Source organism: Janthinobacterium sp. GW821-FHT03A03 (genome assembly GCF_059421435.1).
Genome location: NZ_JBWKUZ010000022.1, coordinates 1 through 93932 on the forward strand (window position 1 = coordinate 1; position 93932 = coordinate 93932).

At 62.4% G+C, this 93932-nt stretch carries 88 protein-coding genes and 1 tRNA gene; 55 read left to right on the forward strand and 34 right to left on the reverse strand.

The window, feature by feature from the left end; translation table 11 throughout:
* Window positions 1–91 precede the first annotated feature (91 nt).
* Window positions 92–868, reverse strand: a complete 777-nt coding sequence (locus AC07VI_RS25320) for a 5'-methylthioadenosine/adenosylhomocysteine nucleosidase (protein ID WP_086144304.1) — start codon at window positions 866–868, stop codon at window positions 92–94.
* 1479 nt (window positions 869–2347) lie between these two features.
* Here AC07VI_RS25320 and AC07VI_RS25325 point away from each other — a divergent pair.
* The 7 genes from AC07VI_RS25325 to AC07VI_RS25355 all read left to right on the forward strand — a co-directional run bounded on the left by AC07VI_RS25325 (window position 2348) and on the right by AC07VI_RS25355 (window position 11090).
* Window positions 2348–3973, forward strand: coding sequence for a GMC family oxidoreductase (locus AC07VI_RS25325; RefSeq protein ID WP_086144305.1), 1626 nt, complete (start codon window positions 2348–2350; stop codon window positions 3971–3973).
* 133 nt (window positions 3974–4106) lie between these two features.
* The gene (locus tag AC07VI_RS25330) at window positions 4107–4877 is read left to right on the forward strand and encodes an ABC transporter ATP-binding protein (protein WP_086144306.1); all 771 of its coding nucleotides are present in this window, start codon (window positions 4107–4109) and stop codon (window positions 4875–4877) included.
* Entirely contained in the window at window positions 4877–5605 is a 729-nt protein-coding gene (locus tag AC07VI_RS25335; protein ID WP_076564748.1) for an ABC transporter ATP-binding protein, read from the forward strand. The genes AC07VI_RS25330 and AC07VI_RS25335 overlap by 1 nt, the downstream gene beginning before the upstream one ends.
* Window positions 5606–5678: 73 nt before the next feature.
* Window positions 5679–6887, forward strand: a complete 1209-nt coding sequence (locus tag AC07VI_RS25340) for an ABC transporter substrate-binding protein (RefSeq protein ID WP_076564750.1) — start codon at window positions 5679–5681, stop codon at window positions 6885–6887.
* A gap of 163 nt (window positions 6888–7050) precedes the next feature.
* Entirely contained in the window at window positions 7051–7935 is an 885-nt protein-coding gene (locus AC07VI_RS25345) for a branched-chain amino acid ABC transporter permease (RefSeq protein ID WP_099374817.1), read from the forward strand.
* Between the two features lie 31 nt (window positions 7936–7966).
* Complete coding sequence (locus tag AC07VI_RS25350; protein WP_086144308.1) at window positions 7967–8947, forward strand: branched-chain amino acid ABC transporter permease; 981 nt, start codon at window positions 7967–7969, stop codon at window positions 8945–8947.
* A 76-nt stretch (window positions 8948–9023) separates the two neighbouring features.
* Window positions 9024–11090: a 3-hydroxybutyrate oligomer hydrolase family protein gene (locus tag AC07VI_RS25355; protein ID WP_492992029.1), complete on the forward strand. Its 2067-nt coding sequence runs from the start codon at window positions 9024–9026 to the stop codon at window positions 11088–11090.
* Window positions 11091–11093: 3 nt separating this feature from the next.
* Here AC07VI_RS25355 and AC07VI_RS25360 read toward each other — a convergent pair whose 3' ends face one another.
* The 3 genes from AC07VI_RS25360 to sugE form a co-directional block, all read right to left on the reverse strand.
* A complete protein-coding gene (locus AC07VI_RS25360; RefSeq protein WP_099374819.1) occupies window positions 11094–12251 on the reverse strand; it encodes an iron-containing alcohol dehydrogenase in 1158 nt (385 codons plus the stop codon).
* Window positions 12252–12437: 186 nt separating this feature from the next.
* On the reverse strand, window positions 12438–12797 hold the full coding sequence (locus tag AC07VI_RS25365; protein ID WP_086144311.1) for an NADH-quinone oxidoreductase subunit A: 360 nt from the start codon (window positions 12795–12797) through the stop codon (window positions 12438–12440).
* A gap of 11 nt (window positions 12798–12808) precedes the next feature.
* Window positions 12809–13129 (reverse strand): quaternary ammonium compound efflux SMR transporter SugE, encoded by a 321-nt coding sequence (sugE, locus tag AC07VI_RS25370; RefSeq protein WP_492992035.1) that lies wholly within the window; start codon window positions 13127–13129, stop codon window positions 12809–12811.
* A gap of 312 nt (window positions 13130–13441) precedes the next feature.
* Here sugE and mnmG point away from each other — a divergent pair, with 312 nt between their 5' ends.
* From mnmG to AC07VI_RS25435, 13 genes are all read left to right on the forward strand, one after another.
* Window positions 13442–15379, forward strand: coding sequence for a tRNA uridine-5-carboxymethylaminomethyl(34) synthesis enzyme MnmG (mnmG, locus tag AC07VI_RS25375; protein WP_086144313.1), 1938 nt, complete (start codon window positions 13442–13444; stop codon window positions 15377–15379).
* On the forward strand, window positions 15376–16020 hold the full coding sequence (gene rsmG, locus AC07VI_RS25380; protein ID WP_086144314.1) for a 16S rRNA (guanine(527)-N(7))-methyltransferase RsmG: 645 nt from the start codon (window positions 15376–15378) through the stop codon (window positions 16018–16020). Before mnmG ends, rsmG begins: the two co-directional genes overlap by 4 nt.
* A gap of 157 nt (window positions 16021–16177) precedes the next feature.
* Window positions 16178–16948 carry a ParA family protein gene (locus AC07VI_RS25385; RefSeq protein WP_086144315.1) on the forward strand — a complete coding sequence of 257 codons (771 nt, stop codon included), beginning with the start codon at window positions 16178–16180 and terminating at the stop codon, window positions 16946–16948.
* Window positions 16949–17012: 64 nt separating this feature from the next.
* A complete protein-coding gene (locus tag AC07VI_RS25390) occupies window positions 17013–17897 on the forward strand; it encodes a ParB/RepB/Spo0J family partition protein (RefSeq protein ID WP_086144316.1) in 885 nt (294 codons plus the stop codon).
* A gap of 281 nt (window positions 17898–18178) precedes the next feature.
* Window positions 18179–18547, forward strand: a complete 369-nt coding sequence (locus AC07VI_RS25395) for an ATP synthase subunit I (RefSeq protein WP_076564767.1) — start codon at window positions 18179–18181, stop codon at window positions 18545–18547.
* Between the two features lie 51 nt (window positions 18548–18598).
* The gene (gene atpB / locus AC07VI_RS25400; protein ID WP_046681851.1) at window positions 18599–19408 is read left to right on the forward strand and encodes a F0F1 ATP synthase subunit A; all 810 of its coding nucleotides are present in this window, start codon (window positions 18599–18601) and stop codon (window positions 19406–19408) included.
* A 59-nt stretch (window positions 19409–19467) separates the two neighbouring features.
* Window positions 19468–19746, forward strand: a complete 279-nt coding sequence (atpE, locus tag AC07VI_RS25405; RefSeq protein ID WP_034752695.1) for a F0F1 ATP synthase subunit C — start codon at window positions 19468–19470, stop codon at window positions 19744–19746.
* Window positions 19747–19789: 43 nt separating this feature from the next.
* Complete coding sequence (locus AC07VI_RS25410; protein WP_071325906.1) at window positions 19790–20260, forward strand: F0F1 ATP synthase subunit B; 471 nt, start codon at window positions 19790–19792, stop codon at window positions 20258–20260.
* A 2-nt stretch (window positions 20261–20262) separates the two neighbouring features.
* Window positions 20263–20808, forward strand: coding sequence for a F0F1 ATP synthase subunit delta (locus AC07VI_RS25415; protein ID WP_076564768.1), 546 nt, complete (start codon window positions 20263–20265; stop codon window positions 20806–20808).
* A gap of 78 nt (window positions 20809–20886) precedes the next feature.
* The gene (atpA, locus tag AC07VI_RS25420) at window positions 20887–22428 is read left to right on the forward strand and encodes a F0F1 ATP synthase subunit alpha (protein WP_034752701.1); all 1542 of its coding nucleotides are present in this window, start codon (window positions 20887–20889) and stop codon (window positions 22426–22428) included.
* A 62-nt stretch (window positions 22429–22490) separates the two neighbouring features.
* Complete coding sequence (atpG, locus tag AC07VI_RS25425) at window positions 22491–23366, forward strand: F0F1 ATP synthase subunit gamma (protein ID WP_086144317.1); 876 nt, start codon at window positions 22491–22493, stop codon at window positions 23364–23366.
* A gap of 29 nt (window positions 23367–23395) precedes the next feature.
* Window positions 23396–24796, forward strand: coding sequence for a F0F1 ATP synthase subunit beta (gene atpD, locus AC07VI_RS25430; RefSeq protein WP_034752705.1), 1401 nt, complete (start codon window positions 23396–23398; stop codon window positions 24794–24796).
* A 62-nt stretch (window positions 24797–24858) separates the two neighbouring features.
* Window positions 24859–25278 (forward strand): F0F1 ATP synthase subunit epsilon, encoded by a 420-nt coding sequence (locus AC07VI_RS25435; protein WP_065307860.1) that lies wholly within the window; start codon window positions 24859–24861, stop codon window positions 25276–25278.
* Between the two features lie 68 nt (window positions 25279–25346).
* Here AC07VI_RS25435 and AC07VI_RS25440 read toward each other — a convergent pair whose 3' ends face one another.
* The 8 genes from AC07VI_RS25440 to AC07VI_RS25475 all read right to left on the reverse strand — a co-directional run bounded on the left by AC07VI_RS25440 (window position 25347) and on the right by AC07VI_RS25475 (window position 31529).
* Complete coding sequence (locus AC07VI_RS25440; protein WP_494808828.1) at window positions 25347–25934, reverse strand: HI_0983 family protein; 588 nt, start codon at window positions 25932–25934, stop codon at window positions 25347–25349.
* Between the two features lie 140 nt (window positions 25935–26074).
* Entirely contained in the window at window positions 26075–27145 is a 1071-nt protein-coding gene (gene rsgA, locus AC07VI_RS25445) for a ribosome small subunit-dependent GTPase A (RefSeq protein WP_492992044.1), read from the reverse strand.
* A gap of 282 nt (window positions 27146–27427) precedes the next feature.
* Window positions 27428–27982, reverse strand: a complete 555-nt coding sequence (locus AC07VI_RS25450) for a hypothetical protein (protein ID WP_086144319.1) — start codon at window positions 27980–27982, stop codon at window positions 27428–27430.
* 63 nt (window positions 27983–28045) lie between these two features.
* Complete coding sequence (gene speD / locus AC07VI_RS25455; RefSeq protein WP_086144320.1) at window positions 28046–28417, reverse strand: adenosylmethionine decarboxylase; 372 nt, start codon at window positions 28415–28417, stop codon at window positions 28046–28048.
* A gap of 2 nt (window positions 28418–28419) precedes the next feature.
* A complete protein-coding gene (locus AC07VI_RS25460) occupies window positions 28420–28596 on the reverse strand; it encodes a hypothetical protein (protein WP_157792409.1) in 177 nt (58 codons plus the stop codon).
* A complete protein-coding gene (locus AC07VI_RS25465; RefSeq protein WP_099374821.1) occupies window positions 28593–30056 on the reverse strand; it encodes a DUF4178 domain-containing protein in 1464 nt (487 codons plus the stop codon). The genes AC07VI_RS25460 and AC07VI_RS25465 overlap by 4 nt, the downstream gene beginning before the upstream one ends.
* 20 nt (window positions 30057–30076) lie before the next feature.
* The gene (locus AC07VI_RS25470) at window positions 30077–31111 is read right to left on the reverse strand and encodes an SPFH domain-containing protein (protein ID WP_492992047.1); all 1035 of its coding nucleotides are present in this window, start codon (window positions 31109–31111) and stop codon (window positions 30077–30079) included.
* Between the two features lie 31 nt (window positions 31112–31142).
* A complete protein-coding gene (locus tag AC07VI_RS25475; RefSeq protein WP_070288892.1) occupies window positions 31143–31529 on the reverse strand; it encodes a DUF350 domain-containing protein in 387 nt (128 codons plus the stop codon).
* 60 nt (window positions 31530–31589) lie between these two features.
* Between AC07VI_RS25475 and AC07VI_RS25480 the strand changes: the two genes are divergently transcribed.
* Together AC07VI_RS25480 and AC07VI_RS25485 are read left to right on the forward strand one after the other, a co-directional pair.
* A complete protein-coding gene (locus tag AC07VI_RS25480) occupies window positions 31590–33101 on the forward strand; it encodes a polyamine aminopropyltransferase (RefSeq protein WP_086144323.1) in 1512 nt (503 codons plus the stop codon).
* The gene (locus tag AC07VI_RS25485) at window positions 33101–34735 is read left to right on the forward strand and encodes an NAD(P)-binding protein (protein ID WP_492992050.1); all 1635 of its coding nucleotides are present in this window, start codon (window positions 33101–33103) and stop codon (window positions 34733–34735) included. Before AC07VI_RS25480 ends, AC07VI_RS25485 begins: the two co-directional genes overlap by 1 nt.
* 181 nt (window positions 34736–34916) lie before the next feature.
* On the opposite strand, the gene mmsB is transcribed toward AC07VI_RS25485, so the two are convergent.
* The 3 genes from mmsB to chvE all read right to left on the reverse strand — a co-directional run bounded on the left by mmsB (window position 34917) and on the right by chvE (window position 38801).
* The gene (gene mmsB / locus AC07VI_RS25490; protein WP_492992052.1) at window positions 34917–36134 is read right to left on the reverse strand and encodes a multiple monosaccharide ABC transporter permease; all 1218 of its coding nucleotides are present in this window, start codon (window positions 36132–36134) and stop codon (window positions 34917–34919) included.
* Window positions 36124–37665: a multiple monosaccharide ABC transporter ATP-binding protein gene (gene mmsA, locus AC07VI_RS25495; protein ID WP_086144326.1), complete on the reverse strand. Its 1542-nt coding sequence runs from the start codon at window positions 37663–37665 to the stop codon at window positions 36124–36126. The genes mmsB and mmsA overlap by 11 nt, the downstream gene beginning before the upstream one ends.
* 113 nt (window positions 37666–37778) lie before the next feature.
* Window positions 37779–38801 (reverse strand): multiple monosaccharide ABC transporter substrate-binding protein, encoded by a 1023-nt coding sequence (chvE, locus tag AC07VI_RS25500; RefSeq protein WP_301178798.1) that lies wholly within the window; start codon window positions 38799–38801, stop codon window positions 37779–37781.
* Between the two features lie 429 nt (window positions 38802–39230).
* On the opposite strand from chvE, the gene AC07VI_RS25505 reads away from it, so the two are divergent.
* The 15 genes from AC07VI_RS25505 (at window position 39231) to gabD (ending at window position 56380) form a co-directional block, all read left to right on the forward strand.
* On the forward strand, window positions 39231–40391 hold the full coding sequence (locus tag AC07VI_RS25505) for a fumarylacetoacetate hydrolase family protein (RefSeq protein WP_086144328.1): 1161 nt from the start codon (window positions 39231–39233) through the stop codon (window positions 40389–40391).
* Window positions 40392–40561: 170 nt separating this feature from the next.
* Window positions 40562–41329 (forward strand): D-xylose 1-dehydrogenase, encoded by a 768-nt coding sequence (gene xylB, locus AC07VI_RS25510; protein WP_086144329.1) that lies wholly within the window; start codon window positions 40562–40564, stop codon window positions 41327–41329.
* On the forward strand, window positions 41326–43113 hold the full coding sequence (locus AC07VI_RS25515; RefSeq protein ID WP_492992055.1) for an IlvD/Edd family dehydratase: 1788 nt from the start codon (window positions 41326–41328) through the stop codon (window positions 43111–43113). Before xylB ends, AC07VI_RS25515 begins: the two co-directional genes overlap by 4 nt.
* Before the next feature lie 152 nt (window positions 43114–43265).
* Window positions 43266–44240, forward strand: coding sequence for a D-xylose ABC transporter substrate-binding protein (gene xylF / locus AC07VI_RS25520; RefSeq protein ID WP_086144436.1), 975 nt, complete (start codon window positions 43266–43268; stop codon window positions 44238–44240).
* A 102-nt stretch (window positions 44241–44342) separates the two neighbouring features.
* On the forward strand, window positions 44343–45929 hold the full coding sequence (xylG, locus tag AC07VI_RS25525) for a D-xylose ABC transporter ATP-binding protein (protein ID WP_099374826.1): 1587 nt from the start codon (window positions 44343–44345) through the stop codon (window positions 45927–45929).
* Window positions 45926–47068 (forward strand): sugar ABC transporter permease, encoded by a 1143-nt coding sequence (locus AC07VI_RS25530; RefSeq protein ID WP_086144332.1) that lies wholly within the window; start codon window positions 45926–45928, stop codon window positions 47066–47068. The genes xylG and AC07VI_RS25530 overlap by 4 nt, the downstream gene beginning before the upstream one ends.
* 67 nt (window positions 47069–47135) lie before the next feature.
* Window positions 47136–48335, forward strand: a complete 1200-nt coding sequence (locus tag AC07VI_RS25535) for a XylR family transcriptional regulator (RefSeq protein WP_099419500.1) — start codon at window positions 47136–47138, stop codon at window positions 48333–48335.
* Window positions 48332–49111, forward strand: coding sequence for an aldose epimerase family protein (locus AC07VI_RS25540; RefSeq protein ID WP_099374828.1), 780 nt, complete (start codon window positions 48332–48334; stop codon window positions 49109–49111). The genes AC07VI_RS25535 and AC07VI_RS25540 overlap by 4 nt, the downstream gene beginning before the upstream one ends.
* Window positions 49112–49194: 83 nt before the next feature.
* A complete protein-coding gene (locus tag AC07VI_RS25545) occupies window positions 49195–50208 on the forward strand; it encodes a 2-dehydro-3-deoxygalactonokinase (protein WP_086144335.1) in 1014 nt (337 codons plus the stop codon).
* On the forward strand, window positions 50205–51935 hold the full coding sequence (araD, locus tag AC07VI_RS25550; RefSeq protein ID WP_492992061.1) for an L-arabinonate dehydratase: 1731 nt from the start codon (window positions 50205–50207) through the stop codon (window positions 51933–51935). The genes AC07VI_RS25545 and araD overlap by 4 nt, the downstream gene beginning before the upstream one ends.
* A gap of 12 nt (window positions 51936–51947) precedes the next feature.
* Window positions 51948–52841: an SMP-30/gluconolactonase/LRE family protein gene (locus tag AC07VI_RS25555; RefSeq protein WP_492992062.1), complete on the forward strand. Its 894-nt coding sequence runs from the start codon at window positions 51948–51950 to the stop codon at window positions 52839–52841.
* A 13-nt stretch (window positions 52842–52854) separates the two neighbouring features.
* Window positions 52855–53508, forward strand: coding sequence for a bifunctional 2-keto-4-hydroxyglutarate aldolase/2-keto-3-deoxy-6-phosphogluconate aldolase (locus AC07VI_RS25560; RefSeq protein ID WP_099374830.1), 654 nt, complete (start codon window positions 52855–52857; stop codon window positions 53506–53508).
* Between the two features lie 66 nt (window positions 53509–53574).
* Window positions 53575–53997 (forward strand): CoA-binding protein, encoded by a 423-nt coding sequence (locus AC07VI_RS25565; RefSeq protein WP_086144339.1) that lies wholly within the window; start codon window positions 53575–53577, stop codon window positions 53995–53997.
* Window positions 53994–54836, forward strand: a complete 843-nt coding sequence (locus AC07VI_RS25570) for a PPK2 family polyphosphate kinase (RefSeq protein WP_099419497.1) — start codon at window positions 53994–53996, stop codon at window positions 54834–54836. The genes AC07VI_RS25565 and AC07VI_RS25570 overlap by 4 nt, the downstream gene beginning before the upstream one ends.
* An 80-nt stretch (window positions 54837–54916) precedes the next feature.
* Complete coding sequence (gene gabD / locus AC07VI_RS25575; protein ID WP_086144340.1) at window positions 54917–56380, forward strand: NADP-dependent succinate-semialdehyde dehydrogenase; 1464 nt, start codon at window positions 54917–54919, stop codon at window positions 56378–56380.
* Between the two features lie 63 nt (window positions 56381–56443).
* On the opposite strand, the gene AC07VI_RS25580 is transcribed toward gabD, so the two are convergent.
* Window positions 56444–57562: an extracellular catalytic domain type 2 short-chain-length polyhydroxyalkanoate depolymerase gene (locus AC07VI_RS25580; protein WP_086144341.1), complete on the reverse strand. Its 1119-nt coding sequence runs from the start codon at window positions 57560–57562 to the stop codon at window positions 56444–56446.
* A 182-nt stretch (window positions 57563–57744) separates the two neighbouring features.
* Here AC07VI_RS25580 and AC07VI_RS25585 point away from each other — a divergent pair, with 182 nt between their 5' ends.
* On the forward strand, window positions 57745–58335 hold the full coding sequence (locus tag AC07VI_RS25585) for a glutathione peroxidase (RefSeq protein WP_086144342.1): 591 nt from the start codon (window positions 57745–57747) through the stop codon (window positions 58333–58335).
* A gap of 121 nt (window positions 58336–58456) precedes the next feature.
* Window positions 58457–58816, forward strand: coding sequence for a DUF1428 domain-containing protein (locus tag AC07VI_RS25590; RefSeq protein ID WP_086144438.1), 360 nt, complete (start codon window positions 58457–58459; stop codon window positions 58814–58816).
* Here AC07VI_RS25590 and pabB read toward each other — a convergent pair.
* The 3 genes from pabB to AC07VI_RS25605 form a co-directional block, all read right to left on the reverse strand.
* Window positions 58813–60651, reverse strand: a complete 1839-nt coding sequence (gene pabB, locus AC07VI_RS25595; protein WP_492992066.1) for an aminodeoxychorismate synthase component I — start codon at window positions 60649–60651, stop codon at window positions 58813–58815. The two genes, AC07VI_RS25590 and pabB, sit on opposite strands and share 4 nt — an antisense overlap.
* A 21-nt stretch (window positions 60652–60672) precedes the next feature.
* Window positions 60673–61248, reverse strand: coding sequence for a nucleoid occlusion factor SlmA (slmA, locus tag AC07VI_RS25600; RefSeq protein WP_099665918.1), 576 nt, complete (start codon window positions 61246–61248; stop codon window positions 60673–60675).
* 102 nt (window positions 61249–61350) lie between these two features.
* Entirely contained in the window at window positions 61351–62085 is a 735-nt protein-coding gene (locus AC07VI_RS25605) for a pyrimidine 5'-nucleotidase (protein WP_086144345.1), read from the reverse strand.
* 90 nt (window positions 62086–62175) lie between these two features.
* Here AC07VI_RS25605 and AC07VI_RS25610 point away from each other — a divergent pair, with 90 nt between their 5' ends.
* Window positions 62176–63045 (forward strand): TraB/GumN family protein, encoded by an 870-nt coding sequence (locus tag AC07VI_RS25610; RefSeq protein ID WP_226936148.1) that lies wholly within the window; start codon window positions 62176–62178, stop codon window positions 63043–63045.
* Between the two features lie 270 nt (window positions 63046–63315).
* Here AC07VI_RS25610 and AC07VI_RS25615 read toward each other — a convergent pair.
* Together AC07VI_RS25615 and argB are read right to left on the reverse strand one after the other, a co-directional pair.
* Window positions 63316–63390 (reverse strand) — tRNA-Thr (locus AC07VI_RS25615).
* A 65-nt stretch (window positions 63391–63455) separates the two neighbouring features.
* Window positions 63456–64349, reverse strand: coding sequence for an acetylglutamate kinase (argB, locus tag AC07VI_RS25620; protein WP_010393729.1), 894 nt, complete (start codon window positions 64347–64349; stop codon window positions 63456–63458).
* 231 nt (window positions 64350–64580) lie between these two features.
* Here argB and AC07VI_RS25625 point away from each other — a divergent pair, with 231 nt between their 5' ends.
* The 3 genes from AC07VI_RS25625 to AC07VI_RS25635 all read left to right on the forward strand — a co-directional run bounded on the left by AC07VI_RS25625 (window position 64581) and on the right by AC07VI_RS25635 (window position 69098).
* On the forward strand, window positions 64581–64781 hold the full coding sequence (locus AC07VI_RS25625; protein WP_086144347.1) for a cysteine-rich CWC family protein: 201 nt from the start codon (window positions 64581–64583) through the stop codon (window positions 64779–64781).
* A gap of 95 nt (window positions 64782–64876) precedes the next feature.
* The gene (locus AC07VI_RS25630; protein WP_086144439.1) at window positions 64877–67915 is read left to right on the forward strand and encodes a response regulator; all 3039 of its coding nucleotides are present in this window, start codon (window positions 64877–64879) and stop codon (window positions 67913–67915) included.
* A gap of 31 nt (window positions 67916–67946) precedes the next feature.
* Complete coding sequence (locus tag AC07VI_RS25635) at window positions 67947–69098, forward strand: response regulator (protein WP_086144348.1); 1152 nt, start codon at window positions 67947–67949, stop codon at window positions 69096–69098.
* 138 nt (window positions 69099–69236) lie between these two features.
* Here the strand turns inward: AC07VI_RS25635 and AC07VI_RS25640 are convergent, their stop codons facing one another.
* Both AC07VI_RS25640 and AC07VI_RS25645 read right to left on the reverse strand, forming a co-directional pair.
* On the reverse strand, window positions 69237–70499 hold the full coding sequence (locus AC07VI_RS25640) for an extracellular catalytic domain type 1 short-chain-length polyhydroxyalkanoate depolymerase (protein WP_226936146.1): 1263 nt from the start codon (window positions 70497–70499) through the stop codon (window positions 69237–69239).
* A gap of 54 nt (window positions 70500–70553) precedes the next feature.
* Entirely contained in the window at window positions 70554–70967 is a 414-nt protein-coding gene (locus AC07VI_RS25645; RefSeq protein ID WP_086144350.1) for a CopG family transcriptional regulator, read from the reverse strand.
* Between the two features lie 278 nt (window positions 70968–71245).
* Here AC07VI_RS25645 and AC07VI_RS25650 point away from each other — a divergent pair, with 278 nt between their 5' ends.
* From AC07VI_RS25650 to AC07VI_RS25660, 3 genes are all read left to right on the forward strand, one after another.
* On the forward strand, window positions 71246–71464 hold the full coding sequence (locus tag AC07VI_RS25650) for a DUF1289 domain-containing protein (protein WP_492992072.1): 219 nt from the start codon (window positions 71246–71248) through the stop codon (window positions 71462–71464).
* Between the two features lie 8 nt (window positions 71465–71472).
* A complete protein-coding gene (locus AC07VI_RS25655) occupies window positions 71473–72396 on the forward strand; it encodes an MBL fold metallo-hydrolase (protein WP_099374833.1) in 924 nt (307 codons plus the stop codon).
* A gap of 100 nt (window positions 72397–72496) precedes the next feature.
* Entirely contained in the window at window positions 72497–73450 is a 954-nt protein-coding gene (locus AC07VI_RS25660) for an NAD(P)H-dependent flavin oxidoreductase (RefSeq protein ID WP_086144353.1), read from the forward strand.
* A 51-nt stretch (window positions 73451–73501) separates the two neighbouring features.
* On the opposite strand, the gene AC07VI_RS25665 is transcribed toward AC07VI_RS25660, so the two are convergent.
* The 9 genes from AC07VI_RS25665 to AC07VI_RS25705 form a co-directional block, all read right to left on the reverse strand.
* The gene (locus AC07VI_RS25665) at window positions 73502–74083 is read right to left on the reverse strand and encodes a hypoxanthine-guanine phosphoribosyltransferase (protein ID WP_035823544.1); all 582 of its coding nucleotides are present in this window, start codon (window positions 74081–74083) and stop codon (window positions 73502–73504) included.
* Window positions 74084–74146: 63 nt separating this feature from the next.
* A complete protein-coding gene (locus AC07VI_RS25670; protein WP_492992075.1) occupies window positions 74147–75403 on the reverse strand; it encodes a phenylacetate--CoA ligase family protein in 1257 nt (418 codons plus the stop codon).
* A 1-nt stretch (window position 75404) separates the two neighbouring features.
* On the reverse strand, window positions 75405–75758 hold the full coding sequence (locus AC07VI_RS25675) for an MmcQ/YjbR family DNA-binding protein (RefSeq protein ID WP_086144356.1): 354 nt from the start codon (window positions 75756–75758) through the stop codon (window positions 75405–75407).
* A gap of 15 nt (window positions 75759–75773) precedes the next feature.
* Window positions 75774–76619, reverse strand: coding sequence for an ABC transporter ATP-binding protein (locus AC07VI_RS25680; protein WP_086144357.1), 846 nt, complete (start codon window positions 76617–76619; stop codon window positions 75774–75776).
* Window positions 76620–76682: 63 nt separating this feature from the next.
* A complete protein-coding gene (locus AC07VI_RS25685; RefSeq protein WP_086144358.1) occupies window positions 76683–78002 on the reverse strand; it encodes an ABC transporter substrate-binding protein in 1320 nt (439 codons plus the stop codon).
* 64 nt (window positions 78003–78066) lie between these two features.
* A complete protein-coding gene (locus tag AC07VI_RS25690; protein WP_492992078.1) occupies window positions 78067–79125 on the reverse strand; it encodes a branched-chain amino acid ABC transporter permease in 1059 nt (352 codons plus the stop codon).
* 57 nt (window positions 79126–79182) lie between these two features.
* Window positions 79183–80079, reverse strand: a complete 897-nt coding sequence (locus tag AC07VI_RS25695; RefSeq protein ID WP_212592262.1) for a branched-chain amino acid ABC transporter permease — start codon at window positions 80077–80079, stop codon at window positions 79183–79185.
* A gap of 25 nt (window positions 80080–80104) precedes the next feature.
* Window positions 80105–80920, reverse strand: a complete 816-nt coding sequence (locus AC07VI_RS25700) for an ABC transporter ATP-binding protein (protein ID WP_226936144.1) — start codon at window positions 80918–80920, stop codon at window positions 80105–80107.
* A 14-nt stretch (window positions 80921–80934) separates the two neighbouring features.
* Window positions 80935–82866: an AMP-binding protein gene (locus AC07VI_RS25705; RefSeq protein WP_086144361.1), complete on the reverse strand. Its 1932-nt coding sequence runs from the start codon at window positions 82864–82866 to the stop codon at window positions 80935–80937.
* Between the two features lie 180 nt (window positions 82867–83046).
* Here AC07VI_RS25705 and AC07VI_RS25710 point away from each other — a divergent pair, with 180 nt between their 5' ends.
* Genes AC07VI_RS25710 through AC07VI_RS25740 form a run of 7 tightly spaced genes read left to right on the forward strand, consistent with a single transcriptional unit; the run spans window position 83047 to window position 90092 of the window.
* On the forward strand, window positions 83047–83745 hold the full coding sequence (locus AC07VI_RS25710; RefSeq protein ID WP_086144362.1) for a Crp/Fnr family transcriptional regulator: 699 nt from the start codon (window positions 83047–83049) through the stop codon (window positions 83743–83745).
* On the forward strand, window positions 83732–85792 hold the full coding sequence (locus AC07VI_RS25715) for a DUF4132 domain-containing protein (protein WP_492992081.1): 2061 nt from the start codon (window positions 83732–83734) through the stop codon (window positions 85790–85792). The genes AC07VI_RS25710 and AC07VI_RS25715 overlap by 14 nt, the downstream gene beginning before the upstream one ends.
* Before the next feature lie 46 nt (window positions 85793–85838).
* Window positions 85839–87662, forward strand: a complete 1824-nt coding sequence (locus tag AC07VI_RS25720; RefSeq protein WP_492992083.1) for an aminopeptidase P family protein — start codon at window positions 85839–85841, stop codon at window positions 87660–87662.
* A complete protein-coding gene (locus AC07VI_RS25725) occupies window positions 87662–87910 on the forward strand; it encodes a hypothetical protein (protein ID WP_086144365.1) in 249 nt (82 codons plus the stop codon). The genes AC07VI_RS25720 and AC07VI_RS25725 overlap by 1 nt, the downstream gene beginning before the upstream one ends.
* Before the next feature lies 1 nt (window position 87911).
* A complete protein-coding gene (locus AC07VI_RS25730; RefSeq protein WP_086144366.1) occupies window positions 87912–88652 on the forward strand; it encodes an MgtC/SapB family protein in 741 nt (246 codons plus the stop codon).
* A 15-nt stretch (window positions 88653–88667) separates the two neighbouring features.
* A complete protein-coding gene (locus AC07VI_RS25735) occupies window positions 88668–89255 on the forward strand; it encodes a DUF924 family protein (RefSeq protein WP_492992086.1) in 588 nt (195 codons plus the stop codon).
* Window positions 89256–89264: 9 nt separating this feature from the next.
* On the forward strand, window positions 89265–90092 hold the full coding sequence (locus tag AC07VI_RS25740) for a Rossmann-like and DUF2520 domain-containing protein (protein ID WP_086144368.1): 828 nt from the start codon (window positions 89265–89267) through the stop codon (window positions 90090–90092).
* Window positions 90093–90097: 5 nt separating this feature from the next.
* On the opposite strand, the gene AC07VI_RS25745 is transcribed toward AC07VI_RS25740, so the two are convergent.
* On the reverse strand, window positions 90098–91600 hold the full coding sequence (locus tag AC07VI_RS25745) for a sensor domain-containing diguanylate cyclase (protein WP_226936142.1): 1503 nt from the start codon (window positions 91598–91600) through the stop codon (window positions 90098–90100).
* 249 nt (window positions 91601–91849) lie between these two features.
* Here AC07VI_RS25745 and AC07VI_RS25750 point away from each other — a divergent pair, with 249 nt between their 5' ends.
* Complete coding sequence (locus AC07VI_RS25750; RefSeq protein WP_086144370.1) at window positions 91850–92212, forward strand: LOTUS domain-containing protein; 363 nt, start codon at window positions 91850–91852, stop codon at window positions 92210–92212.
* Window positions 92213–92341: 129 nt separating this feature from the next.
* On the opposite strand, the gene AC07VI_RS25755 is transcribed toward AC07VI_RS25750, so the two are convergent.
* The gene (locus AC07VI_RS25755) at window positions 92342–92923 is read right to left on the reverse strand and encodes a molybdopterin-dependent oxidoreductase (RefSeq protein WP_492992089.1); all 582 of its coding nucleotides are present in this window, start codon (window positions 92921–92923) and stop codon (window positions 92342–92344) included.
* 224 nt (window positions 92924–93147) lie between these two features.
* On the opposite strand from AC07VI_RS25755, the gene AC07VI_RS25760 reads away from it, so the two are divergent.
* Window positions 93148–93729 (forward strand): porin family protein, encoded by a 582-nt coding sequence (locus AC07VI_RS25760; protein WP_086144372.1) that lies wholly within the window; start codon window positions 93148–93150, stop codon window positions 93727–93729.
* The last annotated feature ends 203 nt before the right edge of the window (window positions 93730–93932 follow it).

A 93932-nucleotide genomic window follows, 5' to 3' on the forward strand; every position in this document is an offset into this window, starting at 1 on the left:
GTACAAAACGCCCGATGCGGTGCATCGGGCGTTTGTGCAGCAATAAATACTGTCAACCTATTTTAGGACTGGACACACGCTAGCTGAAAAATCAGCCGACCAGGCGCTGGCACAGCTGCTGAATTACCGTCAACGCATACGGCGAGGCGACGGTCTGCACGAAACGCATGAAGTCGACGGCAGCGTCTTCATTGGCGTTGTCGGAAATGGTGCGCATGACGGTAAACGGCACGCCCAGCTCAAAACACACTTGCGCCACGGCGGCGCCTTCCATTTCGACGGCCAGCAGGTCGGGGATATCCGCTTTCAGCTCGTTGATATGCGCGGCGCTGCTGATGAACTGGTCGCCGCTGGCGATCAGGCCGCGGTGTACTTTGGCGTGCTGCAAACAGAATTGCGCGATATCGGCGGCCTTGAGCACGCTGGAGACATCGTCACGCAGGAAATCTTCCGCGGCGCCAGCCAGTTGCGTGCTCAGTTCCAGGTCCGTGGCAAAGCGCTGCAAGCCCGTCAGCGGCACTTCGAAGCGGGGAAACAGGGGGCGGGCGTCCATATCGTGCTGCAGCAGTGCTTCGGCCACGACGATATCGCCTACTTTCACGTGGTGATCGCCACTGCCGGCCACGCCGGTGAAGACGATGTGGGTAACTCCGTACTTTTCCACAAGGATAGAAGCTGTCATGGCAGCGGCAACCTTGCCCAGACGCGACAGGACGCACACAGCGTCGATATTCCACAGGGTTCCCAGGGTGTAGTCGCGCATGCCGTGCGAACGCCTCTGGGGGCCTTGCATGGCTTCTACCAGCCCCTGCTGTTCTTCGTGCAAGGCACTGATGATGCCTAAACGCATTTTTTTGTGTGAATTCATGCTGTTTTTACAGGTTTTTTGCATTGCAAAACGGTTTACAGGGTGAAAACAGCCGTTTTGGCGACTTTTCCACCGTTCGCGTTTGTCTCTGTGTTTTAAATAAAGATGTATACATAAAAATAGTAGTGATAGTAAACGGCCATTTTTTTGTGGATAAGTCGGTATACCATCGAAAAATCATCGACTTAGCGCACAAAAAAGTAGGCGTACAAGCATTGTATCTACGGAGGACTTGTTTGGGATAAAAATTGGCTTGTGGACAAAGATCGACTTTTCCCACATCTCATCCTGTGGATATGCAGGCACTTATCCACATAGCCAAGCAAAAATCACGGTTTTTCTTGCTGTCGTGGCATGTTTAATGTGCTTCGCATGTCGTGATCCCTGTTTGGCAATCAACGTTGAGCGATCACGAACGCTGTTCTTTCGCGAACATTGGCGTCCAGGTGATTGCTGGAAGACGGTTTGGCAGTGGGTCGCGCTGTTGCCGTTGGCTCTTTTTTTGACGTTTTTTGTATGCTTTTTGGAAATATCCCCGGACTTCCGTTTTTTTTGTCGGTTTACAATAGATCTATATATAAAAATAGTAGTAATAGTAAACGCGCTTTTTTCTGTGGATAAGTCGCTTTTTTTCAACAGGATCAATCGTTTACGCGCAAAATAAAGCGTGCATAATCGCTGTATCACGCGAGGAGCAAAATTGTATAAAATGCGGGCCTGCGTATAACTTCGTGTTTACGCACAAGTCATCCTGTGGATATCAAGTGACTTATCCACAATCGTTGTAAATTCCCCCTCTTTTTGACATCGAATTGCTTGCTGGCTCTGTGCCTGGTCAGGTCTGTTGGCGTTTCCATTTTGCAAAACGGTTTGGCAGTGCAGTGTGCGTGATGCCGGCCGTGCCGGTTTTCGTCGCTCAGTTGTTGGCTGGATTTTTTTTTTGCGTACTGAAAGCCGCTTGCGGTTTTTTTTACAGGCAAAGACTGCAGGGCTTTCTTTTTTTCGAAGGGCAGGCAAAGCGGGCGTTGTCGGGTTTACCTTAACAAGATCGTATACAAGAATAGTAATAGTAGTTAACGGCGGCATCTTCTGTGGATAAGTCCTGATTTATCCTTGTAAACAATCGCTTGGCGTACGGATAAGCGCTGAGTAAGCGTTGTATCTGCATGGGATGGTTTTGGGATAAAAAAAAGTCATCCAAAAAAAATTTCGTTTACTCACATATCGTACCTGTGGATATCCATACGGTTATCCACAGCTCGCAACCCCTGTTGGGGACGGTTTTTTCGTTGCCCGACAAGCGCGTCAACACGGCGATCATGCTGGCCATGCGATTAATGTCGCCCTGGGCCGGCACTGGTGGTAATCTCAATGTGGCTCAGCAGCCAAGCATGCATGAACGAATACAGACTCTGGTAACGCGATGCGGCGGGGAGACACGCCGCGCGACAGCTTGATGGCATACCGAAAGGAGCTTCATTGGAATCGGCAGGCGAATACGACTACATCATCGTGGGCGGCGGCACGGCCGGCTGCGTACTGGCCAACCGGCTCACGCGCGACAAGGACGCCAGCGTTTTACTCGTGGAAGCGGGCGGCAAGGACGATTACGTGTGGATCCACATCCCCGTCGGCTATCTGCATTGCATCGGCAATCCCCGCACGGACTGGCTGTATGCCACGCAGGCGGACGCGGGCCTGGGCGGGCGCAGCCTGATGTATCCGCGCGGTAAAGTGCTCGGCGGCAGCTCATCCATCAACGGCATGATCTATATGCGCGGCCAGGCCGGCGATTACGACCATTGGGCCGACCTGACGGACGACGCTTCCTGGCGCTGGGACAAAGTCTTGCCGCTGTTTAAGCAAAGCGAGGATTATTACGGCGGCGCGTCGGAAAACCATGGCGCTGGCGGCGAGTGGCGCGTGGAAAAACAGCGCCTGTCGTGGGATATCCTCAATGCCTTCCGCGATGCGGCGCAGCAGGTCGGCATCCCGAAAACCAGCGATTTCAACGGTGGCGACAATAGCGGCAGCGCGTATTTCGACGTCAACCAGCGCCGCGGCATCCGCTGGAACACCTCGAAAGCGTTTCTGAAACCGGCGTCGCGCCGGCCGAATCTGACGATCATGACAGGGTGCCATGTGGAACGTCTATTGATCGAGACCACGGAAGCGGGGCCGCGCTGCACGGGCGTCGTGTTGACGGGCGGCGGCACGCAATGGCAGGCGACGGCCCGGCGTGAAACTTTATTGACGGCGGGCGCCATCGGTTCGCCGCAATTGCTGCAATTGTCCGGCATCGGCCCGGCCGCCTTGCTGCGCGAACACGGCATCACGCCCGTGCTCGACGCCGCCGGCGTGGGCGGCAATTTGCAGGACCACCTGCAGCTGCGCATGGTATACAAGGTGCAGGGGGTGAAAACCTTGAACGTGATGGCCAGCAATATCGTCGGAAAAATGCAGATCGGCTTGCAATATGCGCTATTCCAGAGCGGGCCCATGTCGATGGCGCCGTCGCAGCTGGGGGCATTCGCCAAGTCCGATCCGCAGCAAGCCACGCCGAACCTGCAATACCACGTGCAGCCCTTGTCGCTCGATAAATTCGGCGAACCCTTGCACGCGTTTCCCGCGTTTACGGCCAGCGTCTGCAATCTGCGCCCCACCTCGCGCGGCCACGTGCGGATCGCCTCGGCCGACAGCTATGCGGCGCCGAACATCGTGCCCAATTACCTGAGTACAGAACAGGACCGCAAGGTGGCGGCCGACGCCCTGCGCCTGACGCGGGCCATCGTGGCCGCGCCCGCCCTGAAAAAGTTTGCGCCGCAGGAATACAAGCCGGGACTGCAATTCCAGAGCGAGGAAGAGCTGGCGCAGGCGGCCAGCCAGATCGGCACCACGATCTTTCACCCGGTGGGCACCTGCCGCATGGGCGTGGCCGGCGATCCGTCCAGCGTGGTCGACAGCACCTTGCGCGTGATCGGCGTGGCTGGTTTACGCGTCGTCGACGCTTCCATCATGCCCTACATTACTTCTGGTAATACGAACTCGCCCACCGTGATGATTGCGGAAAAAGCGGCGCAAATGATACATGCGGCCTGGAAATAGCAGGGCAAGCGTGCAAGTTTGCGCCATTCGGCCTGGCGAAAAATCCCCGTAGTTATACTGTATTGTGCGTTAAATTCAAGTTGTGTATTATAAAAATGACTAAGTAGTACAAAAAGTACAACTAGGAGACACGATGTCAAACGTAATCTTGGAAACAAGAAATTTGACCAAGGAATTCAAGGGTTTCACCGCCGTCAGCGAGGTGAACCTGAAGGTAGAGCGGGGCCATATCCACGCCTTGATCGGTCCTAACGGCGCCGGCAAGACCACGTGTTTCAACTTGCTCACCAAATTCCTGGTCCCCACCGGCGGACAGATCCTGTTCAACGGGAAAGACATCACGGCCGCCAAACCGGCCCAGATCGCCCGCATGGGCGTGATCCGTTCCTTCCAGATTTCCGCCGTCTTCCCCCATTTGTCCGTGCTGCAGAATGTGCGCATCGGCTTGCAGCGCCAGCTCGGCACCTCGTTTCACTTCTGGAAAAGCGAACGTTCATTAAGCCAGCTCAACGACCGTGCCATGGCCTTGCTGGCTGAGGTCGACCTGACGGAGTTTGCCGACACCATCACGGTCGACATGCCTTACGGACGCAAGCGGGCGCTGGAGATCGCCACCACCCTGGCGATGGAACCGGAAATGATGCTGCTCGATGAACCGACGCAAGGCATGGGCCACGAGGACGTGCACCGCGTGACGGAACTGATTAAAAAAGTGTCGGCCGGGCGCACGATTTTGATGGTGGAACACAATATGAGCGTGGTGTCCGGCATCTGCGACAAGATTTCTGTCCTGCAGCGCGGCGCCATGCTGGCCGAAGGCAGTTACGCGGAAGTATCGCGCAATCCGCAAGTGATGGAAGCGTACATGGGCACCACCCACGCCGAACTGGAAGGGGCGCATTGATGGCGACACAAGTGAATGGCAACGCACCCGCGCTGGAAATTGCACAATTGCATACGTGGTATGGCGAATCGCACATCCTGCACGACGTTAACTTGAAGGTGGAGCAGGGCGAGGTGGTGACCTTGCTGGGCCGCAACGGCGCCGGCCGCACGACCACCTTGCGCGCCATCATGGGGCTGACGGGCGCGCGCACGGGTTCCATCAAAGTCCATGGCGCCGAAGCGATAGGTTTGGCCACGCACAAGATCGCCCACCTGGGCATCGGTTACTGTCCTGAAGAGCGCGGTATTTTCTCGTCGCTGTCGACCGAGGAAAACCTGATGCTGCCGCCGACCCTGGCCAGCGGCGAGAAGGGCATGTCGGTGGAGGAAATCTACGCCATGTTCCCGAACCTGCAGGAACGCCGGCACAGCCAGGGCACGCGCCTGTCGGGCGGCGAGCAGCAGATGCTGGCCGTGGCGCGCATCCTGCGCACGGGCGCACGATTGCTGCTGCTCGATGAAATATCCGAAGGCCTGGCGCCCGTCATCGTGCAGGGCCTGGCGCGCATGATTACCACCCTGAAAGCGAAGGGATACACCATCGTCATGGTGGAACAGAATTTCCGGTTTGCCGCGCCGCTGGCGGACCGGTTTTATGTGATGGAGCACGGTCAGATCGTCGAGACTTTTGCTGCATCCGAACTGGAGGCCAAGATGCCGGTATTGACCGAGCTGCTTGGCGTGTAGTGCCCATGTCGTTTTTACTCGTCATCGTCCAGCAATCGACTGAATAGCAAACAATAATCCCAACGGAGACACTATGAAACGTAACGCTATCGCCATTGCCACCGCCACCCTGTGCGCACTGGGTTTTTCCGCTGCCGCGCATGCCCAGGTATCGGGCGACACCATCAAGATCGGTTTTATTTCCGACATGTCGGGCGTGTATTCCGACGTCGACGGCCTCGGCGGCGCGGAAGCCATCAAGATGGCGATCGCCGATGCCGGCGTCGTTCTCGCCGGCAAGAAGGTGGAATTCATTTCCGCCGACCACCAGAACAAGGCCGACATCGCCGCCTCGAAGGCGCGCGAATGGTTCGACCAGCAGGGCGTCGACATGCTGATCGGCGGCACCAATTCCGGCGCCAGCCTGGCCATGGCCAAGGTCGCGGCGGAAAAGAAAAAAATCTTCATCGCCATCGGCGCCGGCTCTTCGCGCCTGACGAACGAGGAATGCACGCCGTACACCGTGCACTACGCTTACGACACGGTGGCGCTGGCGCGCGGCACGGGCGGCACCATCGTCAAGCAGGGCGGCAAGAACTGGTATTTCATGACGGCCGACTATGCGTTCGGCCATTCGCTGGAAAAAGACACGGCCGAAGTCGTCAAGGCGGCCGGCGGCAAGGTGCTGGGCAGCGTCAAGCATCCGCTGGGCGCTTCGGATTTCTCTTCCTTCCTGCTGCAGGCGCAGGCGGCCAAGCCGCAGATCCTGGGTCTGGCCAATGCGGGCGGCGACGCCATCAACAGCATCAAGGCGGCCAACGAGTTTGGCCTGACGAAGTCCATGAAGCTGGCCGGCCTGCTGATCTTCATCAACGATATTCATTCGCTGGGCCTGAACCTGACGCAGGGCATGTACCTGACGGACGGCTGGTACTGGGACTTGAATGCGGAAACGCGCGCCTGGTCGAAACGCTATTTCGCCAAGATGAAGAAGGAGCCGTCGATGCTGCAGGCGGCCGACTATTCGGCCGCGGCGAACTACCTGAAAGCCGTCAAGGCCGTCGGCACGGACGATACCGAGAAAGTCATGGCGTATCTGAAAAAGACCAAGATCAACGACATGTTCACCCAGAATGGCGAAGTGCGTCCCGACGGCCGCATGGTGCACGACATGTATCTGATGGAAGTCAAGAAGCCGTCCGAATCGAAGTACCCATGGGATTACTACAAGGTCGTGGCCACCGTGCCCGGCGCGCAGGCGTATGTGACCAAGGCTGAATCGAAGTGTTCGCTGTGGAAGTAACGCTGTAGCAGTCCGTCAAACGGATTGCCCGCCCGGTGCGGGCAGTCTCTCCTGCAGGCGCTTTGCCTGCAGGGTTCGCCTTGCGCCGCCGCGCCCGTCTGCGGTGGCGTGTTTCCCTTGATACCACACCGTCGTCCGGCGGTGCTTTTTATACTGTGATGCCATGGAAATTTTCGGCGTTCCATTACCTGCGATGATGAGCCAGCTGCTGCTGGGCCTCGTCAACGGCTCGTTCTATGCCATGTTGTCCCTCGGACTGGCCGTCATCTTCGGCTTGCTCAATGTCATCAACTTCTCGCATGGCGCCATGTACATGATGGGCGCCTTCCTGGCCTGGATGGGCCTCAGTTACTTCGACATCAATTACTGGGCCATGCTTGTCATCGCCCCGATCATCGTCGGCCTGTTCGGCATCCTGATCGAAAAAACCATGCTGCGCTGGCTATATAAACTCGACCACCTGTATGGACTGCTGCTGACGTTCGGCATCACCCTGATCGTCGAAGGCGTGTTTCGTTCCTTCTATGGCGTCTCGGGCCAGCCGTACGCGGTGCCCGAAGCGCTGGCCGGCGCGACGGACCTGGGCTTCATGATCCTGCCGAACTACCGTGCCTGGGTGGTGATCGCCTCGCTGTCCGTCTGCCTGGCCACCTGGTTCGTCATCGAAAAAACCAAGTTGGGCGCCTACCTGCGGGCCGGCACGGAAAATCCGAAACTGGTGGAAGCGTTCGGCATCAACGTGCCGCTGATGGTGACCCTGACCTTCGGCTTCGGCGTGGCGCTGGCCGGTTTTGCCGGCGTGCTGGCCGCGCCGATCATCCAGGTTTCGCCGCTGATGGGCTCGAACCTGATCATCGTCGTCTTCGCCGTGGTGGTGATCGGCGGCATGGGGTCCATCATGGGTTCCATCCTCACGGGCCTGGGCCTGGGCGTGATCGAGGGCCTGACCCGCGTGTTTTACCCGGAAGGCTCGGCCACCGTGGTCTTCGTGGTGATGGTCATCGTGCTGCTGCTGCGTCCCGCCGGCCTGTTCGGCAAAGAAAAGTAATCCTCATCAGTCATGTATTGGAGCTACCACGATGAATAAGAATGTAGGCTACGCCATTGCCCTGCTGCTGGCACTGGCGGCCCCGTTTTACGGCTATCCCGTCTTCCTGATGAAGTTGCTGTGTTTTGCCCTGTTTGCCTGCGCCTTCAATTTGCTGATCGGCTATACGGGCTTGCTGTCGTTCGGCCACGCGGCCTTCTTTGGCGGCGCCGGCTATGTCACCGGCTACGCGCTGCGCAGCTGGGGCTGGCCGACGGAACTCGGTCTGCTGGCCGGCGTGCTCACCGGCGCCGGGCTGGGTCTGGTCATGGGCGGCCTGGCGATCCGCCGCCAGGGCATCTACTTTACGATGATCACCCTGGCGCTGGCGCAGATGGTGTATTTCCTCGCCCTGCGCCTGCCGTTCACGGGCGGCGAAGATGGCTTGCAGGGTGTTCCACGTGGAACCTTGCTGGGCATGATAGACCTCGGCAACGACACGGTGCTGTACTACGTCGTGCTGGCCATCTTCATCGCCGGCTTTGCCCTGATCGTGCGCACCATCCACTCGCCGTTCGGGCAAGTGCTCAAGGCCATCAAGGAAAATGAACCGCGCGCCATCTCGCTCGGCTATGACGTCAACCGCTACAAGCTGATGGCCATCGTGCTGTCCGCTTCGTTGGCCGCGCTGGCCGGCGCCACCAAGACCCTGGTGCTGGGCTTTGAGACTTTGACGGACGTGTATTGGGGCATGTCGGGCCTGGTCGTGCTGATGACCCTGGTTGGCGGCATGGGCACCCTGGCCGGACCCATCCTTGGCGCCGTGCTGATCATCGCGCTGGAAAACAAGCTGGGCGACTTCGGCACGTATCTGGCCACGCACACGGGCATCGAATGGTTCGGCACCCTGGGCGAATCGGTGGGCATGGTCACCGGCGTCATCTTTGTTCTCTGCGTGCTGATGTTCCGGCGCGGCATCGTCGGCGAAGCCATCGCGCGCTTCAGCGCCAGGCCAGCCAAGGCCGCTGTCTGATTTTCAAGCAACGCCGGACCGATCGTCCGGCGTTTTTCATTGTGCGTCCATTGTGACTTCAACGGAGAGAACCACCATGCAAACGACGAGTACGCGCGCGCCCGCTGGCGTGGGCCTGTGCACCTTGCTGCTGCTGGCAGCCTGCGGCAGCAACCATGCACCCGAAGAGCTGAACCGGATGCCCGGCTACCTGGGAACGATTGCGCGCGCCGACTACGACGGCAAGAGCAATGACTTGCTGACGGCGGGCCTGGGCAAGACGGGGCTGGCGGGCGCCACGCCCCTGTATGCGAATGCGGAACAGCCGACGCCGGTGGAACTGCGCCGCAATGCGATTTATGCCAACTACCGCGCCGTGCTCGACATCGCTGCCAACAGCGGCTACGGCACCCTGTACGGCCCGAACGTGGACGCGGCCGGCAACGTGGGCGGCGGCGAGGGCTTGATTGCCGGCAGCGAATACATCGCCTACGCCGACGACGGCACGGGCAAGAAGAACGTGACCTTGATGGTGCAGGTGCCGTCCAGCTTCGATCCTGACCACGCCTGCATCGTCACGGGCACGTCGAGCGGTTCGCGCGGCATCTACGGCGCTATCGGCAGCTCCGGCGAATGGGGCTTGAAGAAAGGCTGCGCCGTGGCGTATGCGGACAAGGGGTCCGGCACGGGCTTGTATGTGTTCGAGGATGACAGCGTCAATCTGCAAAACGGCGTGCGCGCGGGAAGGGGGGCTGCCGGCAAGAGCGCCATTTTCGCCCCCGACCTGGGCGACGCCGATCGCCTCGCCTGGGCCGCCGCCTATCCGAACCGCATCGCCTTCAAGCATGCGCACTCGCAGCAGAACCCGGAAAAGGACTGGGGCAAGGTGACCTTGCAGGCGGTCGAGATGGCGTTCTACGTCTTGAACGAGCGCTACGGCGTGCTGGCCCGCGACGGCAGCTCGCGCATCGTGCGCCTGACGCCGAAGAACACCATCACGATTGCGTCGAGCATTTCCAATGGCGCCGGCTCGGCCCTGCTGGCGGCGGAACAGGATACGGGGGGGCTGATCAGCGGCGTGGCGGCCAGCGAGCCGCAGATCCAGCCGCAGCCTTCCGCGGCCTACAGCGTGCGCCAGGGCGGGGTGCTGGTGGCCAATCCCGGGCGCGCCCTGTTCGACTACGCCACCTACGCGGCCCTGTACCAGCCATGTATCGCTTCCGTGGCCGGCAATGCGGGACGCTGCACGGTGCTGGTGGCCAAAGGCTTGTTGAACGGTGCCGACCTGGCGGCGCAGCAGGCGGACGCAAAACTGCGCTTGCAGGCGTATGGCTGGCAGGCCGATTCCGACCCGCTGCAGGCGGCGCATGCGGGCACGAATATCCTGGTGGCCGTCACGTATGCGTATGCCTACGGGAAATTTTCCGTGACGGATAAAGTATGCGGGTTCACGTTTGCGCAGACGGATGGCGGCGGCAACCCGATCGCGTTCACGTCGGCGCAGAAGGTCGCCAGCTTTGCCACCCAGAGCGGCATCGTCGGCAATGTCGTATATGAAAACAGCGTGGGCGGCGCCAGGGTGTACACGGCCGGCGTGTCGCCCTCAAGCAATCTGGCGGACCAGTCGCTCGACGGCTTCCTGTGCCTGCGCAGCCTGGCCACGGGGCGCGACGCCGTCAGCGGCGCCAACCTGGAAGGCACCCTGGCTGGGCAAAGCGTGCGCGTGCGTGCCGGCATGGCGGAGGTGCAGGCGGTTGGCAAGCTCAACGGCAAGCCGGCCATCATCGTGCATGGCCGCAGCGATACCTTGATACCTGTCAATCATGCCTCGCGCGCGTATGTGGGCCTTAATGCCGCCGTGGAAGGCGCCGCCAGTCGCTTGCGCTATATCGAGGTAACCAACGCCAACCACTTCGATTCTTTCAGCAGCGCCTTGCCGACCCGGATCGTGCCCTTGCACGTCTATCTGAACCGCGCGCTCGACGCCATGTACGCACACCTGGCTTCGCAGCAGGCCCTGCCGCCGTCGCAGGTGGTGCGCACGGTGACGCGGGCCGATGCGTCGACCCTGATCACCAACGTCAACGTGCCGCCGATTGCCGCCGCGCCCGTGCCGGCCAATCTGATCAGTGTGACGGGCGCCGTGGTGGATGTGCCCAACTGAGTGTCATAGGGCCGCCGCATAGATGGCCCGGGCATCCCCGCGCGTGACGGTGCGGGGATTGTTGCCCAGCAAGCGCGTCTGCAGCATGGCCTCGTCGGCCAGCCGGTCCAGGTCGCTGGCCGCGATGCCCACCTCGCGCAGGGTACGCGCGATGCCGGTGGTTGCGGCAATTTCCTGCATGGTATCGATCAGCGCCTGTGCCCGCGCTTCATCGCTGCCCTTCATGGCGGGCCGGAGCACGGTGGCCAGCTCCGCATACAGGGGCGCCGCATGGGACAGATTAAAACGCAGCACATGCGGCAGTACCAGCGCATTCGACAGGCCATGTGGCACGTGGAACAGGCCGCCGATCGGATACGCGAGCGCATGCACGGCCGCGACGGGCGCATTGGAAAACGCCTGGCCGGCCAGCATGGCGCCCAGCAGCATGGCCTGGCGTGCCGGCAAGTTGGCGCCATCGCTGCAAGCCGTGACGAGGTGGCCATGCAGCAATGACAGTGCCTGGCGGGCCAGCATGTCGGACAGGGGATTTTTCAGCAGCCGGCTGGTATAGGCTTCGATCGCATGCACCATGGCATCGATGCCGGTGGCGGCCGTGATCGCGGGCGGCAAGCCCAGGGTCAGGCTGGCGTCGAGGATGGCCAGGTCCGCATACAGTTGCGGCGCGACGACGCCCATCTTGCTGGTGGCGCCCGTGGTGACGATGGCGATGTTGCTCACTTCCGAACCCGTGCCCGCCGTGGTCGGCAATTGCACCAGCGGCAGGCGCTGGCCTTGGACATTGCCGATGCCATATAGTTGTCCCAGTTCCTGATGCCCGGGCGCCAGGACGGCAATCAGCTTGGCGACATCGAGCGAGCTGCCGCCGCCGAGGCCGATAATCAGTTCCACGTGAAACATCTGGGCCTGGGCCACGCCGGCCAGCACGACGGCTTCCGGGGGATCGGCTTGCACTTCGGAAAATACGTGGACGTCGATGCCCGCCACCCGCAGGCTGTGCAGGGGAGCCTCGGCTAGTCCCGTGCACAGGAAGCCCGCATCGGTGACGAGCAGGGCGCGGCGTACCGACGGAAAGTGATGGGCGATGTGCGCGCCCAGTTGGGCAGCGGCGCCCGCGTCGACGATTACATGGGGCACGGTGCGAAACTGGAAGGCGGACATGCGTACTCCTGGCGAGGAACAGAAGCCAAGCTTACTCCGCTTTCCGGCTCCGCGCATGTTCCACGTGGAACCGTTTGTGCCCGGTAAGCGGCTGGCCGGCGCCTGGCTCACGACGAGCGCCACGCCGGACACCGCCGCCAGCAGCCGGGCCGACACCCATGAGCAGCTTGAGCAGGAGCAGGTCTGTCATTCCCACTCCAACGCACCGCGTTTCCATTCGTAGGCCAGGCCGATGGTCAATACGGCGAGAAAACCCATGACGGCCCAGAAGCCGGGCAAGCCCAGTGCGTTGACGTTGGCCGCCCACGGCATCAGGAAGATGACTTCGATATCGAACAGGATGAACAGGATGGCGACCAGGTAGAAGCGGATATCGAACTTCATGCGCGCATCGCCGAATGCTTCGAAGCCGCATTCATACGGCGACAGCTTGTGTGCGTCGGGTTTGTGCGGACCGAGCACGCGTCCCAGCAGCATGGGCACGATGCCGACCAGGATACCGATCAGTATGAACAGGAGGACGGGGAAATAGTTTTCGAGGAGCATGGAGATTCCTCTTAATGGCTCGATGACAGTTTCATCAGCACGATGCCGCACACGATGAGCACGGCAGCGCACACGCGCATGGCGTTGACTTGTTCGCCCAGAAAGACGATGCCGGCGATGAAGGCGCCGACGGCGCCGATGCCGGTCCAGATGGTGTAGGCCGTGCCCAGGGGCAGGGTGCGCATGGCCAGCGACAGCAAGCCGAAGCTGGCGATCATCATGACGACGGTGACAACGGAGGGGGTGAGTCTGGTGAAACCCGCGGAGAGTTTCATCGAATATGCCCACACGACTTCAAGCATGCCGGCAATAATTAAAAGTATCCAGGCCATGGCGGCTCCTTATACAGAGCGGGCCGTCCCGGTATGTTCCCATGATGGGGGAGGCCGTCCTCCTGGAGGATCGTCGCGCCGGCCACTGGCGTGACCTTGCGGACGACGCGGCAATTGTAGCAAACATTGACGGTTGCCGCAGCCCGGGCCAGGACGCGATTCGTGTTCCACGTGAAACAGAAACAGCCCTTGTCATGCCCTTGCTGAGTAAAAATTAAGCAAAAAGTGACCCGCGTAAGGTTGCGCTTGCAAAAAGACTCTATAATCGGAGCTCAATCCTCACATTTTTACCTGCACTGTTACCTATTTATCATGTTATTTCCTACAGAATTCGACGTCATCGTTGTCGGTGGTGGTCACGCCGGTACCGAGGCGGCCCTCGCTTCCGCCCGCATGGGGCAGAAGACGCTATTGCTCACGCATAATATTGAGACACTGGGCCAGATGTCGTGCAATCCTTCCATCGGTGGCATCGGCAAGGGCCACCTGGTCAAGGAGGTCGATGCCATGGGCGGCGCGATGGCGATCGCCACCGACGAGTCCGGCATCCAGTTCCGCATCCTGAATTCCTCGAAAGGCCCGGCAGTGCGCGCCACGCGCGCCCAGGCCGACCGTATTCTCTACAAGGCCGCCATCCGCACGCGCCTGGAAAACCAGCCCAACCTGTGGCTGTTCCAGCAGGCGGTCGATGATTTGATGGTCGAAGGCGACCGCGTCGTCGGCGCCGTGACGCAGATCGGCCTGAAGTTCCTGGCGCGCGCCGTGGTGCTGACGGCCGGTACCTTCCTCGACGGCAAGATCCACGTGGGCCTGAATAATTATTCGGCCGGTCGCGCCGGCGATCCGCCCGCCATCTCGCTGTCCGCCCGGTTAAAAGAGCTGAAACTGCCGCAGGGGCGCTTGAAAACGGGCACGCCGCCGCGCATCGACGGCCGCACGATCGACTTTTCCGTGATGCAGGAACAGCCGGGCGACCTCGATCCCGTGCCCGTGTTCTCCGTCATGGGCAACACGGCCATGCACCCGCGCCAGGTGCCGTGCTGGGTCACGCACACGAACGCGCAGACGCACGACATCATCCGCGCCGGCCTGGACCGCAGCCCCATGTACACGGGCGTGATCGAAGGCGTGGGTCCCCGTTATTGCCCGTCGATCGAAGACAAGATCCACCGTTTCTCGGGCAAGGAATCGCACCAGATCTTCCTCGAGCCGGAAGGCTTGACGACGCATGAGTTCTATCCGAACGGCATCTCCACGAGCCTGCCGTTCGACGTACAGATCGCCCTGGTGCAATCGATGAAGGGCATGGAAAACGCGCACATCCTGCGTCCCGGCTATGCCATCGAATACGATTATTTCGACCCGCGCGGCTTGAAGGCCTCGCTGGAAACGAAGGCCGTTGCCGGCCTGTTCTTCGCCGGCCAGATCAACGGCACCACGGGCTACGAGGAAGCGGCCGCGCAAGGCATGCTGGCGGGCCTGAATGCGGCCTTGCTGACGCAGGACAAGGACGCCTGGGTACCGGGCCGCTCCGAGGCTTATCTGGGCGTGCTGGTCGACGATCTGATCACCCAGGGCGTGCAGGAACCGTACCGCATGTTTACCAGCCGCGCCGAGTACCGTCTGAGCCTGCGCGAAGACAATGCCGACATGCGCCTGACGGAAATCGGCCGCGCCTTGGGCTGCGTGGGCGACGCCCAGTGGCAAGCGTTCGAGACTAAGCGCGAAGCGGTGGCGCGCGAGCTTGAGCGCCTGCGTTCCACGTGGGTCAATCCGCGCATCCTGGCGGCCGCCGAGTCGGAACGCATCGTCGGCCAGGCCCTCGAGCGCGAGTACTCGCTGGCCGACCTGCTGCGCCGTCCGAACGTGGCCTACGACACCCTGATGAGCATGACGGGCATCGAAGGCCAGGCGCTGGCCGGGCCCGGCGTGGAAGACCCCGCCGTGCGCGAGCAGGTGGAAATCCAGCTCAAATATGCGGGCTACATCGAGCGCCAGAGCAAGGAAATCGAGCGCCATGAACACTATGAAAACCTGGCCTTGCCGGCAGGTTTTAATTACCTGGACATCGCTGCGCTGTCGGTCGAAGTGCGGCAAAAACTCGACAAGCAGCGCCCGGAAACCCTGGGCCAGGCATCGCGCATTTCGGGCGTGACGCCGGCGGCGATTTCGCTGCTGCTGGTGCACCTGAAAAAGCGCGGCTTCGGCGCCGCGCAGACCACCACTTTAAAGGACGAGGTTGTTGAATGAAGCAGTTTGACCGGGCGCAACTTGCCCAGATTTTGAATGAAGGCATCGCCGCGCTGGGGCTGGACCTGAGCGCGGATCAGACGGAAAAACTGCTCGATTACCTGGCCTTGCTGGCCAAATGGAACAGCGTGTACAACCTGACGTCGGTGCGCGATCCCCTGCAGATGCTGACCTTGCACGTACTCGATTCGCTGGCCGCCGTGCCGGCGTTCGCGGATGCAAAGAATGTGCTCGACGTGGGCGCCGGCGGCGGCTTGCCGGGCATGGTGCTGGCCATCGCGCGGCCCGATATGAAGGTGTCGATGATCGACACGGTGCACAAGAAGACGGCCTTCCTGACGCAAGTGAAGGCCGAACTGGGCCTGGCCAACGTCACGGTGTACACGAAGCGCGTGGAGCAGCTGGAAGTGCAGCAGAAATTCGACGTGATCACCTCGCGCGCCTTTGCCGACCTGTCCGACTTCGTCAACTGGTCGAACCATGTGCTGGCCGAGGGCGGCCAATTCATCGCCTTGAAAGGCGTGGCGCCGCCAGACGAGAGAGAGAGACTGCCGGCAGACTGGCAAGTGACGCAATTGCGGGCTATCCAGGTGCCAGGGCTAAATGCAGAGCGTCATCTGGTCTTTATAGCAAGAGTCTGAAAAGCGGAAATAAAAAGTATAAATAGTTTATACGGTATAAATAATATAAACCATATAAATGATTTATATCGTATAAACGAAATAAACAGTATAAATCGTTTCGGCCTGATGCCGGGGCGCACGATGATGTTTGCATCTCTTTACAACTAGAAGATACATGGCCAAAATTTTTTGTGTAGCAAATCAAAAGGGTGGTGTTGGTAAAACCACAACAAGCGTCAACCTCTCCGCCGGTCTGGCCAAGTTGAACCAGCGCGTGCTGCTGGTCGACCTCGACCCGCAGGGCAATGCGACCATGGGCGCCGGCATCAACAAGGCCGGCCTGACGGCGTCGACCTATGAGGTGATGCTGGGCGAGTCCGATGTCAAAACGGCACGCCAGCGTTCGGAAGCGGGGCGCTTCGATGTCTTGCCGTCGAACCGCGAGCTGGCCGGCGCCGAAGTGGAGATGGTCGAACTCGATAACCGCGAACGCCGCCTGAAGGATGCGCTGGCCGAAGTGGACGGCGAATACGATTTCATCCTGGTCGATTGCCCACCGGCACTATCGATGCTGACCCTGAACGGCCTGTGCGCCGCGCATGGCGTGATCATCCCGATGCAGTGCGAGTACTACGCGCTGGAAGGGCTGTCCGATCTGGTCAACACCATCAAGAAGGTGCACGCCAACCTGAACCCCGACCTGAAGATCATCGGCCTGTTGCGCGTGATGTTCGATCCGCGCATGACATTATCGCAACAAGTGTCGGCCCAGCTGGAACAGCATTTCGGCGACAAGGTGTTTACCACCATTATTCCGCGCAACGTGCGCCTGGCCGAAGCGCCATCGTACGGCTTGCCCGGCGTGACCTTCGACCCGAGCTCGAAAGGTGCCCAGGCATATATCGCCTTCGGCGCCGAAATGGTCGAACGCATCAAACATATGTAAACAAGGAGCAAGCGCGAACGCAATGTGATGTGAGCGCTTACTCTGAAAACACGATTAGGACAGCATGGCTACGAAAAAACTAAAAGGACTGGGTCGCGGACTCGATGCGCTGTTGGGCGGCGGCGGCGACTTCGCCAGTCCGGACACGCATCAACCGTCGAACTTGCCCGTGTCACAAATGCAAGCCGGCAAATATCAGCCGCGCACGCGCATGGACGAGGGCGCGCTCAATGAACTGGCCGCCTCGATCAAGGCGCAGGGGTTGATGCAGCCTATCCTGGTGCGCCCGATAGGCCAGGATACCCTGAGCGGACTTGTTAAATATGAAATCATCGCCGGCGAACGCCGCTTCCGCGCCTCGCAGCTGGCCGGTTTGATGGAAGTGCCGGTGCTGGTGCGCGATGTGGACGACCTGGCCGCCGCGGCCATGGCGCTGATCGAGAACATCCAGCGCGAGGACTTGAATCCCCTGGAAGAGGCCCAGGGCATCCACCGCCTGATCGCCGACTTCAGTTTTACGCATGAGCAAGCGGCCACTGCGCTGGGACGCTCGCGCAGCGCCGTGTCGAACCTGTTGCGCCTGATGAATCTGGCCAGCCCCGTGCAGACCATGCTGATGGCCGGCGATATCGACATGGGCCATGCGCGCGCGCTGCTGGCCGTCGATGCGGCCACTCAGATTACGCTGGCGAATCAGGTCGTGGCCAAGCGCCTGTCGGTGCGCGAAACGGAAAAGCTGGTGACCCGCACGCTTGAGGAAGCGACCAACCCGGTCGAGCCGCGGCAAAAGGAAAAGTCCGGTGACATCGCGCGCCTGGAAGAAGAGCTGTCCGATGCGCTGGCCACGCCCGTGGTGTTCAAGATGGGCAACAAAGGCCGTGGTCAATTGGTCATCGATTTTGCCGATCTTGACGTGCTCGATGGCTTGTTGACCCGTTTGCGTGGTTAAATAGCAAGTTGGCAAAGCAGCGGAACGGTGCGTTGAGAAACGGGCTGGACAAGCTGGCCACGCTTTCCGGGCGCATCACGTGATTCCTTGATAACACGGCTGGAAGCGGCCCGGCAAGCGGCTTTGCCACATAGTGGCGCAAATGGCGGCGAATAGTCGGTAAAGCGTCAGTTTCGCGCAGCAATTGCCCTGCTGCGGTGCAGCAACGTTTGACTCTATAGATCAAAGCCAACTATAATCCCGTGTCTTTGCGTGTGTAGATTTTTCTGGGAACTTGGTAATTGAGTGATTCACAACAAAATATTGCCAAACCAGTCTACAAAGTAGTTGCTCTGCAGCTTGCAATCGCTATCAGTTTTGCAACGGTCACCCTGTTTTTTGGTGGCAGTGTCAAAGGCTGGTCCGCCGCTTACGGCGGCGCTATCGCAGTCATCGGTAGCCTGGTGTATGCCATGCTGGTCGTTCGCGGTTCCAGCGACGCCAACAAGGCATTCCGGGCGCATTTGCGCGCAGAAGTGGTGAAAATATTTATCACAGCGGTGCTGTTTATATTGGCACTGGTGTTGTTTCAGTCGGCCGCCTGGTTATGGCTGATCTTGGGTTTCGCGGTGGCAACCTTAGCATACTGGTTTTCATTGCTCGCTGTTTAATCATTGGTTTTGGGGCCTGTTGTGCTCTGAAACGACAAATCTAAATTCATTATGACCACAGAACACGCTATTGAAGCGGGCCATGCTGCCCCGGCCAACGCCACAGAATACATCAGTCACCATCTGGCCCACCTGAGAAGTGCCGACGGCATGATCAATCTGGATACGTTCTGGATTTCGGCCATTCTGGGCTTCGTTTTCCTGGCTGTTTTCTACATGGCGTCGCGCCGCGCGACGGCTGGTGTCCCTGGCAAGTTGCAAAACTTCGTCGAAATGGTCATGGAAATCGTCAATGACACTATTAATGGGGCCTTCCACGCGAAAAGCAAGGTCATCGCGCCGCTGGCCATCACGATTTTTGTGTGGGTCTGGCTGCTCAACGCGATGGACTTCCTGCCGGTTGACCTGTTGCCGAAGATCCTGAGCTGGTTTGGCGTGCATAAACTGCGCGCCGTGCCGACCGCCGACGTCAATCACACCTTCGCCATGTCGCTGTCCGTCGTGCTGTGCGTGATTGCCTTCTCGATCAAGGCCAAGGGCCTGGGCGGCTGGATCAAGGAACTGTTCACGGCGCCGTTCCATGCGAGCGGCCTGATCGGCACGATTGCCCTGGCACCCGTCAATTTCCTGCTGCAAATGGTTGAGCTGGTTGCAAAACTGATCTCCCTGTCGCTGCGACTGTTCGGCAATATGTATGCCGGCGAACTGATTTTCATCTTGATCGCGTTGTTGCCTTGGTGGGCACAGTGGGCGTTGGGTGGTCCATGGGCAATTTTCCATATCTTGATTGTAACTTTGCAAGCTTTTGTGTTTATGGCGTTGACGGTTGTGTATCTGAGCCTTGCGGTTGAGAAACATTAATCTTTAACTTTATATTTTGTTTTTTTAGTATCTTTCGTTTTTAAATTTAGGAGAATTTTATGCAAGCTCTGATCGCACAAGTACAAAGCATGACCGTTCTGGCAGCAGCAATCATCATCGGCCTGGCCGCAATCGGCACCGCTCTGGGCTTCGCTATCTTGGGTGGCAAATTCCTGGAAGCGTCGGCACGTCAACCAGAACTGATGCCACAACTGCAAACCAAACTGTTCGTTATCGCTGGTCTGCTGGATGCTATCTCGATGATCGGCGTTGGTGTTGCTCTGCTGTACACGTTCGCTAACCCGTTCCTGTCCGCTCTGACGGCTGTTGCTCAGTAATTCGCTCCAACCCTAGGAGAAACTTTTAGTTAGGAGCAAAGGTATGGACATCAATATGTCGCTCATCGGCCAGATGATCACCTTCGCGGTGTTGGTCTGGTTCTCGATGAAGTTCGTATTTCCAGCGCTGAACAACGCGCTGGATGAGCGTGCCAAACGAATCGCGGATGGATTGGCTGCGGCCGATCAAGGTCAGGCTTCGATGGCTGTCGCTGAAAAGCGTGCGCAAGAGGCATTGAACAGTGCACGTGAAGAAGCTTCGCAACGCGTTGCGGACGCTGAAAAGCGCGCGCAGCTGGTTGCTGAAGAGATCAAGCAAAATGCACAAGCTGAAGCTGCGCGTATCATTGCGCAAGCCCAGTCGGACGCCGAACAGCAACTGTCGAAAGCACGCGAACAATTGCGCGCTCAGGTGGCTGACCTGGCTGTCAAGGGTGCCGAGCAGATCTTGAAGCGTGAAGTAAACCCAACGGCTCACGCCGAAATGTTGCAGCGTCTTGCTGTCGAGCTGTAATCATGGCAGAACTCGCAACCGTCGCCCGTCCCTACGCGGAAGCTTTGTTCCGCGTAGCCCAAGCTGGTAAGGAGTCAAGCAACCTCGCGGCGTGGTCCGAACTGGTGTCCGAACTGGCACAGATCGGTAGCCACCCCGAGGTACAGGCGTACGCGCGCAATCCGAAAGTTTCGGAAAGCGACGTCGCCGCCACCATCCTGTCGTTGTTGAAATCGCCGCTCAATGAGGAAGTGAAAAACTTCGTCACCATGTTGATCGAAAATGGCCGCATCAGCCTGCTGCCGGAAATCGGCGCGCAATTCCACACCTTGAAAAATAGTGTGGAAGGTGCGGCTGACGCCGAGATCACGAGCGCTTTCGATCTGAGCGAAGGCCAAACGGCCGAGCTGGTCGCAACGCTGGAAAAGAAATTCAGTCGTAAGCTCAACCCTGCCGTCACAGTGGATCCATCGCTGCTCGGCGGCGTGCGCGTGGTTGTTGGCGACCAAGTGCTCGATACCTCGGTGCGCGCCAAGCTGCAGCAACTGCACGCTGCACTGGTGTCGTAAGACACGCGCTTCGGCAGGCCAGCTTAGACAGACCCTTACCCCTCGCGCAAGCTGAGAGAAACACTTTTAGGAGTTAGTATGCAACTCAACCCATCTGAAATCAGCGAGTTGATCAAGAGCCGGATCCAAGGTCTTGACGGCGGCGCTGAAGTGCGTAATCAAGGCACGGTTATTTCCGTTGCCGACGGTATCTGCCGCATCCACGGTTTGTCGGACGTGATGCAAGGCGAGATGCTGGAATTCCCAGGCAACACGTTTGGCCTGGCAATGAATCTGGAACGCGACTCCGTCGGTTCCGTGATTCTGGGTGCCTACGAGCACATCTCCGAAGGCGACACGGTGAAATGCACCGGCCGCATTCTGGAAGTGCCAGTCGGTCCTGAGCTGCTTGGCCGCGTAGTCAACGCGCTGGGCCAGCCGATCGACGGCAAAGGCGCCATCGAGACCAAACTGACGGCCGCGATTGAAAAAATCGCCCCGGGCGTGATCGCCCGTGAATCCGTTTCGCAACCGATGCAAACCGGCCTGAAGTCGATCGATGCGATGGTTCCAGTTGGCCGTGGCCAGCGCGAACTGATCATCGGCGACCGTCAAACCGGCAAGTCGGCTGTGGCGATTGATGCGATCATCAATCAAAAAGGCCAGGGCATGAAGTGTATCTACGTCGCGATTGGCCAAAAAGCCTCGTCGATCAAGAACATCGTGCGCTCGCTGGAACAGCACGGCGCGATGGAATACACCATCGTTGTCGCCGCTTCCGCTTCGGAATCGGCCGCCATGCAATACATCTCGCCGTACTCCGGTTGCGCCATGGGCGAATACTTCCGTGACCGCGGTGAAGATGCACTGATCGTCTACGATGATCTGTCCAAACAAGCTGTTGCATACCGTCAAATCTCGCTGCTGCTGCGCCGTCCACCAGGTCGCGAAGCGTACCCAGGCGACGTGTTCTACCTGCACAGCCGCCTGCTGGAACGCGCAGCACGCGTGAACGCCGACTACGTCGAGAAGTTCACCGACGGCGCCGTCAAAGGCAAGACCGGTTCCCTGACGGCTCTGCCGATCATTGAAACGCAAGCTGGCGACGTGTCCGCATTCGTTCCAACCAACGTGATTTCGATTACCGACGGTCAGATCTTCCTGGAAACCTCGCTGTTCAACGCCGGTATCCGTCCTGCGATTAACGCCGGTATTTCCGTATCGCGCGTCGGTGGCGCCGCCCAGACCAAGGTCATCAAAAACCTGTCCGGCGGTATCCGTACCGACTTGGCGCAGTACCGTGAACTGGCCGCGTTTGCGCAGTTCGCTTCGGACCTGGACGAATCGACCCGCAAGCAGCTGGACCGTGGTGCCCGCGTGACGGAATTGCTCAAGCAAGCCCAATACTCGCCACTGTCGATCTCGCTGATGGCCGTATCGCTGTTCTCGGTGAACAAAGGCTTCATGGACGACGTGCCAGTCAAGCAAGTGCTGTCGTTCGAAGCTGGTGTCCACGCTTACATGAAGACCAAGCAAGCTGCTCTGCTGGCCAAGATCGAAGAAACCAAGCAACTCGACAAAGACAGCGAAGCAACTCTGTCGGCGGCCATTGCTGATTTCAAGAAATCCGGCGCATATTAAGCGGCCAGGCGGCGCCCGCCTCGAGTGAGGCGCCGCCCTACGCGCAGAAGGAGTAAGGACTCATGGCATCAAGCAAAGAGATACGAGGCAAGATCAAGAGCGTAGAGAATACGAAGAAGATCACCAAGGCGATGGAAATGGTCGCCGCGTCCAAAATGCGCAAGGCGCAAGACCGGATGCGGGCCGCCCGTCCCTACAGTGACAAGATTCGGAATATCGCCGCCAATCTGGCGACCGCCAATCCGGAATACACGCACCCGTTCCTGGCAGCTGCCCAGGGTACGCAAGCGAAGGCAGTGGGTTTCATCGTTGTCACGACCGACAAGGGTCTGTGCGGCGGCATGAACACCAACATCCTGCGCCAGGTGACGTCGAAGTCGCGCGAGCTGGAAGCAGCTGGCAACCGGATTGAAGCAGTTGCCATCGGTAACAAGGGTTTGGGTTTTTTGAATCGCATCGGCGTCAAGATCGTCGCCTCTGCCATTCAAACCGGTGATACGCCGCACCTGGATAAATTGATCGGACCTGTCAAGGTCATGCTCGAAGAATTCCAGGCTGGCAAGCTCGACGCAGTGTACCTGTGCTACACCAAATTCATCAACACGATGAAGCAGGAACCAGTGGTCGAACAGTTGCTGCCGTTGACGGCTGACAAAATGGTCGCCGACAAGAGCGCACACTCGTGGGATTACATCTACGAGCCGGATGCACAAAGCATCATCGACGAATTGCTGGAGCGCTATGTAGAAGCGCTGGTGTACCAGGCAGTCGCGGAGAATCTGGCGTCCGAGCAATCGGCACGGATGGTCGCGATGAAAGCTGCAAGCGACAACGCGGGTAGTGTGATCGGCGAATTGAAGCTGATCTACAACAAGACCCGCCAAGCTGCGATTACCAAAGAACTCTCCGAAATCGTCGCCGGTGCGGCTGCGGTTTAAACGAATTTAACTATATTGAAGGAACGAACATGGCTGATGGCAAAATCGTTCAGTGTATCGGCGCTGTGGTGGACGTTGAGTTTCCCCGCAACGCGATGCCTAAGGTATTTGATGCCTTGAAGATGGCAGGCTCGGAACTGACCCTGGAAGTACAACAGCAGTTGGGCGACGGCATTGTCCGTACCATTGCACTCGGCTCGTCCGATGGCCTGCGTCGCGGCATGATGATCCAGAACACCGGCAAACCTATCATGGTGCCAGTCGGTAAAGCAACCCTGGGTCGCATCATGGACGTGCTGGGCAACCCGATCGACGAATGCGGCCCCGTGTCGCACGAGCAGATCGCGTCGATCCACCGCACCGCTCCCGCATACGACGAACTGTCGCCATCGCAAGAACTGCTGGAAACCGGCATCAAGGTGATCGACCTGGTGTGCCCGTTTGCAAAAGGCGGTAAAGTGGGTCTGTTCGGCGGCGCTGGCGTAGGCAAGACCGTGAACATGATGGAACTGATTAACAACATCGCCAAGGCGCACAGCGGCGTGTCCGTGTTCGCCGGCGTCGGTGAGCGTACCCGTGAAGGTAACGACTTCTACCACGAGATGGCTGACGCGAAAGTGGTCGATCTGGAAAACCCGGAGAACTCCAAGGTCGCGATGGTCTACGGTCAGATGAATGAACCGCCAGGTAACCGTCTGCGCGTCGCGCTGACCGGCCTGACGATCGCTGAATCGTTCCGTGATGAAGGCAAGGACGTTCTGTTCTTCGTCGACAACATCTACCGCTTTACGCTGGCCGGTACCGAAGTATCGGCACTGCTGGGCCGTATGCCGTCGGCTGTGGGTTACCAACCGACCCTGGCGGAAGAAATGGGCCGTCTGCAAGAGCGTATTACGTCGACCAAGACCGGTTCGATCACCTCGATCCAGGCCGTCTACGTTCCAGCCGATGATTACACCGATCCGTCGCCTGCTACCACGTTTGCTCACTTGGATTCGACCGTTGCGCTGTCGCGTGACATCGCTTCCCTGGGTATCTACCCAGCCGTGGACCCGCTGGATTCGACCTCGCGTCAGCTCGATCCGTTGATCGTTGGTCAAGAGCACTATGACACCGCGCGTGCCGTGCAAACGACCCTGCAACGCTACAAGGAATTGCGCGACATTATCGCGATTCTGGGTATGGACGAGCTGGCACCGGAAGACAAACTGCTGGTTGCCCGTGCACGTAAGATGCAGCGTTTCCTGTCGCAGCCTTTCCACGTCGCTGAAGTCTTTACCGGCGCGCCCGGTAAATACGTTTCGCTCAAAGACACGATCAAGGGCTTCAAAATGATCGCTTCGGGCGAACTCGATCACCTGCCGGAACAAGCGTTCTACATGGTCGGCACGATCGAAGAAGCAATCGAAAAAGCCAAGAAACTTAACTAAGTTAAGTCTGGGCCTAACCCCGCCCGTTAGACGGCGGGGTTCTTCAACCCGATAGGACACACATGGCACACACAATTCACGTTGACGTGGTTTCCGCTGAAGAACTGATTTTTTCAGGCGAAGCAGAATTCGTCGCGTTGCCGGGTGAACAGGGCGAGCTGGGTATCTACCCACGCCACACGCCTTTGATTACCCGCATCCGTCCGGGCGCGGTCCGCATCAAGGTAGTCGGCCAGGCTGAAGAAGAGTTCGTCTTCGTTGCCGGCGGCCTGCTGGAAGTGCAACCGGATACCGTGACCGTCCTGGCCGATACCGCGATCCGCGGTCACGACCTCGACGAAGCGAAAGCGCTGGAAGCGAAGAAGTTGGCGGAAGAAAATATCCACAACAAGGATTCGGGCATCGACTACGCGCAAGCGCAAGCCGAGCTGGCCAGCGCGATTGCGCAACTGGCAGCGATCCAGAAGCTGCGCAAGCATTAATTTGCTCGCATGCAGTAATACAAAAAGGCAGCCTGCGGGCTGCCTTTTTTATGCTTCAGCCGCTTGGCTTATTCGCAGCTTGGCTGCCAGGCGCTATCGCGCAACTGGGCAGCCAGGCTGGCATTGCCCTCATTGACCAGCTTCAGGCTAGCCTGCCTGCCCGCCGCTGACTGGTCCGCGCCCGCCGGTGTCTTTACCGCATATTGAAACTGCAGCAGGCCACCACAGGCGGCAGCGCCATGAAAGCTCTTGCTGACGTTCGATTCATACACGGGGTTGGTCGCATCCGGTTCATATACCGACCGCATCAGCACGTGGCCGTTCTCGACAGTGACGGAGGAAATGGGTTCCGGCTTGGTGGCTGCCAGCGACTTGAGCAGGGCGGCCGAGAAGTCCAAGGGATCGGTCTTGGAATTGCCTTCGTAGAGTATGGTAATCAGGCTGCTCCATTTTTTCACCGCTTCGCCATTCGTCGTATATTCATACAAGGCCCGTTTGCTGTTGCGACCCTGCGGCGCGGTAAACGCCAGCGTGTAGACTTTGTCGGCATGGTGAATCTCTTGCGGCACGATCAGCTTCTGCGCGAACAGCGAGCTGCTGGCGAACAGGCAAGCTGACAATGTACTCAGTAGTAAAACGGTTTTTCCCTTGAACACAGTGCATCCTCATGTCATGGTTGGCGGACCGCGCGCATTGCGTGCGGGGCATCTCTGTTGGTAGTGCATTTGACTATACCTTGCATATTTCTCAATTGCAACTTTGATATATTCCAGCATCCTGGCTGCGGCTCGGCTGTTCACGCCATTCCATCCTTGTCACGTTGCCTGAAGGCCTTCATCGTCACTTTCCACTTGGCGCGCGCTGCGCTGCGCTCGAGCGGCGTCTCCTCGCTGCGGCGGGCGTCGCGCAGCAGCTTGTGATAGTTGCGCAGGCGGTCCCCATCGACGGCGCCACGGACCTGGCAACCGGGTTCGCTGGCATGCTGGCAATCGCGAAACTGGCACGTTGCGGCAAGCGCCGCGATGTCGTCAAACGTGGCCGCCAGCGTATCGGCATCGGCATCGGCTTGCCAGCTGCGCAAGCCCGGCGTGTCGATGATGCAGGCACCATCCGCGCACAGGTGCAGCGAGCGGGCTGTCGTCGTATGCCGGCCGCGTCCGTCGCCGTGGCGCACGCCATTGGTCGCTTGATCCGCCGCGCACAGGGTATTGGTCAGGCTGGACTTGCCGGCGCCCGATGAACCGAGCAGCACCAGGGTCTGGCCGGCACCCAGCCAGGGTTCCAGGATGGCCACGTCATACGCATGGCGCGTGTCGATGGCAAACAGCGGTACGTGCTGCGGCAGGCGCTGTCTGAGCAGCGCCTGCTTGCCCGGCACGTCGTCGGCCACGTCGGCCTTGCTCAACACCACCACGGGCGTCACATGCGCCGCCAGCACGATGGCCAGATAGCGTTCCAGGCGGCGCGGGTTGAAGTCTCCATCGAGTCCCATCACCAGCAGGGCCGTATCGACATTGCTGGCGAGCACCTGGCGCCGCCCGTCATTGCCGCGCCGGGCGATTTGGCTGGCTGGGGATAAGCGTTCGGTTATCCACAGGGAGCCGTGTGCAGCAGCATCGGCATCGGTGGCGACCCAGTCGTCGACGGCCAGTGTGGTGTCTTGCTGCTGCAATGCATGCTGCAGGCGCGGCAGGATCTGTGCTGCGCGTTCGCTGGCGCCATCGTGCACGCCGATGCTATCGCGATGCACGGCGCTCACGCGCATCAGCTGCGCGGTGGAAGACGAGAAGTCGAGGTGGGCGGCAGCGCTGGCGATGGCCTGCTGCAGTCCGATGGGGCGTAGTTGCGCAAAATCGCATGCGATCATGGTAGCGTGATTCCTTATTCTATCGTCCGCGTGCGGACGTGTAGCCTGCGCGTGCAGGCACCGCCAGTCGCAATGACTGGCACGAAAAAAGGGGAAGTCGGCTACGCGATCACGCGCAAGGGTAAAACGAGGTCAGTGCTGTATGAATGCAGACTGGAACGATGGTGATCAGGCAGCCGACAGCACGGCAGTATCCGAATGGCGCATGTTGTCTACTCCTGTTGTGTGATGGAAAACGCCAGTGTGCCAGCGGCTTGCGCCGTCGTCAATGGACGGTGTGGCTCAGCTGCACATGCCGTAAGCCTGGCGCTCGGGGAAATAGCGGTACGTAAACGTGCGCACCGGATAGCGCTTGCCGGCGACGAGCATGTCGGGCATGGATAAATCGAAGCGCTGCGGCAACTGGCGCGGCAGTTGCAGGCGCAAGCGCCATTGCGTTTCCTTGCTGTTGCCGACGGCGGCAAACATGATGGGCAACTGCTCGATGACGTCGACGATCTCTGCCTTCTGGTTCATGCCGCGCTGGTAGATGGTCAGCACTTTCGCCTCGGCGAACGGCTGCTTGTGCGGTTCTTCCAGCAGGAAGGACAGGCGCGTGAAGCTGGCCTGGGTACCGACGGGCAAGGTGAAGATCAGCGCCAGTTCCGTGCCGCCCTCTTTCAAGGTGACGGGCGGCGTGGCGTAGATGCTGATACCGCGCGGCAGTTCGAAGCGCGAGCCTTCCGTCCACGTCTTGCACTCGGGCGTGGTGGCCTGGTACAGGCTGGGCGCCGTGTAGTCGTTGCAGGCGGAAACCAGCAGCAGCAGGGGCAGGGCAAGGAGGGCGGAACGGCGCATGGAAGTCACGGTTGGAGGATCAGCCGACAGTGTAAGCGATCCCTCCGCGATCCACCAGCGCCGCTATGGATGTCCTGGCGGTGCGCGGCGCACGGACTGCAACTGGCAATGCGGCGCCTGCAGCGCATCCTGGATGGTGTCCAGCGCCAGCTGCGGCCGGGCCGCGCCGCACATGAAGATGTCGACGGCGGCAAAGCCGCATTCCGGCCAGGTGTGGATCGAAATGTGCGACTCGGCCAGCAACAGCACGCCCGTGACGCCGTGGCCCGGCCCAAAGCTGTGGAAATGGCCGTGCAACACCTGTGCGCCGGCGATGATAGCGGCATTGCGCAACAGGCCTTCGAGCGCGTCGCAGTCACGCAGGGATTCGGCGTGAATGCCTGACAGGTCGGCCAGCAGATGGGTGCCCAGGGGCAGATGCGGTGTGGCTGTCATGCTTACTTGTGGCTGCCGCCGCTGGAGCCGCCGCCATAGCTGCCGCCGCCGCCGCCCGTGCGCGAACTCCAGCTGCTGCCGCCGCTGCTGCCGCTGCCGGCCACCTTGAACATGCGCACCCAGTTGGCGGCCGTAACGGAGAACGTCACCATCAGGGCGTAGATCACGTATTTACTCATGGGGGATTCTTTGCATTTTTGTCGAGAAAAACGGCCGGCAGGAACAGCGCCAGGCATCCCAGCAAACTCCACATCAAGGTGCTGGAGAACGACACGAACATGGGGATCGCATTCAAGACCAGCACGATGACGATGAAGACCTTGGCGATGCCGCAGTGGCTCATCTGGATATTCTGTACCTTGGTGCCGCCATGGAAGGCGGCGCCGAACCAGGCGGCCATCTGGTCATAGGCGACGGGCATGGAGCGCGACCAGGTCATTTCCTCGTTGCTGAGCTCTGCCGCCAATTTTGTTTGTCCCTGTTCGAATTCAAACACGCGCGCACTGTCGCCGACGGCCACCTTCCAGTTGAAGGCGCCGGCCGCATACACGACCTGCGAGCCGTAGTCGTACAGTTTGCGGTAGGTGGCGCCATCGAGCGTGCAGCTGGCGGCGTCCAGCGAGGCCCAGTTGGGCCAGTTCGGCAGCACGTTCGAGCGTGACCAGCCCTCGTCCGTCTCCACCAGCCAGAAGAAGCCGGCGCGGGCGTTGTACAGCAGGTATTCGTTCCACTCGCTGCCTTCGTCGTCGGCGCGGCGCATCATGCCGATCACCGTGAAATCCACATTGCTGATCTTCGCGCTGGCGCCCAGCTCCAGCGTGATGTCGGCGTTCTCGTGCACCTGCTTGCCGATGGCCAGCACCTGCGCTTCCGGGCCGCTGGCGTCGAGCTGCGCATGGCAGGCGGGGCACACCAGCTGCGCCGCCGCGCCGGGTACATATTGAATGCCGCTGCCGCAGGACGGGCAGTCGAGTGCATCAAGCTTGCCGCGGTACTTGCCGGCGCTCTTGGCGATGGCCTCGTCGTCGCGCAGCAGCTGGCATTGCAGGCCGTCCAGGGTGACGGCGACGCCCTGGTAGACGACCGGTTGCGGGCCATCCGTGTAGTCGAGCGTGACGAAGCTGGCGTAGTTGCGGAAGTCCGCCACCTGGATGCGCCAGCCCGCGCCCACCTTGAAGGGCAATTCGCCCTGGCCGGCGATGCATTCGGCGTTGCGGATCTCGGCTGCCGTGTAGGGCTCGCCGCAGATTGTGTAGCGCTTGCCGGGCGCCAGCTCGCCAAAGACGGGTAAAGTACCTTGCGTGCCGCGCTCGCGCGTCAGCGTGTACAGGCCGGACGAGTCGCCCAGCCACGCCGTGCTGGCGTCATCGAACAGCAGATACCACTCGTTCCACGTGCCGGCGCTGTAGCGCTGCTGGATGCGCCCGACAACGGTGAAGTGCACGCCGTCGTGCACGCCGGCCGTGCCGATCTGGACGGGCGAATAGTCTTCCAGGACGGCCGACATCTTGCCCAGGTCCCTGACGGCATCGGCGTCCTTGAGGATGGTGCTGTGGCAGTACTCGCACACGGCGAGCACGGAAGCATGCGAGCGGAAATGCACTTCCGCGCCGCAGCTGGGACAGGAAACAGTTTGCATGCAGTCGTATTTCGCTCTAATCAGCCGATCAGTTTTTTCAGCAGTTCAGCCTTGGCGCCGTCGTAGTCGGCCGGCGAAATGAGTCCCTTGTCCAATAAACCCTTGAGTTTTTCCAGGCGCGCCTCGATCGGTTCCTCGGCAGGTGGCGCCGCCGGAGCGGGTGCCGGGGCGGGCTGCTGCAGCGCATTGCCCATGCTTTGCGCCATCACCTGGCCGATCGACAGCCCGGCGCCCAGGCCTGCGCCGATGCCGGCCATGCCGCCCTCGTTCTGCGCCGCCAGCGGGATGGCGTTGGCCACCTGGAATTTGGTGTAGCCGCTCATCTTGTCGGCGCCCAGGCCGCCCTTCATGCCGGCGGAAATACGCTCGTCGAGCGCCGCCTGCAATTCCTCGGGCAGGCTGATGCTGGCCACGTTGAATTCATCGAGGCCCACGCCGTAGCGGGCAAACGCCTGCGCCAGGCCATCCTTGACCTCCTGCGCCATCAGCGCCTGGTTGGCCGCCATGTCGAGGAAGGGCACATTCGCGCCGCCCAGCGAGCTGGCCATGCTCGACATCAGAATGCCGCGCAATTGATCTTCCACTTCGGCGCGCGTATAGACTTCGCGCGTGCCGCTGATCTCGGTGAAGAAGGTGCGGGCGTCGGCGATGCGGTACGAATACATGCCGAAGGCGCGCACGCGGATCATGTCGAAATCCTTGTCGCGGATGGTGATCGGCTGCGGCGTGCCCCACTTGCGGCCGGTCTGAACGCGGGTGCTGAAGTAATACACGTCCGACTTGAACGGTGAATCGAACAGCTTGTCCCAGTTTTTCAGGTTGGTCAGCAACGGTAACGTTTGCGTCGTCAGCTTGTGTGTGCCGGGACCGAAGACGTCGGCGATCTTGCCTTCATTGACGAAGACGGCGACCTGCGATTCGCGCACGTTCAGGATGGCGCCGTTCTGGATCTCGAAATCCTGCATGGGGAAGCGCCAGGCCAGCACGCCTTCTGTCTCTTCGTTCCACTGCAGTACGTCGATAAACTGCTTCTTGATAAAGCTGCCGAGGCTCATGATGGATGTCCTTGAATAAGATAAAGCGGTGTCAGGAAATGCAGGCGGCGTTGATGGCGCCGATCGACAGGGAAATGGCGCCCAGCAGGCCGCCGAAAGCGCTGTTGTTCGATTCGATCTGGTCCTTCGACATGCGCAGCAGGCGCGTGGTGACCACATAGGCGAGCAATTGCACCACCATGGCGCCAAAGGCCCAGGCGAAGAATTGCTGGTAGTCGGCCGTGTGCATGAGGGACGAGGCGATGGTGGCGGAAAAGCCCAGCAATGCGCCGCCCAGCGACAGGGCCGCCGCCTGGTTGCCCTGTCGGATCAGCAGCACTTCGTTATACGGCGTGACGCGCGTGTAGATGATAAAAAAGGCAATCAGCAGCGCGGCGGCCAGTATAAGATGGATCAGATAGTTTAGGATGGCGGGCACGGCTTTCCTCGCAATGAGTATTTGATAACGTCAACGCATATTAGAACAAAAAAAAGTCCAATGAACAAAAAGATTCTGATTTTGTCCGTCTTCGTGGTCGCCTCCTGCGGCCTCGCGTATGAACTGATCGCCGGCGCCATGTCCAGCTACCTGCTCGGCGACTCCATCCTGCAGTTTTCCACCATCATCGGCTGCTACCTGTTTGCCATGGGTGTGGGCGCTCACTTTTCCAAGTATGTGCGGGACGACGACGTGCTCTCGCGCTTCGTCGACATCGAACTGGCCGTGGGCCTGATCGGCGGCCTGTCGGCCGCCATCCTGTTCATGACGTTCTCGTGGATGGCCGCGCCATTTCGCACCTTATTGTATGTGATGGTGTTCCTGATCGGCGCACTGGTCGGCATGGAAGTGCCGCTGGTGATGCGCGCCCTGAACTCGCGCCAGACGGAGTTTTCCGAACTGGTCAGCCGCGTGCTCACCTTCGATTACCTGGGTGCGCTGGCCGTCTCTCTGCTGTTTCCGCTGGTGCTGTCGCCCTACCTGGGCCTGGTGCGCACGGGCTTTTTGTTCGGCATGCTCAACGTGGGCGTGGGCCTGTGGACGATTTACGTGTTCCGCGCGGAGCTGAAGAATCTCACGGGTCGCTTCCTGCGCGCCTGCGCCGTGATGCTGGTGCTGGTCGCCGGCTTTGCCATGTCCGACCGCATGGTGGCCTGGGGCGAACACGGCCTGTTCGGCGACCAGATCGTGTATTCCACCACCACGCCCTACCAGCGCCTGGTGATCACGCGCTGGAAGGACGATACGCGGCTCTACATCAACGGCAACCTGCAGTTTTCCTCGCGCGACGAGTACCGCTACCACGAGGCGCTGGTGCACCCCGTGCTCGAAGCCTTGCCGTGGGCGCGCCGCGTGCTGGTGCTGGGCGGCGGCGATGGCCTGGCGCTGCGCGAAATCCTGCGTTATCCACACATCGAACACGTCACCGTGGTCGACCTCGATCCTGCCATGACGGCCGCGTTTACCACGCGCCCGGAACTGGCAAAGTTAAATAACAGCTCGTTCTCGGACAAGCGCGTCACCGTCGTCAATGCCGATGCCGCCGTCTGGCTGCGCAACAACGGCGACATGTTCGACGCGGCCATCGTCGATTTCCCCGATCCGTCCAGCTTCGCGCTCGGCAAACTGTACTCGGTGCCGTTCTATGACCTGGTGAAAAAGCACCTGGCGGCCAAGGGCTTGATGGTGGTGCAATCGACGTCGCCGTTCTTTGCCCCGCACGCCTACTGGACCATCAATTCGACCCTGCGCGAAGTGGGCATGCGCACCTGGCCCTACCACGCCTACGTGCCTTCATTCGGCGAATGGGGTTTTATCCTCGCCTCGCCCCAGCTCGACTACACACCGCCGACGAAATACCGCCTGCCGATGCGCTACCTGAATGCGGACACCACGCGCGAGATGTTCATCTTCCCGCCCGACATGCAGCCGCTGCCCATGGCGCCGAACCGCTTGAATACCCAGTCGCTCGTGCATGAATTCGAGCAGGACTGGAACCGGGTGATCCGCTGATGCAGCGCCGCTCCTTCATGCTGTGGGCCGCTGGCGGCACAGCGGCAGCCGCCGCCGGCATCGGCAGCATCGCCGCGTATCTGCGCTGGCAGGAAATCACGCCGACAGTGCTGTATCCGGGCCGCAGCGAGGGGCATTATTTGCGCAAGCTGCTGCGCGAGGGCACGGCGCTGCCGCCGCCTTCGCGTACCTTGAGCACCGACGTGGCCATCCTCGGCTCCGGCATCGCGGGCCTGACGGCTGCCTGGCGTTTGAACAAGCTGGGGCACAGGGACTTTCTCATGATCGATGGCCCGCAGCCGTATGGCAACGCAGCCGGCGGCCACTTCGGCGACCTGGCCTATCCCACCGGCGGCCACTATCTGCCATTGCCGTCGCCCGAATCGACCCATGTGCGCGAAATCCTGTTCGACCTGGGGATCATCGAGCGCGACCCGCAGGCGGAAAAGCCATATTACGACGAGCGCTACATCCTGCACGCGCCGGAAGAGCGATTGCTGTTCAACGGTCAGTGGCAGGACGGCTTCATTCCCACCGAAGGCGTGCCGCCCGAGGAGCTCGCGCAGCATGAGCGCTTCTTTGCCGAGGTGCGGCGCCTGCGCCAGGCGCATGGCAACGATGGCAAGCGCGTCTTCGTCTTTCCTACCGTGGAGTCGTCGCAAGACCCGGCCTGGCAGGCGCTCGACACCATCACCTTGAAGCAGTGGATGGAACGCGAAGGCTATACCTCGCCCACCCTGCACTGGTACCTGAATTACTGCTGCCGCGACGATTACGGCACGCGCTACGATCAGGTTTCGGCCTGGGCCGGCCTGCATTACTACTGCAGCCGCTGGGGCCAGGCTGCCAATGCTGGCAACGGCGCCTGGCTGACCTGGCCGGGCGGCATGCAGCCGGTCGCCACGGCCATGGAACAGGCGTCCAAGGTCCGGCGCCACGCGGGCACGGTGGTTTCCCTCACGACGACGGCCAACGGCGTGGAAGCGCTGTGCCTGGAACTGGTCGACGGCCAGCCGCGCACCTATCTGGCCAAGGCGCGCAAGGCCATCTGCGCCATGCCTTTGTACGTGGCGGCGCGCGTGGTGAAGAACATCGCCGACTATGGCTTCGACGCGAAACGCGATACGCCCGCGTATGCGCCGTGGATGGTGGCGAATTTTTTACTTAAACGCTTTCCCGACGAACTGCCGCATGCGCCCCTGTGCTGGGACAACGTGGTGTACCAGGAACCTGGCCTTGGCTATGTCGTCTCGACCCACCAGGACATCCGCGTGCGCCCGCCCGAGAAAACCGTTTTCAGCGCCTACGTGGCACTGTCCGACCGCACGCCGCAGCAAGCGCGCAAGTGGCTCGACACGGCCAGCCCCGAAGAACTGCTGGCGCTGGCCAGCGTCGATTTAAAGACGGCGTATGGGCGCGATTTTGCCAGCTGCGTCGAGCGCGTCGACATCACCGTGCGCGGTCACGCCATGGCAGCGCCCTTGCCGGGATTCCGCAGCAACGCGGGCTTGAAGGCCTTGCGCGAACACGACGGCGCCATCCTGTTCGCGCATGCGGATTTGTCGGGCTTTTCCGTGTTCGAGGAGGCGGCGTGGTGGGGGGATAGGGCGGCGCGGCTGGCGGCTAACGTCTGACATAAGCTACTGCGCGTGGCAATTTGTGGCCTGCGATGCTCACTGCCTCGGCGGCCCCATGCTAAAGCACAGCTGCGCTTCTTAGCCCCAACTTGCTGCCGCTCGCTACGCTTTTGTCCGACGTTATATATAAAAAGGCCGGCGCAAGCGCCGGCCAGAGCCCCCTAAGGCTCGAACCGGTCTATTTGTTTTTGTTGATCACGTCGATGAACACGGCCGCCAGCAGTACCAGGCCCTTGATCACCTGCTGATAATCGATGCCGATGCCCATGATGGACATGCCGTTGTTCATCACGCCCATGATGAAGGCGCCGATGACGGCTCCCATCACCTTGCCCACGCCGCCCGAGGCCGACGCGCCGCCGATGAAGCAGGCGGCGATCACGTCCAGCTCGAAACCCGTGCCCGCCTTCGGCGTGGCCGTGTTCAGGCGCGCCGCGAAGATCAGGCCGGCCAGCGCGGCCAGCATGCCCATGTTGACGAAGGTGTAGAAGCTGACCCGCTCCGTCTTGATGCCGGACAGGCGCGCCGCTTTTTCGTTGCCGCCCACGGCATACACGCGGCGGCCCAGCACGGTGCGGTTGGTGATGAAGGTATAGGCGACGATGAGCAGCGACATCACGGCCAGCACGTTGGGAAAGCCGCGGTACGACGCCAGCAGGTAGCTGAAATACACCATCACAGCCGCGAAGATGGCGTTTTTCAGCAGGAAGAAGGCGCGCGGCTCGTTTTCCATGCCGTGTTTCAGTTGCTTGGCGCGGCTGCGCAGCGAGGTGACGATCAGCGCCGCGGCGGCGATCACGCCCAGCAGCAGCGACAGGCCGCGCAGGTTGTCGCCGCCGAACGGGTCGGGCAGGAAGCCGGAGCTGAGCATCTGGAAGCCTTCCGGAAAGGGACCGACCGACTGGCCTGCCAGCAGCGCCAGGGTCAGGCCCTTGAAGACCAGCATGCCGGCCAGGGTGACGATGAAGGACGGGATTTTAAAGAAGGCAACGAAATAGCCTTGCGCGCCGCCGATGACGGCGCCGGCCAGCAGGCAGAGGATGCTGGCGGCGACAAAATGCATGTGATAGTTGACGATCAGGACGGCGGCCAGCGCACCGACAAAGCCGACCACCGAGCCGACGGACAAATCGATATGGCCGGCCACGATGACCATCAGCATGCCCAGCGCCATGATGACGATGTAGCTGTTTTGCAGCACCAGGTTCGTCAGGTTCAGCGGCTGCATCAGCGTGCCGTCCGTCATGTACTGAAAAAAGCCCATGATGACGATCAGGGAGAGCAGCATGCCGTAGTCGCGCATATTGTTTTTCAGGAAGCCGGCATAGCTTTTCGCTTGCGGCGCGGTGCCGGGGGGGGGGCCTGCCGCCGCTCCCGCTGTCAGTTTATTGTCCATTGTTTTCTCCGTGTGTAACGATCGCGCGCATGATGCGCTCCTGCGATGCCTCTGCCGCGCTCAGTTCTGCCGCGAAGCGGCCTTCGTTCATGACATAGATCCGGTCGCACATGCCCAGCAATTCCGGCATTTCCGAGGAAATCATGATGATGCATTTGCCTTCGGCGGCCAGCTCGCTGATGATGCTGTAGATCTCGTACTTGGCGCCCACGTCGATGCCGCGGCTCGGTTCATCGAGGATCAGCACGTCGGGGCGCGAAAACAGCCATTTCGCCAGCACCACTTTCTGCTGGTTGCCGCCGGACAGGTTGACCACCTTCTGCGCCACGCTCGAGCAACGGGTCTTGAGCTTGCGGCGGAACTCCTCGGCCACGCTGAATTCACGCTGCTCGTCGATCACCATGTGCTGCGAAATCGCGTCCAGATTGGCCAGGCTGGTGTTCTTCTGGATGTCTTCCTCGAGGATCAGGCCCAGGCCCTTGCGGTCTTCCGTAACATACGCGAGGCCGTGGGCGATCGCCTTGCCGATGGTGCTGACGTCGATTTCCTGGCCATGCTTGAGCACCGTGCCGCTGATGCGCTGGCCGTAGGCGCGCCCGAACAGGCTCATTGCCAGTTCCGTACGCCCGGAGCCCATCAGGCCGGCGATGCCGATGATCTCGCCCTTTTTGGCGTGCAGATTGATGCCCTTGATGACGGGGCGGTCGGCATGCTCGGGATGGAAGACGCGCCAGTCGCGCACTTCGAAAATGGTCTCGCCGATGCTGGGCGTGCGCGGCGGATAGCGGTCGGCCATCTCGCGCCCGACCATTTTTTCGATGATGCGGTCTTCGCTGACGGGCTCCGTGCGGCAGTCGAAGCTGTCGACCGTGTTCCCGTCGCGCAGCACCGTGATGGCGTCGGCGACTCTTGAGATTTCATTGAGCTTGTGCGAAATCAGGATCGAGGCGATGCCCTGGGCTTTCAGGCCCAGCAGCAGGTCGAGCAGGGCCGCGCTGTCGCTTTCATTCAGGCTGGCCGTCGGCTCGTCGAGGATCAGCAGCTTGACGTCCTTGCACAACGCCTTGGCGATTTCGATCAGCTGCTGTTTGCCCACGCCCAGATTGGTGATCAGGGTGTCCGGGGACTCCTTCAGGCCGACTTTCTGCAGCAGTTCGCGCGTCTTGCCTTGCGCGTATTCCCAGTCGATGACGCCCATATGGGCCGGCTCGTTGCCGAGGAAGATATTCTCGGCGATCGACAGCTGGGGCACCAGCGCCAGTTCCTGGTGGATGATGATGATGCCGATTTCTTCGCTGTCCTTGATGCCGCGGAAGTGCCGCGTCTGGCCCTGGTAATCGATGTCGCCCGTATAGCTGCCATGGCCATAGACGCCGCTCAGCACTTTCATCAGGGTCGATTTGCCGGCGCCGTTTTCGCCGACGATCGCGTGGATCTCGCCGCTGCGTACCCGCAGGTTGACATTGTCGAGCGCAACGACGCCCGGGAATGTTTTGCGTATCCCGCGCATTTCCAGGATAGTGTTCGTCATATAACCTCTCTGGCACGGCCGCGCTGGTGGGCAGCGGTCGTGCGGCAGTCTTGTTCTTGATCGTGCGTGAAGCGAAAGGCCCGGCAGTGCCGGGCCTTCAGTAGCATGGATGCTTATTTCACTTGCGCTTCCGTGTAGTAGCCGCTGCCGGTAACGAGCACCTGCTTCCAGTTCGCCTTGTCGACGGTGACCGGTTTTAACAGGTAGGACGGCACGACCTTCACGCCGTTGTTATAGGTCTTGGTGTCGTTGACGGCCGGCGCCTTGCCGCTCATCATCGCGTCGACCATGTTGGCCGTGACCTTGGCCAGTTCGCGCGTGTCCTTGAACACGGTCGATGCCTGTTCGCCGCGGATGATCGATTTCACCGACGGGATTTCCGCATCCTGGCCCGTGACGACGGGGAAGGGCTGTTTCGGCGTGCCGTAGCCGACACCCTTGAGCGAGGACAGGATGCCGATGCTCAAGCCGTCATATGGCGACAGCACCGCGTCGACGCGCGCATTGCCGTAGTAGGCGCTGAGCAGGTTGTCCATGCGTGCCTGCGCCACGGCGCCGTCCCAGCGCAGGGTGGCGACCTTTTCCATGCCCATCTGCTTCGAGCGCACCACCAGCTTGCCGCTGTCGATGTACGGTTTCAGGACCGACAGCGCGCCGTTGTAGAAGAAGTGCGCGTTGTTGTCGTCGGCCGAGCCGCCGAACAGTTCGATATTGAACGGGCCCTTGCCTTCCTTGAGTTTCAGCGCCGATTCGATATAGCCCGCTTGCAGCACGCCGACCTGGAAGTTGTCGAAGGTGGCGTAGTAATCGATGTTTTTCGTGCCGCGGATCAGACGGTCATACGAAATGACCTTGATGCCCTTGTCGGCCGCCTTTTGCAGCACGTTCGACAAGGTGGTGCCGTCGATGGCGGCGATCACCAGCACCTTGGCGCCCTTGGTGATCATGTTTTCCACCTGCGCCAGCTGGTTCGGGATGTCGTCGTCGGCAAACTGCAAGTCCGTCTTGTAGCCGCGCTCCTTGAATACCCTGACCATGTTGTCGCCGTCGGCGATCCAGCGCATGGACGACTTGGTTGGCATCGAGATGCCGATCGCGCCCTTGTCGGCGGCGCTTGCCACGGGTATTGCCGCCATGCCGGAGATGGCCAGCGCCAGGCTCGCGGTCAGCATTTTCATTGTTGTTTTCATTTCAGGTCTCCACCGTCTTCGATAGTTGAATGTGCCAGGGCCGTCGTCCAGTGGGCGGGCTCCGTGCGAATGGCCGATTGCGGGCCACGGCTGATACTAGTTTGTCCATCCATCCCTCACCAATCACTTTTTTCGCATTGGCGATATCCAAAACGATATCGATGGGCCAATTGATGCAATGCGCCATAGCGCCCCTTCCCGCCTGCGGACAGGGCGGCAGCGCAGGCCGGGCGGCGGCTTTTTTTTGTGCGCTGCAATACCAATAATCATCATTCAATTTGGTGATTTTCGTAATTGCGGCGACACAGGGCGGCGCGCAGAATCGGTCCGGACTTGAAGACCAGCCATCCCGTCACGACCTTTTGAAAGCTTGCCATGCAGCCGATTTCCCCTGCCTCCCTGTTGCCCGCCGAACTGGCGCAGGCGCTCCTCATCGGCCGCATCTGGCGTGACGGCCCCTGCGTCATCGCCGTGCGCGGCGGCGAGGTGATCGACATCACGCAGACGGCAGCGACGGTGTCCGGGCTGTTCGAACGCAGCGATGCGCTCGATATCGCCCGCCATGCACCCGGGATCGCGCTCGGTCCCGTGCAGGCGCTGCTGGCGCAGGCGCTGGCCGCGCCGGCCGGCGAGCCTTTGCTGCTGGCGCCGTGCGACCTGCAGGCCGTCAAGGCCTGCGGCGTGACCTTCGCCGTCAGCCTGCTCGAACGGGTGATCGAGGAACAGGCGGGCGGCGACGCGGCGCGCGCGGCAAGCCTGCGCGCCGCCCTGCAAACGACGCTGGGCGGCGACTTGTCCGCATTAAAACCGGGCTCGGAGGCGGCGCAGCGCCTGAAACAGCAGCTGCAGCAGCGCGGCGCCTGGTCGCAATACATGGAAGTAGGCATCGGCCCCGAGGCGGAAGTGTTTACCAAGGCGCAGCCGATGTCGTCGGTGGGCTGCGGCGCGCAGGTGGGCTTGCTGCCATCGTCTGCCTGGAACAACCCCGAGCCGGAGATCGTCCTGGCCGTCAACAGCCGCGGCGAGGTGCTGGGAGCGACCCTGGGCAACGACGTCAACCTGCGCGACATCGAAGGGCGCAGCGCCCTCTTGCTGGGCAAGGCCAAGGATAACAACGGTTCCTGCGCCATCGGCCCCTTCATTCGCCTGTTCGACGAACACTACACGCTCGACACCGTGCGCCAGGCGGAAGTGTCGCTGCTGATCGAGGGCGCGGACGACGGCTTTGTGCTCGAAGGCGCCAGCTTCATGCGCGAGATTAGCCGCGACCCGCTCGACCTCGTGCGCCAGACGGCAGGCCAGTACCACCAGTATCCGGACGGCTTCATGCTGTTCCTGGGGACCATGTTCTCGCCCGTGAAGGACCGCGGCGCGCAGGGCGGCGGCTTTACGCACCACCTGGGCGACCGCGTGACGATTGCCAGCGCCGCGCTGGGCGCGCTGGTCAATGAAGTGCAGCGCTGCGATGAGATTGCCCCCTGGACGTTTGGCGTGCGCGCGCTGTACCAGAACCTGGCCCGACGCGGTTTGCTTTAATTATTTATTAACTTCGAACGCGTTTAACAAAACCGTAGCGAGCGGATGAGAGTTGTGGCTGAGAAGCGGAGCTGTGCGCATGCACGGGGACGCCGAGTCAGTGAGCATCGGAGGCCGCAAATCTCGACGCGCAATAGGTTTGGTTAAGCGTTCTTAAACAGAGAGACACCATGCAGCATGCAACTTACCCCAGCCTGGCAGGTCAGCGCGTCGTCATCACGGGCGGCGGCACCGGCATCGGCGTGGCCATCGTCGAGGCGTTCGCGCGCCAGGGCGCCCACGTCACCTTTCTCGATATCGCCCGCGAGGCGTCGCTGGCGCTGCAGGAAAAGCTGGCGCACCTGCCGCAGTCGCCCGTTTTCCGTTACTGCGACCTGACGGACCTGGCAGCCCTGGCCGCCACCTTCGCCGAGATCGAACACAGCGCGGGCGCCACGGATATCCTCGTCAACAATGCGGCCAATGACGACCGCCACCAGCTGCGGGATGTTACGCCCGCCTACTGGGACGAGCGCATCGCCGTCAACCTGCGCCACCAGTATTTCTGCGCCCAGGCAGTGGCGCCGGCCATGCGCGCCAAGGGCAGCGGCGTGATCCTCAACCTGGGCTCGATTTCCTGGCACCTGGCGCAGGCGAACCTGTCGATCTACATGACGGCGAAGGCGGGCATCGAGGGCCTGACCCGTGGACTGGCGCGCGACCTGGGTGCTGACGGCATCCGCGTCAACTGCATCATTCCCGGCGCCGTGCGCACGCCGCGCCAGGAGCGGCTGTGGCATACGCCGGAAGCGGAAGCCGTGATCCTGCAGGGACAATGCCTGCAGACGCGCGTGGAGCCGGAAGACGTGGCGGCGCTGGCGCTGTTCCTCGCGTCCGACAACGCGGCCAAGTGCGCCGGCCGCGAATACTATGTCGACGCCGGCTGGTACGGCGCATGAGCACCCCAGGCAACCGCCAGGCGCGGCGCTTCCGCTCGCAGGACTGGTTCGACAATCCCGACCACATCGACATGACGGCGCTGTACCTCGAGCGCTTCATGAACTACGGCATCACGGCCGAGGAACTGCGTTCGGGCCGGCCCATCATCGGCATCGCGCAAAGCGGCAGCGATATCAGTCCCTGCAACCGCATCCACCTGGAGCTGGCGCAGCGCGTGCGCGACGGCATCCGCGACGCGGGCGGCATCCCGATGGAGTTCCCGCTGCACCCGATCTTCGAAAACTGCCGCCGTCCCACGGCCGCGCTGGACCGCAACCTGGCCTATCTGGGCCTGGTGGAAATCCTGCATGGCTACCCGATCGACGCCGTGGTGCTGACGACGGGCTGCGACAAGACCACGCCGGCCCAGCTGATGGCCGCGGCCACGGTGGACATTCCTGCCATCGTGCTGTCGGGCGGGCCCATGCTCGACGGCTGGATGGACGGCGAACTGGTCGGGTCCGGCGCGGCCATCTGGAAGGGCCGCCGCCAGTTGTCCGCCGGCTTGATCGACAACGACAAATTCCTGCAGATCGCCGCCGCCTCGGCGCCGTCGGCCGGCCACTGCAACACCATGGGCACGGCATCGACCATGAATGCGCTGGCCGAAGCGCTGGGCATGTCCCTGACGGGCTGCTCGGCCATCCCCGCGCCGTACCGCGAGCGGGGTCAGATCGCCTATGCAACGGGGCGCCGCATCGTCGGCATGGCGCATGAGGACGTGCGCCCGTCGAGCATCCTCACGCGCGAGGCCTTCCTGGACGCCATCATCGTCAACGCGGCCATCGGCGGCTCCACCAACGCCCAGCCGCACCTGATGGCCATGGCGCGCCATGCGGGCGTGGAACTGCATTCGAGCGACTGGATGGAACACGGCTACGACGTGCCGCTGCTGTTGAACATGCAGCCGGCCGGCAAATTCCTGGGCGAGCGCTTCCACCGCGCCGGCGGCGTGCCGGCCGTGATGTGGGAGCTGCAGCAGGCGGGCTTGCTGCATGCCGAGCGGCCTACCGTCACGGGCCAGACGATGGCGGCGAACCTGGCGGGCCGTGAAAGCGCGGACCGCGAGATGATCCGCCCGTTTGCCGCGCCGCTGAAGGAAAAGGCCGGCTTCATGGCCTTGCAGGGCAACCTGTTCGACTTCGCCATCATGAAGACCAGCGTGATCTCGCCCGCTTTCCGCGAGCGCTATCTGTCACGTCCCGGCAGCGAGGGCGTGTTCGAGGCGCGCGCCATCGTCTTTGACGGTTCAAGCGACTATCACGCGCGCATCAACGACCCGGCGCTCAATATCGACGACAGCTGCATGCTGGTCATGCGCGGCGCCGGTCCCGTGGGCTGGCCCGGTTCGGCCGAAGTGGTCAACATGCAGCCGCCCGATGCCTTGCTCAAGGCGGGCATTTTGAACCTGCCGACCCTGGGCGACGGGCGCCAGTCGGGCACCTCGGACAGTCCCTCGATCCTGAACGCATCGCCGGAAAGCGCCGTGGGCGGCGGCCTGGCGCTGCTGCGCACGGGCGACATCATCCGCGTGGACCTGAACGGGGGGCAGTGCGACATGCTGGTCGATGCTGCTGAACTGGCGCGCCGCGCCCAGGAACTGCCGCCGCCCGTCAACGACAGCGCCACGCCGTGGCAGGAAATCTACCGCGCCAGCGTGGGCCAGCTGGAAACGGGCGCCTGCATGGAGCTGGCCCTGAAATACCGCGCCGTGGGACAGACCCTGCCGCGTCACAACCATTAGCAGTCGCAGCACGTAGGTCGGGTTAGCGCTTCGCGCGTAACCCGACAACACCGGCATCGCCACATTTTTCAGCAGCACCCGCAGTTAAAAAAACGTCGTTAATAAAATCCACAAGGAGACACACAATGAACAAGATCATCAGTGCAGCCATCATGACCGCCGTGCTGGCATTGAGCAGCAGCGCCGCCCTGGCCGATGCGAAAAACCCGAAGATCGGCTTTTCCATCGACGATTTGCGCGTCGAGCGCTGGACGCGCGACCGCGACTTCTTCATCGCCGCGGCCGAAAAGCAGGGCGCCAAGGTCTTCGTGCAGTCGGCCGACGCCAGCGAACAGCGCCAGATTTCGCAGATCGAAAACCTGATCTCGCGCGGCGTGGACGTGCTGGTGATCGTGCCGTTCAACGCCACTGTGCTCAACAACACCGTCAAGGAAGCGAAAAAGGCCGGCATCAAGGTGCTGTCGTATGACCGGCTGATCCTGAACGCCGATATCGATGCGTATATCTCGTTCGACAACGAGAAAGTGGGCGAGATGCAGGCCGAAGGCGTGACCAAGCTGCAGCCGAAGGGCAATTACTACTTGCTGGGCGGCTCGCCGACCGACAACAACGCCAAGATGCTGCGCGAAGGCCAGATGAAGGTGCTCAAACCGTTCATCGACAAGGGCGACATCAAGATCGTCGGCCAGCAGTGGGTGAAGGACTGGAGCGCCACCGAAGCGCTGTCCATCGTGGAAAACGCGCTGACGGCCAACGGCAACAAGATCGACGCCATCGTCGCCTCGAACGACGGCACGGCCGGCGGCGCCATCCAGGCCCTGGCCGCGCAAAAACTGGCCGGCAAGGTGCCGGTCTCGGGCCAGGACGCCGATCTGGCGGCGGTCAAACGCGTCATCGCCGGCACGCAGTCGATGACCGTCTACAAACCCCTGAAAACCATCGCCGCTGAAGCGGCCAGGCTGGCCGTGCAACTGGCGCGCAATGAAAAGCCGGCCTACAACTCCAGCTATGACAACGGCCTGAAAAAGGTCAGCACGGTACTGCTGAAACCCACGCCCTTGACCAAGGCGAATGTGAACATTCTCGTCGATGACGGTTTTTATACCAAAGCTCAGTTGGGCAACTAAAAGCTGGGGTCAGACCCGCCGGGGGAGTACGCCCCAATGGGGCGCACTCCGATCCCGCAGGGACTGACCCATGATTTCTGTTAATCCGCAACGAGAGTGAGCATGTCCGACTATCTGCTTGAAATGAAAGGCATCGTCAAACAGTTTGGCGACGTCCGCGTAGGCGGTGTCCGCGCGCTTGACGGCATCGACCTGCAGGTGCGGGCCGGCGAGTGCATCGGCCTGTGCGGCGAGAATGGCGCCGGCAAGTCGACCCTGATGAAGGTGCTGTCCGGCGTGTACCCGCACGGCACCTGGGACGGCGAGATCCTGTGGGATGGCCAGCCCCTGCGCGCGCAATCGATCCGCGACACGGAAGACGCGGGCATCATCATCATCCACCAGGAACTGATGCTGGTGCCGCAGCTGTCCGTGGCCGAGAATATCTTCATGGGCCGCGAGCTCACTCTGCCGGGCGGGCGCATGCATTACGCGGCCATGTACAAGCGCGCGGACGAACTGCTGCGCGAATTGAAGATACCCGAGCTGAACGTGGCGATGCCCGTGATGAATTACGGCGGCGGTCACCAGCAGCTGGTGGAAATCGCCAAGGCGCTCAACAAGAACGCGCGCCTGCTGATACTCGACGAGCCGTCGTCGTCGCTGACGGCGTCGGAAATCGCCGTGTTGCTCGATATCCTGCGCGCGCTGAAGGCCAAGGGCGTCACCTGCATCTATATTTCGCACAAGCTCGATGAAGTGGCGGCCATCTGCGACACCATCGTCGTCATTCGCGACGGCAAGCATATCGCCACCACGCCGATGGCGCAGATGAACGTCGAGCGCATCATCGCGCAGATGGTGGGCCGCGAAATGAGCCAGCTGTACCCGCAGCGCGCGCAGCCAGCGGTCATCGGCGAGGTGCTGTTCGAGGCGCGCCACGTGAGCTGCATCGATGCCGACAATCCGCAGCGCAAGCGGGTCGACGATGTGTCGTTCACCCTGCGCCGTGGCGAGATCCTAGGCATCGCCGGCCTGGTGGGGGCGGGGCGTACGGAGCTCGTCTCGGCCCTGTTCGGCGCTTACCAGGGGCCTTGCCAGGCCGAAGTGTGGCTCGATGGCCGCCGCATCGACACTTCCTCCCCGCAAAAGGCCATCGGCATGGGCCTGGCCATGGTGCCGGAGGACCGCAAACATCATGGCATCGTGCCCGACCTCGACGTGGGGCAGAACATCACCCTGGCCGTGCTGGAGGAATTTTCGCGTGTCACGCGCATCGATGGCGAGGCGGAATTGAGGGCCGTGCGCGGCGAGATCACGCAGCTGGAACTGAAGGCGGCCAGCCCGTCGTTGCCCATTACGAGCCTGTCGGGCGGCAACCAGCAAAAGGCCGTGCTGGCCAAGATGCTGCTGACGCGCCCGCGCGTGCTGATCCTCGACGAGCCCACGCGCGGCGTGGACGTGGGCGCCAAATATGAAATCTACAAACTGATGCTGGCGCTGGCCGACCGGGGCGTGGCCATCATCATGGTCTCGTCGGAACTGGCCGAAGTGCTGGGCGTGTCCGACCGCGTGCTGGTGATGGGCGAAGGCCGCCTGCGCGGCGACTTTATCAACGATGGCCTGAGCCAGGAAACCGTGCTGGCGGCAGCGCTGGATCAGCGCCCGGCGCTCGCCGCCAATACAGCAAACAAGGAACCCGCAGCATGAAACCGCACAGTATCAAACAGCTGTTCACCCAATACAAGATGCTGGCCCTGCTGATCGCCGTGGCGCTGATCTGGGCCTTCTTTTCGTGGAAGACGCAGGGCAGCTTCCTCACGCCGCGCAACCTGTCGAATCTGCTGCGCCAGATGTCCGTCACCGGCATCCTCGCCTGCGGCATGGTGCTGGTGATTATCGCCGGCGAGATCGACCTGTCGATCGGCTCCCTGCTGGGGCTACTCGGCGGCATCGCCGCCGTGCTGGACGTAACGCAGCACTGGCCGCTGGCGCTGAACCTGATGGCGGTGCTGGGCTGCGGCCTGGTGATCGGCCTCTTGAATGGCTACCTGACGGCATACCGGGGTATTCCGTCCTTCATCGTCGGCCTGGGCGGCATGTTGGCATATCGCGGCATCCTGCTGGGCATCACGGGCGGCATTACGATCGCCCCCGTCTCCGAGCCGATGGTCTACCTGGGACAGGGTTACCTGCCCGCGGTGCCCGGCATCGTGCTGGGCATCGGCCTGTTCCTGCTGGCCGCCTTTTTGACGTGGCGCGCGCGCGTCAGCCGCGCCCGGCATGGCTTGCCGCAGACGGCGCCCTGGGCCGACGGCCTGCGCCTGGCCGTCATCGGCGCCGTGCTGTATGCCTTCGTGCGGACCCTGAACGGCTATGAAGGCATCCCGCTGCCCGTGCTGCTGTTGCTGGCCTTGCTGGGATTGTTCAGCTACATCACCAGCCAGACTGTGTTCGGCCGCCGCATCTACGCCGTCGGCAGCAATATGGAAGCGACGCGTTTGTCCGGCATCAACGTCAAAGCCGTCAAGCTGTGGATATTCGGCATCATGGGCCTGATGTGCGCGCTGGCGGGGCTGATCAACACGGGCCGCCTGGCGGCCGGTTCGCCGTCGGCCGGCACTTTCAGCGAACTCGATGCGATTGCCGCCTGCTTCATCGGCGGCACCTCGATGCGCGGCGGTTCGGGCACCGTGTACGGCGCCCTGATCGGCGCGCTGGTGATGGCCAGCCTCGATAACGGCATGTCCATGCTGGACGTGGACACCTACTGGCAGATGATCGTGAAAGGCAGTATTCTGACCCTCGCCGTCTGGGTCGATGTCAGTACAAGGGCGGGACGCCGGTAAAACCGATGCGCGACCGGCAGCCAGGGACGAAAATACGTCGCGGCCGCCACATGGAGGAGACACCAGCATGAAATTACCGACCGCGCACCGGATCGCGCTGCTGTTTAACGGGAATAAAATCTACGACCGCGACATCATCGCCGGCATCGCCGCCTACCTGAACACCACGCGCGTGTCGTGGGACCTGTTCCTGGAAGAGGATTTCCGCTGCCGCCTGCCCGGCATCGAACGCTGGCAGGGCGACGGCATCATCGCCGATTTCGACGATCCCGCCGTGTGCGCGGCGCTGTCAAACAGCCGCCTGCCCGTGGTGGCCGTGGGCGGCTCGTATGCGCGCGCGGACGATTACCCGGCCGGCATCCCGTATGTGGCGACCGATAATTTCAAGATCGTCAAGCTGGCCTATGAACACCTGGTGGAAGCGGGCCTGAGCCGCTTTGCCTGTTTCAGCCTGCCCGAGGCCGATGTCAACCGCTGGGCCCAGGAACGGGAAACAGCGTTTTGCGCCCTGATGGAGCGCGACCACATGCGCGCCGACGTGTACCGGGGCGTGGCCACCAGCGCGCCGTCTTGGGACGAGGCGGTGGAGCAGCAGATCGCCTGGCTCAACAGCCTGGAAAAACCCGTCGGCATCATCGCTGTCAGCGACGCGCGCGCGCGCCAGCTGCTGCAAGCGTGCATGCACGCGGGTATCGCCGTGCCGGAGCAAGTGGCCCTGATCGGCATCGACAACGACCCGCTGGCGCGCATGCTCACGCGCATTCCCTTGAGTTCCGTGATCCAGGGCACCGAGGAAATGGGCCGCACGGCCGCGCATTTGCTGCACCAGATGCTCAACGGCGCGCGCCTGTCCGGCACGCGCATCCTGGTGCCGCCGGCCGGCCTGAACGTGCTCGCTTCCACGCGCCACCAGCCCTTCCAGCATCCGCAGGTGATGCAGGCGCGCCACTTCATCCGCCAGTACGCCTGCCAGGGCATCAAGACGGAGCAGGTGGCCGATTACGTGGGCGTGTCACGCTCCTCGCTCGAAGCGCACTTCCGCCACGAGTTGGGGCGCAGCGTGCACGACGAGATCCTGCATTTCAAGCTCGATGCGGCCAAGACCCTGCTGGCGCACGGGCCGGGGCAGGTGGCCGAGGTGGCCGTGCGTTGCGGCTTTACCACGGTGCAGTACATGCACGCCGTCTTCAAGCGCGAACTCGGTTGCACGCCGCGCGAATTCCAGCAGCGCAGCCGGCCGCCGCCAGCGCCCGGGCAGGCGCCATGATGCATCTGCTGCGCAATGCGCGCGGCATGCGCGTGGCCATCGACGCGCACGACGCCAGCGTGCGGGCCTGGTGGGCGCCCGACCGTTATGGCCGCCTGGCCGACGTGCTGGGCGCCGCGCCCCCTGCGGCGCGTGCGCCTGCGGGCTGGCAGTGCGCGCCGCCGGACGACGGCCGCTTGCTGCTGCACCTGGCGCACGACGGCCTGTCGGTGCGCCTGGCCTACCGGCTTGACGACGATGGCAGCCTGCACCTCGACTGCGCCGCCACGGCCGATACGGTTTCCCGTTTTGCGCTTGCCGCGCCCCGCTTCAACCTGCAGGGCGGCCGCGCCGCCGTGGGCGACCATGTGCTGCGCCTGGCCGCGGACCGTTACCGGCCTGGGCCTTGGCCCGGCGGCTGCGCGGGCGACGCTGCGCTCGATGTGGCGGGCAGCGCGTTTGACTTCCGCCAACCGGCGCCGCTCGCTTCACGCCTGGCCTGGCCTGCGCTGGTGAACTTGCCGGGATTCCGGCATGACTTTTACTGGACGGGCAGCGGCCCGCTGCGCGAGGCGGCGCGGGTTGCCGACCCCGCTTCCGGCCGGGTCCTGCGTTTTTCCAGCACCCAGGACAGCTGCCATCTGTATTCCGATGCGCGCTGTTTTTCCCTGCTGGCGCAGGGCGTGCAAATGCAGCCGGGACAGGTGATGGGGTTCCAGCTCGCCTACCGCTTGGGCGTGCAGGATCTCGACGCGTTTGACATATCCGAACCGGTATCAATGATGTCAAATAAGTGATTGGTCAGATATGCGGGGCAGTTCTACCATGGGGTAGTTTTTCCCTCATTTATTTTGTCCTGACCGACGCTGCGAACCTGCCCATGAACATACTTACCATCGATGCCGGCACCACCAATACGCGTACCTTGCTGTGGCGCGCAGGCGCCGTCGTCGCCCAGGCGCAGCTGGAAACGGGCGTGCGCAATACCGCCATCGATGGCCATAACGGCGCGCTGAAACAGGCGCTGCGCGACACCATCGCCAGCGTGCTGGCCAGCGCCGGCATCGCGCCGACCGCCGTGGACCTGGCGCTGGCCTCGGGCATGATCACTTCGCCCATGGGGATGCAGGAAGTGCCGCATTTGCCGGCGCCCGCCGGCCTGGCCCAGCTGGCGCAAGGCATGCAGGCGGTGGACTTGCCCGACGTGCTGGCGCAGCCCCTGTGGCTGATTCCCGGCGTGCGCAACCAGCATGGCGCCGTCGGCCTGCATAACGTCGAGGCGATGGACATGATGCGCGGCGAAGAGACGGAAGTGGTAGCGCTGCTCGAGCGCCTGCAATTGCGGAGTGCGGCGACCCTGATCATGCCCGGTTCGCATACCAAATTGATCAGCGTGGACGAGCAGCGCCGCATCCTCGGTTGCAGCACCACCATCGCTGGAGAATTGCTGCAGGCGATCACGCAGCACACCCTGATCAAGCAATCGGTCGATGGCGGTTTTGCGCAGACCCTGGTGCCGAAAATGCTGCTGGCCGGCGCGGCGGCGGCGCAAAAGACGGGGCTGGCGCGCGCCTGCTTCAGCGTGCGCACCCTGGGCCAGTTCAGCGCCATCGAATGCAATGAGCGGGCCAATTTTTTGATGGGCGCCGTGCTCAGCGGCGACTTGCTGGCGCTGCGCAACAGCACCGCCATCCAGATGCGGCCCGATACGCCGCTCGTCATCACCGGCAAGCCCATGTTGCGCCAGGCGCTCGGGCTACTGATCGAAGAACACGGATTTTTTTATGGCAAGCGCATCATCGTCGACGACCAGCAGCAGGCAAATCTGGCCGGCCACGGTGCGCTGCTGATCGCCGCCGCGCGCGGCTTGATTTCCCGGCAGGAGACAGTATGAGCAGCAACAAGAACAAGCATCCCTTGCGTTCGCAAGCGTGGTTTGGCGGCGACGACAAGGACAGTTTCATTCACCGCAGCTGGATGAAGAACCAGGGCTATCCCGGCGACGCCTTCGATGGCCGTCCCGTCATCGGCATCTGCAATACCTGGTCCGAGCTGACGCCCTGCAATGGCCATTTCCGCGACCTGGCCGAGATGGTCAAGCGCGGCGTGCTCGAAGCGGGCGGCTTTCCCGTCGAATTTCCCGTCATGTCGCTGGGCGAGACGAATTTGCGCCCGACGGCCATGCTGTTCCGTAACCTGGCCAGCATGGATGTCGAGGAATCGATCCGCGCCAACCCCATTGACGGCGTGGTGCTGCTGACGGGCTGCGACAAGACCACGCCGGCCTTGCTGATGGGCGCGGCCAGCGTGGACTTGCCCACCATCGTGCTGTCGGGCGGTCCCATGCTGAACGGGAATTACCGGGGCAAGCCGATCGGCTCGGGCACGGACGTGTGGAAGTTTTCCGAAGACGTGCGGGCAGGGCGCATGACCTCAAACGAATTCAAGCAGGCCGAATCGTGCATGTCGCGTTCCGCCGGCCACTGCATGACCATGGGCACGGCCTCCACCATGGCCAGCATGGCCGAGGCGCTGGGCGTGACCCTGCCCGGCAACGCGGCCATTCCCGCCGTCGATGCGCGCCGCAAACTGCAGGCGCAGCTGACGGGCCGGCGTATCGTCGACATGGTGCATGAAGACCTGAAGCTGTCGCAGATCCTCACGCGCGCAGCGTTTGAAAACGCCATCATGGTCAACGGCGCCATCGGCGGCTCGACCAATGTCGTGATCCACCTGCTGGCCATTGCCGGGCGCATCGGCGTGGACATGCGCCTGGCCGACTGGGACCGCCTGGGCCGTGACATTCCCTGTTTGCTCAACCTGATGCCTTCGGGCCAGTACCTGATGGAAGATTTTTATTATGCGGGCGGCCTGCCCGTGATCATCCGCGACCTGCTGGGCAAATTGCATGGCGGGGCGCTCACCGTCACGGGCGCCAGCATGGCCGTCAACGTGGCCGAGGCGGAAAATTTCAATCCCGAGGTGATCACGCCACTGGCGCAGCCATTCAAGGACGAGGGCGGCATCGCCGTCCTGCAGGGCAACCTGGCCCCGCGCGGCGCCGTCATCAAGCCTTCCGCCGCGTCGCCTGAGCTGATGCAGCACCGTGGCCGCGCCGTCGTCTTCAACAGCATCGAACACTATAAAAAGCGTATCGACGACCCCGCGCTCGACATCGACGCCAGCTGTGTGATGGTGCTGCAAAATTGCGGCCCGCAGGGCTATCCGGGCATGGCCGAAGTGGGCAATATGGGATTGCCGAAAAAACTGCTGGAGCAGGGCGTGCGCGACATGGTGCGCATCTCGGACGCGCGCATGAGCGGCACGGCCTATGGCACGGTGGTGCTGCACGTGGCGCCGGAAGCGGCCGTGGGCGGGCCGCTGGCGCTGGTGCGCGATGGCGACATGATTGAACTGGATGTGGCGGGACGGCGCTTGCACCTGGACGTCGACGAGGCCGAGCTGGCGCGCCGGCGCGAAGAATGGCGCGCGCCGCCACCGGCCATGCAGGGCGGCTACCAGTCGATGTACATCAAGCACGTGACGCAGGCCGACGAAGGCGCGGACCTGGACTTCCTCGTTGGCTGCCGGGGTTCGGCCGTGCCGCGCGAGTCACACTAAAAAGGAAAAAAAATGGGGACACAGGCCCAATTACTGGTCGATGCGCAGAATTTCCTGGGCGAGGGCGTGCGCTGGTGCGAGCGCAGCGGCCGCGTTTTCTGGACGAATATCGAAGGCTGCCAGCTGCATGCGCTGGTGCTGGCCACGGGCGAACGCCAGCGTTGGGACATGCCCGAGCGCCTGGCGTGCTTCGCGCTGACGGAGCGCGACGACGTGCTGCTGCTGGGCCTCGCTTCGCGCCTGGCGTGGTTTGACGCGCGCAGCGGGGCCGTCATGCCCTTGCACACCGTGGAGGCAGACTTCCCCATGACGCGCCTGAACGACGGCCGCTGCGACCGCCAGGGACGCTTTGTCTTCGGCACGCTCGATGAGCGCTCCTGCCGCGATGCGATCGCCAGTTTCTACCGCCTCAACCTGGACTTGAGCCTGGAACGGCTGCCGCTGCCGCCCATCGCCATCTCGAACAGCATCTGCTTCAGCGTTGATGGCACGGCCATGTATTTTTGCGACTCGATGAAGAAGGCGATCTACCGCTGGGACGATTACCTGGGCGGCGATGCCAGCCGGGTGCGCGTGTTTGCCGTGCTCGATCCGGGGCCGGGCGCGGCCGACGGCGCCACCATCGATGCGGATGACCACTTGTGGAGCGCGCAGTGGGGCGCCGGCCGGGTCTTGCGCTTCGCGCCGGACGGCAGCGTTGAGCGGGCGATAGCCTTGCCCGTGTCGCAGCCCAGCTGCGTGAGCCTGGGCGGCCCGCACTACGACGAATTGTTCGTCACGACGGCGCAGGAAAGCCTGACCCCGGCCCAGCTGGCGGGCGAACCGCTGGCCGGAGGATTGTTTCATGCGCGCCAGGTGGACGTGCGCGGTTTGCCGGAGGTGCGCTTTGGCGCCCTGCCGGCCTGACAGGAGAGAGCATATGCAAAAGCATGCAGTTTTCGAGGGCATTATCGAACGGGGCATGGTCGGCATCGTGCGCGCCGACTCGCCCGATGCGGCGCTGCAGATTGCCGAGGCGTGCATCGCCGGCGGCATCACGGCGCTGGAAGTGGCGTTCACCACGCCCGATACCCTGGGCGTGCTGCGCACCCTGCGCGAACGCCATGGTCCTGAGGTGCTGCTGGGCGCGGGCACGGTGCTCGATACGGAGACGGCGCGCGCCGCCATCCTGGCCGGCGCCCAGTTCATCATTTCGCCCGGCGTGAACGTCGACACCATCGCGCTGTGCCAGCGCTACCAGGTGCTGGCCATGCCCGGGGCGATGACGCCGACGGAGATCGTCACGGCCCTGCAGGCGGGCGCCGACATCGTCAAGGTCTTTCCCGCCGAGATGTTCGGCCCCGCCTACATCAAGGCCCTGCGCGCACCGTTGCCGCAAGCGCCGCTGATGCCGACGGGCGGCGTGACGGTGGAGAACCTGCATGCATGGTTTGCCAGCGGCGCGGTGGCCGTAGGCATCGGCAGCAGCCTCAGTGGCCCGGGCGCCACGGGAGATTACGCGGCCGTGACGGCGCGCGCACAAGCCTTCGTGGCGCAGATGGCGGTCGTGCGTATGGCCAAGTCTTCTGGCTAGCTCCCGGCGGGACGGGAATCTGCTACGCTAGACGGGCAATGTCGCACGCTTAACCACGACCCGAATATGCCCAACATCGCCCGCATCCTGCAAGACAGCCGCATCATCGCCATCGTCGGCATGTCCGACAAGCCCGAACGCGCCAGCCACGAAGTGGCCGACTACCTGCTGCGGCATGGTTACCGCGTATTGCCCGTCAATCCGGCCCTGGCCGGGCGCGACGTGCTGGGCCAGCGCGCTTACGCCACCCTGACGCAGGCCGCCGCCGCAGTGGCGCCGGCGCGCATCGATATCGTCGACTGTTTCCGCAAGCCGGCAGACATCCTGCCGATCGCCGAGGAAGCCATCGCCGTCAAGGCCGGCTGTCTGTGGCTGCAGCTCGATGTCATCAATGACGAAGCGGCGCAGCTGGCGCGGGCAGCGGGGCTGGAGGTGGTGATGGATCATTGCACAAAAATCGAGCACCGCAAGCTGGCGGTGGCGGCATGAAGGCCCGCACGCAATTTCGCGCCGGGAAGGGCTTCGAGCTGAATGAGGAATTCGCCGGCAAGCGGCTGCTGGGTGCCGCCACCAAGGCGGCCAATAAGAAGCTGACGGCAGCCCAGTGCAAGGCCATCGATCGCGAGGAAACCGTGGCGCTGACGGCGCAGATCGCCGAGTGCCAGAGCATGCTGTACGCGCAGCACAAAAAGAAGGTGCTGCTGGTCCTGCAGGGCATGGATACCTCGGGCAAGGATGGCACGGTCAAGGCCATCTTCAGCAATATCAACCCGATGGGCATCCGTGCCGTGGCGTTCAAGGGCCCCACCGATATCGAACTGGCCCACGATTACCTGTGGCGCGTGCATCAGCATGTGCCGGTCAAGGGTGAAATCGCCATTTTCAACCGCAGCCATTACGAGGATGTGCTGATCACGCGCGTGCAGGACATGATCGACAAGGCCGAATGCCAGCGCCGTTATGCGCAGATCCGCGATTTCGAGCGCATGCTGAGCGAAACGGGTACCGTCATCCTGAAAGTCTTCCTGCATATCTCCAAGGATGAACAACGGGGGCGACTGCAGGAGCGGCTCGACGACCCGGACCGCCAGTGGAAGTTCGATCCCAACGATATCGCCCAGCGCAAGAAGTGGGATGCGTATCAGCGCGCCTATGAAACGGCGATCCGCGAAACCGATGCGGATCACGCGCCGTGGTACGTGGTGCCGTCCAATTCCAAGACCCAGCGCAACCTCGTGGTGGCCTCGCTGCTGCTGGAAACCCTGCAGGGCATGAAGCTGGAATACCCGGCGCCGGACCCGAAACTGTCGTCCTTCAAGGTCGAGTAAATCCGCGCCGCGCCTGCGAAATCGGCCGTGCTGTGGCATAGTATCCCCCGTCGATAATTCAAACCAGACCGGAGATCCACATGCTGCAGTTGAAAGATCCTACCTTGTTGCGCCACCAGGCTTACGTGAACGGTGCCTGGGTCGATGCCGATGGCGGCCAGACGCTCGACGTGAGCAACCCCGCCACGGGCGAGCATCTGGGCACCGTGCCCCTGATGGGCGCGGCCGAGACGCGCCGCGCGATCGAGGCGGCGAATGCCGCCTGGCCCGCCTGGCGCAAGAAGACGGCCAAGGAGCGCGCGGCCGTGCTGCGCCGCTGGCATGACCTGATCCTGGAAAACGCCGACGACCTGGCGCTGATCATGACCACCGAGCAGGGCAAGCCCCTGCCGGAAGCGAAGGGCGAAGTGCAGTTCGGCGCCTCGTTCATCGAGTGGTTTGCGGAAGAGGGCAAGCGCGTCTCCGGCGAGACGCTGCAATCGCCGTGGCCCGACCGCCGCCTGGTGGTGACCAAGGAGCCGATCGGCGTGTGCGCCGCCATCACCCCGTGGAACTTCCCCGCCGCCATGATCACGCGCAAAGTCGGCCCGGCTCTGGCCGCCGGCTGCCCGATGGTCCTGAAACCTGCCGAAGCGACGCCGTTTTCCGCACTGGCGCTGGCCGTGCTGGCCGAGCGCGCGGGCGTGCCTGCCGGCGTGTTCAGCATCGTCACCGGCGCGCCGAAAGACATCGGCGGCGAGATGACTTCGAATCCCATCGTGCGCAAGCTGACGTTTACCGGCTCGACGCAGGTGGGGCGTCTGCTGTTTGAACAGTGCGCGCCGACGGTCAAGAAGCTGTCGTTGGAACTGGGTGGTAATGCACCGTTCATCGTCTTCGACGACGCCGACCTGGATGCGGCCGTGGAAGGCGCGATTGCTTCGAAATACCGCAATGCGGGCCAGACCTGCGTGTGTGCCAACCGCCTGTACGTGCAGGACAGCGTGTACGATGCGTTTGCCGACAAGCTGGTGGCCGCTGTGGCCAGGCTGAAGGTGGGCAATGGCATCGAGGCTGGCGTCACGCAAGGCCCGCTGATCGACGCCAAGGCCGTCGCCAAGGTGGAAGAGCACGTGGCCGATGCGCTGGCCAAGGGCGGGCGTTTGCTCGCCGGCGGAAAGCGTCATGCGCTGGGCAACGGCTTTTTCGAGCCGACCGTCATCGCCGATGTGACGAACGACATGCGCGTGGCCACTGAAGAGACTTTCGGCCCGTTGGCGCCTTTGTTCCGCTTCACGACGGACGATGAAGTCGTCGCTCTGGCGAACAACACGGAATTCGGCCTGGCCGCCTACTTCTATTCGCGCGACATCGGCCGTATCTGGCGCGTGGCCGAAGGCCTGGAAACGGGCATGGTCGGCGTCAACACGGGCCTGATCTCGAACGAGATAGCGCCCTTCGGCGGCGTGAAGCAATCGGGCCTGGGCCGCGAAGGGTCGACCTACGGCATTGAGGACTACCTGGTCGTCAAGTATATCTGCATGGGCGGGATCCAGGATGCCTGATTAAAGCAGCGGCGCCGCTCATCGGCGCCGCTTGCCGCGATTTTTCAAGTATCCCTTACGTGCCTATCGACGGCTGCTGCGCGCCGATCCTAAACGGTCCAGCATGCGCTTGACCGCGTCCATCTGCGTGCCGCTGCGCGTGTAGAAATCCGGATCGATCGGATTGAGGCTGGTGTAGCCCCAGAAGTCCCAGCAGCCTTTCGGGTTGTACGGATAGACGGGGCTCGGCTCGGCCTGCGGGTACAGCACGATGATCTTGTTGGCGTCGGCTACCTGGTTGTAGCCGGTGCTGGTGTAGAAACGGTTGCCGATTGCCTGCGTCGTTTGCAGGCAGCCGTGGAAGACCACGTGCACGCGGCAGCTCTCGCTGTCGCAGGCTTTCGGAATGTAGGCGTAGCCGGTGTTGCTCATGCTCGAGTACGAGCTCTGGATGAAGCTGCGCTGGTTGAAGGCGATCAGCTTGCCCGTCAGTGCTGCTGACGAGGGTTGCAGATCCGGGTACAGATGCTGCAGGATGTCGCGCGCCTGCATGAAGTCGCAGTCGTTGATGAAGGGCGATGCCGTTACCTCGCAGGCCTTGTCCTGATTGTTGTCGGTGATGATGGCATGGCCGGCGCCGACCGTGTCGACGAAGCGGATTTGCGCCGCCGGCGTGCCCGCCAGTTCATAGAATTTCCCCACCTGCTCCACCACCGGTCGCGTCACGGTCTGGTCTTTCGTTCCGCTGAACAGGTACACGCGCTGGCGCTTCAGGTTGGCGGTATCGTCGATGAGACGAGCGCGCGCAAAATCGTTCGCCGCGCGCAGCAATGCGCTGGCCACGGGCGGGGCCACTTGCGCGCTGCCCGGATTCATGCAGGTGGTCAGGGCATTCGTCAGGTAGGGAATATAGGGGAAGCGGCCCGGCTGGCCCGAGCAGAAATACGGGCCGCCGGCGATGATGCCGGCACCGGCCACCGTGGCCGAATAGGCGACGGCAAACTGCGCGGCCATGAAACCGCCCGAGGACAGGCCGGAAACGGTGGTCTGGCGCAGGTCGGCCTGATAGGCTGGCAGGGCGGGCGCATCGCCCGTCGCGGCGGGCTTGATGGCCGTGGCGGCGTGCGTGCTGCCTGGCGCCAGGGTGAGCAGGCTGGCGGCCAGCAGCGAAGCGGGTAGGCGTGCAAGGTAGGGGAAGGGCATGATGTCTCCACTGGGCAATGAAACGGGGGCAGAAAGGCCGAGCATAGGTAAAAAAAACCGTCGCAGGGCACGGACTGCGCTGTTGTTGATGCAGCTCAAGGAATCGCTGTTGTTGTCTGCCTCACACATGCGCGCGGCGTTTGGCATAGAATGGTTTTTTACGTTCAACCATGGTGCCTCTCATGTCCAAGACCCTTGCCCAGCTGTTTGCGCTTACCACCCTTGCCGCCGGCGCCAGCCTGGCCATGCCGGCCCGTGCCGAAACAGCGCCAGTTGCCGCCGCGCCAGCGGCCTGCCCCGCCATCCTCAAGCAAACCTTCAACCGCCTGCAGGACGAGGCGCCGCAAAACCTGTGCCAGTATGCGGGCAAGGTCGTGCTGGTGGTAAATACGGCCAGTTATTGTGGTTTTACCAACCAATACGAGGGGCTCGAGGCGCTGTACGCCAAGTATGGCAGCAAGGGCCTGGTGGTGCTGGGTTTCCCGTCGAATGATTTCGGCAAGCAGGAACCGGGCAATAGCAAGGAAATCGCCGATTTCTGCTACAACACCTATGGCGTGAAGTTCCCCATGTTTTCGAAGTCCGTCGTTTCCGGCCCCAATCCGAACCCGCTGTACGTGGACTTGATCAAGCAGACGGGCAAGACGCCGGCCTGGAATTTTCATAAATACTTGATCGACCGCCACGGCAAGGTTGTCGAGAGCTTCCCCAGCAAGGTGACGCCGGACGACAAGAAGCTCGTTGGCGCGGTGGAAAAAGCGCTGGCGATGTAAGTTGCCGATACACAAGCAGGCCTGCGCGCCTGCTTTTTTTTAATGCCGCGCTTGTCGTCTTGCCATCATTGTCCTAAGCTGGTTGTTCATGTTTGTCAAAACAACCATCAAGGAGATCATCATGGCGTATGTCGATGGATTTGTGGTGCCCGTACCGAAGGCCAAACTCGATACCTATCTGGCCATGTCGCGCGCCTGCGGCGCCGTCTGGCGTGAATATGGCGCGCAGGAATTTCGCGAATGCGTGGGCGACGATGTCAAGCCGGGAAAACTGACCTCGTTTCCGCAGGCGGTGGACTTGCAGGATGGCGAAGTGGTGGTGTTTTCCTGGATCGTCTTCGAGTCGCGCGCCAAGCGCGACGAAATCAACGACAAGGTCATGAAAGACCCCCGTCTGGCCGAGATGATGGATCCGGCCAAGCTGCCCTTCGATGGCAAGCGGATGATCTACGGCGGCTATGAAATGCGCGTGGACGCCTAACGGACAAGCTGCGCCGGCATGGCGCCGCGCAACGCGTTGCACACGATAATCGCCTCGGCTCGTGCCAGCATGGGGCGCGTGATGATGGTTTCCTGTGCATCCCAGGCGGGATCGGCCAGCATGGCAGCGCGCTGCACGCCTGGCAGCAAGCCGCAGGACAACGGCGGCGTGTGCCAGCGGCCATCGAGCCGGACGAAGACATTGCTGCGCCCGCCCTCCGTCAGCTCGCCGCGCTCGTTAAAGAACAGCATGTCGAAGGCGCCCTGCGCCTCGGCTGTTCGCCAGGCCGCGTCATAGCGCGCGCGCACGCTGCTCTTGTGGCGCAGGAACAGGTCGGCCGCCGTGGTGGCGTCGGGCGCCAGCATGACGTTGACCTTGGCTGGCAAGGGCGCCAGTGAGCCGCTTTGCACCGTAAACTGGCCATCCTGGCGCAGCGCCAGGCGCAGGCGGAAGGGCGCATCGTCGGGGCGCGCCGCGCAGGCCGCCTGCAGCGCGGCGCGGGCAGCATGTTGGTCCCAGGAAAAACCGAAGTAGGCGCTGGACGCGGCCAGGCGCGCCAGGTGGCGCTCCTGCTGGCGGCAGCCGCCGGCGCGGCTGGCGTGCAGGGTCTCGAACAGTTCGAAGTCGTTGCTCAAGCCCGTCAGGAAGCGCGCCTTGAGCCGGCATTCCGCAAATTCCTCCTGCGGGTCGCTGTCGAGCACGATGCCGGCGCCCACGCCCATCTCGCCGCGCCGCAGGCCATCCGCACCGGGCGGCTGCAGGGCCAGGGTACGGATCGGCACGGACATGCAGAAGTCGCCTATCGTGTGGGCAGCGCCGGCGGCCGGCGGATCAAACCAGCCGATGGCGCCCGTGTAGATGCCGCGCGGCGCCGGCTCCAGTTCGGCGATGATCTCCATGGTGCGGCGTTTCGGCGCGCCCGTGATCGACCCGCACGGATACAGGGCCTGGAAGATGTCGGCCAGGCTGGCATCGTCGCGCAAGCGCGCCTGCACGGTGGACGTCATCTGCAGCACGCTGCTGTAGCGCGTCACCTGGAACAGGGCCGGCACCTTGACGGAGCCCGTGGCGGCGATGCGGCCGATGTCGTTGCGCAGCAGATCGACGATCATCAGGTTTTCCGCGCGGTTTTTCGGGTCGCTGGCCAGGGCGGCGGCGCGGCGCGCGTTTTCGTCCGTTTGTTCAGGCGGGGCGGCCGGCGCCGTACCTTTCATCGGGCGCGCCGTCAGCTCTCCTTGGGCATGGCGCACGAACAGTTCCGGCGACAGCGACAGCAGGGCGCCGCCATCGGGCAGCATCACCAGCGCGCCATACGGCACGGGCTGGCGTTCCCGCAGCCGCGCATACAGAGCCAGCGGCGAGCCGAAGGCGTCAAAGCGCAGCCGATACGTATAGTTGACCTGATACGTGTCGCCGGCCACGATGTAGTCGTGGATGCGCCCCAGCGCGCGCGTGAATTCGGCCTGATCCACATTCGCGCGGATGCCGGCGATGCCGGCCGGCGTTTCCACCGCCGGCGTACGTGCGGCCAGCCACTGCACCACCTCGTCCTGCGACAGCTGGGTGCAGTGTTCGAAGACGAGCACCTGCGCCAGCGGCGGCGCACCGGGATCTGCCGCGCGCGGCGGCATGGCCAGCAAGTGCGCGCCCAGCTCGTAGCTGCACACGCTGACGGCGTACTGGCCGCGTTCCAAGGCCCCTTGCAGCCCTTCGAGCAGCACTGGCCACTGCTTCCCCTCGCCGCACCGCAAGACCGCCGCCAGGCCCGTGTACAGGCGCGAACCGGCGCCGGGCGTGCTGGCGTCGTCGAGCAGGGCGAAACAATCGGTATGCATGGGGACAGCCGCGGCAGTGACTTACCCCAGCAGCATGGCGATTTGCAGCGCCGCTTCCTGGGATGGATTGATCTTGAAGCCGCTTTTGGCGTAGCGGTGCCAGCGTCCGATGACGAAGCCGACGATCAGGGTGGCGCGCGCCGCCACTTCGCTTTCCTTGCCATGCCCTTCGGCGGCGGCCACGCGCAAGGCCTGCTTGAGCGCCAGCTCCACGCGGTCGTAGAACTGGTTCATGCGCACTTGCAGGCGCTCGTCCTCATTGACCAGGGCGTCGCCGATCAGCACGCGCGTCATGCCCGGATTGCTGATGGCGAAATTGAGCAGCATGCCGACGATGTCGCGCGTCTGCGTCATGCCGTCGCTGTGCTTTTCCGCGATCTGGTTGATCAGGCCGAAAACGCTCGACTCGATGAATTCGATCAGCCCTTCGAACATTTGCGCCTTGCTGGCGAAATGGCGGTACAGGGCCGCTTCCGAGACGGCCAGCCTGGCCGCCAGTGCTGCGGTGGTGATCTTTTCGCCTTTCGGCTGCTCCAGCATTGCGGCGAGGGCCTGAAGAATTTGTAGCCTGCGTTGGCCCGGCGGTGTGCTTGCCATATTTTCTCTTGTCGTTAAAAAAAATGCTGCCTTGATGGGAAGGTCCGTCACCGCCGCTAGCGGTGCGGCTTCCGGCGTCAGCCGGAAGCTCAGGAGTCCCCTTCAACGCAGACGGTGAAGGCGGCGTGCCAAATGCCGGACAGATTTTACTTTGACATCGACGTAAGCGGGGCGATTTAACGCCTTGGGCAGCTTCGCCACGCCGATCGGATCGGCCATTTTCAGGTATTGCGTGACCCAGGCCGTGCGCAGGCCCAGCCTTTTTGCGCCCTTCAGGTTGGCCAGGGTATCTTCCACCAGGATGCAGCGCCCGGGCCGGATCTGGTGCTTGCGCATCAGTTTGCGCAGCATCAGCGTCGATGGCTTGGGCCGCAGCTGGCGGTGCACCTGCATCGCTTCGATGGCGACGTGGTGTGAAAAGTGCCGGCGCAGGCCCAGGTGGCGCATTACGTCGCTCGAATAGCGCAGCGGCGCGTTGGTGAGCAAAATTTTACGGCCAGGCAGGCGTTTGAGTAAAGCCCCCAGTCCCCGCTCGGCGCGTATCATGGCGCGCAAATCGTCGAAGGCGTGCGTCTCGTGCAAAAAATGCGCGGCCTGCACCTGATGGTGCTTGACCATACCCAGCAAGGTGGCGCCATAACGGCGCCAGTAAGCCGCACGCGCCGCATTGACGATGGCCTCGTCGGCCGGCGTCACACCGTCGCCCAGCACGCGGGCAATATACGTGTTCATATTGGCCGTGATGGTGGGGAAGATGGCGTGCGAGGCATTGTGCAGCGTGTTGTCGAGGTCAAACAGCCAGACCGGCGACGAGCGGTTAAGATGGGACACAGGCACGAGAGTCTTTGCTAGCGAGAGAAGATGAAAAATTCAACAATCAGGAAAACCATGCGACGCCAGATTATAGTGATGTTTTGCGGATTATTCTTGCTGCCGTTGCAGACGGCCTTCGCCGAAGCGCCGCCCGTGGCGCAAAACCGGGGTGCCCTTTTCAAGGTGCAGGACGCGGCCCACACCCTGTATTTGTTCGGTACCATCCACGTCGGCGCGCCCGACTTTTATCCGCTCGAACCCACTGTGACGCAGGCGCTGCACCAGGCAGGGGCGCTGGCGCTGGAGATCGATCCGGGCGCCGATCCGCGCGCCGCCCTGGGCGCCGTGCTGAAATACGGCATGGAGGCGCCGGGCAGCAAAGTGCCTGCCGACTGCCGCCAGACCCTGGCGCCGCGCCTGGCGCCGCTGTTGCAAAAATACGGCATTTCAGCTGAATCGGTGGCGCCGATGAAGCCGTGGATGCTGGCCAGCATGCTGGCCATCGGCGAGTTTTCCACCTTGGGCTACCGCTCCGACCTGGCGGTGGACAATTATCTGTCGCAGCAAGCCAAGGCGCGCAAGATCCCCGTGCTGGAACTCGAATCGATGGAAGGCCAGATGGCGCTGTTTGGCGCCATGTCGCCCGGCGACCAGTGCCGCTTCCTGGAAGACGGCGTGGCGTCGATCGAAGACCAGGAACAGAGCCAGGAAGCGCGCGAGATCGCCGGCGCCTGGCGCAACGCCGACGCGGCCGCCTTCGACAGGCTGGCGGCAAAGGCGGCGCAAGACCCCTCGTTCGCCGCGCAGTTCGTGCAAAAGGTGTTGTTAGATGGCCGCAACCCGGCCCTGGCCGACGGCATCGCCAGCCTGCTGGCGCGCGAAAAGTCCAGCCTGGCCGCCATCGGCGTGCTGCACCTGGTCGGAGAGAAAAGCGTGCCGGATTTATTGCGCAAGAAAGGCCTGAAGGTCGAGCGGATTTATTGAACGGCAGAAGCGATGACGGCAGCTCAGCCGCGCAATAAACGGCGGCAGAGTAGATGAAAAGTGTTCAGGGCAAGGCGCCGAGCCGAAGACAGTACGCATGTACGGCGAGGCGAGGCAACGCAGCCATGGACATTTTTTACTATCAGGAGATGACGGCAGAGTAGATGGAAAAATGTTCAGGGCAAGGCGGACTGACGAAGACAGTACGAATGTACGGCGAGGAAGGACAACGCCGCCATGGACAGTTTTTCAGCTGCGGGGATATAAAGTTGGTGCCCTTGACGTGGATCGAACACGTGGCCTCTCCCTTACCAAGGGAGTGCTCTACCACTGAGCTACAAGGGCAAATTAAAAGCGGCGCCAGGTGATCTGCGCCGCCAAACTACTCGCTGTGATGCGTTGCGATTTTTTTAGTGCGAACGGATCATAGTACCAAAAGCCTGCTCGGTCAACACTTCCAGCAATAATGAGTGTTCGATGCGGCCATCGATGATGTGCACCGTATTCACGCCGGACTTGGCCGCGTCGAGCGCCGACGAGATTTTTGGCAGCATGCCGCCCGAGATCGTGCCATCGGCGAACATCTCGTCGATTTCGCGTGCCGACAGGTCGGTTACCAGGTTGCCCTGCTTGTCCTGGACGCCGGCGATGTTGGTCATCATGATCAGCTTTTCCGCCTTCAGGATTTCCGCGATCTTGCCCGCCACGACATCGGCATTGATGTTGTAAGCCTGGCCGTCCTGGCCGAAACCGATAGGCGAGATGATGGGAATGAAGGCGTCGTCCTGCAGCGCCTTGACGACGGCCGGGTTGATCGCGTCGATCTCGCCGACAAAGCCGATGTCGAGGAACTCGCCCGGATGTTCGCGGTCCGGCATCTGCATCTTGCGCGCACGGATCAAGCCGCCGTCCTTGCCTGTCAGGCCGACTGCCTGGCCGCCGTAATGGTTGATCAGCATGACGATATCCTGCTGTACTTCGCCGCCCAGCACCCACTCCACCACTTCCATGGTTTCTTCGTCGGTGATGCGCATGCCTTGCACGAAGGTGCCTTGCTTGCCGATTTTCTTGAGCGCGTTGTCAATCTGCGGTCCGCCGCCGTGCACCACGACCGGGTTCATGCCGACCAGCTTGAGCAGGATGACGTCGCGCGCGAAGCCGTGCTTCAGGCGTTCGTCCGTCATCGCGTTGCCACCGTATTTGATGACGATGGTTTTGCCATGGAAATTGCGAATGTATGGCAGGGCCTCGGCCAGAATCTGCGCCTTGATTTGCGGCGACACCGCCGTCAAGTCGTCATTCATGTCCAGGTTCAAGTTAGCTAGTTGATTCATGGCGAGTCCGGAAAATAGATTTGTGCGATTTTACAGGGAAGAAGAAAATCCTGGAGGCATTATAGGGCGATCTTGTTGTATTTTCCCTGATGATCCTATAGTCTGGGCCGATATGTCCGCCAGCCAGCCTTTTTACTGCCAGTTACATCTGCGTCGCACCCCGGTGCGACGTGTCACACACTTGCCAATTCAAACACAGCCATGAGCCAGTGCACGCGCTGCGGCGCCACGTTCCAATGCGGCCAGACTGACCTGCAAGCGGCCGGACCATGCTGGTGCACGGCCCTGCCGCCGGCCATGCCCGTGCCGGGCAGCGCCATCGGCTGCTGGTGCCCGGCCTGTCTGCAAGTCCATATTGCATCGCTGGCGCATCCCATAAAAGCGCCAACATCGGCCAAATAAGCGCATTTTCGCGCAATTCCTTTGCAATAAACCTTGCATTCCGTAGGGAAATGCGTTCAGACTTCGCTTTTAATAGTTACTTATGGGAAATTTTTATGCGTTTCAGGGATATCCGGATCGGCGTGCGCATCAATGCGGGCTATGTCATCCTGATTGTGCTGATGCTGGTCGTCATCGTGCTGTCGGGCAGCCGTATTTACGCGATCCGTGCCGAGACCGACGATATTCTGCAGCGCGACTGGGTCGCTTCCAAGGCCACCAGCAAGATCCATGGCCTGGCGCGCGAGGCTGCCACGCGCATCGCCAGCCTGCCCACCCAGCATAAGCTGGCGCTGCGCCAGGCAAATCAGGAACGCCTGGAATCGATCAAGCTTGGCATCGACGAACAGGTGCGGGTTCTCGACGGGCTCGATGCGCGGCCCGAGGAGCGGCGCCTGCTGGAGCAGATGCATCGCGCGCGCGCCGATTATTATGCCTCGCTCAAGGCGATGTTCGTGCTGGTAGAGCGCGGTGACGATGCTGGCGCGGAGCAGACGATGCAGATACAGACGCTACCCGTGCTGGAAAAGGTGCTGCTCTACGTAGGCCAGCTCGATGACCTGCAGCAGCAGCAGATCCGCGACAGCGCGGCGAGGATACGCAACGATATCGACACCTCGCTGCTGCTGATGGGCGGCATCGGCCTGGCAGCCTTGCTGATTGGCCTGGCCTTTGCCTGGTCGGCGCGCTCGATCACGCGTCCGCTGGGCGAGGCGGTGGCGATTGCCACGCGCGTGGCCAATGGCGACCTCAGTTCCGTCATCGAAGTGACGTCGCGCGACGAGACGGGCGAATTGCTGCAGGCGCTCAAGGACATGAGTACCAGCCTGGCCGTCGAGCAGGACTTGCGCCATGCCGTCGAAGTGGCCGAGGATGCGACCAAGATGAAGTCGGACTTCCTGGCCAATATGTCGCACGAGATCCGCACGCCGATGAATGGCATCATCGGCATGACCCACCTGGCGTTGCAGACCGAGCTCACGCCAACCCAGCGCAATTACCTGGAAAAGGTGGAATCGGCCTCGAAGAACCTGCTGGCCATTATCGACGATATCCTCGATTTCTCGAAGATAGAGGCGGGCAAGATGGCCTTTGAAAAAGTCGATTTCTTCCTCGAGGACGTGCTGGCGCAGATCGCCGACCTGTCCGTGATGCGCGCGCAGGACAAGGGCCTGGAGCTGCTGTTCGACGTCGCTCCCGATGTACCGAACGCCTTGCAGGGCGATCCGCTGCGCCTGGGCCAGGTGCTGATCAACCTGACCAACAATGCCATCAAATTTACGGAGAAGGGCGAGATCGTCGTCAGCATCCGCCTGCAGCAGCTGGAAGAACATGCGGCGGTGCTGCGGGTGGATGTGCGCGACACGGGCATTGGCCTGACGCCGCCCCAGCGCAGCAAGCTGTTCCAGGCATTTACCCAGGCCGATACCTCCACCACGCGCCACCACGGCGGCACGGGCCTGGGCCTGACCATCAGCAAGCGCCTGGTGGAAATGATGGAAGGCGAGATCGACCTGGAAAGCGAAGCTGGCGTGGGCAGCACCTTCTTTTTCACGGCCCGCTTCGGCCTGGCCGCCGTGCCGCGCGACAGCCTGCAGCATCCGCAGCAGTTCGAGGGGCTGCGCGTGCTGGTGGTCGACGATAACCCAAGCGCGCGTGAAATATTCGTCAATATGCTGACGGCGCTGGGCTTCGAGGCGCGCGCCGTATATGGCGGCGTGCTGGCCATCGGTGCTGTGGCGCAGGCGCGTGCCGAGGGGCGCCCGTATGGCCTCGTGCTGATGGACTGGAAGATGCCTGGCATGAACGGCCTCGATACCCTGGCCGGCATCCGCGCAGATGCCGCTGGCATCGATGCGGCGCCTGCCTGCATCATGGTGACGGCCTTCCATCGCGAAGCGCTGGTGGAGGCGGCGCGCCAGCGCGAGCTGCCGCTTGACGGTATATTGAACAAGCCGATCAGCGCCTCGACCTTGCTTGACCAGATTTCATTCGTGTTTGGCGGCGTGACGGGACAGAGCCGCAAGACGCAGCGCCAGAGCAGCTACCGCGACGACGAGCGCGCTCTGCGCGGCGCCTGGCTGTTGCTGGTGGAAGACAATGAGGTCAACCAGGAAGTGGCGCAGCATATTCTCAACGACGCGGGCATTCGCGTCGATATTGCCAGCAATGGCGCCATCGCGCTGGCGAAGATCGAAGAAAATGCGTATGACGGCGTATTGATGGATTGCCAGATGCCGGTGATGGACGGCTATCAGGCGACCCGCAAGCTGCGCCAGGATCCGCGCTACTCCAATTTGCCCGTGATTGCCATGACGGCCAATGCCATGGTTGGCGACAAGGAAAAATGCCTGGACGCCGGCATGAACGATTTCATCGCCAAGCCGATCGACGTGGCGCAGCTGTTCGGCACCCTGGCACGCTGGATTGCGCCTGCCATGCCGCAGGAAGTGAGCGTGGCGGTGGCGCTGCCGGAAGCGGAGCTGCCGGTGATCGCCGGCCTGAAAATGGCGGACGCCATGCGGCGCGTAGGCGGCAATGCCGCGTTGATGCGAAAATTGCTGGACCGTTTTGTGGAAACCCAGTTTGATGTCATGCAGCGCATCGTTGCCGCCATCGAGAACAACCAGCTGGAAACGGCGATTCGCGAAGCGCATACCCTGAAGGGCCTGGCCGGCAATATCGGCGCCGGCGGCCTGGCCGATTGCGCTGCGCGCGTCGAGCATTTGCTCAGCCTCGGCTCGCACGACGGCTTGCCGCAGGCGCTGGCCGCCTGTACCCTGGCGCTCGATGAGCTAGTGCCGAAGATCGTGCTGGCCATGCAGGCGCGTGGCAATGTGGTCGAGCCAGGTAGTGCGGTGGTGGCGCCCGTGGACCGGGTGCGCCTGGAGACTGGCTTGCGCGAACTGTCGCAGCTGCTGCAGCAGGATGATGCGCAGGCCGTCAAACACCTCGACGGCATCGGCCCTGTGCTGATCGCGGCCGGGCAGGCTGAACACGCGCGTCAGTTGAAGCGCATGCTGGGGCAATATGATTTCGAAGGTGCGCTGGCGCAGCTGGGCGAGGTGGCCGATGCGCTGGAGCTGACATTGTGAGAAGGATAATTATGCAGAGCGAAGGACGGGCATGAGAGCGCCGGCAAGCAAGCCAACCATCCTGGTGGTCGATGACACGCCAGACAATATCGACCTGCTGCGTGCGGTGCTGGAAGACGATTACCGCACCAAGATTGCCGTCAATGGCGAGCGTGCCCTGAAGATCGCCGCCGGCAGCGACCAGCCTGACCTGATCCTGCTCGACATCATGATGCCGGGCATGAGCGGCTACGATGTGTGCCGCGCGCTGAAGGCCGATCCCGCCACGGCCGGCATCCCCGTGATTTTTGTCACCGCCATGAGCGAAGTGGCCGACGAGCAGCTGGGCCTGGCCCTGGGCGCCGTCGACTACATCACCAAGCCGATTTCGGCGCCCATCGTGCTGGCGCGCATCAAGACGCAGCTGGCGATGAAGCAGATGCAGGATTTTTTGCTCGACCAGAACCAGTACCTGGAAACCGAGGTGGAGCGCCGCGTGCAGGAAGTCAAGGCGTTACAGGATGTCACCATCCATGCGATGGCGTCGCTGGCCGAGACACGCGACAGCGAGACGGGCAACCATATCCGCCGCACCTCGCACTACCTGAAGGCGCTGGCGGAAAAAGTGCGCAACTTGCCGCGCTTCCGCGCTTTTTTGACAGACAAGAATATCGAGCTGCTGTTCAAGACGGCGCCATTGCACGATATCGGCAAGGTGGGCATCCCCGACCATATCCTGCTCAAGCCGGGCCGTTTCGAGCCGCATGAAATGGCCATCATGAAGACGCACACTACGCTGGGTCGCGATGCCATCCTGGCGGCCGAGCACGAGCTGGGCATCGAGGTCGATTTCCTCAAGTACGCGAAAGAGATCGCCTACAGCCACCATGAAAAATGGGATGGCAGCGGTTATCCGCAGGGGCTGGCCGGCGAAGACATCCCGATTTCGGCGCGCCTGATGGCGCTGGCCGACGTGTATGACGCCCTGATCAGCCGACGTATCTACAAGCAGGGCATGGACCATGCGCAGGCCGTGCAGATCATCGTCGAGGGCCGCGGTTCGCACTTCGACGCCGAGATCGTCGACGCCTTCCTGCAGATCCAGGAGCAGTTCATCGCCATCTCCAACCGCTATGCCGACGGCGTGTGCGAGATCGCCGACAAGCAGCGGCAGATCGCACCATACACCGAAAACATCAGCTGACGGCCTTGAAGAAGCGCAGCTGCTTTTTGCGTCCGGCGGCTGGCGTCCGGGCCTTTGCCGTCGGTCGCATGACGGCCGCTGTCGCTGCCGCCTGATCAGGCATGGCCGGCGCCGTGCATGCCACGTCCAGATCAGTGCTTAGCTGACGGTCTTGAAGAAGCGCAGCATCTCCCGGCTGGCGTCCGGCCCTTTGCCGTCCGTGTAACTGCCGTTGTCGCTGCCGCCGGACCAGGCATGACCGGCGCCATGGATGATCCAATATTCACCCAGCGGCGAACCATCGGCCTGGCTGTGCGTGGTGCGCGTGTAGCGGTGGCCATTCGGCACGCTGCCGTCGACGGATGCGGCCTTGGCCGCCTTGCCGCCCGCCTGACTGCGCACGCCCTGGGCGATCAGTTCATCGCCATTGCGCGGGTTGACGGTGGTGTCGCGGTCGCCATGGAAGACGATGATGGGTACGCCGCCTGCCGGCGCCTGGCGCTTGGGGTTGGGCATGGCGCCGCCCTTCATGGCCGCCAGTGCCGACGGCAGGTCCTGCGCCGAGGCGAAGGGCAGACCCGAATGCACGCCCACGGCGGCAAACAGGTCCGGATACAAGGTGCCGACGATGACGGCCATGGCGCCGCCCGCCGACAGGCCGGCGACGAACACTTCGCGCTCATTGACCGGGTACTCGTCGATGACTTGCTGGGCGATGCCGGCGATCAGCGACGGCTCGCCCTGGCCGCGCTGCTGGTCGATGGCGTTGAACCAGTTCCAGCAGCGCGAACTGTTGGCGCCCTGCGTCTGCGCCGGGTAGACAACAAAACACTCCTTTTCTTCAGCCAGCGCATTCATCTGCGTGCCGGCCGCGAAATCGTCGGGATTTTGCGTACAGCCGTGCAGCATGACGACCAGCGGCATGGCCTGGCCATGATAGCTGCTGGGGATGTACAGCTTGTAGGAGCGCGTGCCCGCATGGTTGCGGTACACGCCGTCGATGAATTGGGCACCGTCGGGCACGTCCGGCGGCGCGGTGGCCGGGGTGTTGAAACCGGGCGGATGGAAATTCGGCAGCTCGAAGCTGGGCATGTCGAAGCCGTGCTGGCCCAGGCCGGCGGGCACGCCCAGGCGCGCCATGAAGTCTTGCGCGAAATCCTGCGCCGCTTGTGCCGGCGTGGGCGGCGCCGATGCCGATTCCGGCGCGGCGGCAGGCTGCGCGGCCCGGGCCGACGCTGGCGGCGGTGGTGGATTGATGTCGTGCATACGCTGCTGCGGCGGCTGCGTAGCCGTCGCCTGCGGTGTCAGGCCGGCCGCGGCCAACGCTTGCTGGATGGCTTCGGTGGCGGCGGCAGGGCCTCTGCCCATCAGCTTGCGGGTTGCTGCGCGCATTTGCGCAAACATGTTTTGAGGTAGTTTCATGACCATCCTTAACGGTGCCGCGCATCGGCCGGGCCATCGCCGCAAACCAATACGCTAGTGAATTCGCCCTGCGAGCGCCGTCTTGACGACGGTGCTGGCGTGCAGGGCACCTAATACGAAGATCGACTCGATGGTGGCCAGCGCCAGTTCCACGGAGACGTCGCTGGCGATGCTGGCCAGTCCCAGCACCTGGATCTGCAAGCGCTGGCCGGCGGCCTGGATCGCTTCCAGGTCGGCGCGCGAATAGTGCTGCATGCCCAATACCAGGCTTTTACGGGCGACGGTTTGTCTGACCACGTCGGCGTGGGTACCCAGTTGGTTGCGTATGGCCGTACGGATCAGGTCCGTACGGTTGGAATAGAATCCTTCCTGGACCAGCAGATCGATCTGCCCCAGGTCGATCAACCCCAGATTGATCGTGATTTTTTCTGATTCCCCGATTTTGGGCTTGCTGTCTTGCTTGGTCATAAGTCTCCAGAAACTCCGTGTGGCATCCAACTGCCATCTACATGGATGGTAGTATAGTTCTGAAATATCTCAAGTCAAGCAGGATCTTGGCTGATCCGGATGTAGGACAAGGTCCCGCAGAGTGACAGGACCGTGCAAAATAAATGTGCGGTAAATAATTTTTTAATAATATTTTATTTTTAAACATGTGGCGACGGAAACATTGTTGTGCTTGTTTGCCGCATCGCTGCGGCGCTTTCGCGGCATAATGAAGGTCTCACAGTCACCGATGCCGCTTCATGATGGTCGCTACCCCGCCAGTTGTTCCCGCCATGCTGGAGTCCCCCGTGCCGTCGCCCTGCGTCAGCCTGTGCAAAATGAACCGCGACAGCGGCTTATGCGAGGGCTGTTTGCGCACGCTTGACGAAATCATCGCCTGGAGCAAGGCCGACGACGACTTCAAGCGCGCCGTGTGGGCCCAGTTGCCGGGCCGCGATGCCATGATCGACTTCGACTGAGGACCACGATGCCGCGACCGCCCGCGCTGTTCCCCGATGCTGTACAGGTATTCGAGCGAGGCTGGCTGTCGTCGAATAACATCCTGTTCACAGGGAAGGATGACACGGCCCTGATCGACAGCGGCTATGTCACGCACGCGCCGCAAACCCTGGCCCTGCTGCGCCATAGCCTGGCCGGCCGACCCCTGGACCGCCTGTTCAATACGCACCTGCACTCCGACCATTGCGGCGGCAACGCGCTGCTGCAGGCCGAATACGGCTGTTATACGGCCATTCCCGCATCGGAAGCGGACAAGGTGCGCAGCTGGGACGTGGACGCCCTGAGTTTCCAGGCCACGGGCCAGCAATGCCCGCGCTTCCGCTTTGACGCCACCGTCTCGCCCGGCGATACGTTCATCCTGGCCGACCTGGCCTGGCAAGCGCTGGGCGCACCCGGCCACGACCCGCATTCCCTGATTTTTTACTGCGCAGCAGAGGGCATTCTCATTTCCGCCGACGCCCTGTGGGAAAACGGCTTTGGCGTGATCTTCCCCGAACTCGAGGGCGGTTCCGGCTTTCCGGAAGCGCGCGCCACGCTGGACCTGATCGCCGGCCTGGACGTGCGCGTCGTCATTCCCGGCCACGGGCGGCCCTTCACGGATGCCGCCGGCGCGCTGCAGCGCGCGTATTCTCGTCTCGACTACCTGGCGTCCGACCCCGTGCGCAACGCGCAGAATGCGGTGAAAGTACTGCTGAAATTCCTGCTGCTGGAACGCCGGCGCATCGCCCTGGCCGAGGTGCCGGCCCTGTTGCGCGGCATGCCCGTCTTCGAAGAGGCCAACCGGCGCTTCCTGCGCCAGGAAGCGGCCGCGCTGGCCGAGTGGGCCGTTGCGCAGCTATGCAGAGCGGCAGCGGCACGCGTCGAGGGTGAGTACTTGCTCAATGAGGGGTGAGACGGACTTTCGATAAATTCAGCACGATCGTACTTTTTCTGCACTATAATCGACGTTCAGTGTGTCTTTCACGTCCGATCAACTTTCCAGCGAGTCCGCCATGGCATTGCCTGTTGCGTTGCAAAACCTCTCCTTACCCGTTATCGCCTCGCCGATGTTCATCGCCAGCGGCCCGGCCCTCGTCGCGGCGCAGTGCAAGGCCGGCATCGTCGGTTCCTTCCCGGCCCTCAACGCGCGTCCCGCCGAACTGCTCGACACCTGGCTCACGGACTTGCAAGCCGAACTGGCAGCCTTCCAGGCCGCCAACCCCGATAAAAAAGTGGGACCGATCGCCGTCAATCAGATCGTGCACCAGTCGAACGACAGACTGGCGCATGACGTGGCCGTGTGCGTAAAACACCAGATTCCCATCATCATTTCCTCGCTGCGCGCGCCGCCCAAGGAAATGCTCGACGCCATCCACAGCTATGGCGGCATCGTGCTGCATGACGTGATTTCGATCCGCCACGCGAAAAAGGCGCTGGAAGCGGGCGTCGATGGCTTGATCCTGGTCGCCAGCGGCGCCGGCGGCCACGCGGGTACCCTGTCGCCGTTCGCGCTGGTAGGCGAAGTGCGCAAATTCTTCGACGGTCCGCTGGCGCTGTCAGGCTCCATCGCCACGGGCGACGCCGTGCTGGCCGCGCAAGCGATGGGCGCCGACTTCGCCTACATCGGCTCGCGCTGGCTGGCGACCAAGGAGTCGAACGTCAGCGACGGCTACCGCGACGCCATCGTCGACTCAAGTGCAGCGGACATCGTCTACACGAACCTGTTTACGGGCGTGCACGGCAATTACCTGAAAAAATCGATCGAAGCGGCCGGACTCGATCCGGAAGCTCTGCCTGAAGCAGACAAGAGCGCGATGAATTTTGGCTCCGGCAGCGCGAAGGCCTGGCGCGATATCTGGGGCGCAGGCCAGGGCGTGGGCTTGATGGATGACGTGCCGAGCGTAGCGGAGATGGTGGCGCGCCTGAAGGCGGAATACGAGGCGGCGCGCGCGCGGCTAAAGCTGTAAGGTTGGTGGGAACAGCGGATGGCGCGGCATGCCGCACCATCCGGGCCATCCTTATTCCTGCTTCAAGTCTTCTGGCTTGATGGCCCACAAACCCGGCAGGTTGCGCCAGTAGCCGTATGCATCCATGCCGAAGCCGACGACGAAGCGGTTCGGGATCACCAGGCCGACGATGTCGGCTTGCACGGGCTTTTTCTTGCCGATGGCCTTGTCGGCAAAGACGGCCAGGATGACTTCCGAAGCGCCCATGTCCAGCAAACGCTGCTTGACGTGCGCCAGGGTTTCGCCTTCGTCGAGAATATCATCGAGCACGATGACGGTGCGGCCCGCCACGTTCGAGCGGGGGATGACTTTCCATACCACTTCGCCGCCCTTGTCATCGTCGCCGTAGCGGCTCACATGGATGTAGTCGAATTCGAGCGGAAAGCTCAGTTGCGGCAGCAGATTGCCCGTAAACACGACGGCGCCGCCCATCACGCCCAGCACCAGCGGGAACTCTTTCGAATCTTCGGCGTTGAAGCGCGTGTTGAGCACGTCGGCCATGCGCGTGATCGACGCCTGCACGGTATCTTGGTCGAACAGCAGTTCCGCGTTCTTGATCAGGTCACGGGCACGGTTGTGATGAAATTCTTGCATGGACTCTTGCATGGCGATGAATGGGGCTGATGGTCAATGCCGGTATTATCCCGCAAATCGGCCTTATTTGTAATCGCGCATGTCGTCGATGATTCTCCCATCCTGCGCCAGGCTGCCCACCGCCACCAGCGCCACTTCGCCGCGCAACTTGGTCAGTTCGCGGATCGAGCCGACGATGGCCTCGACGCCGCTGGCGTCGCGCGGATCGTCGACTTCGCAATGCAAGGTCATCTCGTCGTTGGCCATGCGCCCCGACACCACCAGCCGCGCCTTTTTGATCTGCGGGTGGCGGCGCACGATCTCGTGCACCTGCGACGGGTGCACGAACATGGCGCGCACCTTGGTGGTCTGGTCGGCGCGCCCCATCCAGCCTTTGATGCGCGTATTCGTGCGCCCGCAAGGCGAAGCGGGGACGTCCGTCAGCACGGCCGACAGATCGCCCGTGGCAAAGCGGATCAGCGGGTAATCGGCATTGAAGACGGTGACCACCACTTCGCCCACCTCGCCCGGTGCGACGGGAATACCGCTGCCGGGATGGACGATCTCGAGCAGCACGTTCTCGTCGATGACCATGCCCGGATTAAGCTTGCCATTGCTGGCCGTTTCATAGGCAATGCTGCCGATATCGGCCGAGGCATAGGTCTGGAACACGTGCGGTACGCCGTTCTCGGCAAACCAGCTGCGCAAGGATTCGGGCAAGGCTTCCGCGCCCATCAGGGCTTTGGTGACGCTGCTGATGTCGGCGCCCATTTCGCGCGCCTTCTCGATGATCAGTTTTAAAAATGAGGGCGTGCCGATATACGTGTCCGGCTTGAGGTCGGCCATCGCCTGCACCTGCATTTCCGTCTGGCCGATGCCGGCCGGGATGACGGTGCAGCCGATGCGCGCGGCCCCTCCTTCAACCATGAAGGCTGCCGGCGTGAAGTGATACGAAAAGCAGTTCTGCAGCAGGCCGCCGGCGCGCACGCCGGCCGCATACATGGGGCGCGCGAAGCGCCACCAGTCGGGGCCGCGGCCTTCGGGATCGAAGATGGGGCCGGGCGAGACGAATACGCGCGACAGGGCGTTTTTCGGCGTCGTGTTCAAGCCGCCGAACGGCAGTTGCGCGTGCTGCAATTGCTTCAGGTCGGACTTGCGCGTGACGGGCAGCTGCGCCAGCGCGGCGCGGCTGGTGACGTTGGCCGCGTTGACGCCATTGAGGATGCGGGCCCAGCCCGGCGCCTGTTGCGCGCGCGCGATCAGCTGCGGCAGGCCGGCCATCAATTCGCGTTCACGCGCTTCGGGGGCGCGTGCTTCCAGACTGTCGAGCGTATCGGTCATGTTACGGATTCTCCAATGTCAACTGCAGTTTTTTCGTCAGCCTGGAAACGATCAGGCGGTAGGAGCGGTGCAGCAGGGCCGCCATTTCAGCGTCGCCGAGGGCGTCGGGGCTGGCGATATGCACCCATCTGGCCCGTGCCAGGTAGGGCGCGGGGCGGATACCGGGACGGTCCGTCAATTCCAGGAAGCGTTCGGCATCGACCTTGAAGCTCATGCCGCGCGTGCTGTGCGCTTCCGCGCCGCACAGGGCGAACATCTTGCCGCCGACGCAAAACGCCAGCACATTCGTCCATTTGATGTCTTCGGTCGCACCGGGAAAGCCGCGGCACACTTCTTTCGCCCGTTCCAGATCCATGGCGTCCCTCTGTCCTCAGGCCAGCCAGCGCTTGCGGCGGCGGTAGAACTTCATGTCGCGGAAGCTCTTGCGCCCGGCACCGGAGACGCCCAGGTAAAACTCCTTGACGTCTTCGTTGCTGGCCAGTTCCCGGGCTTGCCCTTCCATCACGACACGGCCGTTTTCCAGGATGTAGCCGAAGTCGGCGTAGCGCAGGGCCACGTTGGTGTTCTGCTCGGCCAGCAGGAAAGAGACGTTTTCCTTGTGGTTCAAATCCTTGACGATACCGAAGATCTCCTCGACGATTTGCGGCGCGATGCCCATCGAGGGTTCGTCCAACAAAATCATCGAGGGCTTGGCCATCAGCGCGCGGCCGATGGCGCACATCTGCTGCTCGCCGCCCGAGGTGTAGCCGGCCTGACTGGCGCGCCGTGTTTTGAGGCGCGGGAAATAGTGATACACCTTCTCCAGCGCGTCTTTCAGCTCGCCGCGCGACAGGCTGCGCGTGTAGGCGCCTGTCAGCAGGTTTTCCTCGATCGTCAGGTGGCCGAAACAGTGGCGGCCTTCCATCACCTGCGACAGGCCGCGCCTGACCAGCTCATTCGGCGTCAGTTGGTCCACGCGCTCGCCCTTGAACTGGACCTCGCCCTTGGTGACGTCACCGCGCTCGCCGCGCAGCAGGGTCGAGATGGTCTTCAGCGTGGTCGACTTGCCGGCGCCGTTGGCGCCCAGCAGGGCCACGATCTTGCCTTGCGGGACCTGCAGCGACACGCCTTTCAAGACCAGGATCACATGGTCGTAAATGACTTCGATATTGTTGACCGACAGGTAGGGCGGCGGCGCGTCTACCTTGATCGGGGATTGCGTGGCAGTGTGGCTCATGGCTGCTTCTTTAAAATGTTAAACACGGGACCGGCGCGTCGGCACCGATCCGGTTCCAGTGGCTTACTTCATGCACGCCGGCGTGATCTTTTTCTCTTCCGCGTACTTGCCTGACGATTCCTCGACCAGCTTGCGCACCAGGGCCTTGTCGCCGACGATCCATTTCGGCGTGATGGCGGTCCATTTCTTGCCATCCCACTGCTGTACTTTCACGGCGCCCGAGCCTTCATGGTCGTCGCAGCTGGTTTTCACGGTGGGGAACATGCCCAGCGCGCCCACGGCCTTCTGGCGCGCATCGTCGACGTTCAGGTTTTCCAGGCCCCAGCGCATCTGCTCGCCCGTGATCGGCTTGCCCTTGCCGAATTTTTCCTGCGCCGTGCGGATCGCTTCCACCCACAGGATGCCGGCCGTCACGCCGCGCATGTGGTAGACGGAGCCGATGCGCGACTGGTCGGACAGATTGCCCTTGCCGGAGGCGTAGAGTTTCTTGCGGATGTCGTCGAGCACGGGGTAATTGCCCGGCGTATTGAACGTCATCGCCGTGTAACCCTTGGCCGCGTCGCCCGATGGAATCGTGTCTTCCTCGGAGCCGGCCCACCAGACGCCCAGCATCTTGTCGCGCGGGAAGCCGTTGCGTTGCGCCGTCTTGATGGCGACGGAGTTCATCACGCCCCAGCCCCACAGGATCACGTGGTCCGGCTTGGCCTGGCGGATCTGCAGCCATTGCGATTGCTGTTCGCTGCCGGGCGGCGCGACGGGAATCTTGATCAGCTCGAAGCCGTACTGTTTCGACAGCGCTTCGAGCACGGGCAGCGGCTCCTTGCCGAAGGCCGAATCGTGGTACAGGTGGACGATCTTCTTGCCTTTCAGCTTGTCCATGCCGCCATCCTTGTCGCCCAAATACTTGATCATGGCGGCGGCCTGGCTCCAGTAGCTGGAGATCAGCGGATACACGTAGGGGAAGACCTTGCCGTTGGCGGCATCCGAGCGGCCGTAGCCGATCATCGTCATCGGGATCTTGTCCTGCGCCACGCGGTCGAGGATGCCGTAGGCGACGCCCGTGGACAGGGTTTCGACCAGGGTGGCGCCGCCCTGCTTGGTTTTCAGGCGTTCATAGCATTCGACGCCGCGCGACGGGTTGTATTCGGTTTCGCATTCCTCCCAGCTGATCTTGACGCCATTGACGCCGCCGGCCTGGTTGACCAGGTTGAAGTAGTCGATGATGCCGCCGTAGAAGCCGGAGCCGCCGGCCGCGTATGGACCCACGCGGTAGGACGGCAGGGCGATGTACTGTTCCTTGTCCTGCGCCTGCGCACTGCCGGCCATGGTAAGTGCGGCACTGGCGATGGCGGCGGCCAGCATGAGCGATTTGATGTGTTTCATTGTGTCTCCTCTTGTTTTATTTGGTTTTCAACAGAACCGACATCTGACTGCAAGGTACAAATTCCTAGTGCGGGAAAGGCCACAACCTGAGCTTTTCCTTGGCGATCTGCCACAGCCTGGCCAGGCCGTGTGGTTCGACGATCAGGAAGAAGATGATCAGCGCGCCGAACACCATCAGTTCCAGGTTCGAGGCCACGCTGGTGGGCAGCGCCAGGCCATGCGCGATGGTGTTCAGGAAGACGGGCAGCAGCACGATGAAGGCCGCGCCCAGAAAGGAGCCTAAAATCGAACCGACGCCGCCAATGATGATCATGAACAGGATGCGGAAGGACAGGTCCAGGTTGTACGCTTCCGGTTCTACCGTGCCCAGGTAGGCGTACGCATACAGCGCGCCGGCCACGCCGCAGTAAAACGAGCTGACGGCGAACGCCAGCAGCTTGGTGCGCATCAATCTGAAACCGATCACTTCTGCCGCCATGTCCATGTCGCGCACGGCCATCCATGAACGGCCCACGTTTGAGCGGATCATGTTCTTGGCCAGCAACGCCATGCCGGCGACGATGGCCAGCACCAGCAGGTATTTGCTTTGTGGCGTGTCGAACTGGTAGCCGAGGATGCTCATTTTCTGTACCGTGATCACGCCCGAGGAACTGTAGTTGGTCAGATACGGGATCTTGGTCAGGCACCAGACAACGAAGAACTGCGTCGCCAGCGTGGAGGCTGCCAGGTAGAAGCCGCGGATGCGCAAGGAGGGCAGGCCGAAGGCGATGCCCACCGTGGCCGCGCACAGGCCGCCCAGGATGAAGGACACCAGCAGCGGCAGGCCAGGCAGGCGCGCCATGAAGTTGTATGAGGCGAAGGCACCGACGGCCATGAAGGCGGCCGTGCCCAGCGACAGCTGGCCCGCGTAACCGGTCAGGATGTTCAGTCCCAGCGCGGCCAGGGCGAAGATCAGGAAGGGAATCATGATCGCCGACAGCAGATAGGGCGAGGCGAAATACGGCAGGAGGAAGACGGCGGCTAGCAGCGTGCCCGTCAGCGCCAGGCGGTCTTGCCGGATCGGGAAGATCTGGTTGTCGGCCTGGTAGCTGGTCTTGAATTGTCCTGCTTCACGGTAAATCATGGCGTGTCCTTTGTGATGGAGCGGTAGCGTTGTGCGTGGTGTGCATGGTGTGCGTCATCAGATCCGCCGGATGATCTTCTCGCCGAACAGGCCTTCCGGGCGCACCAGCAGGAACAGCAGGGCCAGCACATACGGGAACCAGCCTTCGATGCCGCCGCCGACCATGGGGCCGATATAGACTTCGGCCAGTTTTTCAGAGGCGCCGATGATCAGGCCGCCGACGATGGCGCCCGGCACCGAGGTAAAGCCGCCGAGGATCAGCACCGGCAAGGCTTTGAGGGCGACGAAGGTGAGGGCGAACTGCACGCCGTTGCGGGCGCCCCACAGCAAGCCTGCCACCAGGGCCACCAGGCCCGCCACGCCCCAGACCACGGCCCAGATGCGCTGCAAAGGGATACCCACGGCAAGCGCCGCCTGGTGGTCGTCGGCGACGGCGCGCAGGGCGCGGCCTACCTTGGTTTTCGAGAACAGCAGGGCCAGGCAAATGACCAGCACCGCGCAGACGCCGGCAGCCACCATGTCGAATTGCGAAATGTTGATGTCGAAGTGGTCCATCAGGAACTGCATCGGCACGTCCTCGATCGGCAGGTCCAGCTTGTGCACCTGCGAACCCCACATCAGCTGCGCCAGGCCCTCGATGAAAAAGGTCAGGCCGATGGTGGCCATGAAGAGGGTGATTTCGGGCTGGTTGACGAGCGGGCGCAAGACCACCCTTTCAATCGCCATGCCCAGGACTATCATGGTGAGCATCGTCAGCGGGATGGCCAGCCACAGCGACAGGCCGAACTTGTCCATGATGCCGACGCAGGTCAGGGCGGCGAAGAACACCATCGCGCCCTGCGCGAAGTTGAACACGCCCGAGGCCTTGTAGATCAGGACGAAGCCGATCGCCACCAGCGCATACATGACGCCCGACAGCAGGCCGCCGATCAGCACTTCAAAGAAAAAATTGATATTCATTGCTGTTCCTTGTCTGGTGCTAGTGCGCGACACCCAAATACGCGTTGATGACATCCTGATTGCTGCGCACCTCGTCGGGCGTGCCATCGCCGATTTTCTTGCCGTAGTCGAGCACTACCACGCGGTCGCAGATATCCATCACCACGCCCATGTCGTGCTCGATCAGCACGATGGTCGTGCCCAGCTGGTCGTTGACGTCGAGGATGAAGCGGCACATGTCCTGTTTTTCCTCCACGTTCATGCCGGCCATCGGCTCGTCCAGCAGCAAAATTTCCGGTTCGGCCACCAGCGCGCGGCCCAGTTCCACGCGCTTTTGCAGGCCGTAGGGCAGGCGTCCCACGGGCGTCTTGCGGATGGCCTGGATTTCCAGGAAGTCGATGATTTCTTCGGCCTTCTTGCGGTGCTCGATTTCCTCGCGCCGCGCCGGGCCCCAGTACAGGGCTTGCAAGAGGAAATTCGACTTCATTTTCAGGTTACGCCCCGTCATGATGTTGTCCAGCACCGTCATGCCCTTGAACAGGGCGATGTTCTGGAAGGTGCGCGCAATGCCGGACTTGGCGGCCGCATAGCAATCCATGCCGCGCCGGTGTTCGCCCCGGTAGATGATCTCGCCCTGCTGCGGACGGTACACGCCGTTGATCACGTTGAGCATCGAACTTTTGCCGGCGCCGTTCGGGCCGATGATGGCACGGATTTCATGCTGCCTGACGTCGAAGGAGATATCGGTCAGCGCCTTCACGCCGCCGAACGACAGCGAGATGTTCTTCAGGTCGAGGATCACGGGACCGGTCTTGCGGGCCGTGCCGAAATGGGCGTCGGGTTCGTTCATTTGCATCGTGCTGTGCTCCATCATGCAGCCAGGCCCAGGGCCGGATACGTTTTGCTGTCCCAGATCTGCAGGTCGGCGCTGGTCGAACCGATGCGGCCATCCTCGAACTTCACCTGGGTCTCGATGTATTGCGTTGCCTTGCCCTCATACAGGGCGGCAATGAGCACCGCGTATTTTTCGGCGATGAACTTGCGGCGCACCTTGCGCGTGCGGGTCAGTTCGTCGTCGTCCGGATCGAGTTCCTTGTGCAGCACCAGGAAGCGGTGTACCTGCGTGCGTTCCATCAAGGGGTCGGCCGCCAGTTCCGCGTTCATTTGCTCGATGCAGTCGCGAATCAGGCCATATGTCTCGGTGCGGGCCGCCAGGTCGGTGTAGCCGGAATAGGCGATGCCGCGCCGCTCGGACCAGTTGCCCACTGCTTCGATGTCGATATTGATGAAGGCACAGACCTGGTCGCGCGCATGGCCGAAAGCCACCACCTCCTTGATGAAGGGGAAAAACTTGAGCTTGTTCTCGATGTAGTTGGGGGCGAAGATGGCACCGCAATTCATCTTGCCCACGTCGGCCGCGCGGTCGATGATTTTCAGGTGGCCTTCGCTGTCGAACACGCCCGCGTCGCCCGTATGGAAATAGCCGTCGTCGTCGATCACTTCGGCTGTCGCATCGGGACGCTTGAAGTAGCCGCTCATGGTGGCCGGCGACTTGACCAGCACTTCGCCGTTGTGCGCCAGCTTGACTTCCACGCCCGGCGCCGGCAAGCCTACGCTGTCGAACTTGATATTGCCATCCGGTTGCAGACATACGTAGGCGCACGTTTCGGTGGAGCCATACAGCTGCTTGAGGTTGACGCCGATGGAGCGGTAGAAGCGGAACAGGTCGGGGCCGATGGCGGCGCCGGCCGTATAGGCGACGCGCACGCGCGACAGTCCGAGCACGTTTTTCAGGGGACCGTAGACCAGCAGGTCGCCCAGCTTGTAGCTGAGACGGTCAGCCAGCGAAACCGGCTTGCCATCCAGAATCTGCGCGCCGCAGCGTTTGGCGACGTCCATGAAATGCCTGAACATGTGGCGCTTGATGCTGCTCGCATCTTCCATGCGTATCATCACGCTGGTGAGCATGTTCTCGAACACGCGCGGAGGGGCAAAATAGCAGGTGGGGCCGATTTCGCGCATGTCGATCATCACCGTATCGCCCGACTCGGGGCAGTTGACGGTGAAGCCTGCCACCATGGCCTGTGCCAGCGAGAACAGGCAGTCGCCGACCCACGCCATGGGCAGGTAGGAGAGGATGTCTTCATCGTCCGTGAGCTTGTCGAAGGCGACGCAGCCAACGCCTGCGGCCAGCAGTGCGGCGTGGCTTTGGCACACGCCTTTCGGCTTGCCGGTGGTGCCCGAGGTGTACAGCATGACGGCCGAATCCTGACCGTTACCCAGCTCCACGGAAGCGTCGAAAAAGCCCGGATGTTCGCGATCGTAGACCCGGCCCAGCGCCTGCAGGCCGGCGAAGGAAATCAGCTCCGGCTGGCGGTAGTGGCGCATGCCGCGTTCATCGTCATAGGCGATGTGGGTGATGTGCGGGTACAGCGCCTTGAGTTCGAGCAGCTTGTCGACCTGTTCCTGGTCTTCGACGATGGCGTAATGGATTTCCGCATCCTGCAGCACATAGGCCATGTCGGCGGCCGGCGCATCCTGGTACAGTGGCACCGGCACGCCGCCCAGGCTTTGCGCGGCCAGCATGGCCCAGTACAGGCGCGGGCGGTTGTCGCCGATGATGGCCAGGTTCATGCCGCGCTGGAAACCGATGGCCGCCAGACCGCAGGCCAGCGCACGTACCTCGTCATTGACCTGGGACCAGCTCCAGGTTTGCCAGATGCCCAGGTGTTTTTCGCGAAATGCGGGCTTGTCAGCGCGGATTGCTCCGTGTTGCAATAAGCGCCGCGGAAAAGTTGGCATTGCTGCCGTGGTCGTTGTATGCACCAGTGTCTCCCTGTTGCGTGTCTCAGGCGCCACCTCGTCGTGTGGCGCTCTGTGTTTTTTATGTGTGCTGCGTTTGTGTAATGATAGTAGCTTGCGTTAGTTTGCCGAGTTGTCTTTTCGGGGACATTTACCCACTTTTCGATGGTGCATCGCACAATGACCAACCCTGATATCAGTCTCAAGGATGCCGTGCGCGCGGCAAACTGGGCGCAGCTGCTCGATCCCGTTCAACTGGCCCGGGTGGAGGCGGATGTGTTTGAAACCTTCGTGCCGAAAGGCGGTTTTGTCTGCCGCAAGGGCGAGCCGGTGGACAACTGGATCGGCGTCATCAGCGGCATGGTCAAGATGAATAATTTTTCCGCATCCGGCAAGGCCATGACCTTTATCGGCGTGCCGCCCGGCAGCTGGTTTGGCGAAGGCTCGCTGCTGAAGAACGAAATCCGCAAGTACGACACCATGGCCTTGCGCGACACGCGCGTGGCGCGCCTGCCCGGCGCCACCTTCCACTGGCTGCTGGAAACGAGTTTGCCATTTACGCGCTTTTTGCTGATGCAGTTGAACGAGCGCCTGGGACAGTTCATCGGCATGGTGGAAAACGAGCGCCTGCTGGACCTGAACACGCGCGTGGCGCGCTGCCTGGCGTCGATGTTCAATTCGCATTTGTACCCGGGCGTGGAAACCCTGGTGCAGCTGTCGCAGGAGGAAATCGGCCTGCTGTCCGGCTCCTCGCGCCAGCGCGCCAACCAGGCCTTGCAGGTGCTGGAAAAGAAAGGCTTGCTGCGCCTCGATTACGGCGGCATCCGCGTGCTGGATCTGGAAGGCTTGCGCCGCTACGAGGCCGATGATGCCATCTGAGTCCACTCGCGCCGCGGCGCTGCGCGCCCGCCTCGATGGCGGCTTTGTCGAGCATGCGCGCTTTACGGGGCCGCCGGTCGATTTCAGCGACTGGGCGCCAGAAGAACTGGGCGCCATCTGGGGTGCGCTGCACCGCGCGGCGCGCTTCGGCCATGACGATTATGCTCGGCGCGAACTGGCGCTGGCGCTATTGGAGCAAGCGAGCAGCATGAACCTGGCACCGGCGCTGGCAGGCGACATGTTCCTCGACGCGCTGGACGCGGCCCGCGTGCACGACTGGGACTACGCAATCGGCTGCCTGGCTTGCCTGCGCGGCACGCCACCGGAAGGCAGCGCGCAGCTGGCGCTGCGCGTCCTCGATGAACCGAAGCACTGGGGCGAACAGCATTTTGCCGCCTGGCTGCTGGCGCAGCTGGCCGGCGGCGACGCCCTGACCCAGTTCGGGCAGATGATGGACGAGCGCCATGCGCGCTACCCGATGCCCTTGACCTTGCAGGAACTTACCGTGCTGCCGCAGCTGGCGAAAACGTCGCTGCTGGCGCTGGCCGGCTCGCGCTACAGCGGCCACTGGAACCGCGACAGCATAGGCGAGGCGGACCCCGCCGAAGAGCTGGCCGACGATGCGGCGTATGTCGATTTTGCGCGTACGATACTGGAACAGGCGGCGCGCCATATCGCCGCCATTCATGATGGCAGCGTGCCGTATACGGCCGATGCCGCCTTTGCCACGGCAGACTCGCCGGTGCTGGCGCGTGCCGCGCGGGTGGCGTCCTATCGCGATGATGCATGGTTCAGGCCCGTGATCACCGTCCTGCTGCCTTTGGCATGCGTGGCGCCCGGCGCGGCCAAGAGCGCGCCGTCGCAGTCGCTGGCGATGGCGCTGGGTCATGCGGTGGAAACCATCCCCACGCCCGAAAGCCTGCTGGCCCTGCGCGCGGCGCTGGCCCAGGTGCGCCATGCCGGCATCCGCAAGAAGCTGGAACGCAATCTGAAACCGGCCGAACGGGCGCTGGCCGAACGGCCCGATATCGCCTGGAGGATCGGCATGCCGGGTCCCATGGGAAAGCGGCGCCAGGCCATGCTGGCGCGACGCCTGGAGGCCGGCTACGCCAGCGAGGTGTGGTTTGGCCTGGACCAATGGCGTGCCCTGCGCGACGATGCCGATATCGACGCGGTGGCGCGCGCGCTGGTCTGGCGCACGGGCGATGGGCTGGCCTTTATGCTCGACGGGAAAGGCGCCATCGATGCGCAGGGGCAGCCAGTGGATTTGCCTGCGCAAGGCGAGATCGGCCTGTGGCACCCCTTGCATGGCAGCGGGGAGGAGCGCGCCGCCTGGCAAGCGCTGCTCGCGCAGCGGCGTCTGCGCCAGCCGCTGCGCCAGGTTTATCGCGAAATATATGCAGCGCCTGGCGACGGCAGTGCCGCATTTGCAGGCTACCAGCTGTCGCTGCGCACCTTGCTGGGGCTGGCGCGCCGCGAAGGCTGGCGCCTGGACTACGATGAAGGCCTGTCGCGCCAGTTCGGCGCCTGGCGCGTATTGCTGCGCATCCAGGGACGCGTGTATCCGGGGGCGGGCGGCGCCTGCACGTCAAACGGGCTGGCGCCCGCGCAGATGATGCCGATGGCGCCGGTGGCATATTCGGAAGCGTGCCGCGCGGTGGACCTGCTGGTCAGCGCCAGCGCGTTGGCGCTGGTGGAGGAAGAGCAAAGCGTGGAGCGCGAACAGCGCCTGTTTTACCTGGCCAACCTGGCACCGGGGCCGATGGCGGACATGCGGCGCGCCGTGCTGGAACAGGTATTCGCGGACCTGATCAAGGATGGCCGGATGACGCTCGAAGCGCGCCACCTGATGGTGGGCGGGCATGCGATCCACCTGAGCACCGGCAGGGTCACCAAGGATGGCGCCGAGGCAGTGATCGTGGTGGCAGCACAGGGGAACAAGCTGGGCGCCGTGCCGTGGCTGCCCTACGACGAGGCGCTGCTGGAAAAAATCGCGGCCGCGGCCGGGGCGCTGCTGGCGCTGCAGCGAGTGCAGCCCGGCTGCTAATCGCGGTATCATAGGCACTTCCCGGCACCGCTCCATTTTCGCTCCCATGCAGACACCAGACCAATCCACTCCCGCTTCCCGTTTATCGCAGCTGCGCGGCGCCATGCGCGCGCAGCATATCGACGCCTGCATCGTGCCCTCGGCCGACCCGCATTTGTCCGAGTACCTGCCGGCCCGCTGGCAGGGCCGCGAGTGGCTGTCGGGCTTTACGGGGTCGGTCGGCACCCTGGTCGTGACGCAGGATTTTGCCGGCGTGTGGACCGATGGCCGTTACTGGGAACAGGCTGAAGACGAACTGGCCGGCAGCGGCATCGTCCTGAAGAAAATCCCGTCCGGTGCCAGCGTGCTGTATATCGACTGGCTGGGAGAGACCATGCAGCCGGGGCAGACGGTGGCCGTCGACGGCGCCGTGCTGGGTCTGGCCAATGCGCGCCTGCTGCAGCAGGCGCTGGGCGCGCAAGTGACCCTGCGCACGGATACCGATGTGCTGCAAGCCGTGTGGCCGCAGCGCCCGGCCATGCCTGGCGCGCCCGTGTTTGAACATGTACCCGCCTATCCGGCCCTGTCGCGTAATGAAAAACTGGCGGCCCTGCGTGCCAGCATGGCGGCGCACGGCGCCAGCCACCACGTCATTTCCACCCTCGACGATATCGCGTATTTGTTCAACCTGCGCGGCGCCGACGTGAACTACAACCCGGTCTTCCTCGCCCATGCGCTGGTGGGCCCCGAGCGCGCCACCCTGTTCGTCGCCGACGGCAAGCTGCCCGCCGCCCTGCGCGCCACGCTGGAGAGCGAAGGCGTGGACGTGGCCGCGTATGACCGCGCGGCCGCCGCGCTGGCCGCCCTGCCGGCCGGCGCCACCCTGCTGCTGGACCCGCGCCGCATCACCTTCGGCACGCGCCAGGCCGTGGCCGACGGCGTGCGCGTGGTGGAGTCCATCAACCCCACCACACTGGCCAAGTCGCGCAAGACGGACAGCGAAGCGGCGCATGTGCGCGCGGCCATGGAGCAGGACGGCGCCGCCCTGTGCGAATTTTTCAGCTGGTTGGATCGCACCCTGGCCGACCCGCAGCGCGCGCCGTTGACGGAAATCGGCGTCGATGAGCACCTGACGGCCGCCCGCGCGCGCCGCGCCGGTTTCGTCAGCCCCAGTTTCGGCACCATCGCCGGCTTCAATGCGCATGGCGCCATCATGCATTACCACGCGCATGCGGATTCGGCCGCCACCATCGAAGGCGACGGCTTGCTGCTGATCGACTCGGGTGGCCAGTACTGGGGCGGCACCACGGACATCACGCGCGTGGTTCCCGTCGGCACGATCACGGCAGAACACCGGCGCGATTTCACCCTCGTCTTGCGCAGCATGATTGCGCTGTCGCGCGCGCAGTTCCCGCGCGGCGTGAAGTCGCCCATGCTTGACTCCATCGCCCGCGCGCCCCTGTGGGCCGAGGGCATCGACTTTGGCCACGGCACGGGCCATGGCGTGGGCTTTTTCCTGAACGTCCACGAAGGGCCGCAATCGATTTCGCAGTCCGCCATGCCGGAGCCGCAGACGGCCATGGAGATAGGCATGATCACCTCCATCGAACCGGGCATTTATCGCCCTGGCCAGTGGGGCATCCGCATCGAGAACCTGGTGCTGAACGTGCCGGCGGGGACGACGCCATTCGGCGAATTCCTGCGCTTCGAAACCTTGACCCTGTGCCCGATCGACACGCGCTGCGTCGAGCGCTCGCTGTTGCGCGACGACGAGGCGGCCTGGCTCAACGACTACCACGCCACCGTGCGCGCGCGCCTGGCGCCGCACCTGGCGGCGCCCGCCGATGCGCCTGCGCTGGCGTGGCTGGAACAGCGCACGGGAGCCATCTGATGCGCTCGACCCGCGCCACGTCCGCCATCGAGCGGCTCAAGGAACGCAGCGGCCACCGCCTGTACACGATGGCGCGCACGGGCGATGAACTGTTCTTCCTCACGGAAGGCCCCGGCTTGCCGCCTTTGTGCCCGCCGCTGGAACTGGACGCCTTTGTCGCCTTCGTCAATGGCCTGGGGCCGCAAAAGGCGCGCCGCGTCAGCAAGCTCGATGTGGCGTTTGAAAAGCAGCTGACGAAAAAGCCCTAGCATGCCGACCATCGACTTCCTGCGCGCCTACTGGTCGCCGGCCGAGCTGGCGACGAATGGCGTGATCCTGCTGAATTTGCTGGGTGCGCTGTTGCTGGGCTTGCTGGTGGGCTATGAGCGCTCGTATCACGGGCGCGCGGCCGGCATGCGCACCTACAGCCTGGTCTGCATGGCCTCGGCCGCGTTGACGGTGCTGGGCGGCTATCCCGAGTTCTGGTACGGCGGCCATGGCGCCATCGTCGGCAGCGACCCCACGCGCGTCATCCAGGGCATCGTCACGGGCGTGGGCTTTCTCGGCGCCGGCGTCATCATGCGCGAGGGCTTCAATATCAGCGGCCTGACGACGGCCGCCTCGATCTGGGCCTCGTCCGTGATCGGCATCATGGTCGGCATCGGCTTTTACCTGTCGGCCATGGGCCTGGCCTTCCTGTGCGCGATGGCGATGATTTTTCTGTCAAAATTGGAAAACTGGCTGCCGTCGCGCCACGCGGTGGCCATCACCATGCGTTTCAAGCGCGATTTCGTGCCCCGCGAAGATGCGTTGCGGCGCATGGCCGCCAAGCGCGGCTATGACATCGCGGGCGGCTCGCTGACCATCGGCAGCACCGACGGCATGCAGGAATGGCGTTTTGTCGCCATCGCGCACGGCAAGAACACGGGCGCCAGCCTGTCGGCCATGTCGGCCGAACTGGCCGCCTTCGACGGCATCGCCGGCTTCCAGCTGTCGCATGCCCGCAATTAACCGGATGCCAACAGGATGAACATGGATGCACAGGCCCAAGACGTACTCGATTTCTGGTTTTTGCCGCCGGAACACCCTGGCTATGGCCAGTCGCGCGTGGAATGGTTCCGCAAGGATGACGCCTTCGACGCGCAGATACGCGCGCGTTTCGGCGCGCTGATCGACGCCGCCATAGCCGGCGGCTTGGGTGAATGGGATGCGACGCCGCACGGCGCGCTGGCGCGTCTCATCGTGCTCGATCAGTTCACGCGCAATGTGTACCGCGGCACGCCGCGCGCCTTTGCCGGCGACGTCGGGGCGCTGGCGCTGGCCGTCGCCTTGACGCAGCAGGGACTCGACCGGCAACTGCCGCCGATGCTGCGCGCCTTCGTGTATTTACCGTTCGAACATGCGGAAGACCTGGCCATGCAGGCACGCGCCGTCGAGCTGTTCCAGCTGCTGTCGCAGGCGCAGCCGGGTTTCGAGAGCATGCTTGATTATGCGCTGCGGCACCAGGAAGTGATTGCCCGCTTCGGCCGCTTCCCGCACCGCAACGCCATCCTCGGCCGCCCCTCCACCCCGGAAGAGGTGGAATTCCTGCGCCAGCCGGGATCGAGTTTTTAGAACATCATCATGAACGTGACATTGAATATCATCGGCGCCGGCCACGTGGGCAAGGTGCTGGGCCGCCTGTTCGCCGGCGTGGACGGCATCGCCGTGCAGGATGTGCTGACGCGCTCGATGGCGACGGCGCAGGCGGCCGTCGATTTCATGGGCGCCGGCAGCCCCGTCGCCGGCTATGCGGCCTTGCGGCGCGCCGACGTCACCATGCTGGCCGTGGCGGACGACCAGATCGGCCCGGCCTGCGCGGCGCTGGTGGCCGAGGGACGCCAGGCAGGCGCCATCGTGTTCCACTGCAGCGGCGCGCTGGCCTCGAACGTGCTGCTGGCGGCCACGCAGGCCGGTGCATCGGTGGCCAGCGCGCACCCGATCCGCAGCTTTGCCGATCCGCAGCAGGTGGCCGCCACCTTTGACGGCACGTTTTGCGGCGTCGAAGGCGATCCGCTGGCGCTGGCCTTCCTCACGCCGGCCTTGAATGCCATCGGCGCGCGTCCCGTGCCCATCGATCCGGCCGCCAAGACCCTGTATCACGCCGCCGCCGTCTTTGCCAGCAATTACCTGGTAACGGTGCTCGATGCCGCCCTGCGCGCCTACCAGGCGGCCGGCATCCCCGAGCCGGTGGCGCGCGAACTGGCGCAGCCTCTGGTGACGGAAGCGGTGGCGAACGTGTTCCGCCTGGGCGCGGCGCCAGCGCTGTCCGGCCCCATTGCACGCGGTGACGATGCCACTGTGCAACGCCAGCTGCAGGCCGTGCAAGCCTGGGATGCCGCCACGGGCGAGCTGTACCGGGCCCTGGTGGCGCCCACGCAGGACCTGGCCAGGCGCAAGCGCGGGCAATAAATCAGTCAGCTGGCGTGGACGCCATTGCGCCCGCCTTGTTTCGCCTGATACAGGGCGCTGTCGGCGCGCGAGAAGAAGGCCGATTCGCTTTCCTCCGGCCGGTATTCGGCCACGCCCAGGCTGATCGTCACGGGCAGTTGCGGCTCGGGCAAGCCGAAGTCGTGGCGTTCGACGGCGGCGCGCAGGTTTTCCGCCACTTCCACGGCTTGCGCCAGGCTGCAGTTATTCAGCAGTACCAGGTATTCCTCGCCGCCCCAGCGCGTGATGACGTCGCTTTCGCGCACGGTGGCGCGCGCCACGTCCGCCACGCCGCAAATGACCTTGTCGCCCCACAGATGGCCGTGGGTATCGTTGACGCGCTTGAAGAAGTCGATGTCGAAAAGGATGGCCGACATGGGCTGTGCATTGCGTTTGGACAATAACATGGCGCGCTGGAACAATAATTCCAGCGATTTGCGGTTCATCAAGCCCGTCAGCGCATCCGTCGAGGCGATGCGCTCGATGCGGCGCTGGTAGCGGTTCACCGTCAGCAGGGTCAGTACGAGCACCAGCAGGGTGACGCCAAAGCTGATGGCCAGGTTCAGGATGAACACGCCCTGCAGCGATCTGACCTCGTCGCTGACGTTCTGCTCGACCACCAGGTACCAGCCCAGTTCGGGAATGTAGCGCGAGTTGACGAGGATTTGCGCGCGGTCCTGCTGGTAGGACAGGTGCGTCGGCTCGCTCCGGTGATTGATGATCTGGTCGGCAATGGTGTTTACGCCGGGCAATTTGCGGATGTTGGCGTGACCATCGCGCATGGTCTTGCCAGCCAGCACCAGGGCACCGGCGCCGTCGACAAAATAAATGTTGCGGTGAAAGCGCGCCTGGTAGCGGTCGATGATGTGGCTCATGGTGTCGAGGGTCAGGCCGATGCCCGTGGCGCCGATGAACTGGCCGTCATAATCGTAGACGCGGTGGTTGATGAAGATGGTCATGCTGTCGCGGTTGGCCATGTCGATGTCGACATTGGTTTCATAGTCGCTGTTTTGCATGGCGCGCACGCGGTAGTACCAGATATCGCGCGTCGCCTCCGGGCTGACGGATTTCAAGGTGCCTTCCGCGTAATAATATTTGCTGCTCTTGTCCGAGACGAGAAAGCTGGTGATGGCGCCGTATTTCTTCTTCACTTCGGCCAGGTAGCGCACGATCTGCGCCGGGTTGCTTTCGCCGGCGAGTATCCAGTCGCGCACGAAGGTGTCATGCGCCATCAGCGAAGAGATGAAGACGGGGCGCAGCATGTCCTTCTGGATTTCGGAATAGATATTGTCGCCCGTCAAAGGCAGGGTCTGGTCGGCGATGCCATGTTCGATGGCCTGGCGCGAGGCCAGATAGCTGGCCAGGCTGGTGGCCATGAAGCCCGCCCCGAGGATCAGGGTCAGGAGTATGAGCAGGCGGTACTTGATCGACAGAAGACGCATGGGGACGAGGATAGGCTGGCCGGGACGTGCGGATGCGGGCCCAGGCATACGGGGCAGGGCGATCTTTACGCAAGCCAAAAGTATGCAGCAGGCCGAGTATTGGCGCAATGATAACTAGCTTTCCTGGCAATATGCGCTGTCTGACACGACAAGATAACCACGATTTACCAAATATAATTGCCGATTTGTCGACAAAGATGCCAATTAGCAATAAGATTTGGCGAAGGGAATCATCGCGCATTGCCCCTGTCATGTTGCCGCTTTCAGGCGCAGGACATCACGCGCAGGGAGTGTTTCATGTTATTTTTAAAGAGTACGTCTGTCAGCAAGGCGCCCGGGATCTATGAAGTCGATATCGCGGCCAAGCCGCCCGGCAAGACCTTCGGCGTTTTCCTCGCCACCGATCCCGACAATCCGCCGCATGCCCTGTTGGGGCAGTTGAGGACGCTTGGCTTCGAGAACACCTACAGTTCGCCCTATCTGCACAAGGATATGGGCAAGGTGCTGGACCTGCATTTCCAGAAAGACGGCACCGATATCTTCAAGGGCTGGAAAACCGAAGAGTGCACGCAGAACCTGGCGGCCATTACGGCCCTGTTCGAGGAGTACGGCATTACCATCGCGCCACGGGTTATGTCGATGGCGGAAGCCTACGCCTAAACGCCTGGCAAAACCTGCTGCGCGTCGCGCTTTGCGGCCGGCGATGCTCACCATGCTCAAGCACGTCTGCGCTTCTCGGCCACAAATCACTGCCGCTCGCTACGGTTTTGTCTGGCGTTGCAAGACAGCTCAACCCGCCTCCACGCCGATGTGATACAGCGCCCACGGGCAGCTGGCGAAACGTTCGGCCAGGGGCAGCGCCGCCACGGCCGCGATGCGGTCCGCATCGTGGATCGCCCATAGGGGACCCAGGCCGCCCAGCGCCATTGCCTGTCCATCGAGGTGGGTGGCGACGATGAAGCGTTGGGCGCGCGCCTGCGCCACGGTCAGCGCCGCCGCATAGCCGTCCACGCCGCGCAGCAGCAGGCGCACGGCATCATCCTGCGGCGCGCCCGCCACCGTCAGCACGTCGAGCAGCAGCGGTCCGCGCAAGGCATGCGCCTTGCCGTCATATTCCAGGGTGGGGCGGATGGTGTGCGCCGGCAAGGCTGTCAGCGCCGTGAAGTCGAACGCCCGCGCCCGTTCAAAGCTGATCTTTTGCTTGTGCATCATCTGGTCGCGCACGGCGTCGAAGGGACCCCGGTTCGGCTTGGCTACGCTGCCCGTGACGGTCAGCAGGGCCGGCCCGCGCAGCGCTGGCGGCGCCGCGCGAGCCATGGCCGGCACGGTGGCAGCCGTCATGGCGGCGGCGAGAAACTGGCGTTTGTGCATGCACTTCTCCTGTTCGTCTGAAATTCGATTTTCTCTTAAGTCTATCTTAAGTTCGCGCAACGGTGCGTATCTTTCATTTATTGTCAGTTTGAAATTCCCATTTACATCTTGTCACAGTTCTTACGGAATGGAGAAAGACGTAGCTTTTTTCGACTGTTATTGTGTACGCATCGCACTTCGCTGAACTGCGAATTCTGGCACGTCAACCAATTGAAAGAGAGAACATGATGAAGAAGAAAATCCTGTTTGCAATGATCGCCACTGCTACCGCATTCACCGGCATGGGCGTCGCGCACGCTGAAGGCGCTTACGTCGGCGCCGGCATTACCGGCAACCGTTATAACTTCGACATTCCTGGCGCCACCAGCGCCGATAACCACAGCGGCTACAAGGCCGGCGGCAAGGTGTTTGCCGGTTATGACTTCGACAAGACTTGGGCGGTCGAGGGCGGCTACGCCGATTTCGGCAGCAAGGATTACAGCTATGTCACGGGCGCCGGCAACGGTGCCGTGAAAAGCGACTCGCACGGCTATTACCTGGCCGGCAAGGCCACCATGCCCGTGAGCGACAAGGTGGGCGTGTTCGGCAAGCTGGGCGTGGCCAAGGTCAACAATAGCCTGAGCGGCACGGGCCTGTCGAGCGGCGTGACGGGCGAGAACAAGACGGGCGTGTATGCCTCCGTCGGTGCCCAGTACGCGATCAACGAGAAAGTCTCGCTGACGGCGGAAGTGGAACACTTCGGCAAGAGCGCCGACCAGGGCCACAAGGCCACCGGCCTGGCACTGGGCGCACGCTACAACTTCTAAAAACCTATTGCGCGGCACGCTTTGCGGCCGCCGATGCTCACTGCCTCGGCGGCCCCGTGCTATAGCACGGTTCCGTTTCCCGGCCACATGCGTTGCCGCTCGCGACGGTTTTCAATGCTTGAAATATGTGTCCAGTCCTAAAATAGGTTGACAGTATTTATTGCTGCACAAACGCCCGATGCACCGCATCGGGCGTTTTGTAC

What these genes read in the sequence shown, in the direction of transcription:
- AC07VI_RS25320 (WP_086144304.1), bottom strand. Translation starts at nt 868, where the DNA reads ATGAATTCACACAAAAAAATGCGTTTAGGCATCATCAGTGCCTTGCAC.
- AC07VI_RS25330 (WP_086144306.1), top strand. Translation starts at nt 4,107, where the DNA reads ATGTCAAACGTAATCTTGGAAACAAGAAATTTGACCAAGGAATTCAAG.
- AC07VI_RS25335 (WP_076564748.1), top strand. Translation starts at nt 4,877, where the DNA reads ATGGCGACACAAGTGAATGGCAACGCACCCGCGCTGGAAATTGCACAA.
- AC07VI_RS25340 (WP_076564750.1), top strand. Translation starts at nt 5,679, where the DNA reads ATGAAACGTAACGCTATCGCCATTGCCACCGCCACCCTGTGCGCACTG.
- AC07VI_RS25345 (WP_099374817.1), top strand. Translation starts at nt 7,051, where the DNA reads ATGGAAATTTTCGGCGTTCCATTACCTGCGATGATGAGCCAGCTGCTG.
- AC07VI_RS25350 (WP_086144308.1), top strand. Translation starts at nt 7,967, where the DNA reads ATGAATAAGAATGTAGGCTACGCCATTGCCCTGCTGCTGGCACTGGCG.
- AC07VI_RS25355 (WP_492992029.1), top strand. Translation starts at nt 9,024, where the DNA reads ATGCAAACGACGAGTACGCGCGCGCCCGCTGGCGTGGGCCTGTGCACC.
- AC07VI_RS25360 (WP_099374819.1), bottom strand. Translation starts at nt 12,251, where the DNA reads ATGTCCGCCTTCCAGTTTCGCACCGTGCCCCATGTAATCGTCGACGCG.
- AC07VI_RS25365 (WP_086144311.1), bottom strand. Translation starts at nt 12,797, where the DNA reads ATGCTCCTCGAAAACTATTTCCCCGTCCTCCTGTTCATACTGATCGGT.
- sugE (WP_492992035.1), bottom strand. Translation starts at nt 13,129, where the DNA reads ATGGCCTGGATACTTTTAATTATTGCCGGCATGCTTGAAGTCGTGTGG.
- mnmG (WP_086144313.1), top strand. Translation starts at nt 13,442, where the DNA reads ATGTTATTTCCTACAGAATTCGACGTCATCGTTGTCGGTGGTGGTCAC.
- rsmG (WP_086144314.1), top strand. Translation starts at nt 15,376, where the DNA reads ATGAAGCAGTTTGACCGGGCGCAACTTGCCCAGATTTTGAATGAAGGC.
- AC07VI_RS25385 (WP_086144315.1), top strand. Translation starts at nt 16,178, where the DNA reads ATGGCCAAAATTTTTTGTGTAGCAAATCAAAAGGGTGGTGTTGGTAAA.
- AC07VI_RS25390 (WP_086144316.1), top strand. Translation starts at nt 17,013, where the DNA reads ATGGCTACGAAAAAACTAAAAGGACTGGGTCGCGGACTCGATGCGCTG.
- atpB (WP_046681851.1), top strand. Translation starts at nt 18,599, where the DNA reads ATGACCACAGAACACGCTATTGAAGCGGGCCATGCTGCCCCGGCCAAC.
- atpE (WP_034752695.1), top strand. Translation starts at nt 19,468, where the DNA reads ATGCAAGCTCTGATCGCACAAGTACAAAGCATGACCGTTCTGGCAGCA.
- AC07VI_RS25410 (WP_071325906.1), top strand. Translation starts at nt 19,790, where the DNA reads ATGGACATCAATATGTCGCTCATCGGCCAGATGATCACCTTCGCGGTG.
- AC07VI_RS25415 (WP_076564768.1), top strand. Translation starts at nt 20,263, where the DNA reads ATGGCAGAACTCGCAACCGTCGCCCGTCCCTACGCGGAAGCTTTGTTC.
- atpA (WP_034752701.1), top strand. Translation starts at nt 20,887, where the DNA reads ATGCAACTCAACCCATCTGAAATCAGCGAGTTGATCAAGAGCCGGATC.
- atpG (WP_086144317.1), top strand. Translation starts at nt 22,491, where the DNA reads ATGGCATCAAGCAAAGAGATACGAGGCAAGATCAAGAGCGTAGAGAAT.
- atpD (WP_034752705.1), top strand. Translation starts at nt 23,396, where the DNA reads ATGGCTGATGGCAAAATCGTTCAGTGTATCGGCGCTGTGGTGGACGTT.
- AC07VI_RS25435 (WP_065307860.1), top strand. Translation starts at nt 24,859, where the DNA reads ATGGCACACACAATTCACGTTGACGTGGTTTCCGCTGAAGAACTGATT.
- rsgA (WP_492992044.1), bottom strand. Translation starts at nt 27,145, where the DNA reads ATGATCGCATGCGATTTTGCGCAACTACGCCCCATCGGACTGCAGCAG.
- AC07VI_RS25450 (WP_086144319.1), bottom strand. Translation starts at nt 27,982, where the DNA reads ATGCGCCGTTCCGCCCTCCTTGCCCTGCCCCTGCTGCTGCTGGTTTCC.
- speD (WP_086144320.1), bottom strand. Translation starts at nt 28,417, where the DNA reads ATGACAGCCACACCGCATCTGCCCCTGGGCACCCATCTGCTGGCCGAC.
- AC07VI_RS25460 (WP_157792409.1), bottom strand. Translation starts at nt 28,596, where the DNA reads ATGAGTAAATACGTGATCTACGCCCTGATGGTGACGTTCTCCGTTACG.
- AC07VI_RS25465 (WP_099374821.1), bottom strand. Translation starts at nt 30,056, where the DNA reads ATGCAAACTGTTTCCTGTCCCAGCTGCGGCGCGGAAGTGCATTTCCGC.
- AC07VI_RS25470 (WP_492992047.1), bottom strand. Translation starts at nt 31,111, where the DNA reads ATGAGCCTCGGCAGCTTTATCAAGAAGCAGTTTATCGACGTACTGCAG.
- AC07VI_RS25480 (WP_086144323.1), top strand. Translation starts at nt 31,590, where the DNA reads ATGAACAAAAAGATTCTGATTTTGTCCGTCTTCGTGGTCGCCTCCTGC.
- AC07VI_RS25485 (WP_492992050.1), top strand. Translation starts at nt 33,101, where the DNA reads ATGCAGCGCCGCTCCTTCATGCTGTGGGCCGCTGGCGGCACAGCGGCA.
- mmsB (WP_492992052.1), bottom strand. Translation starts at nt 36,134, where the DNA reads ATGGACAATAAACTGACAGCGGGAGCGGCGGCAGGCCCCCCCCCCGGC.
- mmsA (WP_086144326.1), bottom strand. Translation starts at nt 37,665, where the DNA reads ATGACGAACACTATCCTGGAAATGCGCGGGATACGCAAAACATTCCCG.
- chvE (WP_301178798.1), bottom strand. Translation starts at nt 38,801, where the DNA reads ATGGCGGCAATACCCGTGGCAAGCGCCGCCGACAAGGGCGCGATCGGC.
- AC07VI_RS25505 (WP_086144328.1), top strand. Translation starts at nt 39,231, where the DNA reads ATGCAGCCGATTTCCCCTGCCTCCCTGTTGCCCGCCGAACTGGCGCAG.
- xylB (WP_086144329.1), top strand. Translation starts at nt 40,562, where the DNA reads ATGCAGCATGCAACTTACCCCAGCCTGGCAGGTCAGCGCGTCGTCATC.
- AC07VI_RS25515 (WP_492992055.1), top strand. Translation starts at nt 41,326, where the DNA reads ATGAGCACCCCAGGCAACCGCCAGGCGCGGCGCTTCCGCTCGCAGGAC.
- xylF (WP_086144436.1), top strand. Translation starts at nt 43,266, where the DNA reads ATGACCGCCGTGCTGGCATTGAGCAGCAGCGCCGCCCTGGCCGATGCG.
- xylG (WP_099374826.1), top strand. Translation starts at nt 44,343, where the DNA reads ATGTCCGACTATCTGCTTGAAATGAAAGGCATCGTCAAACAGTTTGGC.
- AC07VI_RS25530 (WP_086144332.1), top strand. Translation starts at nt 45,926, where the DNA reads ATGAAACCGCACAGTATCAAACAGCTGTTCACCCAATACAAGATGCTG.
- AC07VI_RS25535 (WP_099419500.1), top strand. Translation starts at nt 47,136, where the DNA reads ATGAAATTACCGACCGCGCACCGGATCGCGCTGCTGTTTAACGGGAAT.
- AC07VI_RS25540 (WP_099374828.1), top strand. Translation starts at nt 48,332, where the DNA reads ATGATGCATCTGCTGCGCAATGCGCGCGGCATGCGCGTGGCCATCGAC.
- AC07VI_RS25545 (WP_086144335.1), top strand. Translation starts at nt 49,195, where the DNA reads ATGAACATACTTACCATCGATGCCGGCACCACCAATACGCGTACCTTG.
- araD (WP_492992061.1), top strand. Translation starts at nt 50,205, where the DNA reads ATGAGCAGCAACAAGAACAAGCATCCCTTGCGTTCGCAAGCGTGGTTT.
- AC07VI_RS25555 (WP_492992062.1), top strand. Translation starts at nt 51,948, where the DNA reads ATGGGGACACAGGCCCAATTACTGGTCGATGCGCAGAATTTCCTGGGC.
- AC07VI_RS25560 (WP_099374830.1), top strand. Translation starts at nt 52,855, where the DNA reads ATGCAAAAGCATGCAGTTTTCGAGGGCATTATCGAACGGGGCATGGTC.
- AC07VI_RS25565 (WP_086144339.1), top strand. Translation starts at nt 53,575, where the DNA reads ATGCCCAACATCGCCCGCATCCTGCAAGACAGCCGCATCATCGCCATC.
- AC07VI_RS25570 (WP_099419497.1), top strand. Translation starts at nt 53,994, where the DNA reads ATGAAGGCCCGCACGCAATTTCGCGCCGGGAAGGGCTTCGAGCTGAAT.
- gabD (WP_086144340.1), top strand. Translation starts at nt 54,917, where the DNA reads ATGCTGCAGTTGAAAGATCCTACCTTGTTGCGCCACCAGGCTTACGTG.
- AC07VI_RS25580 (WP_086144341.1), bottom strand. Translation starts at nt 57,562, where the DNA reads ATGCCCTTCCCCTACCTTGCACGCCTACCCGCTTCGCTGCTGGCCGCC.
- AC07VI_RS25585 (WP_086144342.1), top strand. Translation starts at nt 57,745, where the DNA reads ATGTCCAAGACCCTTGCCCAGCTGTTTGCGCTTACCACCCTTGCCGCC.
- AC07VI_RS25590 (WP_086144438.1), top strand. Translation starts at nt 58,457, where the DNA reads ATGGCGTATGTCGATGGATTTGTGGTGCCCGTACCGAAGGCCAAACTC.
- pabB (WP_492992066.1), bottom strand. Translation starts at nt 60,651, where the DNA reads ATGCATACCGATTGTTTCGCCCTGCTCGACGACGCCAGCACGCCCGGC.
- slmA (WP_099665918.1), bottom strand. Translation starts at nt 61,248, where the DNA reads ATGGCAAGCACACCGCCGGGCCAACGCAGGCTACAAATTCTTCAGGCC.
- argB (WP_010393729.1), bottom strand. Translation starts at nt 64,349, where the DNA reads ATGAATGACGACTTGACGGCGGTGTCGCCGCAAATCAAGGCGCAGATT.
- AC07VI_RS25625 (WP_086144347.1), top strand. Translation starts at nt 64,581, where the DNA reads ATGAGCCAGTGCACGCGCTGCGGCGCCACGTTCCAATGCGGCCAGACT.
- AC07VI_RS25630 (WP_086144439.1), top strand. Translation starts at nt 64,877, where the DNA reads ATGCGTTTCAGGGATATCCGGATCGGCGTGCGCATCAATGCGGGCTAT.
- AC07VI_RS25635 (WP_086144348.1), top strand. Translation starts at nt 67,947, where the DNA reads ATGAGAGCGCCGGCAAGCAAGCCAACCATCCTGGTGGTCGATGACACG.
- AC07VI_RS25640 (WP_226936146.1), bottom strand. Translation starts at nt 70,499, where the DNA reads ATGAAACTACCTCAAAACATGTTTGCGCAAATGCGCGCAGCAACCCGC.
- AC07VI_RS25645 (WP_086144350.1), bottom strand. Translation starts at nt 70,967, where the DNA reads ATGACCAAGCAAGACAGCAAGCCCAAAATCGGGGAATCAGAAAAAATC.
- AC07VI_RS25650 (WP_492992072.1), top strand. Translation starts at nt 71,246, where the DNA reads ATGATGGTCGCTACCCCGCCAGTTGTTCCCGCCATGCTGGAGTCCCCC.
- AC07VI_RS25655 (WP_099374833.1), top strand. Translation starts at nt 71,473, where the DNA reads ATGCCGCGACCGCCCGCGCTGTTCCCCGATGCTGTACAGGTATTCGAG.
- AC07VI_RS25660 (WP_086144353.1), top strand. Translation starts at nt 72,497, where the DNA reads ATGGCATTGCCTGTTGCGTTGCAAAACCTCTCCTTACCCGTTATCGCC.
- AC07VI_RS25665 (WP_035823544.1), bottom strand. Translation starts at nt 74,083, where the DNA reads ATGCAAGAATTTCATCACAACCGTGCCCGTGACCTGATCAAGAACGCG.
- AC07VI_RS25670 (WP_492992075.1), bottom strand. Translation starts at nt 75,403, where the DNA reads ATGACCGATACGCTCGACAGTCTGGAAGCACGCGCCCCCGAAGCGCGT.
- AC07VI_RS25675 (WP_086144356.1), bottom strand. Translation starts at nt 75,758, where the DNA reads ATGGATCTGGAACGGGCGAAAGAAGTGTGCCGCGGCTTTCCCGGTGCG.
- AC07VI_RS25680 (WP_086144357.1), bottom strand. Translation starts at nt 76,619, where the DNA reads ATGAGCCACACTGCCACGCAATCCCCGATCAAGGTAGACGCGCCGCCG.
- AC07VI_RS25685 (WP_086144358.1), bottom strand. Translation starts at nt 78,002, where the DNA reads ATGAAACACATCAAATCGCTCATGCTGGCCGCCGCCATCGCCAGTGCC.
- AC07VI_RS25690 (WP_492992078.1), bottom strand. Translation starts at nt 79,125, where the DNA reads ATGATTTACCGTGAAGCAGGACAATTCAAGACCAGCTACCAGGCCGAC.
- AC07VI_RS25700 (WP_226936144.1), bottom strand. Translation starts at nt 80,920, where the DNA reads ATGCAAATGAACGAACCCGACGCCCATTTCGGCACGGCCCGCAAGACC.
- AC07VI_RS25705 (WP_086144361.1), bottom strand. Translation starts at nt 82,866, where the DNA reads ATGCCAACTTTTCCGCGGCGCTTATTGCAACACGGAGCAATCCGCGCT.
- AC07VI_RS25710 (WP_086144362.1), top strand. Translation starts at nt 83,047, where the DNA reads ATGACCAACCCTGATATCAGTCTCAAGGATGCCGTGCGCGCGGCAAAC.
- AC07VI_RS25715 (WP_492992081.1), top strand. Translation starts at nt 83,732, where the DNA reads ATGATGCCATCTGAGTCCACTCGCGCCGCGGCGCTGCGCGCCCGCCTC.
- AC07VI_RS25720 (WP_492992083.1), top strand. Translation starts at nt 85,839, where the DNA reads ATGCAGACACCAGACCAATCCACTCCCGCTTCCCGTTTATCGCAGCTG.
- AC07VI_RS25725 (WP_086144365.1), top strand. Translation starts at nt 87,662, where the DNA reads ATGCGCTCGACCCGCGCCACGTCCGCCATCGAGCGGCTCAAGGAACGC.
- AC07VI_RS25730 (WP_086144366.1), top strand. Translation starts at nt 87,912, where the DNA reads ATGCCGACCATCGACTTCCTGCGCGCCTACTGGTCGCCGGCCGAGCTG.
- AC07VI_RS25735 (WP_492992086.1), top strand. Translation starts at nt 88,668, where the DNA reads ATGAACATGGATGCACAGGCCCAAGACGTACTCGATTTCTGGTTTTTG.
- AC07VI_RS25740 (WP_086144368.1), top strand. Translation starts at nt 89,265, where the DNA reads ATGAACGTGACATTGAATATCATCGGCGCCGGCCACGTGGGCAAGGTG.
- AC07VI_RS25745 (WP_226936142.1), bottom strand. Translation starts at nt 91,600, where the DNA reads ATGCCTGGGCCCGCATCCGCACGTCCCGGCCAGCCTATCCTCGTCCCC.
- AC07VI_RS25750 (WP_086144370.1), top strand. Translation starts at nt 91,850, where the DNA reads ATGTTATTTTTAAAGAGTACGTCTGTCAGCAAGGCGCCCGGGATCTAT.
- AC07VI_RS25755 (WP_492992089.1), bottom strand. Translation starts at nt 92,923, where the DNA reads ATGCACAAACGCCAGTTTCTCGCCGCCGCCATGACGGCTGCCACCGTG.
- AC07VI_RS25760 (WP_086144372.1), top strand. Translation starts at nt 93,148, where the DNA reads ATGATGAAGAAGAAAATCCTGTTTGCAATGATCGCCACTGCTACCGCA.